Source organism: Agromyces sp. NPDC058104 (assembly GCF_042884835.1).
Classification (GTDB): Bacteria; Actinomycetota; Actinomycetes; order Actinomycetales; family Microbacteriaceae; genus Agromyces.
Window position 1 is genome coordinate 980,117 of record NZ_JBHVTD010000001.1, and the last position, 112,957, is coordinate 1,093,073.

Consider the following 112,957-nt stretch of genomic DNA (forward strand, 5'->3'; position numbering starts at 1 on the left):
ATGGCGATCGTGCGCTGGAGCTCGTCGGTCTCGAGCGGTGCGGTGAAGGTCGCGGTCGACGCTCCGGGGAACTCGCCCTCGACCTTCACGCCGTCGCTGAGCGCGCCGGACTCGACGTCCATGCAGTCGGCGGTGGCGGCGGGGGTCTCGGATGCCTCGGGGTCGCCGCCGCTCGCGCAACCGGCGAGGAGCAGGGCGGCCGCGGTGGCGAGCGCGAGGGGCGCGCCACGGCGCAGGGCACGGTTCATGGGGGTGACTCGATTCGATCGGAGGACGTGATGCGGTGCACCCAGTCTGCACCGTTCGGCTTTCGATTGCCTGAATCCCGCGAATCCGGCCGATCAGGGGCGAGAATGGGCCCATGGGGGAGACGACGAACGAGCCTGATTTCGTCGGGGGGTTCACGGCTGCCGCCGCGTCCTACGCCGAACTCGACGAGGCGGTCTGGAATCCGATCTCGACGGCGACGGTGGCCAGGTCGAGGCCGAGGTTCGACGAGCTGGTGCTCGATGCGTGCTCGGGCGACGGGGCCTCGGCGCTGCCGACGGCCGAGCTCGTCGGGCCCGGCGGCGTCGTCGACGCGGTCGACCTGACGGCCGGGCTCGTCGACATCGCCCGCGAGCGCGCCGGCGACCGGCTGCCGCAGCTCCGGCTGCACGTCGCCGACGTCACGACGTGGGAGCCGACGGGCTACGACCTCGTGCAGTGCGTGCTCGGGGTGCTCTTCTTCGACGACCTCGACGCGGGCACCCGGCACCTCGTCGAGCGGGCGAAGCCCGGCGGGCGCGTCGCGGTCACGGTGTGGGCGCGCGACGCGCTCGAGCCGGTGCCCGAGGTGCTCGCGACGGCCCTGCCCGCCGATCTCGCGCTGCGACTGCAGGGCGGCGCCGCGTCGCCGAGCATCAGCGACGTCGACACGCCCGGCACGCTCGCGCAGTGGCTCACGGGGCTCGGCCTCGTGCGGGTGCGCGCCGAGATCGTGCGACGCCACCTCGACCTCGACGAGGGGCTGGCATGGTCGCTCGTGACGGGCACGGGCCTGCGCGCGTTCCTCGTCGGACTCGACGACGACGAGCTCGAGGCCGTTCGCGCGCGGTATCTCGCGGGCCTCGCGGCGCGCGAGGTGACGTCGATCGACCTGACGACGCTCGTCGCCGTGGGGTTCAGGGCGGACTGAGTCAGGCCTCGGACCCGGTCGCCACGGGGCGGCCCTCCTCACGCGACCACTGGCTCCAGGAGCCCGGGTAGAGGGCCGCGTCGATGCCGGCGATCGCGAGCGCCGCGACGGCGTGCGCCGCGGTGACGCCCGATCCGCAGTACGCGCCGACGGCGACGCCGGGTTCGGCGCCGAGCGCGGCGAAGCGCTCGCGCAGTTCGTCGGCCGGCAGGAACCGGCCGCTCTCGTCGAGGCTGCCGCCGCTCGGGGCGGAGCGTGCGCCGGGGATGTGGCCGGCGCGCGGGTCGATCGGCTCGACCTCGCCGCGGTAACGTTCGGCGGCACGCGCGTCGAGGAGCACTCCCCCGTCGGGCAGCGCACCCGCCGCATCGGCATCGATCACCGGCATGCTGCCGAAGTGCGCGGTCGCGTCGCCGGGCTCGGGCGAGACCCATCCGGTGTCGAGCGGATGCCCCGCCGCCCGCCATGCGGCGAGCGCGCCGTCGAGCATCCGCACGTCGGCGACGCCGGCGTGGCGCAGCAGCCACCAGGCCCGCGCGGCCGACTGGTTGCCGAGGTCGTCGGTGACGACGACGGTGTCGCCGTCGCGGAGCCCCCAGCGGCGCATCGCCGCGGTGAGCGACGATTCGGTCGGCAGCGGGTGCCGCCCCTCGCCGACCACGTCGTGATCGGCGAGCTCGCGGTCGAGGTCGACGTACACGGCCCCCGGGATGTGCCCGGCGAGGTAGGCCTCGGTGCCGTCGGGGGCGGCGAGCGACCAGCGGACGTCGAGCACCACGGTGCGCGTTCCGGGCTCGGTCCCCCGCTCGGCGGCCTCGCGCTCGGCCGCGAGGCGCTCGAGGAGTTCGTCGTGCTGGATCAGGATCGGCATCCCTCCATCCTGCAGGACGATCGGCACGCGGCATCCCCGTCTCGGCGGCGGATGCCGCGGGGGTACCGCGAGGCATCCGCCGCCGTTCGCGTCTCAGTCGAGCAGCGCGACGATCTCGTCGTAGCCGCTCGCGCGGGCGTGCTCGAGCGCGGTGACGCCGCTGCGATCGGCGATCGACCGGTCGGCGCCGCCATCGAGCAGCACCCGCACGGTCTCCTGGTGCCGCGGCCCGCCGTCGCCGAGGATGACGGCCTCCAGCAGCGCCGTCCAGCCGAGGTCGTTCACGTGGTCGACGTCGATGTCGGTCTGCAGCACGCGTTCGAGGTACTCGACGTGGCCGCGCTCCCCCGCGGGGATGATCGAGATGCCGCCGTAGCGGTTCACGATCGTGAAGTCGGGCTCGGCGGCGAGCAGCACCTCGGCCATCGCGACGCTGCCCGTGACGCCCGTGACGAGCCACGGGGTGTCGCGCTGGTCGTCGAGCGCGTCGGGGTCGGCGCCCGCCGCGACGAGCACGCTCGCGGCCTCGACGTGGTCGGCCGCGGAGGCGAGCAGCAGGGCGGTGCGCCCGCGGGCGTCGCGCGCCTCGAGCGCGGCGCCGGCGCGGACGGCGAGGGAGACGGTCGCGGCATCGCCGGCGGCCGCGGCGCTGAGGAGGGTGCCGTCGGGGTCCGGGAGCACGGGGGCGGGGGTCTCGGTCATGGTGACATCCTCTCGTGGCGGGGCGCTCGGCGAAGCGGACGTCGACCGCGGCGCGTCGGAGCCGAGGGGCCCGCCGCTCGCCGCGCACCCGGTGAGCAGCAGCGCCGCCGCGACGATCGCGACGACGCTGCGACGACCGGCGCCGGTCAGCCCCACGGCGACCCCACGATGTCGTACGGGCCCGAGGCCGCGGGCTGCTCGTCGAACTTGCTGTCGACGGCGAGCAGGCGCCCGTGCAGCATCTTGGCGGTCGTGTAGACGCGGTCGGGGTCGCTCGCCCGCTGCTCGATGCGGTGCACCGCCTCGCCGTCGGCCGCGACGCGCATCGTCGCGACCATCTTCGAGAAGTTGCGGATGACCGTCAGTTGGTTGCCCTGGCGCACGAGGCCGTCGGCGTTCACGAGGTCGGCGCCGTGCGTGTCGATCTCGGTCGCGGCGGCGGTCGTCGCGTCGAATCGCCACAGCTGGCCGGTGTTGCCCTGGGCGACGACGAAGGCGCTCCGGTCGGCCGAGAGCACGATGCCGCCGAGGTTGAAGCCCGCCGCACGCTCGACCGTGCCGGTGGCATCGGCCCAGAGCTCGGCCCGCCAGGTGCCGCCCTCGTGGGCGACGCGGAAGATCTGCGGGTCGTTCGAGTTGGTGAAGTACGCGGCGCCGTCGGCGCCGATCGCGACGTCGTTGAGGAACGCGTCGGGCGTGCCGGGCACCCGGAGCGCGGCGAGCAGCTCGCCCTCCTCCGAGTACACCCACAGGTCGGGGCGGTCGGGGTTGCCGATGCCGTTCGGGCCGCCGGCGACGTAGACGTTGCCCGCGGCGTCGACCGTCACGCCGCGGGCGGTGTAGCGGCCGTCGGTGCCGTCGCCGGCGAGCCACTCCTCGGCCTGCGGGTTCCGCACGTCGCCGCGGTGGATCTCGCCCCCCGTGACCTCGCTGACGTAGAACAGGCCGCGCCGCTCGTCGGCGCCGATGCCCTCGAACCGCGAGCCCGCGGCGTCGCCCGGCACGCTGTAGCGGTCGGGGCGGCCGCGGTCGGCGGCCTGCGCCGCGTCGGCTCCGGTCGTCAGCGTGGCCGACGTGATGCCGGCCGTGAGGCTCGCCGTGGCGAGTGCGATCGCGATGGTGCGCTTCATGGTTCTCCTCGTCTCAGCACGCCGGTCCTCGACGTGCACTCCCAGCCTCGGGGCGGGATCGGGCACGGGCGTCGGGCGATCGGCTGCACTTGGATAGCCGATCGGATGATGCCGGTCGGCGGCGCCCGTGCCTAGGCTTGGCGATCATGTCCGTCTCCGACCAGACCGGCCTCCGGGGCATCCTCGCGCCCGTCGCCAGCCTCGACCGCTGGTTGCAGATCGTGTTCCTCGCCCTGCTCGCGACCTCGGCCGTGCGCTATCTCGAACGCCACGGGTTCGGCCCCGACGGCGTGCTCGTGCTCGCGGGCGCGGCCCTGCTCGCGGTCGCGTACTCGGTGCGCCCGCTGCTGCCGACGCGCGCCTGGTGGCCGACCGCGTGGGTGGTGACCGTCACGGTGCTGTGGGCGCTGCTCACGCTCGCGGCGCCGTCGTTCGCGTGGTGCGCCGTGCCGCTCGGCTTCGCCGTGCTCCAGGTGCTGCCGTTCCGGGGCGCCGTGGTCGTCGTCGTGCTCATGACCGGCCTCGTGACGGCGGCCGAGCTCCGCATCGCCGACGGCGTCGACCCGACGGTGATCGTCGGCCCGATCGGCATCGCCGTCGTCACGGTGCTCGTCTACCGGGCGCTGCAGCGCGAGTCGGCGGCCCGGCAGCGACTGCTCGACGAGCTCACCGACGCGCAGGACGAGCTGCTGCAGGCGCAGCACCGCGCCGGGGCGCTCGCGGAGCGCGAGCGGCTCTCGCGCGAGATCCACGACTCGGTCGGGCAGCAGCTGTCGAGCATCAACCTGCTGCTGCAGGCGGCCGAGCAGGACTGGTCGGCGCGCCCCGACGCGGCGCGCCGGCACGTGCGCACCGCCGCCGCGACCGCCCGCGAGGGCCTCGACGAGGTGCGTCGCGTCGTGCGCGACCTCGCTCCCGCCTCGCTCGAGGGCGGCAGTGCAGAGGCACTGCCCGACGCGCTCGAGCGCCTCGTCACGGATGCCGCCGCCACCGGCGACGGCGCCGCACTCGAGTTCCACCGCCACGGCGACGCCCGTGTCGTGCCCGCGGCGGTAGCCGGCGCCCTGCTGCGCAGCGCGAGGGGCGCGCTCGCGAACGCGCTCGAGCATGCGCGGGCGCGGCGCGTCGTGGTGAGCCTGACGTTCCAGCCCGACGAGGTGCGCCTCGACGTGCGCGACGACGGGGTGGGCTTCGACCTCGAAGGCTCCGGCCGTCGGGGCGCGCCGGATCGCAGCGCCGGCGAACGCGCGGTCGGCGAGCGGGGCGCCGGCGAGCGCGGCCACGGCCTGCGCGGGCTGCGCGAGCGCGCACAGGAGCTCGGCGGGCGGGCCGAGATCGAGAGCGCGCTCGGCGACGGCACCACGGTGTCGGTCTCCTTCCCACTGGAGGGCGGCACGAGCGAGCGGAGCGCGTCATGACCGCGGCATCCCCGACTGAGCAGGGCGCCGAGGTGCGCGTCGTGCTCGTCGACGACCACCCGGTCGTCCGCGCCGGGCTGGCGGCCCTCCTCGCCGGTCGGGCCGAGTTCGAGGTCGTCGCCGAGGCGGGCGACGCCGACGAGGCGATCTCGAAGGCGCGGGCGTACCGCCCCGACGTCGTGCTCATGGACCTCAACCTCGGCGCGGGGCCCGGCGGGGTCGAGGCGACCTCCCGGCTGCGCGCGCTCGACGAGCCGCCCGCCGTGCTCGTGCTCACCACCTACGACACCGAGGCCGATATCCTGCGGGCCCTCGAGGCCGGCGCGGGCGGCTACCTCCTGAAGGACGCCCCGCCCGAGGAGCTCTTCGCGGGCATCCGCGCGGTCGCCCGCGGGGAGACCGTGCTCGCCCCGTCGGTCGCCGCGACCCTCGTGCGCCGTGCGGCCGCGCCCGGTCCCGTCGTCACCGAGCGCGAGGTCGAGGTGCTCGAGCTGCTCGCCGAGGGGCTCGGCAACAAGGAGCTCGCGCGCGAGCTGCTCGTCTCGGAGGCGACGGTGAAGTCGCACCTCTCGCACATCTACGCGAAGCTCGGCGTCGACACCCGAGCGGGCGCCGTCGCCGCGGCGATCGAGCGGCGGATCATCCGGCGGTGAGCCGGCGGCACGGCCCGGGGCGCGCCCGCACGGCGCTCAGTGCTCGCGCGGCTTGCGCTTCTGCACCTGCGGCACGACGAGCTCGGGCACCGCGCGGCGCATGAAGCGATCGAAGTCGGGCACCGTGAACGCGGCGTAGCCGTGCTCGGGGGTGTAGAGCAGCCCCATGTCGATGAGCTCGGCGCGGGTCGGCCCGACCTGGGTCGACTCGCGGCCCATCACGCGTGCGACGTCGGCCGCCTTCTGCGGCGCCGGGCCGAGCTCGGCCATCGCACGCATGTAGGCGGTCTGCAACGGGGTCGCCCGGTCGAGCCGCACGCGGAAGAACGAGCCGTCGAGCTTCGACTCGTACGCCTCGCGCGCGAGCTCCACGTCGTCGCGGCGCACCCGGCCTCCGGCCGCCACCCCCCAGACCTGGTAGCCGAGCTCCTGGATGAAGTACGGATAGCCCTGCGTGATCTCGATCGCGAGCTCGACGGCGTCGTCGTCGAAGACCACGCCTTCGACGAGCGCCGGCTCGACGAGGGCACGGCGGGCGTCGTCGTCGCTCAGCGAGCCGATCACCGGGAACTTGAACAGCCGCTCGGCGTACGACTTCGCATCGCCGGCGAGTTCGGCGATCTGCGGCAGCCCTGCGCCGACGAGCGTGATGGGCAGCTTGCGCTGCACGGTCTTGTGCACGGCCTGGATGAGCGCCTCGAGCTGCGTGCGCCCGAGGAACTGCACCTCGTCGATGAGCAGCACGACCCCTCGCTCGCGTTCGGCGGCGGCCTCGCCGAGCGCGACGAACACGTCGGTGAGGTCCATCGCGAGGTCGCCGTGATCGCCCTCGCCCTCGGCGGGCGGGATGTCCCACGAGACGCTGAACGTGCCCTGCTGGTCGACCGACACGGCGAACGCGCTCAGCACCTCGGCCGCCCTGCGGCTCAGCTCGGTCCAGCGGGCGCGGGGCGAGAGCCGCAGCAGTGCAGCCTTGAGCTGCGAGAACATCGCCTGACGGAAACGCACGTCGTCGTGCTTGCTCGCCTCGATCTCGACGACCTCCCAGTGGGCCGCGTTCGCGAGGTCCATGAACTGCCCGAGCAGCACGGTCTTGCCGACGCCGCGCAGGCCGGTGATGATCATCGACTGCTCGGTGCGACCGCGCTCGAGGCGGCTGAGCAGCACCCGGAAGCCCTCGAGCTGGTCGTCCCTGCCGACCACGATCTCGGGCGCGGCACCCGCGTTCGGGGTGTACGGATTGCTGATGGCATCCATGTCGGCGATCTTAGAGGTTTTAGAAGGTTTTATCCATCATGAATAAAACGAACTAAAGTCTTTCGATCCTCCCGTAGACTGAAGACTCGGCGCGAGCGTGAGGAGTGTGGATGATTCTCTCCCTCGTGCTGTTCGGCGCCCTCGCCCTCGTCACCCCGCTGCTCACCCGCGTGCTCGGGCGCCGCGTCTTCGCCGTCATCGCGTTGCTGCCCGCCGCCGTGTTCGTGCTGCTGCTGGCCTGGCTGCCCGGCGTGCTCGCCGGCACCCCGGTCGTCGAGACCGTGGAGTGGATCCCGGCGCTCGACATCGCGCTGAGCTTCCGGCTCGACGCCCTCGCGCTGCTGCTCGCCCTGATCGTGACCGGCATCGGCGCGCTCGTGCTGCTCTACTGCATGAACTACTTCACCGACGACGAACCCGCACTGGGGCGCTTCGCCGCGCTGCTGCTCGCCTTCGCCGGGGTGATGTTCGGCCTCGTCACCGCCGACGACGTCTTCGTGCTGTTCACCTTCTGGGAGGCGACGAGCGTGCTCTCGTACCTCCTCATCGGCCACTACACCGGCCGCAAGGAGAGCCGCGGGGCGGCGCTGCAGGCCCTCACGGTGACGACCTTCGGCGGGCTCGCGATGCTGGTCGGCCTCGTCATCCTCGCCGTCGAGGGCGGCACGACGAGCCTCTCCGAGCTCGTCGCGAACCCGGTCGGCGGCGCGGCCGGCGAATGGGCGATCGCCCTCGTGCTCGTCGGCGCGGTCTCGAAGAGCGCACTCGTCCCGTTCCACTTCTGGCTCCCGGCCGCGATGGCGGCGCCCACCCCCGTGTCGGCGTACCTGCACGCCGCGGCGATGGTGAAGGCGGGCGTCTACCTCGTCGCGCGGCTCGCCCCCGGCTACGCCCAGCTCGACGTCTGGCATCCCATCGTCATCGGGCTCGGCGGGCTCACGATGCTCGTCGGCGGCTGGCGCGCACTGCGCCAGTACGACCTCAAGCTGCTGCTCGCCTACGGCACCGTCAGCCAGCTCGGCTTCCTGATCATGGTGACGGGCCTCGGCACCCGCGACGCCGCACTCGCGGGCGTCGCGCTGCTGCTCGCCCATGCCCTGTTCAAGGCGACCCTGTTCCTCGTCGTCGGCATCGTCGACCATGCGGCCGGCACGCGCGACTGGCGCAAGCTCTCGGGCCTCGGCAGGCGGATGCCGGTGATCGCCACGACCGCCTTCGTCGCGGCCGCCTCGATGGCGGGTCTGCCGCCCGTCCTCGGCTTCGTCGCGAAGGAGGCCGTCTTCACGGCCGAGCTCGAGTCGGCGCTCGCGGGCGACACCTGGGGCTGGATCGCCCTCGTCGCCGCGTTCCTCGGCTCGGTGCTCACGGTCGCGTACACAGTGCGCTTCGTCTGGGGCGCGTTCTTCACCAAGGCGGAGGTCGCGCCCACGCCCCTGCACCGCGAGAGCCCGGCGATCGGCATCGCGCCCGCGCTCCTCGCCGGGGCATCCGTCGTCTTCGCCTTCGCCGTGCCGCTCATCGAGCCCCTCCTCGCCGCCTACGCCGACGAGCTGCCGGGCGGTCACGACTACCACCTCGCCCTCTGGCACGGCCTCGAACCCGCACTCGCCCTGTCGGCGGCCGTCTTCGCCCTCGCGGCCCTCCTCGTCTGGGGCCGGCAGCGGGTCGCCCGCCTGCAGGCCGCCATGCCGCCCGCGCTCGACTCGGCGCGCGGCTACCTCGGCATCGTGTCGTTCGTCGACCGCCTCGCCGCCAGGGTGACCACCGCGTTCCAGGTGCGCGGCCTCGCCGGCTACCTCGCGATCATCATGGTCGTCTTCATCGGCGGGCTCGGCACCGCGGCGATCCTCAACGCCTCGTGGCCCGACGGCGTGCGTCTGTGGGACTACCCGGCGCAGCCGTTCATCGCGTTCATCATGGCGATCGCCGCGATCGCCGCCGCGATCGTGCGCCGCCGCGTGACCTCGGTGCTGCTCGTCAGCGTCACGGGGTACGGTCTCGTGCTGCTCTTCGGCATGTCGGGGGCGCCCGACCTCGCGCTCACCCAGGCCCTCGTCGAGACGCTCACGATCGTCGTCTTCGTGCTCGTGCTGCGCCGCCTGCCCAAGCAGAGCTCGGTGCACCCCACTGCGCTCGGCCGGGTGACCCGCACCGTGATCGGCGTGCTCGCCGGCCTCGTGATGGGCGTCATCGGCCTCGTCGCCCTCGGCGCCCGCGTCGAGCCGACCATCGCCGAAGGGCTTCCGGCGCTCAGCATCGAGGCGCACGGCAAGAACATCGTGAACGTCATGCTCGTCGACATCCGCGCGTGGGACACGCTCGGCGAGATCTCGGTGCTCGTCGCCGTCGCGACGGGCGTGGCGAGCCTCATCTTCGTCTCGGGCCGCACGGGTGGGGCACCTCGCCTCGACGAGCAGCCCGACCGCCGCAACCGGCTGCAGCCCGTGCTCGAGCCGGCCTCGAGCATCCGTGCCGCGAAGCCACGGCTCGCCGAGGTCGACGACGAGACCGACGCCGCCGCCGAGGCCCACGAGAACCGCCAGACCTGGCTGCTCGCCGGCCGCACGCTCTCGCCGCGCAACCGCTCGATCCTCATCGAGGTGCTCGTGCGGCTGCTCTTCCACCCCGCCATCATCGTGTCGGTGTACCTGCTCTTCGTCGGCCACAACGCCCCGGGCGGCGGATTCGCCGGCGGCCTGCTCGCCGGGCTCGCCCTCGTGGCCCGCTACCTCGCCGGCGGGCGGTACGAGCTCGGCGAGGCCGCACCGGTCGACGCGGGGCGCCTGCTCGGCACCGGCCTCCTGCTCGCGGCGGGCACCGCGGCCTCCTCGCTGCTCTTCGGCCTCACCGCCTTCGAATCGACCTGGTTCGAGGCCGACGTGCCCGTGCTCGGGCACCTCTCGATCGGCACCTCGACGCTCTTCGACATCGGCGTCTACCTCGTGGTCGTCGGGCTCGTGCTCGACATCCTCCGCTCGCTCGGCGCCGAGGTCGATCGGCACCAGGAGGAGGTCGAGGGCGACCCCGAGGCATCCGACCCGACCGCCGCCGACCGCGAGGGGGCCCCGGCATGACCGCATCGCTCACCCTCGTCGTCCTCATGGCCGTGCTCTTCGGCGCCGGCATCTCGGTGATGCTCGAGCGCAGCCTCACCCGCGTGCTCATCGGGTTCCTGCTCGTCGGCAACGCGGTGAACATCCTCATCTACCTCATGAGCGGCGCGCCCGGCCTCGCGCCGATCCTCAGCGAGGGCGTCGACGCCGACGAGATCTCCGACCCGCTCCCCCAGGCGTTCGTGCTCACCGCCATCGTCATCAATCTCGGCATCACCGCCTTCATGCTCGCCCTCATCTACCGCTCCTGGTGGCTGGCGAAGCTCGGGGCGAAGGGCGATCTCGTCGACGACGAGGCCGAGCTCGCCGAGGACGCCGAGGAGACGGCCGACCTCATCCGCTCCTCCGCGGCCGACGACGAGGCGATCCAGTCGCTCATCGAGGCGAGCGACGAGGAGTTCGACGGGATCGACGACGAGCTCGAGCGCGAGGCATCCACCCGTGACGCCGACGACGAGGAGGCCCGCAGATGACCGCCGTGCTCGTGCCCCTCGTCGTGCTCCTGCCGATGCTCGGCGCCGCGACCGCGCTCATCCTCGGCCGGCACCGGCGCGCGCAGATGGCCGTCGGCGTCTCCGTGCTCGCCGCGGTCACGGTCATCGCCGCGGTGCTCCTCGTCGCGGTCGACACGACCGGGCCCGCCGTCGTCTACCTCGGCGCGTGGGACGCCCCCTGGGGCATCACCCTCGTCGTCGACCGCCTGTCGGCGATCATGCTCGTCATCTCGGCCATCATGCTGCTCGTCGTGCTCGTGTACTCGGTCGGCCAGGGCATCGCCGACCAGCACCGCGAGACGCCGGTCTCGATCTTCCACCCGAGCTACCTGATCCTGTCGGCGGGCGTGTTCAACGCGTTCATCGCGGGCGACCTGTTCAACCTCTACGTCGGATTCGAGATCCTGCTCGCGGCGAGCTACGTGCTGCTCACCCTCGGCGGCACGGGCGAGCGCATCCGCTCGGGCGTCACGTACATCATCACGAGCCTCGTGTCGTCGCTGTTCTTCCTCTCGGCGATCGCGCTCATCTACGGTGCGACCGGCACCGCGAACATCGCCCAGCTCTCGGTGCGCCTCGCCGAGCTCCCCCAGGACGTGCAGCTCATCCTGCACCTGCTGCTGCTCATGGCGTTCGGCATCAAGGCGGCCGTGTTCCCGCTGTCGTTCTGGCTGCCCGACTCGTACCCGACGGCCCCCGCCCCGGTGACGGCGGTGTTCGCGGGCCTGCTCACGAAGGTCGGCGTCTACGCGATCATCCGCACCGAGACGGTGCTCTTCGTCGAGAGCGACGTGTCGACGCTGCTGCTCGTGATCGGCGGGCTGACGATGCTCATCGGCATCCTCGGCGCGCTCACGCAGGCCGACATCAAGCGACTGCTCTCGTTCACCCTCGTGAGCCACATCGGCTACATGGTCTTCGGCATCGGACTCTCGAGCGTGATCGGGCTGACGGCCACGATCTACTACGTCGTGCACCACATCACGGTGCAGACCGCGCTGTTCCTCACGACGGGGCTCATCGAGCGCTTCGGCGGCGCGACGTCGATCACGCGCCTCGCGGGCCTCCTCAAGGCCTCGCCGTTGCTCGCGGTGCTCTTCTTCATCCCCGCGATGAACCTCGGCGGCATCCCGCCCTTCTCGGGGTTCCTCGGCAAGGCCGGCCTCTTCCTCGCGGGCGCGCAGGGCACCGCGGAGGGCGGCGCGTCGGGCCCCGACTGGCTCGTCTGGGTCGTCATCGCGGCCGGCGCGGCGACCTCGCTCATCACGCTGTACGCGCTCACCCGCTTCTGGAACATGGCGTTCTGGCGGGGTCGCGACGAGCTCGAGGGCTACGAGTCGGTGCTGCTCGGCTCGGTGCTCGAGGCGCCCGAGGGCGCGACCGTCACGGCGACCCGCACGACGCCCGTGCTGATGGTCGTCGCGACCGCCTCGCTCGTCGCGGTCACCGTCTGCCTCACCGTGTTCGCCGGCCCGCTGTTCGACCTCGCGGGGCGCGCGGCCGAGGGGCTCAGCGACCCGTCGGCGTACGTCTCGATCGTCTTCCCCGAGGGGGTGCGATGACCCACACGAACGAACCGATCTCGCGCTGGCGCTCGGTCTGGCGACAGCTGCCGCTGCTCGTCGCGCTGCTCGTGCTGTGGCTCCTCCTCTGGGACCACATCGACGCGCTCAGCATCGTCACCGGGGTGCTGCTCGCGATCGCGGTGACCCGCGCCCTCTACCTGCCGCCCGTGCTGCTCAGCGGCCGTTTCAACCCCTGGCGCGGCCTGCTGCTCGGGCTGCGGATGATGGTCGACGTCATGTTCGCCTCGCTGCAGGTGGCGGCGTACTCGATCTGGCCGTGGTGGAAGCCGATGAACTCCATCATCGTCGTGCAGCTGCACACCCGCTCCGACCTCGTGACGACGCTCACCGCCGAGGCGATCTCGGTCGTGCCCGGCACCGTGGTCGTCGACATCGACCGTGAGCGCGGCCTGCTCTACCTGCATGCGCTCGGCACCCGCACCCAGGCCGACATCGACCGCACGCATCGCCAGGTGCTCGGCACCGAGGAGCGCATCGTGCTCGCGATCGGCACGCACGAGCAGGCCGAGGTGGTGCGCGCCGAGCGTCGCGCCCGTCGCGCCGGCGAGCGCACGACGAGCCACTCCGACATGCACCAGGGGCCGTCCGGCCGGAACGGAGGCACGCCATGACCTTCCTCACCCTCGTCTCGATCATCGCCGGCCTCATGTTCGGCATCGGCGCGATCGCCGCGGTCGTCCGCATCATCAAGGGGCCGTCGATCCTCGACCGGGCCCTCGCGACCGACGTGCTGCTCGCGATCGCGATGTGCGCACTCGGCGCCGAGATGGCGATCAACAAGCACACCGACACCCTCGTCGTCCTGCTCGTGCTCGCGATGTTCGCGGTCGTCGGCTCGATCTCCATCGCACGCTTCATGGCGAAGCAGGATGCCTCGTGAGCGCCGCCGAGATCGTCCCCGTGGAGCCGGGTGCGCGAATCGAGGGGCGCCGATGAACGCCGCCGAGATCGTGGTCGGGCTGCTCATCCTCGTGAGCGCGTTCCTGTCGATGGCCGCGGGCATCGGCATCGTGCGCTTCCCCGACGTGCTGACCCGGCTGCACGCCGCGACGAAGCCGCAGGTGCTGGGCCTCGCGACGGTGCTGCTCGCGATCGCACTGCGCGCGCCCACGTGGGGCGTCATCAGCACCGTGATCGTGATCATGACGTTCCAGCTGCTCACGCAGCCGATGACGGCGCACATGCTCGGCCGCTCGGCGTACCGCACCGACCACGTGCGCCGCGACCTCCTCATCGAGGACGATCTCGGCCGCGACATCGCCGAGCACGACGAGCACCCGGCCGAGCGGTGAATGCGGGCGATGCCATCGCGCGCAGGTACGATCTGCGGATGAGCCAGGCCCAGCCGACGACGACCGCGCGGTTCGACGCGGCCCCGCTGCTCGATCGGGTCGACCGCGCGTCGGTGCGCGACTACGAGGCCCGCGCCGGGTTCCGTGCGGGCGGCGTCGGGGTCCCCTGGTACGGCGTCGTCTTCGGCCTCCTGCTCGGCGGCTTGGCCGCCGTCGTCGTCGCGTTGCCCCTCTCCGGCGTCGTGATGCTCGTCGACGGAGCGCTCGAGGCCTGGGTGGGCACCGGCATCCCCGGCGACCTCGTGTTCCCGGTGGCGCTCGCCGGTGCCGTGACGATCATCGCGGGCGTCGCCTGGTACGCCGTGGCGTCGTCCCGCCTCCAGGGCGAGTCCCGATTCCGGGTCAGTCGCTTCGCGGCGGCGAACGGTCTCGAGTTCGAGCCGCGCCGTGTGGATCGCGAGGAGCCCGGCATGATCTTCGGCCTCGGCACCGACCGCGTCGCCAGCGAGATCGTGCGCCTGTGGCATCCTCGACCGGTCGAGATCGCGAACTACCGGTACGTGAAGAAGACGACGAAGACGCACGAGACGTTCCAGTGGTCGTACCTCGCATTCACGCTCGATCGCGAACTGCCGCACATCGTGCTCGACGGCGTCGGCAACGACTCGAGACTGCTCGGCTCCAACCTGCCCGTCGCCCTCGCGACCGCGCAGCGCCTCTCGCTCGAGGGCGACTTCGACCGGCACTTCACCCTGTACTGCCCCGAGGGCTACGAGACCGACGCGCTGTACCTCTTCACGCCCGATCTGATGGCGCGCTTCGTCGACGCGGGCGGAGACCTCGACGTCGAGATCGTCGACGACCGCCTCTACGTCTACGCGAGCGGCGGGCGATCGTTCGCGAGCGCCGACCCCGCCATGTGGGAATGGGTCTTCACGACGGTCGACGCGCTGAACGCGAAGCTCGGGCGCTGGGAGCGCTGGCGCGACGATCGGCTCGCCGAACCGGCCCGACCCGGCGCCGACGGCCCGTCCGCGGCCGACGGTGCGACCGTGACCGACGGTCCCGGTGCGACGAGCGCCGCCGGCGCCCTCACCGCCGACCCGCTTCCCGCGATCCCCCGCGGTGTTGCGCCCCAGGGGCGACGGCTCAGGCAACGGATCCCGCTCATCGCGTTCCTGCCGATCGCCGTCATGGTCGGCATCTGGTTCTGCATCCCGCTGCTCGAGTCGCTCGGCCGCGGCGACTGAGCCAGGGGCGCTGCGCGCTCAGCCCCGCCCGGTGAACGCGGGCGTGCGCTTCTCCTGGAACGCGGCGAAGCCCTCGCGGTAGTCGGCGGTGTCGCAGAGCGCGGCCTGCGCCCGGTTCTCCTCGGCCATGGAGGCCCAGAGGCCGAGCCGCTCGTCGCGGAGCGAGGCGACGAGCCGCTTCGAGGCGACGAACGCCTGCGTCGCGCCCTGCGCCGCCCGGGCCGCCGCTGCGCGGGTCGCCTCCAGCACCTCGTCGGCAGGGAACACCTGGGAGAACAGCCCCGCGGCCACCGCCTCGGCCCCCGTCATGAGCCGGCCGCTGACGATGAGGTCCATCGTGCGGTGCGCCCCGAGGCGCTCGACGAAGAGGGCGTGGCCGCCCGAGTCGAGGGTCGCGCCGAGGTTCGCGAACGGCGAGCCGATCTTCGCGGTGTCGGCGACGTAGACGATGTCGCTCGCGATGAGCAGCCCGAGCCCGACGCCGAGGCAGGCGCCGTGCGCAACGGCGAACGTCGGCACCGGGATGCCGGCCATGCGCTGCAGCAGCGGCTCGACGAGCCCGCCGAGGTAGCCCTGCACGTCGTCCTCACGTGGATCGACCCCCGAGATGTCGCGGCCCGCGCAGAACGCGCGGCCCTCGCCGCGCAGCACGAGGGCCCTGACCTCGCCCGACTGCGCCAGGCGCTCGGCCTCGGCGTAGGCCGCCGAGAGCTCGCCCAGCGCGGCCTCGTCGAGCGAGTTGAGCTTCTCGGGCGCGTTCAGCACGACCTCGGCGACGCCGCGTTCGGCGGTGAACTCGATCATTCTCTTCTCCTCATTCCGTTGCTCAGGACACAGACGGTGTTGCTCAGGACTGCGGTGGCCGATGCGGCCTCTCGGGCGGCGTTTCGTCCTGAGCAACACGGGCTCCGGAGCATCCGCTCCTGAGAAACCGCATCAGCTCAGACGTCGTAGTCGACGACCACGCGCTCCGACTTCGGGTGCGACTGGCACGTGAGCACGTAGCCGCGCTCGAGCTCGTCGGGTTCGAGGGCGTAGTTCTCGGTCATGTTCACACTGCCCTCGACGACCCGCGCACGGCAAGTGCCGCAGACGCCGCCCGCGCACGCGAACGGCACGTCGGGCCGCACCCGCAGCGCGGCGTTGAGGATCGACTCGTTCGCCGAGACCGGGCTCTCGACGGTCGACGACTGCCCGTCGAGGGTGAACTCGATCGCCACCGTGTCCTCGCCCTGCTTGACCTCGACCGGGCGGCCGTGGCGCGGCTCGACCCGGTCGGCGTCGGTCGTGAACAGCTCGTAGCGCACGTGCGCCGCGGGCACGCCCCGCGCCTCGAGGGTGTCGCGGGCGAGCTGCACGAGCTCGAACGGCCCGCAGAGGAACCACTCGTCGACCGTCTCGGGCCGGATGAGCACGTCGAGCATGGTGTCGAGCTTCTCGGCGTCGATGCGGCCGGAGAGGATCGGCGCGGTGCGCTGCTCGCGCGAGAGCACGTGGTGGAGCGCGAGGCGCGAGGGGTAGCGGTCCTTCAGCTCGGCGAGCTCCTCGAGGAACATCACGTCGAGCGTCGAACGGTTCGTGTAGACGAGCTCGAACTCGGACGTCTCGGAGCGTGCGAGCACCGTCTGGGCGAGCGCCATGAGCGGGGTGATGCCCGAACCCGCGGCGATCGCGACGATGTGCTTGCCGTCGAGGGCGTCGAGGGTCGAGGTGAAGGTGCCCTGCGGGCTCATCACGTCGAGGGTGTCGCCCGCCTGCAGCTCGCTGTTCGCCCAGCTCGAGAAGATGCCGCCGAGGTCGCGCTTGATGCCGACCGAGATGCGACCGGTGCCGTCGTCGGCGACGTGGGGAGGGCGGCAGATCGAGTAGCTGCGCCGGCGCTCGTGCCCGTCGAGCTCCTTGCGGAGGGCGACGTACTGGCCGGGCAGGTAGCTGTACTCGTCGGCGAGCTCGGCCGGCACGGTGAAGGTCACCTCGACGGCGTCGCTCGTGAGCGGGCGCACCTCGGCGACCTCGAGCTCGTGGAAGCGGGCGCGACGGCGCTTGGTCACGTGCTCGCCGCCGACCGTCGCGTTGAGGAAGGCCTCGGCCGCCGTCTCGGTCGAGCCCAGGTTTCTCGCCGCCATCAGATCACCTTGAAGTAGTCGAAGGGCTCGAGGCACGCGCGGCACTCGTAGAGCGCCTTGCACGAGGTCGAGCCGAAACGGGCGATCTCGCGCGTGTCGAGCGAGTCGCAGCGGGGGCACTTCACCGCGAGCTGCACGCGCACGGGGCCCGAGCCGCGCGCGGCGGCGAGGCCCGTCGGCGCCTGGATGCCGTAGCGGCGCAGCTTCTGCTTGCCCTCCTCGGTCATCCAGTCGGTCGTCCAGGCGGGCGCGAGCACGAGGTCGACCCGCACCTCGTGGTACCCCGCGTGCGTGAGCGCGAGCACGACGTCGTCGCGCATGGCGTCCATCGCGGGGCATCCGCTGTAGGTGGGGGTGAGCTCGACGTGCACGGCACCGTCGTCGGCGACCTCGACCGTGCGCAGCACGCCGAGGTCCTCGATCGTGAGCACGGGGATCTCGGGGTCGGTCACGGTCGCCGCGACCTGCCAGGCGGTGCGTTCCGCCGTCGCGGTCACCACGACGCCCCCGGGTGCTGGCGGGCGAGCACCTGCATCTCGGCGAGGAGCGGCCCGAGGTGCTCGGTGTGCGAGCCTCGGCGCCCGCCGCCCGAGGCGGTGTAGGCGGTGCGGCCCGAGGGCCGTTCGAGCCCGGCCTCGGCGAACACCTGGTCGACGGCCGACTCGAACGCCGCTCGCAGCGTCGAGGGCAGCACGGCGACCCCGTCGGCGGCGAGGCGCTCGGTGAGCTCGTCGTCGGCGAACAGCTCGTCGACGTACGGCCAGGTGACCTCGACGCCGCGGATCATACGACGGCGCGACTCCTCGGTGCCGCCCGCGAGCCGCAGCACCCACTGGGTCGCGTGGTCGCGGTGGTAGTCGACCTCCTTGACCGACTTCGCGGCGATCGCCGCGAGGGTCGGATCGGTCGAGCCGGCGAGCGCACTGTAGAGCTCGAAGAGGTAGAGGGATGCCACGAGCTGACGCGCGATCGTGCACGCGAAGTCGCCGTTCGGCTGCTCGAAGAGCCAGGCGTTGCGCCACTCGGGCTCGTCGCGCCAGTAGGCGAGATCGTCCTCGCTGCGGCCCGTGGCGCTGCCCGCGTAGTGCAGCAGCGAGCGGGCGTGCCCGATGAGGTCGAGGCCGATGTTGCCGAGGGCGACGTCCTCCTCGAGCTCGGGCGCCCGGGTGATCCACATGCCGAGCTGCTGGGCGAGCACGAGCGCGTCGTCGCCGAGGCGCAGGGCGTACTCCGCGGCATCCGCCGAGGCGGCGCGACCGGCGCCCTCTCCCGATCCGGCGAGCTCCTCGGCGAGCGCGACCCGGTCGACCGAGACGTCGCCGTGGACGTCGCCGTGGGGGTCGAAGTCGTCGCCGCTCACAGGTGCTTCACCCCTTCGCTCTTCGTGTAGTACACCGCGTGCCGGTAGTTCTTGCCGGCCGGGCTCTCGAAGTAGGCGCCCTTCGCGTCGGGGTCGCTCGTCGTGACGGCCTCGGCCGGCACGACCCAGATCGAGACGCCCTCGTTGCGGCGCGTGTAGAGGTCGCGCGCGTTGCGCACGGCCATGTCGGCGTCGGGCGCGTGCAGCGAGCCGACGTGCACGTGGCTGAGGCCGCGGTTGGCGCGCACGAAGACCTCCCACAGGGGCCAGGGCTCGGTTCCCATCTCACCGGGGGTCGACATCATGCCACCGCCTTCGCACGCTCGGACTGCTTTCGGGCGTACTCGGCTGCGGCTTCGCGCACCCAGGCGCCCTCTTCGTGCGCCTCGCGGCGGCGGCGCAGGCGTTCGGCGTTGGCGGGGCCGCGGCCGGCGAGCACCTCGTTGAACTCGGTCCAGTCGATCCCGCTCATGTCGTATTCGCCGGTCTCCTCGTTGAAGCGCAGCGCAGGGTCGGGCAGGGTGACGCCGAGCACTTCGGCCTGCGGCACGAGCATGCCGACGAAGCGCTGGCGCAGCTCGTCGTTCGAGAAGCGTTTGATGTTCCACGCCATCGACTGCGCCGAGTTCGGCGACTGGTCGTCGGGCGGGCCGAACATCTGGAGCGCGGGCCAGTACCAGCGGTTCACCGAGTCCTGCGCCATCTGCCGCTGCTCGGGCGTGCCCTGCATGAGCTCGAGCAGGATCTCGAAGCCCTGCCGCTGGTGGAACGACTCCTCCTTGCAGATGCGCACCATCGCCCGGCCGTACGGGCCGTACGAGGCGCGGCAGAGCGGCACCTGGTTGCAGATCGCGGCGCCGTCGACGAGCCACCCGATCGCGCCCATGTCGGCCCAGGTCGGGGTCGTGTAGTTGAAGATCGACGAGTAGCGCGCCTTGCCCTCGATGAGCTGCTCCATCATCTCGTCGCGGCCGATGCCGAGGGTCTGCGCGGCCGAGTAGAGGTAGAGCCCGTGGCCCGCCTCGTCCTGCACCTTGGCCATCAGGATCGCCTTGCGCTTGAGGCTCGGCGCGCGCGTGATCCAGTTGGACTCGGGCTGCATGCCGATGATCTCGGAGTGCGCGTGCTGGCTGATCTGGCGGATGAGGGTCTTGCGGTAGGCCTCGGGCATCCAGTCGCGGGGCTCGATGCGCGAGTCCTTCGCGATGAGCTCGTCGAAGAGCGCCTGGCCCTCGTCGTCGGGCGCCTGATCGGCGACCGGGCTGAGCACGGCGGCTGCGGTCATCATCGACTCCTGTGTCTCGGTGAGGATCGGGGCGCTTCGCGAATGACGACGCCTCGTGGCATCCAACATTACTAACCGATCGTTCAGTTAGTATATAGTCATCGTCAGCGTCGCAGCAACGGCGCCCGAACTCGATGAGGAGTCGAACATGACGGAAGCCGCGACCGCCCCGAACCGCGCGATGATGCAGCGCGACCTCGCCTCCGCGGCGCTCGGCATGGTCGTCGAACACGACGACCCCGGCCACGCCGTCGTCTCGATGCGCGTGCGCGACGACATGACCAACGGCTTCGGCATCACCCACGGCGGCCTCGTCTTCACCCTCGCCGACACGGCCTTCGCCATCGCCTGCAACGAGGACGAGACCGTCACCGTCGCCGCGGGCGCCGACATCACCTTCCTGAAGTCCACCGTCGCGGGGCAGACCCTCACCGCGACCGCCGTCCGCCGCACCCGGTCGGGCCGCACCGGACTGTACGACGTCTCGGTCGTCGACGAGCACGGCGACGCGGTCGCCGAGTTCCGCGGCCGCTCCCTCTCCACCAACCGCACCCTCTGACCAGCACGGAGCCCAACGTGTCGACGACGACCACCTCCCCCACCGTCTCGGGCCTCGTGCCCCCGCGCCCCGACGAGCTCGACCCCGAAGAGCGGATGACCCGCGGCGAGCTCGAAGCGCTGCAGCTCGAACGGCTCCAGCAGACCGTCGCGCACGCCTACGCGAACGTGCCCCTCTACACGGCGAAGTTCGACGCGGCCGGGGTGCACCCCCGTGACATCCAGACCCTCGCCGACGTCGCGAAGCTGCCCTTCACCACCAAGGAGGACCTGCGGCAGACGTACCCCTTCGGCATGTTCGCGGTGCCGATGGCCGAGGTCGCGCGCATCCACGCCTCGAGCGGCACGACCGGGCGCCCGACCGTCGTGGGCTACACGAAGGGCGACCTCGACCGCTGGGCGACGCTCATCGCCCGCTCGCTCCGCGCGAGCGGGGTGCGCCCCGGCATGAAGGTGCACAACGCCTACGGCTACGGCCTGTTCACCGGCGGGCTCGGCGCCCACGCGGGCATCGAGAAGCTCGGCGCGACGGTCATTCCGATGTCGGGCGGCCAGACCGCCCGACAGGTGCAGCTCATCGTCGACTTCGAGCCCGACGCCATCCTCTGCACGCCGAGCTACCTGCTCACGATCGCCGATGCCATGGTCGCGGCGGGCATCGACCCGCGCTCGACCTCGCTCAAGACGGCGGTGCTCGGCGCCGAGCCGTGGACGAACGAGATGCGCCACGAGCTCGAGCAGCGCCTCGGCATCGACGCGCTCGACATCTACGGCCTCAGCGAGGTCATGGGCCCGGGCGTGGGCAACGAGTGCATCGAGACGAAGGACGGCCCCCACATCTGGGAGGACCACTTCCTGCCCGAGGTCATCGACGGCGACTCGGGCGCCGTGCTCGCCGACGGCGAGATGGGCGAGCTCGTCTTCACCTCGCTCACGAAGGAGGCGTTCCCGGTCATCCGGTACCGCACGCGCGACCTCACGCGCCTGCTGCCCGGCACCGCGCGCCCCGCCATGCGGCGCATCGAGAAGATCACGGGCCGCAACGACGACATGATCATCCTGCGCGGGGTGAACCTCTTCCCGACGCAGATCGAGGAGATCGTGCTCGGCATCGAGCAGCTCACGCCGCACTTCATCCTCGAGCTCACCCGCGAGGGCCGCATGGACGCCATGACGGTGCGCATCGAGCGGCACCCCGAGCTCTCCCGCGAGGTCTGCGAGGCGGCGACCGAGGTGCTCGCGAAGCGCATCAAGGTGCTCATCGGCTCGACCGTCGAGGTGCGGCTCGAGGAGCCGGGCGCGCTGCCGCGCAGCGAGGGCAAGTACAAGCGGGTCTACGACCTGCGAGGCCAGTGACCGCGCCCCTGGCGGGGGTGCGAGGAGTTGCTCGCTGCGCCACTTCAGCGGGCTCTGCGCCGGTTGAGGTGGCGCACGGGGTGACGAAGTGGCGCACTCGACGCGCGGGATGCGGGTGAGAGACTTGGGGCGATGAGCGAGAACGGATCACTCCGGAGGGGCCGGCCGGGCTACGACCAGCAGGGCATCCTCGACGTCGCCGTCGCCGCCTTCAACCAGTACGGCTACGACGCGACGTCGATGGGCGTGCTCGCCGATCGGCTCGGCCTCTCGAAGTCGGCCATCTACCACCACTTCGCCTCGAAGAACGAGATCCTCGAGCGCGCCCTCGACGACGCGCTGAGCGCGCTCGAAGGGGTGCTCGGCGAGACGGATGCCACGGCCGGCCGCGCGGCCGATCGACTCGACCTCGTGCTGCGGGGCGCCGTGCACGTGCTCGTCGCCAAGCTGCCGACCGTCACGCTGCTGCTGCGCGTGCGCGGCAACACCGAGGTCGAGCGCCGTGCGCTCGCCAGGCGTCGCGCGTTCGACCGCGCGATCACGGCCCTCGTCGAGGAGGCGCAGGCCGAGGGCACCCTGCGCAGCGACCTCGACGCGAGCGTCGTCGCGCGGCTCGTCTTCGGCATGGTCAACTCGATCGTCGAGTGGTACCGACCGGGCGGCCGCGAAGACGCCGACAAGCTCGCCGACGACGTCATCGCGATCGCGCTCGACGGGCTGCGCATGCCGACCTCCAACCGGGTCCAGGAGCTCCTCGGCTGAGGCGCCCGGCCGCGGCCGGTGCGCCCGGCTCAGGCCGCCGCCCACCCGCTGCCGGCGGTCGCCGCGCGCCGCGCCCGCCGGGGGCGGTGGCGTCGCGGCTCGCGGTGCGCGGGCTCTGAGTCGTCGCCGGCCTGCCGTTCCGCCACGACGCGGCGCCGTTCGAGTTCGCGCGCGAGGCGCGCCTCCTCCGCGGCGCGGAGGTGCGGGAAGGTGCTCTCCGAGATCAACATGTCGACTCCTCCTGCTCGGTCGACTTCGAGCCTCCGCTCTGAGGTGGGGGTGGGGCATCCGGCGATCGCCTTAACTTCGGAACCGGCTGCCCGAGCGCCGTCCCGAGCCGGCGCCGCGAACGGAACGGGCCGCGCACCCCGGAGGATGCGCGGCCCGTCGGGCAGGTGCCGTTACGCGCGGCGACGACGCGCGACGACGAACAGCACCGCACCGCCGAGCAGTGCGAGCGCACCCGCGGCGAGGGCGGGCACGAGGCCGTCGACGCCAGTGGAGGCGATGCGATCGGGTACGGGCAGCTCGAGCGTGTTCGTCAGCACGACCTCGACGACGGTGCCGTCGCCGATCACGATCGTCGACTCGCTGAACTCGGCGCCCGTCCAGCTCGCCCCCTCGACCTCGGCCGGGGCGAACTCGGCCAGCGTCACGACCGCGCCGTACGGGATCGGCTCGCTCGTGACCGCCTCGCCGTCGGCCGTCACGGTGAGCACGCCCGCGCCGCCGGCGAATCCCGGGCCGGCCGCGTACTCGTAGCGCACCGTGAACCGCGCGTCGCCCGGCAGCTCACCGGCGCCCGAGCCGACGACCTCCTTGCGCACCGAGAACGCGCCCGAGTTCAGCTCGAGCGTGTTCACGGCGACCACGTCGAGTTGCTCGTCCTTCGCGACGACGAACGTGTTCGACGCCTCGAAACGGGGCGTCGCCCACGTTCCGCCGACGACCGCGTCGGGCGCCTGCTCGCGGAGCGTCACGACGGCGCCCGCGGGCACGTCGTCGACCGTCACCGCGGTGCCGTCGCCCGGCACGACGATCTCGGTCGGCTCGAGCGCCTCGTAGCTCGCGCCGGCGGGGTACTCGAAGGTGAAGGTGTACTCCGCATCGGCGGCGGCGAGGTGCGCCCCGGTGCCCTCGACGCGCTTCTGCAGGCTGAACGAGCCGACGTCGCGGGTGATCGTGTTCGTGAGCGTGACGGCCACGGTCGTGCCGTCGCCGATCGTCACGGTCTCGGGCGAGAAGACCCCCGTGCCGGTCCAGGTGCCGCCGACCACCGGCGCGGGAGGCGCCTCGCTCAGACGCAGCACCGCCCCGTACGGCAGGGGCCCGCTCGTGGCTGCCGTGCCGTCGGCGGAGACGACGAGCTCGCCCTCGCCCGCCGTGAACCCGATGCCCGCGTCGTACTCGTAGCGGATGGTGAACGTGTCGGCCACGGGCACGAGCGAGGCACCCGTGCCGTCGAGCACCTTGACCCCCGAGAAGGACCCCGAGTCGAGAGTCAGCTCGTTGTCGAGGTCGACCGTGATGCGGTTGTCCTTGACGACCGTGAAGGTCTTCTCGCTGAAGACCGGCTCCTGCCAGGTGCCGCCCTCGACCTCGTCGAGCACCTCCTCGAGCGTCACGACGGCGCCGGCGGGCAGCCCGTCGACGCGGGTCGCGTCACCGCCCGCGGTCACCTCGACGGTGCCCTCCGCACCCTCGTAGACACCTCGCTCGACGTCGGCCGGGTACGACCACTTCACGGTGAAGACGGGGTCGTCGACGAGGCCCGCGCCGTCGCCGTCGAGGGTCTTGACGATCTCGAAGGCGCCGAAGTCGCGGGTGAGGGTGTTCGTGACCGAGACCTCGACGTCCGCGGTGTCGGCGGTGACGGTCAGCTCGGCCGGCTCGATGACCGGCGACTGCCAGCTCGCACCCGGGATCGCCGTCGGCGCGGACTCGGTGAGGCTCACCACGGCGCCGATCGGGAGCCCCGGGATCTCGACGCGATCGCCGCCCTGCGGGAGCGCGACCGAGCCGCCGCCGGCGGGGATGCCCTTGGCGGGGTCTGCTGCCCAGCGGTAGCCGAGGGTGAAGGCGAGATCCGCGGGGATCCGCATGCCGTCGTCGTTGACGACGGTCTTGCGGGCGCCGAGCGACGACCTCTCCAGCGTCGCGCGGTTCTGCAGCCGGATCTCGGTGACCTTGCCGAGGTTGCCGTTCGCCGACGAGAAGGTCAGCTCGAGCCGCTCCGACTCGGTGCCGTCGGGGAGCACGAACACGGGGTCGGCCCAGGTGACGTTCGCCGGCTCGACCGGCACGATCTCGTCGAGCGTGATCGTGGTGCCCTTGAAGAGCTCGTCGCTCAGGAACGACTCGCCGGAGCGCAGCTCGATCGTTCGCCGCTCGGTGACCTCGCCGTCGAGCGTGGCCGTGTAGTCCACCGTGAACCGCGGCGTCAGGGTCGTGTCGCCCGCGAGCTCCTTGGTGAGCTGGAACTTCGCGAAGTTGCGCCCGACCACGGTGCCCGACCCCGAGTACCGGGTGGCGGTGCCGGTCGTGGTGCCCGGCTCCTCTCCCTCGATCTCCCAGCGGGCGGTGTTGGAGTACGTCTTCGCCCTGCCCTCGTCGAGCACGCGGACGTTCCAGACGACCTCGTAGATCGAGCCCGCGATGCCCTGCTCGCCCTCGGGAGCGGCGGCGCCGAGGCCCGCGACGGAGGTGAAGTCGACCCGCGTGCGGTCGGCGGAGACGGTGACCTCGCCGGCGGGCTTGCCGCGGAAGACCGGGTTCTGCCGGCCGAGCGAGTCGTACGCGAGCGAACGCGCCTCGTACACCTGCGGGTCGCCGATGATCTCGAAGGCGGTCTCGTCGATCGCGTCGGTCACGGTGACGTGCCGGCCGGCCGGGATGCCGCCCTCGGGCGTCGGCACGCCGACCCACCAGGTGATCGTGTCGTCGAGGTTGCGGTACGAGCCGCTCTTCCACGCGCCCCAGCCGCCGAACTCGCAGTCCTCGACGCAGCGCCCCGGGTTCGGATGCACCGTGGCCGGGGCCTCGACATCGCCGAACTCGAAGACGTGCTCGACGGTCTCGAGGTTCTCGAGCCACACCTGCACGCGGAAGGTGAACTCGCCGCTCATCTCGAGCTCGTGGCCGTCGACGTAGTCGGGGTCGACGGTGCAGCTGATCATCGAGGAGGTGACGAGGCACTCGCCCGCGGGCTCGCCGTCGGGGTCCAGCATCGCGAAGCGGTCCTCGTGACCGGTGAGCCCTTCGGGAAGCTCCATCGACACGCTGACGGGGTTGACCGCCTCGCCGGGCACGCTCCACTTCACCGTGAGCTCCTGGCTGCTGCCGTCGTCGAACTCGCCGTTCACGAACGCGACGTCGTCGATCGAGATCGGCGAGCCCTCGGCGGCCTGGGCGGCCGTGCCGAGCACGAGCGCGTTCGCGCCGATCGCGAGCAGTGCGGCGACCGCCGCGGCGACGGTGCGCCGGATGCGCCGCCGGTGATTCGGGGGCGTTCCGCTTCTGAGGTTCGTCACCTGTGCATTCCTTCCGTTTCGGGCGTCCGGACGGAACTCATCGGCAGGCGATGACCCCGTGGCCCGAGGGCGCGGCAGGGTGCACGACGGCGCGGCATCGAACGGGGTCGGGCGCGGGTACACCTGACTCCACCGGTCCCTCGGGTGAGGACGGGCGGCTGACGTTGCCGCCACCCGAGTGACGCGCGCGCGGTCCGGTTCATGACGCGCCCGCACCTGAGAATCCCCTGTGCACCTCGTCCGTCCCTTCGTGGTCGGGCGCCGGATGCCCCGGACGCACGCCGCGCGGATGTCCGACGCATGCGCGAAGCTGGAGCGATGACGACGAACGCGAGCGACACCCGCACCGACGCGCTCGGGGCACTGCGCGAACTGGTCGGGCGCGACGACGCCGAGTTCCACGACGGGCAGTTCGAGGCGATCGAGGCGCTCGTCGAGGGGCGGCGCCGCGCGCTCGTCGTGCAGCGCACCGGCTGGGGCAAGTCGGCGGTGTACTTCGTCGCGACGCTGCTGCTGCGCCGGCGCGGCGGCGGCCCCACCGTGCTCGTCTCGCCGCTGCTCGCGCTCATGCGCGACCAGATCGCCGCGGCCGAGCGGGCCGGCGTCCGAGCGGTCGCCATCAACTCGACGAACCCGCACGAGTGGGGCGAGGTGCTCGCCCGGCTCGACCGCGACGAGGTCGACGTGCTGCTCGTCTCGCCCGAGCGGCTCAACAACCCGTCGTTCCGCGACGAGCAACTGCCCGCCCTCGTGCGGCGCATCGGCATGCTCGTCGTCGACGAGGCCCACTGCATCAGCGACTGGGGGCACGACTTCCGGCCCGACTACCGCCGCCTCCGCGAGCTCATCGCGCAGATGCCGACCGAGGTGCCCGTGCTCGCCACGACCGCGACGGCGAACAGCCGGGTCGTGGCCGACGTCGCCGAGCAGCTCGGGGGCGGGGCATCCGATGCGCACGGCGACGACGGCGTGCTCACCATCCGCGGGCCGCTCGCGCGCACCTCGCTGCGGCTGGGCGTGCTGCGGCTGCCCGACTCGGCGAGCCGCCTCGCCTGGCTCGTCGGGCACCTCGACGAGCTTCCCGGCTCGGGCATCATCTACACGCTGACCGTGGCGGCGGCCAACGACACCGCCCGGTTGCTGCGCGAGCGCGGGCACGAGGTCCGGGCGTACACCGGGCAGACCGACCCCGACGAGCGTGCCGAGTCCGAGGGCATGCTGAAGCGCAACGAGGTCAAGGCGCTCGTCGCGACGAGCGCGCTCGGCATGGGCTTCGACAAGCCCGACCTCGGGTTCGTGCTGCACCTCGGTGCGCCGTCGTCGCCCGTCGCGTACTACCAGCAGGTCGGCCGCGCGGGCCGCGCGACCGAGTCGGCCGACCTGCTGCTCCTGCCCGGCGTCGAGGACCGCGAGATCTGGCACTACTTCGCGACCGCCTCGATGCCCGACCGCGAACGGGCCGAGCGCGTGATCGCCGCGCTCTCCGACGCCCCGGTCTCGACGCCGGCGCTCGAGGCCATGGTCGACCTCCGCCGCACGCCGCTCGAACTGCTGCTGAAGGTGCTCGACGTCGACGGGGCCGTCCGCCGGGTGCAGGGCGGCTGGGTGGCGACGGGCGAGCCGTGGGTCTACGACGAGGAGCGCTACCGGCGCATCGCGGCCGAGCGCGTCGCCGAGCAGCAGCACATGATCGAGTACGAGAACACCGACGGCTGCCGCATGGAGTTCCTGCAGCGCTCGCTCGACGACGCGACGGCCGCCCCGTGCGGGCGGTGCGACAACTGCGCGGGCGTCTGGTACCCGACCGCGATCGGCGCCGAGGCGACGGCGACCGCGGCGAAGGCCCTCGACCGCGTCGGCGTGCCGATCGAACCGAGGCGCGCCTGGCCGACCGGTGCCGACCGCCTCGGGGTGCCGGTGAAGGGCCGCATCTCGCCCGCCGAGCAGGCCGGCGAGGGCCGGGCGCTCGCCCGGCTCACCGACCTCGGCTGGGGCGGCACGCTGCGCGAGGTCTTCGCCGCCGGTGCGGCCGATGCCCCGGTCTCACCCCAGCTGCTCGCCGCGTGCGTGCGGGTGCTCGCCGACTGGGGCTGGAGCGAGCGGCCCGTCGCGGTCGTCGCGATGCCGTCGCGCTCGAAGCCGTTGCTCGTCGACTCCCTCGCCCGCGGCCTCGCCGAGGTCGGGCGTCTGCCCTACCTCGGCGCCCTCGAGCCCGTCGACGGCGGGCCGAGCGGGCAGCCCGGCGGCAACAGCGCGTTCCGCCTCGCGGGCGTCTGGGGCCGGTTCACCGCGGCCGGGCTCGAGGTGCCGGCCGGCCCCGTGCTGCTCGTCGACGACCTCGCCGACAGCCGGTGGACCCTCACGATCGCCGCCCGCGAGCTGCGGCTCGCTGGGGCCGCCGAGGTGCTGCCGTTCACCCTGGCCCTGCGCGGCTGAGGCCGGGAGACCGCGCTCCGGCCCGCCCGCTTCGCACCGGCCGAAGTCACCCTCGCAATCGACGGCGGCGCGCCCCTACGATGGCGACGTGCCCGAACTCCGTCCGACCCGAACCCTCCTCGCGGTCTCGTCGCTCCTCGCAGCCGCGGTGCTCCTGACCGGCTGCACCGCTGCCGGCCCCGTCACCGCGGAGACGACGCCGCCCACCGTGACCGCCTCCCCTTCGCCGACCCCGACGCCGACGCCCGACGCGGGCACCGGATCGCTCGCCGCGCCGGGGCTCACTGTCGTGCCGACCGTCGACGGCGATTGCCGCGCCGACCCGAGCGAGTTCGGCGTCGTCACCCTCGTCGTCACGACCGACGACGACACCACGCCGATCGAGATCGAGTACACCGCCTTCCGCCCCGGCGCCGATCCTGTCGTGCGCACGACGGAGGCGGTCGGGCCCGTCGTCGTGCTGATGCAGTCGGACTGCGGCACGCAGACCGCCAGCGCGCCGTGGACCTTCACGGCGAGCGCCTCGGACTCGCTGTCGTGCACGATGACCTTCGGCAGCAAGCGGGTCGCCTCCGACGACTACTACGCCGAGGGCTCCACCGACGAAGCCACCGTCGACTGCAGCGGGCACCCCGGCATGTGACCCGGGGGCCGGCGAGCCGACGGTCGGCAGGCCGGGTCAGCTCGCCGCGGGCGTCTGCTCCTTCGCGACGAGCGTGAGCACGTCGTACGACGCCACGAGCTCGTCGTTCTGGTTGCGGAGCACCGCATCCCAGCGCACCTCGCCGTACTCGTCGGTCTCGCGCGGCGTGATCTGCTTGGCCGTGAGCTCGACGCGGATCGCGTCGCCGGGCGAGACCGGCGTCACGAATCGCAGGTTCTCGAGACCGTAGTTCGCGAGCACCGGACCGGGCGCGGCGTCGACGAACAGGCCTGCCGCCCACGACACGAGCAGGTACCCGTGCGCCACCCGGCCCGGGAAGAACGGGTTCGCCGCGGCGGCCTCCTCGTCCATGTGGGCGTAGAAGGTGTCGCCCGTGAAGTTCGCGAAGGTCTCGATGTCCTCGAGCGTGACCGTGCGCGAGCCGCTCACGACCTGGTCGCCCAGCCGCAGCTCGGCGAGCGATTTCCGGAACGGGTGCACGCCGTCGGCCTGCGAGTTCGCGCCCGCGTGCCAGACGCCCGTGAGGGCCGTGAGCATCTCGGGCGAGCCCTGCACGGCCGTGCGCTGCATGTGGTGCAGCACCGCGCGGATGCCCCCGAGCTCCTCGCCGCCGCCCGCGCGGCCGGGGCCGCCGTGCACGAGGTTCGGCAGCGGCGAGCCGTGCCCGGTCGAGGTACGCGCGTCGTCGCGGTCGAGGAAGAGCACGCGGCCGTTGTACGCGGCGATGCCCGAGGCGAGCTCGACGGCGACCGCGGGGTCGTACGTCGCGACGCTCGTGACGAGCGAGCCGCCGCCGCGTGCGACGAGGGCCGAGGCCTCGGCGAGCGATCCGTAGCCGACGATCGACGACACCGGGCCGAAGGCCTCGACCTCGTGCAGGGCCGGGCTCGAGGCATCCGCGAAGCGCAGCAGCATCGGTGCCACGAAGGCGCCGTCGGGCGCCGCACCCGTCGTGCCGTCGGCGAGGGCGACCGCCGGGGCCTCCGTCGAGCCGACGACGAGCTCGCCGCCCGCGGCCGTGAGCCGGCCCACCTGGCGCAGCACCTCGTCGCGCTGCGCGGTCGAGGCGAGCGGCCCCATGGTGACGCCCTCGGCACGGGGGTCGCCGAGCACCACGCGTGACGCGATGCGCTCGCGCACCGCGTCGATCACCGCGTCGACGGAGGCCTCGGGCACGATCGCGCGGCGGATCGCCGTGCACTTCTGCCCGGCCTTCGTCGTCATCTCGACGACGAGCTGCTTGACGTACGCGTCGAACTCGGGGGTGCCGGCGACGGCGTCGGTGCCGAGGACCGACGCGTTGATCGAGTCGGTCTCGCTCGTGAAGCGCACGCCGCCCGTCTGCACGGCGTCATGGGCGCGCAGGCGCTCGGCCGTCGACGCCGAGCCCGTGAACGCGACGAGGTCGCCGAGACGCAGGTGGTCGAACAGCGTCGGCACGCTGCCCGAGACGAGCTGCAACGAACCCTCGGGCAGCAGGCCCGACTCGACGAGGATCCGCACGAACCCCTCGGCGAGATAGCCCGTCGGCGTCGCTGGCTTCACGACGGTGGGCATGCCGGCGAGGAACGCGGGCGCGAACTTCTCGAGCGACCCCCACACCGGGAAGTTGAAGGCGTTGATCTGCACGGCCACGCCGGGCAGGCGGGTGTAGATATGCCGCCCGAGGAATGAGCCGTCCTTCGAGAGGTTCTCGACGGCGCCGTCGAGGTACACCTTCGCGTTCGGCATCTCGCGGCGGCCCTTGCCCGAGAAGGTGAAGAGCACGCCGATGCCGCCGTCGATGTCGACCCACGAGTCGGACTTCGTGGCGCCGGTGCGGCTCGACAGCGCGTACAGCTCGGCCTTGCGCTCGGTGAGCACGAGGGCCATCTGCTTCAGCAGCACGGCGCGCTGGTGGAAGGTGAGCTCGCCGAGCGACGCCTGCCCGACGGTGCGCGCGTACTCGAGCGCAGCGCCGAGGTCGAGGCCCTCGGTCGACACGCGCGAGACGACCTCGCCGGTCGAGGCGTCGCGCACCTCGGTGGCGCTCGCCGCAGCCGACGCGTCGGGCGTCCACCACTTGCCGTTGACGTAGCTCGGCAGCATCTCGGTCATCGTGTTCCCTTCATGCCTCACGAGGCATCCCACTGGTAGAAGCCCTCGCCGCTCTTGCGGCCGAGCTTGCCCTCGGCGACCATGCGTCGCAGCAGGGCGGGCGGTTCGAAGCGTTCGCCGAGCGTCTGCGCGAGGTACTCGGCGATGCCGAGCCGCACGTCGAGGCCGACGAGGTCGGTCAGCTTCAGCGGACCGACGGGGTGCTTGTAGCCGAGGGTCATCGCCGCGTCGATGTCCTCGGCCGAGGCGACGCCCTCCTCGAGCATGCGGATCGCCTCGAGCCCGAGCATGACGCCGAGGCGCGACGAGGCGAACCCCGGGGCATCCGCGACGACGATGGGCGTCTTGCCGATCGCGCGCACCCAGGCGCGCGCCTCGTCGACGAGCGCCCGGTCGGATGCCTCGCCGCGCACGATCTCGACGAGCGTCGACGCCGGCACCGGGTTGAAGAAGTGCATGCCGACGAAGCGCGCCGGCCGGTCGAGCAGGGCGGCGAGCTGGTCGATCGAGATCGACGAGGTGTTCGACGCGAGCGCCGCCTCGGGGGCGAGCACCCGCTCGACGCGGGTGAGGGCGTCGATCTTCAGTTCGAGGTCCTCGGGCACGGCCTCGACGACGAGCCCGCACGACCCGAAGTCGGCGACGTCGGTGCTCGTGGCGAAGCGGGCGGCGTAGGCGGAGGCATCCTCGTCGGCGGTGCCGCGCGCGACCGACGCCTCGACCGAGTCGAGCACCCGCTGCGCTGCCGCGGCGGCGGCCTCGGCGTCGCGCTCGACGACCGTCACCCGCGAGCCCGCGAGCAGGAACGCGTGCGCGATGCCGGCGCCCATGCGCCCGCCGCCGAGCACGCCGACGGCCGCCGGTGCGCCCGACGCGGCCGTGGAACCCTGGTGGTGCACGTCGCTCACTGCTTCTGCTTCCTCTCGAGGAACTCGGTCATGCGCCGCATCTTCTCGGGGCTCTCGAAGAGCACGGCCTGCTCCTCGAGGTCGACGGCGGGGTGCGCCTCGCGCGGCGCGCGGAACACGCGCTTCGTCGCGATCGTCGCGGCACGGTCGTTGCGGGCGATGCGGTCGGCGATCGCGTGCGCGGCGGGCAGCAGCTCGTCGGCGGGGCGCACCTCGCTGACGAGCCCGATCTCGCGGGCCTCCTCGGCCCCGATCGCGCGGCCGGTGAGCAGCAGCTCGATCGCACGGGCATCGCCGACGATCTCCTTCAGGCGCCAGCTCGCACCTGCTGCGGCGATGATGCCGAGGCCGGTCTCGGGGTTGCCGATCTTCAGCGTCGGCGTCGCGATGCGGAGGTCGGCGGCGTACGCGAGCTCGGCGCCGCCCCCGAGGGCGTAGCCGTCGAGCGCGGCGATCACGGGCATCGGCAGCAGCGCGATGCGCACGAACGCGTTCGCGTTGATGCCGGCGCGGGCGTCGTCGGCGCGACGCTCGCGGAGCTGGGCGATGTCGGCACCCGAGGCGAACACGCCCCCGGCACCGGTGAGGATGAGCGTGCGCGGGATCGCCTCGAGCTCTGCGCAGAGCAGGTGGAGGGCGTCGATCGTGGCCTGGTCGATCGCGTTGCGCTTGTCGGGCCGGTTGAGCGTGGCGACCACGCGGTCGTCGTGCCGTTCGATGAGGAGCGGCGGCTCCTGAGTAACGGGGCTTGAACCCGCGACCTCCGACATCAGACGCGCTCCACGATGAGCGCGCTGCCCTGTCCGACGCCCACGCACATGGTGGCGAGGCCGTAGCGCGAGCCCTCGCGCTCCATGCGGCCGAGCAGGGTCACGACGAGGCGCGAGCCCGACGAGCCGAGCGGATGCCCCAGGGCGATCGCGCCGCCGTCGGCGTTCACCCGCTCGGGGTCGATCCCGAGGCGGCGCATCGAGGCGATCGACTGCGTCGCGAAGGCCTCGTTGAGCTCGACCGAGCCGATCTCGTCGAGGTCGATGCCGGCGCGCTCGAGCGCCTTCTCGGTCGCGGGAACGGGCCCGAGGCCCATGATCTCGGGGGCGATGCCCGCCGAGGCGCCCACGACGATGCGCGCGCGAGGCGTGAGTCCGTACCGTTCGACGGCCGCCGCACTCGCGACGAGGATCGCACTGGCGCCGTCGTTGAGCGAGCTCGAGTTGCCCGCGGTCACGACCGAGCCGCCGGCCACGACGGGCCGCAGGCCCGCCAGCGCCTCGAGGGTCGTCTCGGGGCGCGGGCCCTCGTCGACGAGCACCTCGCCGCGGTGGGTCGGCACGCCGACGATCTCGGCCTCGAAGCGGCCGGCGGCGATCGCGGCGGCGGCCCGCTGCTGCGAGCGCAGGGCGAAGGCGTCGGCCTCCTCACGGGTGATGCCGTCGACCCGCGCGACCTCCTCGGCCGTCTCGGGCATCGAGAAGGTGGCCTTGTCGCGGGCGAGGAGCTTCGGGTTCGGGAACCGCCAGCCGATCGACGTGTCGTACTGCGCGCCCGGCTTGGCGAACGCCCGCTCGGGCTTCTGCTGCACCCAGGGCGCGCGGGTCATCGACTCGACGCCGCCCGCGAGGATGAGGTCGGCGTCGCCCGCGCGCACGGCCTGCGCGGCCATCGTGATGGCCGACATGCCCGAGGCGCAGAGCCGGTTGACGGTGACGCCGGGCACCTCGTCGGGCAGCCCGGCGAGCAGCACCGCCATGCGGGCGACGTTGCGGTTGTCCTCGCCGGCCTGGTTGGCCGCGCCGAGGATGACCTCGTCGATCGCGCCGAGCTCTCCGGCGACGTCGAGCCCCGCGCGCCGCACCGCCTCGCCGACGACGAGCGCCGCGAGATCGTCGGGTCGCACGCCTGCGAGCGCGCCGCCGTATCGGCCGACGGGGGTCCGCACTCCGCCGACGAGGTAGGCCTCTGCCATGTTCACTCCTGACCGCACTGTCTTCGAGAACGCTGCTCCCAGCGTAGGCAGGGGTCCGCGGCATCCGCACGATCGGAATTCCTGACCGACCGTTCAGGTAGTAATTATGGCAAACGGATGCCCCGGGCGCCACTCGGCGCTCGGGGCTCGGACGCACGCACGCCCCCGGACGGGCGATGCGGAGCCGGCCGCCGTGCCGGCCGCGCCGCCCGTTCTGGTCGGGGGCGCGGCGCGGGCGCAGCGGCCGGGGCCTCACATCGCCGGCATCAGCACCGAGTCGACGAGGTAGACGGTCGCGTTCGCCGTGTGCACGCCGCCGCAGATCACGGCCGCGTCGTTCACCATGAGCTCGTCGCCCGAACCCGTGACCTCGACGGTGCCGCCCTGCACGGTCGTCTGCGTTCCGACGACCTCGTCGGGCGAGAGCTGACCGGGCACGACGTGGTACGTGAGGATCGACGTCAGCGTCTCGACGTCGGTCTTCAGCGACTCGATGGTGGCAGGGTCGATCTTCGCGAAGGCGTCGTCGACGGGCGCGAAGACGGTGAACTCGTCACCGTTCAACGTGTCCACGAGGTCGACCTCGGGATTGAGCTGACCCGACACGGCGGCGACGAGGGTCGTCAGCAGCGGGTTGTTGGAGGCGGCGACCGCGACGGGGTCCTGGGACATGCCGATGACGGAGCCGGGCCCGTCGGGAACCTCCTCGGCGTACGCGGCGCAACCGGGTCCGACGAGGTCGGCAGCGGGATCGGCCGTCATGGCCTCCTCGCTCGGCATCGTCTCCTCCGACATCGCGGGCTCCTCGGAATCGGCGGCGGTGCCGCCGGCGCTGCATCCGGCGAGGCCGAGTGCGGCGACCGCCGCGATCGAGAACACGGCGAGCGCGGTGCGGGTGCTGCGGATGGATCGCATGGAACTCCTCCTTCGAATGCACGGCCCGAGCGGGCCGTCGAGAGGGGTTCGGTGCGGCGCCCGAAGCGGATTGGAACGGAATCGACCAATCGTTTCGGGCCTCGGCTCCGAATCACTGCCGACCCCACGAAACGAGGAACCCGTGCTCCCACTCGCCCTCATCGGTCTCGCCGGCGGCCTCATCACCGGCATCTCGCCGTGCATCCTGCCCGTGCTGCCCGTCATCCTGCTGTCGGGCGGCGCGCAGGGCGCCCGCGGCGACGGCCCGGATGCCACGGCGTCGCCCAGCCGCTGGCGCCCCTACCTCGTGATCGCGGGCCTCGTCGTGAGCTTCAGCCTCGTCACCCTGGTGGGCTCGCTGCTGCTCGGCCTCCTCGGCCTTCCGCAGGACGTGCTCCGGTGGGCGGGTCTCGTCGTGCTGGCGCTGATCGGCATCGGCCTCATCGTGCCGCGCTTCGAGGAACTGCTCGAACGGCCCTTCGCCTGGATCCCGCGCCGCGCGGTGGGCACCGATCGCGGCGGATTCGGACTGGGCTTCGCCCTCGGCGCCGTGTACGTCCCCTGCGCCGGGCCCGTGCTCGCCGCGATCACCGTCGCGGGCTCGACCGGACGCATCGGCGTCGAGACCGTCGTGCTCACGGTGTCGTTCGCGATCGGCGCGGCCGCACCGCTGCTGTTCTTCGCGCTCGCCGGCCGCGGGATGGCCGAACGCCTCGCGGCGTTCCGTCGCCACCAGCGCGGTATCCGCGTCACCGGCGGCATCGTGATGATCGCGTTGGCCGTCGGCCTGGCGTTCAACCTCCCGCAGCTGCTCCAGCGGCTCGTGCCCGACTACACCGCGGAGCTGCAGCAGCAGCTCGCCGAGTCGGAGGAGGTGACGGAGGCGCTCGACCTGGGCGGACTCGTCACCGACGAGAATCGCGAGCTCTCGAAGTGCACGAACGGGGCGGCCGTGCTCGAGTCCTGCGGTCCGGCGCCGTCGATCCGAGGCATCCAGCAGTGGTTCAACACGCCCGACGGGGCATCCGTCGACCTCGACTCCCTGCGCGGTCGCGTCGTGCTCATCGACTTCTGGGCGTACTCCTGCATCAACTGCCAACGCTCGATCCCCCACGTCGTCGCCTGGGACGAGGCCTACCGCGACGCCGGGCTCTCCGTCGTCGGCATCCACTCGCCCGAGTACGCCTTCGAGAAGGAGCCGCGCAACGTCGCCGCCGGCATCGAGGCGTTCGGCATCGACTACCCGGTGGCGCTCGACAACTCGCTCTCGACCTGGACGAACTACCGCAACCGCTACTGGCCCGCCCACTACCTGATCGACGCGAGCGGCACGGTCCGGCAGGTCTCGTTCGGGGAGGGACACTACGAGCGCACCGAACGGCTCATCCGCGAGCTCCTCGCCGACGCGCAGCCCGGCATCGCGCTGCCCGCACCGACGGGGCTCGCCGACGAGACCCCGGCCGCAGGAACGACGACCCCCGAGACCTATCTCGGCACGACCAAGCAGGTGAACTTCGCCGGCGCCGAACCCTACCGCCGTGCGACGACGAGCTTCGCCCTGCCCGCATCGCAGCCGGCCGACAGCTTCGCGCTCAGCGGCGACTGGGAGCTCGGCACCCAGTCGATCACGCCCGCCGCCGATGCCGATGAGGCCTCCGTCCGTCTGGAGTACACCGCCCGCGAGGTCCGCATGGTGCTCGCCGGCGAGGGCACCGTCGTCGTCCGGGCGGGCGGACGCGAGCGCCGCATCGAGGTCTCGGGCGTCCCGCGGTCGTATGCACTCCACGAATCGGATGCCTCGGGCTCCGGCTCGCTCGCCGTCCGGATCCCGACCGGGGTCGAGGCGTACTCCTTCACGTTCGGATGATCCATGTGCACGAACCCCGCGCCGCGCCGCCCCATCGGGGTCGGCCGCTCCCAGGCGGCTCTGGCATGCTGGGTGCCGTGGTCGACGCCGGGGAGCCTCCAGTGGAGCGTTCGAGCACGCTCGACGAACTGCTCGTCGCGACCGCCGCGGGCGACCGCGAGGCATTCGGCCGGCTCTACGACGAGACCGCAGCCCGCGTCTTCGGCCTGGTCCGCCGGGTGCTCGTCGACGCCGCCCAGGCCGAGGAGGTGACGCAGGACGTGTTCCTCGAGGCATGGCAGACCGCCGCCAGGTTCGACCCCGCCCGCGGCGCCGCGGTCGCGTGGCTGCTGACGCTGGCGCACCGTCGTGCCGTCGACCGGGTGCGCTCAGCGCAGGCGGCGCGGGAACGCGAGCTGCGCACGGGGATCCGCGACCTCGACGTGCCGGTCGACGAGGTCGCCGAGGCGGCCGAGATCGCCGTCGAGCACGAACGCGTGAGCGGCGCGTTCGCCGAGCTCAGCCCGGCCCAGCGCGAGTGCCTCGCGCTCGCCTACTACGGCGGCTGCACGCAGACCGAGATCGCCGCGCGCCTCGGACTCCCGCTCGGTACGGTGAAGACCCGGCTGCGAGATGGCATGATCCGATTGCGCGAACTGCTGGGGGTGACGACATGAGCCAGGACGACCGACGCGACGACGACCTGCGCGAGCTGGCGCCCGCGTACGCCCTCGGCGCCCTCGACGACGACGAACGCGCCCGGTTCGAGGACGCCCTCGCCCGTTCACCCGAGCTGCAGGCGGAGGTCGAGGCGTTCCGCACCGCAGCGAGCTCGCTCGGCGAGGCGCTCCCGCCGGTCATGCCGCCGCCGTCGGTGAAGGCCGGGCTCTTCGCCCGGCTCGACGACGCCCCGCAGGAGCGGCCGGCCGACGCCGCCCGGGCCGCCGCGGACGCCGCACCGGTCGAGGCGCCGGAACCCGGACCGCAGATCGACGAGCTCGCCGCCCGCCGTCGGCGCCGGCGCCTCGCCGTCGTGCTGTCGTCGGCCGCGGCGCTCCTGCTGCTCGTCGCCGGCGTCGTCGTCGGCGCGAACTGGTCGGGGCAGAACGGCTGGGGCGCCCAGCGCGAGATGGCCGCGCTCGCCGCGGCCCCCGATGCCGTGCAGCAGACGAGCGACGTGGCCGGCGGCGGGGAGATGACCCTCGTCTGGTCGGCCGAGCAGGGCCGCAGCGCGATCGTCGCCGAGGGCCTGCCCGACGTCGGCGACGACCGCACCTACGAGCTCTGGTACATCGACGAGTCCGGGCCGGTCTCGGCGGGCACCTTCGACGTCGACGGCGAGGAGGCCTGGCGGCTGCTCGACGGCGAGTTCGCGCCCGGCGTGGCGGTCGGGCTCACCGTCGAACCCGCCGGCGGCTCGCAGCAGCCGACCACCGACCCGGTCGCGGTCATCGAGACCTGAGCCCGACGGGCCCGCGACGGGCGGTCGGCGAGCCGTTCACCGCCGGGCCGCCCGCATGCCGTTCGACGGCCGCGCGAGCCGCAGAACGACGGATGCCTCGGAGCGAGGCGGCTCCGAGGCATCCGTGGACGTCGTACTCGTCTCAGTCGAGCAGGTCGACGTCCTTCGTCTCCTTCACGAGCGAGACGCCGATGAGCGAGATGACGGCGGCGATCGCGATGTAGACGCCGATCGTCCACGAGGCGTGGAACCGGTTCATGAGCGCCTCGGCGATCATCGGTGCGAACGCACCGCCGAGGATCGCGCCGAGGGCGTACCCGATCGAGACGCCGGAGTAGCGCACGTTGGCGGGGAACATCTCGGCGTAGAGCGCGGCCTGCGGGCCGTACGAGAGACCCAGCCCGAACGTCATCACGAACAGCGCGACGAAGTACCAGAGGATCTCGCCGGTGTCGATGAGGAACCACATCGGCACGGCCCAGAGCGCGAGGAACACGTAACCGATCTGGAACGTGCGCACGCGGCCGAGCCGGTCGGAGATGCGACCGCCCCAGAGCGTGAAGCCGAGCCAGCCGAACGAGGCGAGCGTCGTGGCGAGCAGCACCGTCGGGCGGTCCATGCCGAGCGCCGTCGTCGCGTAGGTCGCGAAGTACGCGATGAGCAGGTAGCCGGCCGCGTTGTTCGCGATGAAGATGACCGCGGTGAGGATGACCTGCTTCGTGTTCTTGCGGAACAGCTGGCCGAGCGGGGCCGAGGCCTCCTTGCGGCGGCGCAGCAGCTCCTCGAAGACGGGGCTCTCCTCGACGGCCTTGCGGATGATGTAGCCGACGACGATCAGCACGATCGAGAGGAGGAACGGGATGCGCCAGCCCCACTCCATGAACGCCTCGGGCGACATCGAGCTCGTGAGGACCCAGAGCGTGAAGGTCGCGAGGATCATGCCGACGGGGACGCCGATCTGGGGGAAGGCGCCGAAGAACCCGCGCTTCGCGTTCGGCGCGTGCTCGACCGCCATGAGGGCGGCGCCGCCCCACTCGCCGCCGGCCGAGAAGCCCTGCAGGATGCGCAGCAGGATGAGCAGGATCGGCGCGGCGATGCCGATCGCCGCGTAGGTCGGCAGCACGCCGATGAGCGCGGTCGAGATGCCCATCATGACGAGCGTGAAGACCAGCATCTTCTTGCGGCCGAGCTTGTCGCCGAGGCGTCCGGCGACGATGGCGCCCAGCGGGCGGAAGAGGAACGAGATGCCGATGGTCGCGAACGAGAGCACCTGGGCCAGGCCCGGGTTCGACTCGGCGACGGGAGCGAGGAAGAGCGGTGCGAGCACGAGGCCGGCGGCCTGGGCGTAGATGAAGAAGTCGTACCACTCGATCGAGGTGCCGACGAGGGTGCCGGCGAGCACTTTGCGTTCCTCCGCGGTGATGCTGCGAGGCGGGGCGGGGTCGTTGACAGCGGTCGACATGCGAACTCCGTTGTTCAGTGGGGCGGGCGGGGAACGGCCGGCGCGACCGGGACTCATCGCGCGACGCGGATTTCCTGACCGATTGTTCGGTAGGGATTTCAGAGCGTACCGCATCCACCGACCCGCCCGGTAGGCGGTCGGCACTCGGCAGCCGCCCGTCAGCCCGCGGCGGGCTCCTCGGTGTCGGCCGGCGCGTCGCCGTCGGCCGGGGCGTCGCTCGCGGCGGGCGGCTCGGACGGCGCGGGCGTCGACTCGCTCGGCGGGCCGAAGAGACGCCACGCGCCCGCGGCGCATTCGTAGAACTGCACGGTCGAGGTATCGATGTAGACGTCGCCGTTCGCCGTGCAGGTGTCGGCGGCGGGTGCGCCGACGCCGAGGAGCACCTGGGTGCCCGGTGCTCCCGCCTCGCCCTGTTCGCCCTGTTCGCCCTGCTCGCCCTGCGCGCCGGTGGCGCCCGTCGCGCCCTGCTCCCCCGTGAGGTTCTCGGCCGCGGACTGGCGGATGTTGCCGACGAGCGTCCACTCGCCGTCCTCGAAGAGGTAGACGTCGGAGGTGGTGATGTCGATGTAGACATCGCCGTCGTACCCCTTGCCCGCCTCGGGCACCCCGCTGCCGGCCCGGACCGCCGATCCCGCGGGCAGGATCTCCTCGAGGGCCTCCTCGTACGCCGCCTCGTCGACGGTCTCCGTCGGCGTCGGGGTGGGCGCTGCAGCTGTCGCGTCGCCGGATCGGGCGAGCCAGGAGCCGAGGAAGGCTGCGACGAACGACAGCACGACGATGACGACGCCGAACCAGATCAGCATCGATCGGCTCACCGCCGCAGGCGGTGTCGCGGCGGCGGCCGTGGGAGGCCCGTCGGGCGTGCCGGGGGCTCCGGGCCCGCCGGGCGTGCCGTCGGCCTGCGGCGCGGGCTGCGAAGTCGGTTCGTCGGTCATGAGGTGGCGCCTCCCCACCGCGCTCCCGCCCGAGCCCGGGCGGCCGCGCCGGGGAGTCGCGTCGCGCTCATGCTAGCGGCGCGACTGCGGCGTGTTCAGGAGGCGGGCGCCTCGTGCAGCTTGTCGTCGAACCGGCGCGTCTGGAGGAACCTCTCCGGACCCGGCGATCGTCAGCCGGAGGAGCGCGACGCGCGGCGGGATCGGACACGCTCGCCCAGCCCGCCGGAACGACGAGGGCCCGCATCCGTCGGATGCGGGCCCTCGGCTCGGTCGATCACGGCTCAGCCGGCCGTCGCCTCGACGCCCTCGACGGTCTCGACGACCTCGGTGGCCGCCTCGCGGGCGAGCTCGCCGTGCAGGTCGTCGCCGAGCCGCACGTCGACGAAGTCGACGTCGATCTCGGCACGGTCGAGCAGCTCGCTCAGACGGCGCTGGCGGTTGCGCGGGATGAGCGTCACGACGCGACCCTGCTTGCCGGCGCGGCCGGTTCGGCCGGCACGGTGCAGGTAGGTCTTGTACTCGTCGGGCGCGTCGGCCTGGATGACGAGGTCGATGTCGTCGACGTGGATGCCGCGTGCCGCGACGTCCGTCGCGACGAGCACGTCGACCCGGCCGCTCGTGAGCTGCTGCAGGTTGCGCGTGCGGCGCGACTGGTTGAGGTCGCCGTGCAGGGCGACGGCACGGATGCCGGCGTCCTCCAGGTGATCGGTGAGGTCCTCGGCGAAGGCGCGGGTGCGGCTGAAGACGAGCGTCTTGCCCTCGCGGTTCGCGAGCTCGGCGACGATGTCGCGCTTGTCGCGGTTGTCGATGACGAAGACCCGGTGGTCGATCGTCGAGGACGCCTGGTCCTCGCCTGCGACCTCGTGCACGGCGGGATCGACCAGGAACTCGTCGACGAGCGTCGCAACGCCCTTGTCGAGGGTCGCCGAGAAGAGCAGCTTCTGGCCGCCTTCAGCGGTGCGGCGGATGATGCGCTGCACCGGCTCGAGGAAGCCGAGGTCGCACATGTGGTCGGCCTCGTCGAGCACCGTGATGACGACCTCGGAGAGGTCGAGCCGGCCCTGCTCGATGAGGTCCTCGATGCGGCCGGGGGTGCCGATGACGATGTCGACGCCGCGCTGGAGCGCGCCGACCTGACGACCCTGGGGAACACCGCCGTAGATCTGCGTGGTGAAGAGGCCGACGCTCTGCGCGATGGGCTGCACGGTGCGGTCGATCTGCAGGGCGAGCTCACGGGTCGGCGCGAGGATCAGCGCACGGGGCTTGCGGCCCATCTGACGACGTCCGCCGGCCTTGCCCGAGGCGCTCCAGAGCTGCATGAGACGCTCGACGGCGGGGGCGCCGAAGGCGATGGTCTTGCCCGAACCGGTCTTGCCGCGGCCGAGCACGTCGCGTCCTTCGAGCACGACGGGGATCGTCGCGGCCTGGATCGGGAACGGCGAGACGGCGCCGAGCTGGTCGAGCGCAGCGACGATGTTGCCGCCGAGGCCGAGGTCGGCGAAGCTCACGCCGTCGACCGCGTCGGCCTGGATGGCCTGCGCCTCGAGGCGCTCGAGCACGACGTCGTCGCTCGGCGAGAAGCGGGGCTGCTCGTCGCGCGACGGGTAGAAGTTCGACGGGCGGCGGCCAGAGTCCTGGAAGCCGGGGCGGTCGAACTCGCGTCGGGGCGCGCGGTCGTTGCGGTCGAAGGAGCGCGCGGGGCGCTCATCGCGGTCGAAGCGACGCGGCGCACGGTCGTCGCGATCGAAGGAACGAGCCGGACGATCGTTGCGGTCGTACGAGCGCGCGGGGCGCTCATCGCGGTCGAAGCGACGCGGCGCACGGTCGTCGCGATCGAAGGAACGCGCAGGACGATCGTTGCGGTCGTTCCGGTCGTACGAACGCGCGGGACGCTCATCGCGGTCGAAGCGACGCGGCGCACGGTCGTCGCGGTCGAAGGAACGCGCAGGACGGTCGTTGCGGTCGTACGAACGAGCCGGACGGTCGTTGCGGTCGTTCCGGTCGTACGAGCGCGCGGGGCGCTCATCGCGGTCGAAGCGACGCGGCGCACGGTCGTCGCGGTCGTACGAACGAGCCGGACGGTCGTTGCGGTCGTTCCGGTCGAAGGAACGCGCGGGACGGTCCTCCCGGTAGTGCGGGCGGGCGGGACGGTCGCCGTGCTCGCGGCGGGGGGCGCGGTCGTCGCGACCGTACGAACGGGGCGCGCGGTCGTCGCGGTCGCCGCCCCGGCCCTCGCGCTCGGCGCGGTGCGGCGTACGGCCCGAGGCGACGCGCTCCTCGCGCGACCAGCGCTCCTTGCGGGGCGCCTCCTCCTCGGGACGATAGCCGCGGTGGCCGGGGCTGCGCGAGCCGGCCTTCTGGCCGCCGCGGCCCTTGCCGCCCTTCGCGTACGAGGGGTCGAAGTTCGCGGCGGGTCGGCCGCCCTTGGGCTTCTTGTTCTTGGGCATGGTGGTGACTTCCTGGGTTGTACTTGAGTACATGGCAGCGCCGCTGCGAGCGCAGCGCACTGAGAACCCGGAACATCGTCGACCGGGGCCGTTCACATACGGTGACTATCCGAGACCGAACGTCTCGAAACCGGCCCTACAGACTCACAAACCCATCCGTGCAGCGCACGGTGTCCAGAACCGACCCCACCACGATAGCGGAAAGCGGCTGGGAAACCCCCGAACACGGGCGAAACACCGGCGAAACAGGGGCGACCTAGGCTCGGCGCATGCCCACCGCACGCACCGGCCCCGCAGCATCCGCGACCGTCGCCGTCGAACCGCCCCGGCAGGCCGACGTCGAGCGACTGCTCGAGGGCAGCACACGATACTCCCATTCGCTCGGCTATCCGCCCGAGGCCTGCTTCCTGCTGGACGTCTCGCAGCTCGAGCGGCCCGGCGTGCACCTCCACGTGGCGCGCACCGCGGACGGCGTCGCGGTCGGCATCGCCGCACTCGTCGAGCACGAGTCGCTCGGTGCGGGGCGCGGCGAGCTCAAGCGGATGTTCGTCGACGAGTCGGCGCGCGGGATGGGGGTCGCCGGCGGCCTGCTCGCGGCGATCGAGGCGGACGCCAGGCAACGCGGCCTCACCGAGCTCGTCCTCGAGACCGGCACCTTGCACCACCCCGCCCAGGCGCTCTACGCGAAGCACGGCTATCGGGAGATCCCCCTGTTCGGCCCGTACGAGGGCGAGCAGTACAGCGTCTGCATGGCGAAGTCGCTGGACGTGGGTTAGCATCGCTCCACCCCTGAACCCGGAGCCCGGTGTGAACTCGACCCGACGCACAGGCGGCTCCGGCACCCGCCGCAGGCGGGTCGCTGCGGCCGCGACGGCCGTAGCTGCCGCCATCGCGGGCGTCGTCGCGCTCTCGGGCTTCCACCAGCAGTTGCGCGAGATCGACCCACCCGGCTCCGACTCGGCGAGCGAGGTCGCCGGCACCGACCGCGTCGGCATCCGCACCTTCACGCCGCCCGAGGGCATCGTCGTCGACGCCGACCTCGAGTACGGCGTCCGCGAGGACGGCACGCTGCTCACGCTCGACGTCTGCCATCCGGTGGCCCCGGCGGCCCCGGTCGCGGCCGATGCGACCGCAGGCGGCGTCGCGGCCGCCCCCGCCGTCGCGGCCGCCCCCGCCGAAGCCGGCGCCTCAGCCGACGCCGTGCCGAGCCTGCCCGCCGTCGTGTCGATCCACGGCGGCAGCTGGCAGCGCGGCGACAAGGCGAACACCGATTGGCGCAACGTCTGCCGATGGCTCGCGAGCGAGGGCTTCGTCGCCGTGTCGGTGAACTACCGCCTCGTGCCCGACGCGGTCTTCCCCTCGGCGATCGACGACGTCGCGCTCGCCGTCGAGTGGCTCCGCCAGCCCGAGCAGTTCGAGCGATTCGGCATCGACCCGGCGCGCATCGGCGCCTTCGGCGGTTCGGCGGGCGGCAGCCTCGCCGCGCTCCTCGGCACCTCGGGCGAGGGCGCCCTCGACGCCGGATCACGGGTCGCCGCCGTCGTCGAGCTCTCGGGCCCGGTCGGGCTCGGCGCCGACGAGCTCGCCGTCGACGGGGCATCCGTCTGGCTGCGCAGCATCATCGCCGCGTACCTCGGCTGCGAGCCCGGCGTCGACGACGAGGGCTGCCCGCAGGCGGTGGACGCCTCGCCCGCGACGCACGCCGACGAGAGCGACCCGCCCGTCTTCATCGGCCACGCCGAAGACGAGATCGTGCCGCTCGGCCAGTCCCAGCGCCTCGCCGACCAGCTCACGAGCGCCGGCGTCCCCGTCGAGTTCGCGATCGTTCCGGGCGGCGAGCACTCGATCGGCATCCTCGACGAAGCGCTGCGCGTGCGCGTCGCCGCGTTCCTCCACGAACACCTCGGCTGACCCCTACCGGCGTACGATCCGGCGGATCGCTCTGCGGAGGGATGTGGGCGACGGCGCGTCGTGACAGGCTGACTCGCATCATGGACCAGACCCAGCCCGAGCCGACGGCCGATCGTCAGCCGCCGCCGGCCGCGCCCGCGCCGCCCGCGCCGCCCGCGCCTCCGGCGCCCGCCGCGCCGGCCGCGGCCGGCGAGCACGCCCGGCCCGGCGCGCGGCAGTGGCCGAGGCTCCGTCGCGCCCGCGCGAAGTCGGCGCCCCGCGATCCCCAGCGCCTGTTCATCGCCTGGATGTGGGTGGCGACCTCCCTCCTCGCGCTCGTGCTGTTCGTCGTCTCGGTGCCGCTCGCGGCGACGATCTACGAGGTGAACGTGCTCGCCGCGTTCGTGACGGGCCTGGCGCTCACGATCCCGCTGCCGCTCGCGATGCGGTTCCCGAAGACGGCCGTCGCCATCGCCACGGCCGGCATCCTCGCGTTCGCGCTGCTCTCCTCGGGCTCGGAGGGCGCCCCGTGGCCGTGGCCCGTGACGACGATCATCGGCCAGACCGCGCTGCTGCTCGTCCTCGGCCTCCTGGGCATGAGTTGGCGGGGCATGTTCGTCGCCTGGCTCGCGGCGGTCCTCGTGACCCTCCCGTTCGCGTTCGCCGACGCCGGCGCGACCGCGAACGAGATCGCCGCCGCCTCGCTCACCGCGATCGCGCTCCCGGTCGCACTGCTCGTCGCGCAGTGGCGGGTGATCGCCGGCGAGCTGTTCCGCGAGCGCGCGGTCTCGGCCGCCGAACAGGAACGCCGGGTGCTCGTCGAGGAGCGCAACCGCATCGCCCGCGAACTGCACGACGTCGTCGCGCACGGGCTCTCGATCATCCACGTCCAGGCGACGAGCGCCCCGTACCGGGTGCAGGGGCTCAGCGACGGCGCGCGCACCGAGTTCGCCGAGATCGCCGACTCGGCCCGCACCGCGATGACCGAGATGCGGCAGCTGCTGAGCGTCCTCCGCAGTGCGGAGGCCGAGGCCGAGACCGCGCCGCAGCCGGGGCTCGACGAGCTGCCCGCCCTCGTCGGCTCCGTCGAGCGGGCCGGCGTTCCGGTGACCCTCGAGGTCGACGCCGCCGTCCCCGCCGGCGGGCTCGCGGCCACCGCCGCCTACCGCATCGTCCAGGAGGCGCTGAGCAACGTCGTGCGGCACGCGCCGGGCGCGGCGACGCACGTCTCGGTCGAGCTACTGGGCGACGACCTCGTCGTCGCCGTCGAGAACGAGCCGCCGCCACCGGCCGACGGCGACACGTCGCAAGCGGCCGAGCCCGCCGAGCGGACGGGCGGCGGCCACGGCCTCGTGGGCATCGACGAACGCGCGGCCCTGCTGGGCGGGCGCGCCGAGCACGGCCCCCGCCCCCGGGGCGGATACCGTGTACTGGCGACCCTCCCGCTCGGGTCGGACGGAGGCGAATGGTGACGATCTCGGTGCTCATCGCCGACGACCAGGCGATGGTCCGCGCCGGATTCGCGGCCGTGCTCGGTGCGCAGCCCGGCATCGAGGTCGTGGGCCAGGCGGCCGACGGGCTCGAGGCGGTGTCGCTCGCGCACGAGCTGCGCCCCGACGTCGTGCTGATGGACGTGCGCATGCCGCAGCAGAACGGCATCGAGGCGACGCGCGCCCTGCAGACGCCGCCCCGCAGCTCCGACTACGTGCCGCGGGTGCTCATGCTCACGACCTTCGACATCGACGAGTACGTCTACGACGCGCTCCGGGCGGGCGCGAGCGGTTTCCTGCTGAAGGATGCCACGCCCGACGAGCTCGTCCACGCCGTGCGCGTCGTGGCGGGCGGCGACGCCCTGCTGGCGCCCAGCGTGACCCGCCGGCTCATCGAGGACTTCGCGCGCTCGGGCCCGCCGCCGAAGCCCACGGGCAACCGCCTCGCGGAGCTCACCGAGCGCGAGCTCGAGGTGCTGACCCTCGTCGGCCGGGGCATGTCGAACTCCGAGATCGCGGCGGCGCTCTTCATCGCCGAGCAGACGGTGAAGACCCATGTCTCGAAGATCCTGCAGAAGCTCGGCCTGCGCGACCGCGTGCACGCCGTGGTGCTCGCGTACGACACGGGTCTCGTCACTCCCTCCTCCGGCTGACGGGCCGATCGCGGGCAGTACCGGGGTACCGCCCGTGAACCCCTCGCCGGGGTGATGCCTTCCCCGCAGCCGCGTTCCTAGCCTCTCGGCATGACCGACACACTCGAACGCCCGCGACTCGCGGCCCGCCCCGAGGCATCCGTTCGCACCCGCACCGGCGTGCGCCGCGACGAGAGCATCGACGCGATCCGCGTGGTGCTGCTCACGGCCGTGTTCGTGCTGCACGCGATAATGGTCGGCGTGAGCGTCGGCCCCGACGGGCCGGTGCTCGAGAACGCCCTCGAAGAACAGGCGTGGTTCGGCCCGGTGAGCTGGGTCGTGCAGATCATGCCGCTCTTCTTCATCGTCGGCGGGTTCTCGAGCATCACGCACTGGCGGTCGATGCGCGCCCGCGGCGCGACCGCGGCGGAGTACGTGCGGGCCCGCATCGAACGGCTCGTCCGCCCCGCGATCGCCCTCGTCGCGGTCGTCGCGACGGTGCTCGTCGGGCTGACGGTCGCGGGTGTGCCCGCCGAGATCGTCGGCATCGCGGGGTTCCGCATCGGGCAGCCGCTCTGGTTCCTCGCCGTCTACCTCGGCCTCTCCGCACTCGTGCCGTTCCTCGTGCGCCTGCACGAGCGCGCGCCGGTGCTCACGCCCATGGCGCTCCTCGGTGCCGTCGTCGCCGTCGATGCGCTGCGAATCACGACCGGGATCGAGCCGATCGGCTACCTCAACCTCCTGTTCGTCTGGCTGCTCGTGCACCAGCTCGGCTTCCACCTCGCCGACGGCGCGCTCGACGGCCTCGCCCGCCGCACGCTCCTCGGCCTCGCCGGGGCATCGCTGCTGCTGCTCGCGGTGCTCACCACCACCGGCCCGTACCCGGTCGACATGCTCGTGAACCTCAACCCGCCGACGCTGTGCCTCGTCGTGCTCGGCGTCGCGCAGCTCGCGCTGTTCGCGCTCGCCCGCCCGCGCATCCGCGCCTGGGTCGCCGAGCGGGATGCCTCGCGCGCGATCTCGTACGCCGGCGAGCGGGCGATGACGGTCTACCTCTGGCACATGCCGGTGCTCGTGGGCCTCGCGGGCGCGGCGCTCGCCGCGAACGCCCTCGTCGGCCTGCCGCTGCCCGAGCCGCTCACCGCCGGATGGTGGGCGACGCGCCCGGTCTGGCTGGTCGTCGCCGCGGTGGCGGTCGCGGCGGTCGTGCTCGTCTTCGCGCGGTTCGAGCGGGCCGGGGCAGGGCGCGTTCGCAGTGCCGATCGCGCCCCCGCAGCCGATGCCGATGCAACTGCCGGCGCCGGCTCGCGCACGCCCCGCGCCGGCGCCGCGACGACCGCCGTCGACGCGGTCGGCGCCGTGGCCGGGGTCGTGGCGCTGCTCGTCGCGGGATTCTCGCCCTGGCCTGCGGCCATCGCGCTGGCCCTGCTGGTGCTCGCGCTCACCGGTCCGCGACTGCGCGCGTGGCTCGGCCGGCGGGTGCGCGCGGCGGTCGTCCTCCGGCTTCGCTAGCGCCGCAGCCCTGTGCAGGGTTCAGGATGTCGCCGGCGACGCGCCGCTCGCGACAGGGTTCGATCCGGCGTGGCGGACGGGGCATCCTGCATTCTGCACGCGCCGCGCCGCGCCGCCGCCGACGTCGTCCGTACGGCGAGCGCGTTCGCGTCAGCGACCGGTGCCGTCGGCCCGCCGGCGCAGCTCGCGGATCTTCAACCGCACGGCCGAGTGCAGGTAGAAGAGCCCGAGCACGACGTTGACGATCTGGCGGATCGCGAAGCCGAGCACGTCGTCCATCGGCAGGTACGCGGCGACCGGGATGAAGTTGATCGTCGCGAAGGCGACCCCGAACGCGAAGTACGCGGTGATCGCGAAGCTCGCCGTCGGCCGGTAGGTCGCCTGCCACCACGGTCGCGAGGGGTCGAGCTCCTCCTCCTCGGAGCGCAGGCACCGCGCGAGCATGATCCACCAGGCGGCCTCGAGCGCGACCTGCGTGATCGTGCCGCCGAGCCCGGCCCCCGACAGCCCCGCGATGACGGCGAGCACCAGGCCGCCCGTGACGAGCACGAAGGCGACCTTCAGCGCGGCCCGGCGCACCCGCAGCGGGTTCAGTTGATAGGCCGGCGCCCGGTCGGGGCGGGGGGCGTCGTACATGGCTGCGGCTCCGGTCTGTCGTTCGGGTTCGAGTCGAGTGGGCGTCGGTCGCGTGCGGCGGTGGCCGTCGGCATATCTTCGCCCACGGGCGGCGCCGTGTCGAACGCGCTCGCGGCGCAACCCCCTCCCCACCCGGGCGTCGCACGCCCTAGGCTCGGCACAGCCCCGATCGGAGACCCGCATGCCCGACCACGACTCACCCGTGCGCCTGTCGCGCGAGGACTGGCGGGTCGTCCTCACCCGCACGGTGCACGAGTACCGCATCAACCAGGTGCAGGACATCGCGGCCGCCCTCACCTTCTACGCGGTGCTGGCGACCCTGCCGGGCCTGCTCGCGGTGCTCGCCGCGATCGGCATCTTCGGCAGCGCCGAGACCGCGGTCGGGGTGTTCCTCGACGTCCTCGACGAACTCGGCGGCGACGAGATCGCCGCCGCCCTGCGCACTCCGCTCGAGCAGCTGCTGGATGCCTCGCACGCCGGCCTCGCCTTCGCGACGGGTCTCGTCGGCCTGCTGTGGGCGACCTCGGGCTACGTCGGCTCGCTCGGCCGGGGCCTGAACCGCATCTACGAGGTCGAGGAGGGCCGCCCGTTCTGGGCGATGCGCCCAGCGACGCTCGCCGTCTCCGCGATCGTCGTGGTGCTCGCCACGCTGGCGGCGATCGGGCTGGTCATCACGGGGCCGGTGGCCGAGGCGCTCGCCCGCGTGCTCGGACTCGACGAGGGCGTGGCCTTCTGGTGGGACCTCGGCAAGGTGCCCGTGCTCGCGGCGATCGGCGTGGCCCTCATCGCGCTGCTCTACTGGGCGGCGCCGAACGTGAAGCGGCGCCACCTGCGCTGGTTCAGCGTCGGCGCGGTCGGTGCGCTGCTCGCCTGGGTCGTCGTCACCGCGCTCTTCGGCCTCTACGTCTTCGGCGTGGGCGCGTACGAGCGCACCTACGGCGCCCTCGGCGGCGCGATCGCGTTCCTGCTCTGGGTCTGGCTGTCGAACCTCGCGCTGCTGTTCGGCGGCGTGCTCGACACCGAGGTCGAACGCGCACGCCAGTTGCGCGCGGGCATCATCGCCGAGGAGCGGGTGCAGCTGCCGCTCCGCGACGACCGCGTCATCGCGAAGAACCGCGAGCAGCGCCAGCGCGACGAGCAGGCCTCGCGCCACATGCGACTCGAGGACTGAACGGGGCCCGCCGGGCGCGCCCGGGCTCAGGCGACGAGCGCGACCCCGGCGAGCGCGATGCCGCCGACGACGACCGTCGACGCGCCCGCGAGCGCGAACGGGCGCACGCCGACGCGGCGGAACATGCTGAACCGCACGCCGGTTCCGAGCGCGAACATCGCGGCGGCGAGCAGAATCGTCTGCGCGACGCCCGCGCCCGCGACGACGGCGGGCGGCACCACGCCGAGCGAGCGGATGACGACCATCACGACGAAGCCGACGACGAAGAGGGGCACGAGCGGGGGCTGCTTCGCCGTTCGGCGGCGCCCCGGGGCATCCGCGCCGTGCCCGCCCTCGGCCGTCGCGAGCGCACGGCGCCGCTGGAGGCCGATGACGGCCATCACCGGCGCGAGCATGAGCACGCGCGCGAGCTTGACGACGACCGCGACGCCGAGGGCCGTGCCTCCGAGCGCCCCGCCCACCGCGACGACCTGGGCGACCTCGTGGATCGCCCCGCCCGCCCACATTCCGGCCTGGCGGTCGTCAAGGCCGATGAGCCCCGCGACGAAGGGGACGAGCGGGATCATGAGCGTGCCGAAGACGACGACGAGCGCGACCGCGGTGACGACCTCCTCCTCCTCGGCGTCGACCACGCCGTCGACGGCGGCGACCGCGGCCGCGCCGCAGATCGAGAATCCGCAGGCGATGAGCAGGCGCTGGGTCGCGCCGATGCCGAGCCAGCGGCCGATGAGGAGGGTCGCGCCGATGCCGCCCACGACGATCGCGATGACGACGGCGATCATGCCGGGTCCGAGCGCGAGGATGTCGCCGAGCACCAGCTGCAGGCCGAGCAGCACGATGCCCAGGCGCAGGAGCGGCTTCGCAGCGAAGGCGAGGCCGGGCTCGAACCGCGGCGAGAGGGGAACGAGGTTGCGCAGCAGCACTCCCAGCACGATGGCCGTGAGCAGGGCGCTCAGCATCGGGAGGACGAGCGTCGCGGCGAGGGCGAGGCCGGCAGCGACAGCGCAGAGCGCGAGGCCGGGTGCGAGCAGGCGGAGCCGGGTGCCCAGTCGCTCGGCGAGCGAGCGCTGAGGCGGTGGTGCGGGGTGGAGCATTCCTCCACCCTCCCAGCGGCATCGGTCGTGCAGTAGCCGTCATTCCGGCATCGAGGCATATCATGCAGATATGCCTTCTCGCTGGCCTGAGCTCCCCGTGCTCGAGCTGCTCGCCGCCGTCGGCACGCACGGCAGCCTCGGCGCCGCCGCCCGTGCCGTCGGCATGGCGCAGCCGAACGCCAGCCGCTCGCTCGCGAACCTCGAACGCAACCTCGGGCTCACGCTCGTCGAGCGGCACCCGCGCGGGTCGCGGCTCACCGCCGACGGGCTCGTCGTCGCCGAGCTCGCCGGGCGCCTCGTCGACGGGGCCGCCGAGCTCCTCGCGACCGCCACCGCCCTGCGCGATCGGCACGAGGCACGGCTCGACCTCGCGGCGAGCCTCACCGTCGCCGAGTACCTGCTGCCCGCCTGGATCGCCGGGCTCCGGCACGCGCATCCCGAGCTCGACGTCAGGGTGCGCGTCGAGAACTCGACCCAGGTGTTCGAGCTGCTGGCGGCCCGCGAGATCGAGCTCGGCTTCGTCGAGTCGCCTTCGGTGCCCCGCGGGACGCGGAGCCGCATCGTGGCCCGCGACCGGCTCGTGGTGGTCGTCGCCCCCGCCCACCCGTGGACGAGACGCACGCATGTCACCCCCGACGAGCTCGCGTCGACGCCGCTCGTCACCCGCGAGGCGGGCTCGGGCACGCGCTCGACGCTCGCGGAGGCGCTCGGCCCGCTCGCGAGCCCGGCGGGGCGGCAGCTCGCCACGCCGGCGATGGTGCTGTCGAGCAACGCCGCCGTGCTCATCTCCGCCGCCTCGGGCGCCGGGCCGGCGGTGCTCAGCGAGCTCGCCGCACGGCCGTGGATCGCCCGCGGCGAGCTCGTCGAGGTGCCGGTCGACGGCCTCGACCTCGGCCGCCGTCTCCGGGCCGTGTGGCGCGGCGGCGAGCCGCTGTCGGCCCCCGCGGCGGCCCTGCTCGGGCAGCTGGGCGGCGAGACGCGCTAGCTAGCGCACGTCGCGCCGCAACGGCACGGCGACCGCGACCACGACGGCGACCGCCGCGTACCCGAGCAGCACGAGGGCGCCCATCGCGGGCGAGGTCGCCACGGGCATCGAGATCGGGAGCTGCTCGCCGATCGCCTCGCTGAGGAACGTGAAGTCGGTCAGCGCCGCCGTCGCACCGCCGGGGAGGAACGGGTGGATGGCGTTGACCCCGGGGATCAGCAGCAGCACGTGCTCGAGGAAGTAGAAGTAGCCGAGCACGATGCCGACGGCGAGCAGCTGGTTGCGGGCGAGCGCGCCGATCGCGACGCCGAGCACCGAGTACACCGCGGCGGCGAGCGCGAGCTGGGCGAGCATCACGGCGAGCGGGCCGGCGGGCACGCCGAGCGAGACCCCGCGCAGCGCGGCCGCCCCGAGCAGGGCCGCGGCGGAACCGAGGGCGGCGACCGCGCCGTAGGCGAGCCCGAGCCCGCCGAACGCGAGCAGCTTCGCGACGAGCACCCGGCCCCGCCGCGGTGCGGTCAGGAACGTCGTGCCGATCGTGCGGTGGCGGTACTCGCCGGTGACGGCGACCGTGCCGATCAGCGCGGGCACGAACAGCAGCAGGCCGCCCATGCCCACGACGAGCCCGACGCCCTCGGCCGTCTCGATGCCCGGCAGCGGCGTGGTCGACTCGCCGGGCCCGACGAGCGCGAGCAGCGCGGTGAACCCGAAGCCGCAGCCGAGTGCGGTGAGCAGGGCGGCGAGCGGCAGCCGGGTGGCGAGCAGCTTGGCGAGTTCGCCTCGGACGAGCGCGGTCACGGGTGCACCTCCATGGTGTGGGCGAGGAACGCCGCCTCGAGGCTCGAGGCGGACGCGGTGAAGTCGTCGAGAGGACCCGACCAGGCGACCCTGCCACGGTCGATGAGCACGAGGTCGTCGATGCCGTGCTGGAGCTCGGTCAGCACGTGGCTCGAAATGAGCACCGTGCCGCCGCGCGCCGCGAAGGCGCGGAGGAACTCGCGCAGCCAGACGATGCCGGCCGGGTCGAGACCGTTCGACGGCTCGTCGAGCACGAGCACCGACGGGTCGCCGAGCAGCGCCGTCGCGAGGGCGAGGCGGCGCCGCATGCCCGTCGAGTACCCGCGGGCGCGCCGGTCGAGGTACTCGCCGATGCCCGTCGTCGCCGCGACCTCGTCGACCCGGGCGAGCGGGTGGCCGCCGAGCTCGGCGTACGCCCTGAGGTGGCCGCGGCCGGTCATCGAGGGATGCGCACCGGCCGCATCGAGCACTGCGCCGACCGTGCCGCTCGGGTCGGCGAGCTCGCGGTACGCCGTGCCGCCGATGCGCGCCGAGCCCGCATCGGGACGGGTCAGCCCGAGCAGCATGGCGAGCGTCGTCGACTTGCCCGCGCCGTTCGGGCCGAGGAAGCCGGTGACGCGGCCCGGCTCGGCGCGGAAGGTGGCCTCGCGGACGGCGCCGACGTCGCCGAAGCGCTTCGACAGCCCGGCGACCTCGATCGCGGTGGGGTTCATGGGGTTGCCCTTCGGTGGGATACTTCGTTCAAGCATTGAGAATGTTCTCATCGTGAGAATAATGGGAAGGGGCACCCGTGCGCAAGGGCTCGCCGATCGCCGACGTCGTCATGCACCCGGTCCGGCTGCGGATCATCCAGCAGCTCGGCGACGGACGCCGGGTGACGACCTCCGACCTGCGCAACGCCCTGCCCGACGTCGCCCAGGCGACGCTCTACCGCCATGTCGCCGCCCTCGTCGACGCCGGCCTCATCGCCGTCGTCGACGAGCGGCGCATCCGCGGCGCCGTCGAACGCACCTTCGCCCTCGGCGAGCGCATGGCGCACGTCGACCACGACGAGCTCCGCCAGATGGGCGACCGCGAGCTGCAGCAGTCGTTCCTGACCTTCCTGGCGCACCTCGGCGAGGACTTCGACCGCGCCTCGGCGATCCCCGGATTCCGCGAGCACCTCGGCTTCGGGCAGGTTCGCCTGCACGTCGGCCCCGACGACCTCGCCCGGATCCAGGCCGGGCTCGGCGAACTCCTCGCGCCCTACCTGACGCCGCCGGCCCGGCGTGCCGCCACCGACGGCGCACCGGGTTCCGACGCGAGGGGCGTCCGCACCGTCATGCTGTCGACCGTGCTCATGCCCGACCCCGCCGACCAGCCGTCACCGGCCGGGCGACCCGACTCGGACTCCGTCCCGGACTCGGATTCCGACTCGGAACCCGACTCGGAACCCGACACCGACGGTCAGCCCGCGCCGTTCTCCGCCTCGTAGCTCTCGGACCCGGGGGCGCCGCCGCGCATGGCGAGCACCTCGCCGTCGAGCGAGAAGGTGATCCACGCGTCGTAGTACTCGCCGTACACCGGAACGTCGATGACGACCGGCGGGGCGCCGGCCTCCGAGGAGCCCGAGCGCGAGACGTAGACCCACTGGTCGCGATCGGGGTCGAGCTCGTCGAGGCCCGAGCGCAGCTGCGCCTCGGCGATGAGCCGGGGGAACATCGCCGTGTCGACCGACGTCGCGGGGAAGAGCATGAGCTCGAGCACCCCCGGCTCGGGCTGGCTGCCGGCCGGACCGGTGCTCTCGAATGCGCCGTCGCGCACCGAGTACCCGTCGAGGGTCGCAGCGCCGGGCTCGCTCGGGGCGGTCGCCGAGAGCGTCGAGCCCCAGAACGAGAGCTGCGTGACGTAGCTCGAGCCGAGCCCGTCGACGAGCACCGCGACGGCGTCGTGCGCGTTCTCCCCCACGAACATGCCCGCGGCCGCCTCGGCCTCGGCCTCCGACTCCGCACGCCCCTCCTCGGAGGAGGCGTGGCGCACCTCGCCCAGCGTCGTCCCGCCGGTCGCGAGCGCGGCGATGGTCGGATACGCGGGGATCAGCGCGAGGGCGGCGCCAGCCAGGGCCGCCACGAGGTACAGCGGCGCGGGGATCCTCCGCAGCCCCGTCTTCGCGTCCTTCCCCGCCTCGGGTGCCGGCACGAACGGGTCGGCGCTGCGGGTCGCGCGCACCCGCTCGTCGGCCTGCGCGAGCAGCACCCAATCGTCGGGCGGGTCCATCACGATCGTGACGGGCGAGGGCGCCTGCTCGCGCATGAGCACGACGACGACGCCCTCGGGCTGGAGCCGCGGGATCTCGACGAGGTCGACGATCCGGCGCGTGCGCACCTCGAAGGGCTGGCCGAATCGCGGCACCACGACGAGGTCGAGGTCGCACACGGGCTGGTCGTTGATCATCGTGCCGGTGCGGCTGATCGCCTTCACGCGCGCGAGCGCCAGCCGCCCCTGTGCCTCCGCCCCGGCGAGCTCGTCGGCGCTCGGCGGCCCGGCGAGCGCGCCGAGCCCCGCGCCCGCGACGCCGCGCACGGCGAGCACGATGGGGGTGAGCACACTGAGCGCGATGAAGCAGGGGATGACGAGGCCGGCCCAGGCCTCGTCGGCCGACACGATCCAGGCCACGCCGCCGGCGACTACGGCACCCAGCAGGGCGAAGCAGAGCAGTCTGATCACGCGTCAACGGTAGCGGCGTCACGAACGCGAAGCATCCTCGAACTACACTCGACAGTCGGCGCGCCACACCCTGCATCGCCGACCCGCCCGCTTCCCCTGCCACGAGCACCCGGAACCCGAGGAACCGCCATGTCCGAACCCATCACCGTCTCGATCCGCCGCGAGGTCGACCCCGCGCACATCGCCGAGGCCACCGCGTGGGTGCAGACGGGCGTCAACCTCGCGAACAAGTACCCGGGCTTCCTCGGCTCGGGCTGGGTGCGCGCGGGCGAGTCCTCGCAGGTCTGGCACATGCTCTACCGCTTCGCGAGCGAAGAGGCGCTCGAGGCGTGGGAGCGCTCGGGCGAGCGCACCTGGTGGCTGTCGATGGGCGAGGGCTTCGTGCGCTCCGAGCGCAGCAAGCGGCGCACCGGCATCGAGGGCTGGTTCGACGACCCGGCCACCGGCTCGATCCCCGCGGCGGATGCCACGGGCGCACCCCTCGACGAGGCCTCCCCGCCGCCCGCCCCGCCGCGATGGAAGCAGGCCGTCACCATCTGGCTGGGCTTCTTCCCCGTGAACCTGGCGTTCTCGTACCTCGTCTCGCCGGTGCCGGGCTTCGGCGAGCTGCCGATCTGGCTGCGCGCGCTCGTGACGACGCTCATCCTCACGCCGATCATGACCTACTGGGTGCTGCCGTGGGTCACCCGCCGGCTGCACCGCTGGCTCACGCCCCGCGCCTAGCGCAGGCCGCCCCGGCGGGCTACCAGGGCATCGGCTTCTCGGGAAGCCGCGCCGAGTCGTCGGGCAGGTGCGGCAGCTCGGCGCCGCCGGCGCGGATGCAGAGCCAGCGCAGCTGCTCGGTGCCGTCGGGCGCACAGCGCCAGGTGCGCGCGACGTCCTGGCCGACGCGCACGACGGTGCCCGGGCCGACCTCGACCACCTCGTCGTCGAGGCCCATCTGGCCGCGCCCCGAGAGGAAGACGTAGAGCTCCTCGATGCGCGCGTGGGTGTGCCAGTAGCCGGCCTGCTCACCGGGCTCGAGGGCGTTCGCCGTGAGCCCGATGTACTGCATCTCGAGGTCGTGGTCGACGACCCGGCGCCCGTCGCGCGAGCTGTCTGGGCGGAATCCGCCGTAGTGCGAGCGCCACTCGTCGAGCGCGCCGATCTCCAGGACCTCGTATGCCGTCATGCCGCCACGCTACCGGCCGAGGCCGTCCACCGAGTCGCCGAAAAGCGTCTCTCCTCGTCGATTTCCCGACACCTTTCGGCGACTCGCGTGGCCGGTTCGGCCCCATGCTGCTCAGCGTCGCCGGTTCACGACCGCCGCGGTGAGCGCGGTCATGTTGTCGACGGTGTCGATCTCGTCGACGACCGGCACGGCCGTGACGTCGGTCGTGACCGAGCCGGGCCTCGTGATGACCCGTACGTCGAGCTCGAGCGTCGCAACCGAACCGATCGCGAGGTCGCCCTGGTCGGTGCAGGTGACGACCTGGCGCGCGCTCGTGCAGTTCCATCCGCCGCTCGCGAGGCCGATGAACCGGAGTCCCGGGTCGAGGGTGGTCCTGACGACGATCGGCGCCTTGCCCACCGCGTTGCCGGTGTTCTCGACGGACACAACGTACCGCGCCGTCTGCCCGGTGACGAGGCGGCCGACCGAGAGCCCGACCTCGAGGTCGGGCCGCGGCTTCGGGGCGAGCACGAGCTCGAGCTCGGTCGAGTCAGTGCCGCCGAGCGCGTCGGTGACGTGCAGCACGACCTCGGTCGTGCCCTCCACCGTCGTGGACCCCGTGATCGCGCCGGTCGACTCGTCGAGCACGAGGCCGTCGGGCAGTCCGTCGGCCGACCAGTCGAACGGGGCGAGCCCCCCGCCGGCCTCGGCGAGCGCCTCGTACGGCAGCGTCGCCGTGCCGTGCGGCAACTCGGTCGTGGTGATCGCCACGGCCTGGTGGACGGTGACTGAGAACGTCGCGTTCGCGGAGCCGAGCGCGTTCGTCGCCGTCATCGGCGTCTCGGTCGTGCCCGCCCCGGTCGGCGTGCCGGTCACCTCCCCCGTCGACGTGTCGAACGACAGCCCGTCGGGCAGCCCGCCGACCGAGATGGCGGGTGCAGGCACGCCCTCGGCACTCAGTGAGCGGGTGAAGGGCACCCCGACCTCGGCGGCGGCATCCGCGTCGTGGATCACCGGGATGCTGCCGTACAGGACCGTCGCCGAGCCCAGGCCGGTGGCGGACCCGGCGGCGACCGTGTAGGTGACCTCGCCGATCGCGTCGGACGTGACCGAGACGTTCGCGACGCCCTCGGCGTCGGTCATCGCGGTATGCCCGCCGGGCGACACGGTGACGGGGGCACCTGCGAAGGGCGCGCCGAGCTCGTCGAGCAGGGTGATCGACAGGTCGACCTGCGACCCGGCGAGCACGGTGCTCGACGCCGGCTCGACGGTCGCGCTCGTCGCGACCGGGAAGCGGATCGTCGTCGCACCGCTTACGGCCGGGGCGAAGTTCTGGTCGCCGAGGTACCGCACGGCGAGCGAGTTGACGAACTTCAGCTCGACGTCGGGCAGGGCGGCGTTGCCGGCCGAGTCGACCGTCACGGGCGGCGCGAGCGGGGCGAGCGAGGTCCCCTCGAGGAACTGCACCGTGCCGGTCGGCACGCCCCGAGAGCCGTCGGACGCCTGCACCTTCGCGGTCAGCGTCACCGGTGTCTGGGGGCTCGGGTAGGTCGATCCCGAGGTCAGCGTCACCACGGGTGCGGCCTGCACGATGTCGAGATCGAGCGTCTGGCTCGTCGCGCCGACGAACTTCTCGTCGCCGTAGTACACCGCGGTCACCTCGTGGGTGCTCCCCGTCGCCATCCCGGTCGTCGGCAGCGGGATGGCCGGGGCGTAGGCGACGTTGTCACCCCAGGTCCAGGGGCACCCGCCGCCCGTGAAGCACGGCTCGAGGTAGTTCTGCGTGACCTGCACCGGGTCGCCGAGCGGACGCCCGTCGACGAAGAACTGCACCGCACCGGTGGGACTGGTGCACCCCAGCTCACCGGTCTGCTGGTTCCAGGTGCACTGCGTACCCTGCACCTTGAGCGGGCTGATCGCGGCCCACACCTTCCGAGTGCCGCCGTAGGGCACGTCGCCGTCCGGCCAGGTCTTCACCGTCACGGTCGTCTTCTGCGCCGCGAGCACGGGAAAGGTCTCGGCGGTCGTGTTGCCCTGCGCGTCGGCCACCTCGAGGTAGACCCCCACATTGCCCGCGTATTGCGAAGTGGCCGTCACCGCGGGTCCGGTGTACAAACTGCCGGAGACGATCCACCTGTAGGTGAAGGGCGGCCTGCCGAAGGTGGCCTCGGCGGTGGCCGACAGGGCGAACGGCTCACCGGCGACCACCCGGGCGGGCACGACCGCGCTCACCTTCGGCCCGGCCGCACCGGCGGCGACGATGCGCGCGGAGGCCTTCGTGCCGTCGGGCTGCACGTAGCGCAGTGTGTCGGTCAGACAGGTCGGCGTCGCTCCGGTCGCCGGGGCGGTGGCGCACCTGCCGAGGTCGTCACTGTCGAGCGCGGAGATCGCGAACATCGGCTGCCCGTCGACCATCACCCGCTCGGCGACCATGCCCGCACCCTCCCAGTCGCGGTAGTAGAGCCGCAGGGTCTGCAGGGTCGCCCCCGCCGTCGTCGGCGAGTCGACGTTCTCGGCCAGGTTGCCGTCGTACTTCGTCACGACGAACCAGCCGTCGCCCGAGGGCCGGGTCAGCTCGTTGAGCGAGAACGGGGCCGGCGAGTCGAGGGGGTTCACCGTGTAGATCGTGTCGGCGAAGTCGCCCGAGGTCACTCCGCCGGCCTCGGTCGAGACCCAGAAGCGGGCATCGGTCGCCACGGGGGCCGCCGGGTCCGGGGCGTTCGCACATGGGAATGCGGAGTAGGGGTTCCAGTCGTTCTCGAGCTGGCAGTCGTAGTCGACGTCGATCTGCGTGGTCGAGAGGAATGTCGTGAGGAGCGCACCGACTCCGGACTCCTTCTGGGCCGCCGCGGCGAGGTCCGGTGCGGTGGCCTTCGCGTCGGCGAGCGCCTTCTTCAGCGTGATCGGGATCTGCTGGTGCTCGTAGATCGTCCACGACTCGAGCCCGATCGTGACGAGGGCGGTGATGATCGTGCCGACGACGAACGCGACGGCACCCGCCCGGATCACGCCGGCCGACGCCCGTGCGGCCGTCGTGGCCCCTTTCATGGCCTCTTTGGTCACGTCGGCGCCGACCTTGAAGAACGTGCGCGCCGAGTACGGGAAGACCTTGGTGAACAGGGTGCCCGAGGTCTGGGCGACGGGCACCGCCGCATACGATCTCGCGGCCGCGGTCGCGACGCCGGTCGCCACCATCGTCGCGGCGAGCCCGATGCCCACCGACGACTCCATCGCGAGGTTCGGGAACACCGGGTCCTCCCACAGGTTCTCCTGCGAGAGATAGCGCCCCCACTGCTCGAACTGCTCGACCGTCGGCCACGGCACGGGGCATCCGGTGGGTCCGAGCTGGCAGGCCACCGTGGTGCCGGTCGAGTCCTGGCACTGCGGCAGCAGGCTCGGGTCGTAGACGCCGCCGAACTCGCCGGTGCCCTCCTCGAGCGCTTTCGGCGGGTGGAAGTCGCAGTACCCGCCGCCGCCGGGCAGGAGCGGGACGGGATCGAGCGAGATCGTGTCGAGCGTGAGGCCCGACCACTCGAGGTACTGGTCGAGCGCGGCCTGGGCCTGAGCGACGAGCTGCTGCTGGTAGACCCCTTGGAACCACTCGTGGACGAGCGCCTCGCCCGCCGTCCGCTCGGCGGCCGGTTTCGAGATGATGCCCAGCAGGTTCAGGAACTCCTGCGAGCGCACGGCGTCGCGCGCCCACGCCCGCACGGCGTTCGCGTCGCCGTCGGGCAGCGAATGGGTGTCGAGCACGTCCTGGATCGCCTGGTTCTCGAAGTCCTCGACGGCCTGGTAGTACTTCGTCGGCAGATCGCGCAGGATGCCACTCTCGGTGTTGGCGATGATCGGCGGCACCACATCGGTCGGTTGCGGCGGCAGCGCCGACGCGATCGAGGCGGGCGCGAGGCCGACGCCGGCGAGGAGGGCGATCGCAGCGACGATCGCGAGGAGACGACGCTTGGGGCTCATGACCCAACGGAACTGCTGCCGACCCTGCCCCGCAATCGGGCGTTTGCCCTATCTTTGGGTTCGGGGGTGCTGAGGATGCCTCGACTGACCGGCGACGCCGCGGCGACGCTCTTCGTCACGACTGCGACCGCGAGCGGTCGCGTGTTCGACGCCGAGGCCGACGCCGCCGACATCGGCGCGCTGTGCGAACTGCTCGAGTGCTGGACCCCTGCCATCGAGCTCGCCGCCCACCGTACCTCAGCGCTGTCGCTGCCCGATCTCATCGGCGCCCTGCGCGACCGCCCGGTGGCCGAGGTGCTCGACGTGCCCGGGCGCGGTCCCGACCGGGCGACCGTTCGCGCCGCCGTCGCCGACGCGCTCGGCGACCTGAGCGCGACCGAGCTCGGCCTCGCCGAGCGCCTGGCCGGGTTCGTCGACTGGTGCACGCTCGCGGAACTCTCCGACGCCGTCCCCTCCGGAGTCATCGGCGATCTCCCGGCACTCGTCGATCGTGACCTCGTCGATGTCGACCGTGCGACCCCCGAGACGCTCTTCCGCCTCCGCCGCCCGCACCGCGAGCTGCTCGAGGAGCGCGGTGCCGGCGTGGGCTCGGGCTCGGGCTCGGGCTCGGGCTCGGGCTCGGGGCATATCGCCGCACTGCGGGCCTGCGCCCGCGATGCGACCGCCGCCCTTGCGATCGGCCTCGCCGACGATGCCTCGGCCGAGCATTGGCACGCGGTGCTCGCCCGCCGCGAACGCGACATCCGGGCGGCTGCCTGGCGGCTCGCCGACGCCGACGCCGACGCGACGACCGTCCCAGACCCCGCGACGGGCGCGGGCGAGCTGGCGCTCGCCCTGTCGATGCACGGCGCCGAGTACGGGGGCCTGAACGCCGACGGCGGACTGCTCGATCAGGTGGTCGAGCGCATGGACTGGGACGCGATCGGCACCACGGGTGCTCCCGCGCGGCTGGTGCTGCTCCTCGAGGCGTATCGGCTCCGACGGCGCTTCGAGTCGGTCGATCCCGGCACCGACGCCGACGCGATCGCCGACGACCTGCTGGCGCTCGTCGCCGCGGCGGCAGAGCTCGGCGATGTCGACGTCAGCCTCGAATGCCTCTCGCAGGCAGTCGGCTCGGCGAGGACGATCGGGCATTTCGACCGGGCCCGCGCGCACGCCGAGCAGGCGATCGCGCTCGCGACGCGGCACGGCCGCCCGATCGCGCTCGCGCACTTCGAACTGCTCGCCGCGATGATCGCCCATGTCGAGGGCCGCTTCGACGAGGCCGGGCGGCTCGCCGCTCGCGCGTACAGCGTGGCGCGCCGCCACGACCTGCTGCTGCCCACCGTGCAGGCGGCCCTCATGTTCCATCAGTTGCCCGCGGGCACGGCGCAGGTGCCGGCGATCCGGCCCTCCGCGCAGGACCTCGCGCTCCTCGTCGACCGGCTGCCGAGCCGTCGATCGCTGCTGGGCCCCGCATACGGCGTCGCGGCGCTCTGCCTCCTCGACCACGACGCGGCGACCGCTGCGCGGACGACGGCGGCGGGCCTGCGCGCCGCCGCGACGATCGGGCTGCCCGCGGGCCTCGGCATCGGCGTGATGACGACCGTCGTGATCGCGGCCGCCGGCGGCGAACCGCAGCTCGCCGCTCGACTGCACGGGGCGATCGCCGACCATGCCGAGCTCGTCCGGCGCGCGATCATCGGCGCCAACCGCGCACTCTACGACGCCACCATCGAACAGGTGCGTGCCGCGCTCGGCGACGACGCGTTCGCCCGCGCCTGCAACGAGGGGGCGGCGTGGAGCTGGGCCCGCATCGCGAAGGAGTCCCTGGACTTCGTCGACGCGACGGCGAACCCGCAGCCGCCCGAACAGACCCTGCTCACCCCTCGACAGCTCGAGATCCTCGTCCTGCTCGCCGCGGGGATGAGCAACAAGGAGATCTCCGAGCGGCTCGTCGTCGCGCCGAAGACGACGATGCACCACACCTCGAACATCTACCGCCGGCTCGGGGTTCGTGGCCGCGGCGAGGCCGTCGCGTGGGGCCGCCGGGCGGGGCTCGTCTGATCGAGCGAGCCGCCGTGTCGAACGGCCCGCTCAGCGCGCGGCGCCGATGCGGCGCGAGAGCTCGGCGGCCGCGGCGCGCACGGCGGCGGCGATCTCGTCGGCGTGGGCCGCGGCATCCGAGTCGGCCCGATAGGTGACCGCGATCGCGGCGGCCGGCCAGCCGACGTGGTCGAGCACCACTGCACCGACCGAGGCGAGCCCCTCGGTGACCTCGCCGTCCTCGGCGGCCCAGCCCGCCTCGCGCACCCGCTGCAGCACCTGCTTGAGGCGGCCGTACCGCCACTCCCCCGTCTCGTTCGGGGCTCCGCGCCAGGCGAAGGCGGCGCGGTCGGGGTAGAGCGCGCGCAGCTGCGCGGGCGGCAGCGCGGCGAGCATCGCCCGCCCCGTCGCCGTGAGGTGCGCGGGCAGCCGCACGCCGACGTCGGTGACGAGCGAGGGCCGGCGCGGGGCCCGCTCCTCGACGAGGTAGAGCACGTCGTGCCCGTGGAGCACGGCGAGGTGCCCGCTCTCGCCGAGCCGGTCGACGAGCCCGGCGACGAGCGGCCCGCCGAGCCGCGCGAGCGGCTGCTGGCGGCTGAATCCGCTCGAGAGCTCGAACGCGGCGATGCCGAGCCCGTAGCGGCGCTCCTCGGGGAGGTGCACGACGAACCCGCGCTCCTGCATGACGGCGAGCAGGTGGTAGACGGTCGAGCGCGGCAGCTCGAGCGCCTGCGCGATGGTCGCGGCGGGCACCGGCCCGCGCTGCGCGGCGAGGTGCGCGAGGATCGCGAGCGTCTGGTCGGCCGCCGGCACCTTCGATGTCGCCATACGGCGACCCTACCGTCCGGGATGCCAGACGGCGACGCCCGAACGCGCCTCCCGCTCGTGGCATCCGCGAGGTGGAATAGCAGACATGAGCAGCAACGCGACCTCGACCCCCACGGCCGTCACCGTCGGCATCGCCGGCCTGAGCATCGACGACGTCGTCGCCGTGGCACGCCACGGGGCATCCATCGTGCTCGACGAGGCCGCCCTCGCCGAGGTGTCGGCGAGCCGCGCGATCATCGACGGCCTCGCCGCCGACCCGAACCCGCACTACGGCATCTCCACCGGGTTCGGCGCCCTCGCGACGACCTTCATCGCCGACGACCGCCGCGCGCAGCTCCAGGCGAGCCTCGTGCGCTCGCACGCCGCCGGCTCGGGCGCCGAGGTCGAGCGCGAGGTCGTGCGCGCCCTCATGCTGCTGCGCCTCTCGACCCTCATGACCGGCCGCACGGGCGTGCGCCGTGAGACGGCCGAGACCTACGCCGCGATCCTCAACGCCGGCATCACCCCCGTCGTGCGCGAGTACGGCTCGCTCGGCTGCTCGGGCGACCTCGCCCCCCTCGCGCACTGCGCGCTCGTCGCGATGGGCGAGGGCGAGGCGCGCGACGCCTCGGGCGAGCACATGGATGCCTCGTCGGCGCTCTCGGCGGCCGGCATCGCGCCGCTCCACCTCGGCGAGAAGGAGGGCCTCGCCCTGATCAACGGCACCGACGGCATGCTCGGCATGCTCGCGCTCGCGATCGACGACCTCCGCCTGCTGCTCACGACCGCCGACGTCTCGGCCGCGATGAGCGTCGAGGGGCTCATGGGCACCGACGCGGTCTTCGCCGCCGACCTGCATGAGCTGCGCCCGCAGCGCGGGCAGGCCCGCTCGGCCGCGAACCTGCGGCGCCTGCTCGCCGAGTCGCCCATCGTGCACTCGCACAAGGGCCCCGAGGACGGCCGCGTGCAGGACGCCTACTCGCTGCGCTGCTCGCCGCAGGTGCACGGCGCCGCACGCGACACGCTCGCCCACGCGATCTCGGTCGCCGAGGCCGAGCTCGCGAGCGCGATCGACAACCCCGTGCTCACGAAGGACGGCCGCGTCGAGTCGAACGGCAACTTCCACGGCGCGCCCGTCGCGTACGTGCTCGACTTCCTCGCGATCGCTGCGGCCGACGTCGCCTCGATGAGCGAGCGGCGCACCGACCGGTTCCTCGACCGGGCCCGCAACCAGGGGCTGCCGCCGTTCCTCGCCCACGAGGTCGGCGTCGACTCGGGCCTCATGATCGCCCAGTACACGGCGGCGGGCATCGTCTCGGAGATGAAGCGCCTCGCCGTGCCCGCCTCGGTCGACTCGATCCCCTCGTCGGCCATGCAGGAGGACCACGTGTCGATGGGGTGGGCCGCCGCCCGCAAGCTCCGCCGCTCGATCGACGGGCTCGCCCGGGTGCTGGCGATCGAGGTGATGACCGCTGCGCGCGGCCTCGCGCTGCGCGCACCGCTCGAGCCCGGAGCGCCGACCGGCGCCGTCGTCGCACTCACCGAGTCGCTCGGGGCGGGCCCCGGCCCCGACCGTCACCTCTCCCCCGAGATCGAGGCGATCACCGCGGCGGTGCTGTCGGGCGAGGTCGCCGCACGCGCGGCAGCGCCCGTGGGCGCGCTCGACTGAGCCCGCGAACACCGGCCCCGGCGACGCTCGCCGAGGCCTCGAGGGGCGGTCCGCACGGCGGATCGCCCCTCCTCCGTCGTGGTCCGGGTGGCCCCTGCGGCGCCGTCCGGCTCCCCCGAAGAGGGCACGACCGCGACGCGCGGAGCGGTTGTGCCTCGCAGAGGTGGGTGCAAGACTGAGGTACGTCGGCCCGAAAACCCGGCAACCCGAACGGAACCCAATGCCGCACCGCTTCAGTCTCACCGCGAAAGACCCCTTCCGAGCGCGTCGCGCCCGGCCGAGCGGAACTGCCGTGGCGGCCGCCGCGATCGCGGTGCTCATCGGCATGAATGCGGTCCCCGCTGCGGTGGCCGAAGAGGTCGCCCCGGTCGAGGCGACCGAGACGGCGACGACCGAGACCTCCACGACCGAGACGAGCGATTCCTCGGCCGAGACCGAGGCCCCCGCCGAAGAGACGCCGGCCGAAGAGCCGACGCCGACCGAGGAGCCCACGCCGACCGAGGAGCCGACGCCGACTCCCGAGCCCACGCCCACGCCGACGCCGACGCCCACCCCGACTCCGACGCCGACGCCGACGCCGACTCCGACGCCCACCCCGACGCCGACGCCGACTCCGACGCCCACCCCGACGCCGACGCCGGGCACCCAGCCGCCCGCTCCGAAGCCGTCGACCGCGCCCAGCGCGCCCGTCGTGCTCATCGGCGACGGGCCGTTCGCCCGCATCTCGACGACGACCGACTCGAACGTCGGCCCCCTGCTCCAGGCACGGGCCCGTCTCGATCGTGCGGTCGCCGCACTGCGCGACGCCGAGGCCGAGCTCGCAGCACTGAAGTCCACCCGCGAGGTCGCACGCGGCATCGCGGAGCGCATGCAGTCGATCGCCGATGACGCCAGGCATGACGCCGACGTCGCCGCGGCGGGCTACCTCGCCGCGTCGAAGGGCGGCAACGCCTCCCTCAACTCCATGAGCGCCGCCATCGGCTCGGGCGGCGACCTGCTCGCCGGGCTCGGTGGAGTCGCCCGGATCTCCGACATCGCCGGCGACGCCGACCAGCTGCTCGAGATCACCGCGAAGCGCGACGCCCAGGCCGACGCGGCCGAGGCGCGAGCCGAAGAGGCGTGGGCCGCGGTCGACGAGATCGACATCGACGCCGCGGAGGAGAAGGTCGACGACGCCGAGCGCGCCGTGAGCAAGGCTCGCTCCGCCCTCTCCGGGCTGAAGACGCGGGTCGCGTCGACGAGCGTCGCCTTCCTCGACACCCTCCCGCAGGACTCGGGGCAGCTGAGCGACCAAGGCTGGTCGAACCCACTCGAGAGCGGCAACCTCACCGACGGCTTCGGCCCGCGACCGAACAAGCCGCTGCCCGGCGTCAACGACTTCCACCGCGGCACCGATCTCGCAGCGGGCTGCCGCACGCCGGTGTTCGCCGCGACCGGCGGCACCGTCGTCGAGGCGCGGTCGAACGGCTCGTACGGCAACTGGGTCCTCCTCGACCACGGCTCGGGCGTCTCGACCGGGTACGCGCACCTCATCGACGGCGGCATCCTCGTCGCCCCGGGCCAGAAGGTCGCGGCCGGCGAGCTCATCGGCGCGGTCGGCTCGACCGGCGCCTCGACCGGCTGCCACCTGCACTTCGAAGTCCGCCTCGACGGCTCCGCGATCGACGCGATCCCGTTCATGGCGGCCCGCGGCATCGACCTCGGCTGAGCGTTCCGGTCGCCCGAGCCGACGAGGCCCGGGGCTGTCCGGCGAACCCGACGCCGCCGCGGACGAGTTCTGGGATCCCGGACGCCCGCCGCGAGGCATCCATTGTCGGCCCGCTGTCGGTGCGCGAGCATCGAAGCATGACCGACGCACCCACGACCGAGACGCGCGCCGCCGCCGGCCCGCGCACCGTCCGCGCCCCGCGCGGCACCGAGCTCTCCGCGAAGAGCTGGCAGACCGAGGCGCCGCTGCGCATGCTCATGAACAACCTCGACCCCGAGGTCGCCGAGCACCCCGAAGACCTGGTCGTCTACGGCGGCACCGGCAAGGCCGCCCGCAACTGGGAGTCCTTCGACGCCATCACCGAGACGCTCAAGCGCCTCGAGCCCGACGAGACCCTGCTCGTGCAGTCGGGCAAGCCGGTGGGCGTCTTCCGCACGAACGTGTGGGCGCCGCGCGTGCTCATCGCCAACTCGAACCTCGTCGGCGACTGGGCGACGTGGCCCGAGTTCCGCAAGCTCGAGGCCGAGGGCCTCATGATGTACGGCCAGATGACGGCCGGCTCGTGGATCTACATCGGCTCGCAGGGCATCCTGCAGGGCACCTATGAGACCTTCGCCGCGGTGGGTCGCAAGCTCATCGCCGAGGGTCGCGGCAGCGCGCTGCCGGTCGCCGACGGCGCCACCCCCGCCCGCGAGGGCGAGGGTCCGCTCGCCGGAACGCTCACGCTCACGGGCGGCTGCGGCGGCATGGGCGGCGCGCAGCCGCTGGCCGTCACCCTCAACGACGGCGCCTGCCTCGTGGTCGACGTCGACGAGACCCGCCTGCGCCGCCGCGTCGGCAAGCGCTACCTCGACGAGGTCGAGACCGACCTCGACGCCGCGATCGCGAAGGTGCTGCAGGCGAAGGCCGAGCGCCGCGGCTGGTCGGTCGGCGTCGTGGGCAACGCCGCCGAGGTGTTCCCCGAGCTGCTGCGCCGTCACCGCGCCGGCGAGCTGACCGTCGACGTCGTCACCGACCAGACGAGCGCGCACGACCCGCTCGCGTACCTGCCGCTCGGCGTGTCCGTCGACGAATGGAAGCAGGCCGCCGCCGACGACCCCGAGGGCTTCACGGTGAAGGCGCAGCACTCGATGGCGCAGCACGTGCAGGCCATGGTCGAGTTCCAGGACGAGGGCGCCGAGGTCTTCGACTACGGCAACTCGATCCGCGACGAGGCGCGCAAGGGCGGCTACGACCGCGCCTTCGAGTTCCCCGGCTTCGTGCCGGCATACATCCGGCCGCTCTTCTGCGAGGGCCTCGGGCCGTTCCGCTGGGTCGCGCTCTCGGGTGACCCCGAAGACATCCGCGTCACCGACGAGGCCATCAAGGAGCTCTTCCCCGAGAAGCAGCACCTGCACAAGTGGCTCGACGCCGCGGCCGAGCGGGTCGAGTTCGAGGGCCTGCCGGCCCGCATCTGCTGGCTCGGCTACGGCGAGCGCCACAAGGCCGGCTTGCGCTTCAACGAGCTCGTCGCCGAGGGCAAGCTCAAGGCGCCGATCGTGATCGGCCGCGACCACCTCGACTCGGGCTCGGTGGCGAGCCCGTACCGCGAGACCGAGGCCATGAAGGACGGCTCCGACGCGATCGCCGACTGGCCGCTGCTCAACGCCCTCACCGCCGCGTCCTCGGGCGCGACCTGGGTGTCGATCCACCACGGCGGCGGCGTCGGCATCGGCCGCTCGATCCACGCGGGCCAGGTCTCGGTCGCCGACGGCACCGAGCTCGCCGCGGCGAAGCTCACGGCGCTGCTCACGAACGACCCGGGCATGGGCGTGATCCGTCACGTCGACGCGGGCTACGAGCGGGCGGTCGAGGTCGCGCGCGAGCGCGGCGTCGACGTGCCGATGCTCCGGGACTGAACGCCGCCCCACCCACCTCGACACCGCACGACGATCGAAAGGCGACACGGATGCCTCGGGCCACCCTCATCACGAACATCGGCGAACTCGTCACCAATGACGAACAGCCCGGCCGCGAGGGCGGCCCCCTCGGCATCGTCCGCGACGCGGCGGTGCTCGTCGCCGACGGCCTGGTGACGTGGGTCGGCCGCTCGGCCGACGCCCGCGCACAGGTCCCGGAGGCGGGCGTCGAGGTGCTCGACGCCGGCGGCCGCGCCGTCATCCCCGGGTTCGTCGACAGCCACACGCACCTCGTGTTCGGCGGCGACCGCGCCGAGGAGTTCGCCGCCCGCATGGCCGGAAGCCGCTACGACGCCGGCGGCATCCGGTCGACCGTGGCCGCGACGCGCGGCGCCACCGACGACGAGCTGCGGGCCCGGCTCGCGGGCTTCGTCGCCGAGCTGCACGCACAGGGCACGACGACCATCGAGATCAAGTCGGGCTACGGCCTGAGCGTCGCCGACGAGGAGCGGCTCGTGCGCCTCGCCCGCGAGGTGACCGAGGAGGTCACCTTCCTCGGCGCGCACGTCGTGCCGTTCGAGTTCCGCGAGGACCCGCGCTTCGACGGCGACCAGGCCGCAGCGGCCGACGCCTACGTCGACGTGGTGATCGGCGAGATGCTCGCCGCCTGCGCGCCCCACTCGCGCTGGGTCGACGCCTTCTGCGAGCGCGGGGCGTTCACCGCCGAGCAGTCGCGCCGGGTGCTCGAGGCGGGCGCCGCCGCCGGCCTCGGCGTGCGCGTGCACGGCAACCAGCTCGGCGAAGGCGACGGCGTGCGCCTCGCGGTCGAGCTCGGGGCGGCGTCGGTCGACCACTGCACCTTCCTGAGCGACGCAGACGTCTCGGCGCTCGCCTCGTCGGACACCGTGGCGACGCTGCTGCCCGGCGTCGAGTTCTCGACCCGCCAGCCCTACCCCGACGCGCGCCGGCTGATCGACGCGGGCGTGACCGTCGCGCTCGCGAGCGACTGCAACCCGGGCTCGAGCTTCACGAGCTCGATGTCGTTCTGCATCGCCGTCGCGGTGCGCGACATGGGCATGACTCCCGCCGAAGCGCTGTGGGCCTCGACCGCGGGCGGGGCGCTGGCGCTCCGTCGCGACGACGTGGGCGCGATCCGGCCGGGGCTGCGCGCCGACCTCGTCGAGCTCGATGCCCCGAGCTACCTGCACCTCGCCTACCGCCCCGGGGTGCCGCTCGTCCGACGCGTCGTCGCCGGAGGCATCCTGTCCGCCTGACCGCGACGCGACCGACGGACCGACCGAGCAGCGGGGCACGGGCCGCGTGCGACCCGGCTCAGTGCTTCGGGGTGTCGACCGCGAGGAGCTCGCCGGTGCCCTCGACGAGTTCGGCCCAGGAGTCGACGTCGACCCGGCACTCGACGACGGCGCACGTCGGCAGCTCGACCCACTCGCCCGTGAGCTCGCCGACGGCGTCGCTCATGCCGGGATTGTGGCCGACCAGCATGGCCACGCCGAGCTCGTCGTCGAGATCCGCCGCCACGTTCAGGATGCCCCGGCCCGACGCCGCGTAGAGCTTGTCGAGCTCGACGACGTGATCGTCGCCGATGCCGAGCACGCGGGCGAGCAGTCGCGCCGTGCTGCGCGCGCGCACGGCGGTGCTCGTCACGATGCGGTCGGGCTGCACCCCTCGTTCGGCGAGCCGGTGACCCATGGCCGGTGCGTCGCGCAGGCCGCGGTCGTTCAACGGGCGCTCGTGGTCGTCGAGCAACGGGTCGCCCCAATCCGACTTCGCGTGCCGCACGAGGTAGAGCGTCTTCATGCCTCATCCCTCCCTGTCTTCGCGATCTCGATCGCTCCGGTGCCGGTGAAGTTCACGAACGTGCGCCCACCGCCCTCGACGAGCGTGAGGAGCACGGCCCCGCATCCGCGGCATCGGGCCACGCTCCCGGCGCCGCTGCGGTAGACGAGCGCCGTCGCGAGCTCGGCGACGGCGCCGCAGCCGTTGCACCGCGCCCGCGCCGTCGTCGGGTCGAAGGCGAACACCTCCGCGAGCGGTCCCGCGAGCAGATTGCCGTCGAAGTGCTGCATCACGTTCCTCCGTAGCGCTCGGTGCGGATGGCCGTCTGACGGTGGCCGAGTTCGATCAGCCACCCGGCGACGCGCTCGACGAAGCCGGTCGATCCGCACACGTAGACGGTCGGGGCGGCCTCGGCATCGATCACGGCGGACGCGAGGCGGTCGCGCGTGATGCGGCCGACGGTCGAGGTGCTGCCGGCCGGGGCGCGCCGCGTGTAGACGAGATCGACCTCGAGCGGCGCCGGCCCGCGCCGCGCCGACTCGAGCTCGGCGGCGAAGAACACGTCCTCGGGCGTGCGCACCGAGTACAGCAGCTTGAACGGCGTGGGGTCGCCCGCCTCGGCATGCGCCCGTGCCATCGCCACAAGCGGCACGACACCGGAGCCGCCGGCGATGAGCTGCACCGGCCGCCCGGTCGCGCCGGCGGCCGGCGGGCGCCACACGAAGAACGCGCCGAGCGGGCCGTGCACCTCGAGCCGGTCGCCGGGGCGCACCTCGTCGACGAGGAACGGCGAGACCTCGCCGTCGGGAAGCCGATCGACCGCGAGCACGACGCGCTCGCCGTCGCCGGAGGAGGCGATCGAGTACGAACGCGTCGCCGTGTACCCGTCGGGGGCGGTGAGCCGCACGTCGAGGTGCTGCCCGGGGAGATTGCCGGGCCAGCCGGCGACGTCGAGCGAGATACGCGCGGCCGTCGGGGTCTCGCGCCGCGTCTCGGCGACCTCGGCGACGTACCACCCCGTGCGCGTCGTCTGGAGCTCGTGCACACCGCTCACCAGTAGCGCTCCTCCTTCCACGGGTCGCCGTGGAGGTGGTAGCCGTTCTGTTCCCAGAACCCGGGGTCGTCGGCGGGCATGAGCTCGAGCCCGCGCACCCACTTCGCGCTCTTCCAGAAGTACAGGTGCGGCACGAGCAGCCGAGCCGGTCCGCCGTGCTCGGGGTCCAGCGGCTCGCCGTCGAACTCGAAGGCCACCCAGGCCTTGCCGTCGAGCAGCTCGTCGAGCGGCACGTTCGTCGTGTAGCCGCCGTAGCTGTGCGCCATCACGTAGTCGTACTCGGTCTCGACCTCGGCGAAGAGGGTGTCGAGCGAGACCCCTCGCCAGCTCGTGCCGAGCTTCGACCAGTGCGTGACGCAGTGGATGTCGGTCGTGACGTCGTCGATCTCGAGCTGCATGAACTCGTCCCAGCTCCAGCGCCGGCTGCCGTGCTCAGTCTGGATCGTGAACTCCCAGTCGGCGGTGTCGACCATCGGCGTCGGCCCGGCCGACAGCACGGGGAAGTCGTGCACGAGCGTCTGCCCCGGCGGAAGCCGCTCGTCGCGCTCGCGGCTGCGGCCGGTGAACCCCCGGGTGATGAACGACATCGCGACCCCCTTCGCGGGAACCGCCGCCGGCGCGGCGGTCGACTACACGCCCAGCCTGTCACTCCTCGGCGCGACGCGCTACGGCCGGAAGCTGCGCTGCGGCCGGACGCTGCGCTGCTGCCGGACGCTGCGCTGCTGCCGGACGCTCCTCGTCGACCCGACGCCGGGCGTCGACCCGCCCGCGGCGGCGGCTCAGCGCGCAGCGACCCCCGCGAGGAACTCGAGCACGCAGAGCGCGGTGAGGCGCACCGTCCGGCCGTCGGGAGTGTCGGCGGTCGCGTCGACCTCGGCGAGGTCGGCGCTCACGACCCGGGAGTCGGAGCCCGCGGCGCGCACGAGGGCGCGGAGCTCCCAGGCGGCGAGACCGCCGGGCATCGAGGCGGGGCATCCGGGCACCACCGCGCGGTCGCACGCGTCGACGTCGATGTCGAGGTGCACCGGACCCCCGGCCGCTCCCGCGATCTCGAGCGCCTCGGCCATGACCTCGGCGGGGCGGCGCCCGTGCAGCTCATCGCGGTGCACGACCGTGATGCCGAGCTCGGCGGCACGGCGCGCGTACACGGCGGAGTTCGCGAAGTCGGCGATGCCGATCTGCACGATGCGGCGCGGGTCGAGCCCGGCCTCGACGAGGCGACGCACCGGCGATCCGTTCGAGACGCCGTCGCGCAGGTCGTAGTGCGCGTCGATCGTGACGAGTCCGGCGGTGCCGAGCCGATCGCCGAACGCGCCGAGCGCCGTGGCCACGGTCACCGAGTTGTCGCCGCCGAGCGCCATGACGGTCTCGGCGCGCTCGAGCAGGCCGGCGACGGTCGCACGGGTGCGCGCCTCGCCCTCGGGCCCGTCGGGCTCGACGATGTCGCCCGCGTCGACCACGGGCTGCTCGCCGAGGTCGATCGCCTCGGCGCGGCCGGCCCGGTCGGGCACGAGCGCCGGGCTGTACCGCCGCAGCGCCTGCCGCACGGCGGCGGGCGTGGCGTGCGCGTTGGTCGGCGAGAGCGAGGTGCGCCAGGCGGGCACGCCGAGCAGCGCCAGGCGGGCGGATGCCTCGGGGCCGAGCGAGTCGGGGGCGGGCCAGTCACCCGCCCGGGGCCAGAGCGGATCGTTCGAGAGTGCGACATCGGCCATGCCCCCACGCTACGAGTCGCCGGCGCAGCGGCCCAGCCCTCGACCAGCCTCGACGTCTGCGATCCCAGACTGCGCGGGGCGGGGATCCGCGCGGGCTTCGGCGCTCGCGCACTGTTCAGGACCAGAGAGAAGACACCGCCGTGTGCGCACCCATCGACCACGTCATCCTGAAAAGTGCGGCACTGAACCCGCGTCCGGCCGAACGGCGGCGCGGGCCCGAGACATCCGTCGCCGTGCGCAGGATGAGCGGGCCGGCACGGCTGCAGACGACGGTGCCGAGCCGCTCATCCTGCTGGAGCCCGTCACTCCTCGGGCTGCCGCGCGCCCGCTGCGCGCAGCGCCGCCACGAGTTCACGCTCGCGCGCGGCACTGAGCCCGGCGCCGCGGGCCCGATCGAGCCCCTGCTCGCGCTCCCAGGCGAGGAGGTCGGCGAGCGTCTCGTCGACCGGGCGCAGTTCGAGCCCCTCGGCCCGCGCGGCGGCGTTCGAGCGGTCCTGGAAGGCCTGCCAGTCGGCGTCGATGATCCAGAGCGGCAGCGACTCCTCGCCCGACCACTCGGCCACGCCCTGCGCCGCGAGCCAGTCGGGCGTCGCGACCGCGACCTCGCCGCCGTACCCGCCGACGGTCTGCGAGGCATCGAGGAACGCCCCGAACGTCGAGCGATCGCCGACGGCGTTGAACGCTCCCGTGAGCCCCCGCTCGATCGAGTCGAGCGTCCAGCTGACGAGGTCGCGCACATCGATGAACTGCGAAGCCGACGCCTCGATGTCGGGCACGAGCATCGGCTCGTCGTCGCGCGCGGCACGGGCGACCCAGTAGCCGCTGCGACCCGAGGCGTCGCCGGGCCCCCCGATGAGGCCGGGCCTGATCACGAGCAGCCGATCGCCGAGCGCCTCACGGTACGCCGCCTCGATCGCCGACTTCGCCTCGCCGTACGTCTCGGGCGTCGACTCGTCGGACTCGAGCGGCGGCAGCAGCTCGGCCGACTCGTCGGCGCCCGGCTCGTCGTGCCGGGCGTAGACGTTGCCCGAGGAGATGAAGGTCCAGTGGCGGGCCCGCGGGGCGAGCGCCGCGGCCGCGCCGCGGGCGAAGCCGGGCTGGCGGGTGACGTCGATCACTGCGTCCCACTCGGGGTCGCCGAGGGCGTCGTAGGCGCCGGGACGCGAGCGGTCGCCCACGACGAGCCGCGCGCCCGGCGCGACCTCACCCGCTTCGCCCCGCGCGAGGCAGGTCACGTCGTGCCCGCGGCGCACCGCCTCACGGGCGAGTTCTCGTCCGAGCCATTGCGTTCCACCGAGGATGAGGATGTCCATCACGCCATCCCAGCAGACGCCGATCGAGCGCGGGAGTGCCGTTCGCCGAGCGCGGAGGGCGCATTCGGGAATAGCGTGAGAGGAGCCCGAGTTCCCCTTGCACATACCCCCATGGGGTATTAACCTGAGGCGAGAGACGCAGGAGGCGCGATGAGCACCGGCAAGGACGAGACGCACGCAGGGCACCGGCCCGGCCACACGGGCGGCGAGCACGCCGGGCACGACCACGGCACCCACGCCGGGCACGACCACGGCACCCACGCCGGGCACACGGAGCACAGCGACCACGACTCGCACGGCGGCGGCACGACGACCGCCCGGGCGCACACGCCGACGGCGCCCCAGACCGGCCACGATCCGCACGCGGGCCACGACATGAGCGGCCACGAAAGCCACTCCACCGACATGCACGCCGGCCACGACGCGCACGACATGCACGCCGGGCACGGCGGGCACGCAGGGCACGCGGGTCACGGCGACCACGTCGGCCAGTTCCGCCGCCTGTTCTGGATCATGCTCGTCATCGCGATCCCGACGATCGCGTTCAGCCCGATGTTCGCGTCGATCCTCGGGTACACGCTGCCCGACAACCCGATCATCCCGTGGATCTCGCCGGTACTCGGCACGGTCATGTACTTCTGGGGCGGCAAGCCGTTCCTCACGGGCGCCTGGTCGGAGCTCAAGGCCCGCAAGCCCGGCATGATGCTGCTCATCGGGCTCGCCATCACGGTCGCGTACTTCGCGAGCCTCGGCGCAAGCCTCATGCTGCTCAGCCACCACCTCGACTTCTGGTGGGAGCTCGCGCTGCTGATCGTGATCATGCTCCTCGGCCACTGGATTGAGATGCGCTCGATCATGCAGGCCTCGAGCGCGCTCGACGCGCTCGCCGCGCTGCTGCCCGACGAGGCCGAGCGCGTGATCGACGACCCCGACGGCACGCCTGCCACCGAGACGGTCTCGCCCTCCGAGTTGACGGTCGGCGACCTCGTCGTCGTCCGCCCCGGCGGGCGCGTGCCCGCCGACGGCGAGGTCGTCGAGGGCACCGCGGCCATGGACGAGTCGATGATCACGGGCGAGTCGGTCGCCGTCGGCCGCGGCCCCGGTGACCAGGTCGTCGCGGGCACGGTCGCGACCGACACCGCGATCCGCGTGCGGGTCGGCGCCGTCGGCGACGACACGGCGCTCGCCGGCATCCAGCGCCTCGTCGCGCAGGCGCAGGCCTCGAGCTCGCGCGCCCAGCGCCTCGCCGACCGCGCGGCCGGCTGGCTGTTCTGGTTCGCGCTCGGCGCCGCCGTCATCACGGCGATCGCCTGGACCCTCCTCGGCGACCCCGACGACGCCGTCGTCCGCACCATCACCGTGCTCGTGATCGCCTGCCCCCACGCGCTCGGCCTCGCCATCCCGCTCGTCGTCTCGATCGCGACAGAGCGGGCCGCCCGCGGCGGCGTGCTCGTGACCGACCGCCTCGCCCTCGAGACGATGCGCACGGTCGGCGCGGTGCTCTTCGACAAGACGGGCACCCTCACGAAGGGCGAGCCGGCGGTCACGGATGCCGCGGCAGCCCCCGGCTTCGACCTCGACGCCGTCCTGGCCGACGCGGCCTCCGCCGAGGCCGACAGCGAACACCCGCTCGCGAAGGCGATCGTCGCCGACGCGGCGCACCGGGGCCTGGCGCTGCGCGCCGCGACCGAGTTCGAGGCGTCCGCCGCGATCGGCGTGCGCGCAAGAGTCGGCGACCGCATCGTGCAGGTCGGAGGCCCCGGGCTGCTCGCCCGCGAGGGGCTCGAGGTGCTCGAGGCATCCGCCGCCTGGGCCGAAGCCGGATCGACGGTGCTGCACGTCGTCGTCGATGGGCGGGTCGCCGGTGCGATCGCCCTGGCCGACGAGATCCGCCCCGAGTCGCGCGAGGCGGTCGACGCGCTGCACGCGCTCGGCGTGCAGGTCGTGATGATCACAGGCGACGCGGAACCGGTGGCCCGCACGGTCGCCGCCGAGCTCGGCATCGACCGGGTCTACGCGGGGGTCCGCCCCGAGGACAAGGCTGCCAAGGTGCAGGAGCTGCAGCGCGAGGGGCTCTCGGTCGCGATGGTCGGCGACGGCGTCAACGACGCCCCGGCGCTCGCACAGGCCGACGTGGGCATCGCGATCGGCGCCGGCACCGACGTCGCGATCGCCTCGGCGGGCGTGATCCTCGCCTCGAGCGACCCGCGCTCCGTCATCTCGGTGATCGAGCTCTCGCGGGCGAGCTACCGCAAGATGAGCCAGAACCTGTGGTGGGCCGCCGGGTACAACCTCGTCTCGGTGCCGCTCGCCGCGGGCATCCTCGCGCCCATCGGGTTCGTGATGCCGATGTCGGTCGGCGCGATCCTGATGAGCCTGTCGACGGTCATCGTCGCCGCGAACGCGCAGCTGCTGCGCCGCCTCGACCTGCGCCCCGAGGCATCCACCCGGGCGGTGCTCGAGCGCGCGCGCTGAGCCGGTCGACCGTCGCGCCGTCTCCCTACCGCGGGAGACGGCGCGGCCATGCCTCCCACGCGCGGCGCTCGCCGAGCGGCCCGGGTCCGCCGCCCTCGCCCCTGAACCGCGCGGTCCGGAACGCCGCCCACCCGCCCGAGGCCTCGGCGAAACCGCCCGAGACGACGGCGTCGACGTGCTCGCGGATCGACGCGACCGTCTCGGCGACGTGCTCGTCGCAGGCGTCGCATCCGCAGTTCGGCGCGGGCAGCCTCGTGAACTCGCCGCAGCCGATGACGAGGCCGGGGAAGCCCGTCAGGCCGATCGTGATCGGCGCCGCCTCCGTCGCGCGGGGGCGCAGGCGGATCGCTCGCACGACCTCGACGCCGTCCGTGAACTCGGGGCCGAGCGTCGGCTCGTCGTCGCGCTCGACGTCGAACTCCGTTTCGAGGTCGTCGGCGAGCGCGAGCGCGAAGGCATGGAGCGGCCGGTAGCGCTCCGCATCGCTCACCCGGCTGTACGCCTCATCGGGCGGCGGACGGCCACCCCATCGCGGGCGTTCCACGAGGTCGTCGATGCCCGAGGCCGCGCCTCTGAGCGGTGGTTCGGACGCCACGCGCACCGCCTCTCCGTTCGTCGTCGTCGCTGAGCCTCACACGAACTCGAGCAGCCGCTCGATCATGATGATGCGGCGGGCCGCCTCGATGAGCGCGAGGTGCGAGAACGCCTGCGGGAAGTTGCCGAGGTGCTGCCCCGACGCGGTGTCGAACTCCTCGGCGAGGAGGCCCAGCGGCGAGACGATGCGCAGCAGCTTCTCCATGAGGGCGTGCGCCCGCCCGCCCTCGCCGATGATCGTCAGCGCGGAGACGAGCCAGAACGAGCAGATCAGGAACGTGCCCTCGCGCCCCGACAGCCCGTCGTCGGTCTCCTCCGTGCGGTACCTGAGCACGAACCCGTCGGCGGTGAGTTCGTCCGCGATCGCGAGCACCGTCGCCCGCAGCCGTTCGTCGTCAGGCGGAAGGAACCCGTAGATCGCGGCGAGGAGCGCCGAGGCATCCAGTGCGTCGGTGCCGTAGTGCTGGCGCAGCACGCCGCGCTCGCTCACGCCCCGGTCGAGGATGTCGGCGGCGATCTCATCGGCGACCGCACGCCAACGCGCCGTCTCCTCATCGGCGCCGACGAGCTGCGCGAGCTTCGAGGCGCGGTCGAGCGCGACCCAGCACATGATCTTCGACGACACGTAGTGGCTCGGCTCGCCGCGAGCCTCCCAGATGCCCTGGTCGGGCGCGCGCCAGGCGGCCGTCGCGCACTCGGCCTGCGAGCGGATGACGGGCCAGAGCGTGCGGGGCACCCGCTGGCTGCGCCGGGCGTGCATGAGGATCGCGTCGAGCACCGCCCCGTACAGGTCGTTCTGGCGCTGGGCGAACGCCCCGTTGCCGATGCGCACGGGTCGGGCGCCGCGGTGGCCGGTCAGGTGATCGAGCGTCGTCTCGGTGAGGTCGCGGCGCCCGTCGATGCCGTACATGATCTGCAGCGATCCATCGCCGTTCGCCTCGAGCCCCGAGAGGAACTCGACGAACTCGTCGGCCTCCCAGTCGAGATCGAGGTAGTGCAGCGCCTGCACGGTGAACGAGGAGTCGCGGATCCAGTTGTACCGGTAGTCCCAGTTGCGCTCGCCGCCCGGGGTCTCGGGCAGCGAGGTCGTGAGGGCGGCGACGGTCGCACCCGTCGGCATGTAGGTCAGCCCCTTGATGGTCAGGGCCGAGCGTTCGAGGGCTTCGCGCCACGGGTGGTCGGGGATCGTCGCGTCGGCGAGCCAGTCGCGCCAGTAGGCGACCGTCGTGTCGAGCTCCGCCGTCGCCTCCTCGACGGTCGACGGGCCGGCGAGGTCATCGGCCCACGAGAGCGAGCAGAAGGCGCGCTCGCCGGCGCGGAGCGTGTGCCGCGCGCGCACGTGGCCGCCCTGGATCCCGAGCGGGAGGTCCGAACGGAGCCGCAGCGCGGCGCCCGCGCCGCGCGCCGTGGCGCTGTGCACGTCGGTCGGCTCCCAGTCGGCCTCGGTCCGGCCGTAGTCGAACACCGGCTCGCAGATGAGCTCGAGCTCGACGTGGCCGTCAAGACACGTCACGGTGCGCACGAGGCAGTGCCCGGCGTCGTCGTCGGCCGGCGCGCGGGTGTGCGGGGTGGTCGTGTCGGGGTCGGACCGCGGCAGGATCGTGAGGGCGTCGCGCACCTCGGCCCAACCGGTCGGCGTCTTCCACGTCGTGACGAGCACGTTGGTGCCGGGGAGGTAGCTCCGGGCGGACGGCGCGTTGACGTCGAACGGTCCGAACCTGAAGTACCCGGCCTGCCGGTCGAGGATCGTGGCGAAGACGCTCGGCGCATCGAATCGCGGCGGGCAGAGCCAGGCGACCGCGCCGTCGGGTGCCACGAGGGCTCCGGTGTGGCAGTCGGAGAGGAACGCGAACGAGGCGATCGGCGGGAAGGGCGAGCGGGCGACGACACCCTCCATCTGCGGCGCCCGTCCCCCGGTCACGAAGCCTCCGGGCCCGCGACGAGGCGGTCGACGTCGGACGCGGTGCGTTCCATGGGCCCTCCGAACACGGTCGGTCTCGGCGGGGGCCGGGCGAACGATCGACGTCGCACCGCGTCCCCCACCTCGACCGTAGCCCTTCGGTCACCGTTCGAGCAGTGCCCGCGCCCGATCGTGCTCGCGCTCGCGCGTCGGCGCGAGCCGGCTCAGACCGCGACCACCTCGTACCCGGCCTCCTCGACGGCGGCGGCGACAGCGGCGTCGGCGAGCGGCGAGCGGCTGCGCACCGTGACGGTCGACACCCCTCCGGCGACGAGCGCGACGTCGACGGAGTCGACGCCCTCGAGCGCACCGAGCTCGGCGCTCACGTGGCGCACGCAGCTGCCGCAGGTCATGCCGGCGACGGCGTAGTCGGCGCTCACCAGCCCGGCGAGGTCGGATGCCCCGGCCACGCCGTCAGCCTTCGATGCCGACGCGTCGGGGATCGCGCAGCACGAGCACGAGGCATCCCCATCACTGGAGTCGGCGAGGGCGAGCTCGGTCGCGCCGGCGGGCACTGCGGCGATGGGGTTCTCGATGGTCATGGTGCGTCCTTCCGTCGGTTCGGTGCAACTATACCCCGGTGGGGTATTGCCTGCAAGGCGACCAACCGGGCGGATGACGCCGCCGCCCCCGCCTGAGAACATGAGCGGAAGAAAAGTTCTGCCGAGGTGTCGATCTCGGCGTCGCCCGTTCGACGCTTGAGTGAGGCGGGCACTTCGGCCCGGCCCGAACACGAATCCGAACGAGGAGAACACCGTGAAGTACATGCTGATCATGCGATCCAACGACGCCGCAGTCGAGGCCTACGAGCAGCTCGACTTCAACGAGGTCATCGCCGCGATGGGCGCCTACAACGAGTCGCTCATCAAGGCCGGCGTGCTGCTCGCCGGCGAGGGCCTCACCGACGCGAAGGAGGGGTTCGTCGTCGACTTCGACTCGACCCCGCCGGTCGTGACCGACGGCCCGTACGGCGAGACGAAGGAGCTGTTCAACGGCTTCTGGATCATCCAGGCCTCGAGCCCCGAGGAGGCCGCGGAATGGGCGAAGCGCTGCCCGCTCGGCCCGGGCTCGAAGCTCGAGGTGCGTCGCGTGACCGAGCTCGAGGACTTCCCCCAGGACAACGAGTGGATCCAGAAGGAGGCCGGCTGGCGCGAGGAGGCCGAAGGCCGGCTCGGCACGACGGGGGCGTGACCGCGCGATGAGCGAGACGGATGCCTCGGGCGCGGCCGGTGCGGCGGACGCCGACGCCGACCGTGCCCGGCGCGCCGTCGCCGCGGTGTGGCGCATCGAGTCGGCGCGCATCGTCGCGACGCTCGCACGCTTCACCGGCGACGTCGGCCAGGCCGAGGACCTGGCGCAGGAGGCACTCGTCGAGGCGCTCAAGCAATGGCCCGACGAGGGCGTGCCGCACAACCCGGGTGCGTGGCTCACCGCGGTCGCCAAGCGCCGGGCGATCGACGGCTGGCGCCGGCGCGAGCGGCTCAACGAGCGCTACGCCGCGATGGCGCACGACCTCGAGCAGCGGGGCGGCGAGGCATCCGACACCTTCTGGGACCCCGACACGATCGACGACGACGTGCTGCGGCTCGTCTTCGTCTCGTGCCACCCGGTGCTCTCGCGCGAGGCGCAGATCGCGCTCACGCTGCGCATCGTCGGCGGCCTCTCGAGCGAGGAGATCGCTCGCGCGTTCCTCGTGCCGACCGCGACCATCCAGCAGCGCATCGTGCGCGCGAAGAAGACGCTCGCCGCGGCGAACGTGCCCTTCGCGGTGCCCGAGCCCAACGAGTACCCCGAGCGCCTCGCCTCGGTGCTGCAGGTGCTCTACCTGATCTTCAACGAGGGCTACCTGCCCGCCTCGGGCGCCGAGTGGGTGCGGGCGGATGTCTCGGCCGAGGCCCTGCGGCTCGCCCGCATGGTGGCGGGGCTCATGCCCCGTGAGCCCGAGGCGCAGTCGCTCGTCGCACTCATGGAGTTCACCGCCGCCCGGTTCCCGGCGCGCACCGCCCGCGACGGCACCGCGATCCCGCTCGACCAGCAGGACCGCTCCCGCTGGGACCGCGCCCAGATCGCACGCGGCCAAGCCGCGCTCGAGCGCGCCGACCGCGTCGGTCGCGGCCGGGCCGCCTACGGGCTGCAGGCCGCCATCGCCGGATGCCACGCGGTCGCCCCCACGGCGGCCGACACCGACTGGGCGCAGATCGTCGTGCTCTACGAGGCGCTCGGCCGCATCGCGCCGTCGCCCGTGGTCGACCTCAATCGCGCGGTCGCCGTGGCGATGGCGACCGGGCCCGCGTCGGCGCTGCGCCTCGTCGACGAGCTCGCCGCCGGGGGGCGCCTGCGGGGGTACCCGCCGCTGCCCGCGGTGCGCGGCGAGTTGCTCGCGCGGCTCGGTCGCAACGAGGAGGCGCGCGCGGAGCTCGAGACCGCCGCCCGGCTCACGGGCAACGAGCGCGAACGCGACGCGCTGCTCGCGAAGGCGGCGAAGCTCGCCGAGTGATCGCTGCTCCTGCCGCTGCTTCTGCAGGAGATATGCGCCGGCAGCGGCTCACAGCCCGCGCCAGTGCACTTCTCCTGCAGAAGCAGCACATGCGATCAGGGCTTGGGCTCGTCGTCGCCCCGGTCCTCGGTCGGGCCCTCCGGCTCGGCCGGCGTCTCGGGCTCCTCGGATGCCTCCGGCTCGGCCGGCGCGGCCGGCTCGCTCGGCGTGGCATCCGGCCACGGCGCCACCGGCCCGCGCTCAGTCGCCGTCGGCGCCGTCGGCGCGGCGGGAGCCTCGGGTGCTGCGGGGGTCTCGGGCACGGCGGGCGCCGGAGCCTCCGGGGCGGCCGGGGCCGCCGCCGCGGGAGCGACCACTGCAGGCACCGGCGCCGGGGCATCCGCGCCGGCCGCCTTCGCCGCGCGCTTGGCCTTGCGACGCTCGCGGCCACCCTCGACGAGGTCGTAGAGCACGGGCAGCACGACGAGCGTGAGCAGCGTCGACGAGAGCAGGCCGCCGATCACCACGATCGCGAGCGGCTGGGAGATGAATCCGCCGTGGCCGGTGATGCCGAGCGCCATCGGCAGCAGCGCGAAGATCGTCGCCAGGGCCGTCATGAGGATCGGCCGCAGTCGTCGGGAGGCGCCGTGCACGAGGGCGTCGCGCACGTTCATGCCGCGGTCGCGGTACTGGTTCACGAGGTCGACGAGCACGATCGCGTTCGTCACGACGATGCCGACGAGCATGAGCACGCCGACGAGCGAGGCGACGCCGAGCGGGATGCCCGTGATCACCTGCAGCGCGATCGCACCGGTCGCCGCGAACGGCACCGAGACGAGCAGCAGCAGCGGCTGCAGCAGCGAGCGGAACGTCGCCACCATCACGATGTAGACGATCAGGATCGCCGCGAGCAGCGCGAGGCCGAGCTGCGAGAACGACTCCTGCTGGTCGGCGGTGACGCCGCCGAGCGAGGCGGTCGTGCCCTCGGGCAGCTCCACCGCGCTCACCGCGGCCTGCACCTCGCCGCTCGCCGTGCCGAGGTCGTCGCCCGAGGGCGTCGCGGCGACGGTCGAGCTGCGCAGGCCCTGCACGGTCGTGACCGAGGCCGGTCCGTCGACCTGCGCGACCGTGGCGAGCGAGTCGAGTCGCACGACGCCGGTCGGCGTCGGCACCTCGAGCGCCGAGAGCTCCTCGACGGTGACGGGCGGGTTCTCGGTCGCGAGGTAGATCGTGAGCGTCTTCTCGTCGATCACGACCGAGCCGGAGCTCTGCGGCTGCATGGCCGCCGAGACGAAGCCGCCGAGGGCGACCTCCGAGTAGCCCGCCGCCGCGGCATCCGCCCGGTTCACCTCGACCGCCACGTACGGACGCGACTCCGACAGGTTCGAGGTGACCTGCGACACCGACTCCACGCCGTCGAGCTCCTCGACGACCGCGTCGGTCGCGGCCTGCAGGTCTTCGGCGTTCGAGGCCGTGATGTCGACCTCGATGTCGTTCGAGGCCCCGAAGCCGCTCGAGGCCGCGAGCGAGACCTCGCCGACGTCGTCGAGGCCGTCGAGCTCGTCCCGCACCTCGGCCTGGAGGGCGTCCTGGTCGGCGTCCTCGTCGGTCGTCACCGAGTAGGTGACCGTCGCACCGCCGCCCCCGAACGCCGCGGCGAGCGGGTTGGAGCCCGAGCCGATCGAGGTCTGCACGGTCTCGACGCCCTCGGTGTCGCGGATGACCTCTTCGACCGGCTTCGAGGCCTCGTCGAGGGCGGCGAGGCTCGTGCCGATCGGCAGTTCCTGCGTGACGCGGAACGTGTTCTGCCCCGACGACCCGAGGAAGTTGGTCTTCATCAGCGGGATCATCGCGCCGGTGCCGACGAGCACCAGCACGGCGATGACGAGCGTGACGACGCCGTGCCGGAGCGTCCACCCGATGACGGGCAGGTAGCCGCGCTGCAGGCGCGACGGGTGCTCGAGCTCGTCGGGGGCGACGACCGGCGCGGCCGGCTTCGCGAGCGTCGCGGTGGATGCCTCGCGCCCGGCGCCCGCGACGGGCAGCCCCGTGGCGCCGCTCTCGTCGCGGAGTTCGGGGGCGAGCCAGACGTCGTCGACGAAGGCGGCTGCGGCGGTCTCGGCCTGGACCTCCTCAGCCCCCTCCTCGACCTTGAGGCGCGCCGGCTTCAGGAACCAGTAGGCGAGCACCGGCACGATGGTGAGCGACACGAGCAGCGAGGCGAGCAGCGCGATCGTCACCGTCAGCGAGAACGGGCGGAACAGCTCGCCGGTGACGCCCTCGACGAGGGCGATCGGCAGGAACACGGCGACCGTCGTGATCGTCGAGGCCGTGATCGCGCCCGCGACCTCGCGCACGGCGCGCACGATCGTCGACGCCTTGTCGACGCCCTCGACGAGGTGCCGCTTGATGTTCTCGATGACGACGATCGAGTCGTCGACCACGCGGCCGATCGCGATCGTGAGCGCGCCGAGCGTGAGGATGTTGAGCGTGTAGTCGGCCACCTGCAGGCCGATGAACGTGATCAGCACCGAGGTCGGGATCGAGATGGCGGTGACGAGGGTCGCGCGAACCGACATCAGGAAGATCAGGATGACGAGCACCGCGAACGCGAGGCCGAGCAGGCCCTCGGTGGCGAGCGACTCGATCGACTGCTCGATGTACGGCGCCTGGTCGAAGACGACGGTGAACGTCGCGCCGGGGTTCGTCGTGTCGAGCGACGACTCGAGCCCGGGCAGGAGCGCCGTCACCGCGTTCGACACCTCGACGGTGTTCGCGGCGGGCAGCTTCGTGACCGAGATCGTGAGGGCGGGCTCGCCGTCCACGCGCGAGATGCTCGTGACCGGGTTGTCGGTGAGCTCGACGGTCGCGACGTCGGAGATGGTCGCCTCGGCGGGCACCCGCACGTCGGCCGGGAGCGCATCCGCGTCGGCCCCGTCGGCCGGCAGCTCGGTGCCGTCGGTCGGCAGCTCCGTGCCGTCGCCGGTGCCCTCGTCGGGGAGCTCGGGGATCGCGGCCGCCTCGGTGGCGCCGAGCACCGGCAGGGCGGCGATCTCGTCGACGCTGCCGATGCGCGTGCCGGTCTGCACCGCGAAGGTCGAATCGCCCTCGGTGATGGTGCCCGCCGGCACGAGGAGGCCGTTCTGCTGCAGCGCATCGCGGATCGCCTGCTGACTGATCGCGAACTCGGCGAGCTTCTCGGGGTCGGGGGTGATCGTGACCCGCTGGCCGATCTCGCCGACGAGGGTCGCGTCGCGCACCCCGTCGACGTCGGTGATCTCGCCGAGGGTGGTGCGCTCGATCTCGTCGGAGAGGGCGCTCATGTCCTCCGCGCCGGTGACGGCGATCTGCAGCACCGGGAAGTCGTCGAGGCTCAGTGCGATGACCTGCGGGTCGACGTCGTCGGGCAGCTGGCTCTGGATGCGGTTGACCGCCGACAGCAGCTTCTGCTCGGCGAAGGCGAGGTCGGTGCCGTAGGTGAAGCTCGCGGTGACGCGTGAGAGACCGGTCGAGCTCGTCGTCGACGTCGACTCGAGCCCCGTGATGCCCTGGATCGCAGTCTCGATGGGCGTCGACACGTCGGTGTTGACGATGTCGGGCGACGCGCCCGGGTAGCTCGACACGATCGAGAGCTGCGGGAACTCGATCGAGGGTGCGAGCTCCTGCTTCAGACTGGTGAGCGAGATGCCGCCGAAGATCGCGACGACGATCGTGACGAGCGCGATGAGCGCGCGGTTCTTCATGCTGAGCGCAGCGAGCAGGTGCATTGCTCGATTCTCGCAGGCAGGTGGGCCGCGGATGTCACCGAGTGTCGGAATCCGTCGGGGGAACCCCTCGACCGAGGGGCATCGCTCGCGCTATGGTGACCCTCGTGGGGGTCGCGACGATCGGCGATGGTGGAGCACGGCGGGTGCCGTGGCTTCGCTACGCCGTGCTCGGCACCGCGTTCTCCGCCGCCTGGCTCGCCGTCACGCTCTTCTCGAGCGGCGCGAGCGCCTCGGCCGACGAGCAGGAGCCGAGCGGACTGCTCGGCGGGGTCGGCTCGCTGCTCGGCGGGGTGACGCAGGTCACCGGCGCCGTCGGCGACACCCTCGACGGGGTGGTCGACACCGTCGTCGAGCCGGTGAACCAGCTGCTCGACCCCGTCGTCGAGGTCGCACCCGATCCCGTGGCCGACACGATCGACACCGTCGTCCCCGAGGTGGTCGACACCGTCACCGACACCACCGACACCGTGATCGGCGGAACGAACTCGACGGTCGGCGAGGTCGCCAACGGGGTGACGGGCGCCGTGTCCGACCTCGCGGGCGGCGGCACCGTCGGCTCGATCACGACCCCGGTCACCGGCGCCGTCGACGACCTCGTCGGCTCGCTCCCGGTGCTCGGCTCGCTGCTCGGCGACGACGCGCTCGGCGGCATCGTCGATCCCGTCGTCGGCGCTGTCGACACCACGCTCGGCGAGGTCGTTGGCGACTTCGGCGGGCTTCCGACCGACGGCACCGGGGTGCTCCCCCAGCTCCCGTCGATTCCGCTGCTTCCGGGCGATCCGGTCGATCCCGGCCTGCCGGGCGAACCGGGCGGGAATCCGGTCGATCCCACGGCTCCCGGGGTGCCGTCGCCGCCTCGGGGCGCGACCGCGGCGCCGGCGAACAGCGACGCCGGGCCGCCCGGTTCGAGCCCGCCCTGGGCATCATCCGCAGATTCGGCGTCGCTCGGCGCAGCCTCGGCGCTGCCCTCCGAACGGCCGGGCCCGAACGACGGCGCACCCGCCCCGAGCACACCGGCCGCCCCCGGCGGCGGCTCCGGCGCACCGGGCACGGGCGCCGCGGGCGCAGGCGGCGCCGGCGCGGCGACCGGCACCTCAGACGCGGCCTTCGCCGCCCTCGAACTCGACGCACTCGCGTCGCTCGCGCTCAACTCGGTCGACGACGAGCTGCCGTCGTCGCCCGTGTACGACACCGACTCCACCCCTGACTGACGGGGGCCGGTCCGCACGCACGCACACCGCGCGCGTTCGTGGACACGGTCATCGCTCCCTGCCCGGGAGCGACATTTCCCATCAGTCAGGAGGACTGGATCATGAAGAGAATGGCCTTGAGGGCGCTGTACGCGACCCTCTTCGCCGGGGGGCTCACGCTCCTCGGAGCCGGCGTCGCGCACGCGTCCGAAACGGGCGGCGACGACGGCATCGCGTCGGGCACCCAGGCGGGGATCTCGATCGACCTGCCCGTCACGCTCGGCGGCAACGCGATCTCCCTCATCGGGGACTCGTCGTCGTCGGATGCGACCACAGAGGTCGCGAGCGGCGACGCCGCCGAACCCGCCGCGGTCACCTCGGGTGACGACGGCATCGGCTCGGGCACCCAGGCGATCATCGACGTCGACGTCCCGATCACCCTCGGCGGCAACGCCATCTCGGTGATCGGCGACTCGTCGAGCGAGGACGCCGCCACGTCGAGCGAGCCCGCCGCGACGCCGACCGCGAGCGCCGGCACCGCTGCCGAGACCGACGGGGACGACTCGATCCTCGGCGGGACGCAGGGGCTGATCGACCTCGACGTCCCGATCACCCTCGGCGGCAACGCCATCTCGGTGATCGGCGACTCGACGAGCGACGGCGCGACCACCACGGTCGGCACCGGCGGCTCGAACGGCACCGGTGCGGGTGAGGCGGTGACGTCGGGCGAGGACAGCCTGCTCGGCGGCACCCAGATCCTCGGCGCCATCGAGCTCCCGATCACCCTCGGCGGCAACGCCATCTCGGTGATCGGCGACTCGACGAGCGACGGCGCGACCACCACGGTCGGCACCGGCGGCTCGGACACGGGCGAGGCCACGACGTCGGGAGACGACTCGATCCTCGGCGGCACCCAGCTGCTGCCCGAGCTCGGTCTGCCGGTGACGATCGGCGGCAACGCGATCTCGGTGATCGGCGACTCCACGTCGACCGACGCCGAGACGGTCGTGCAGCCTGGAACCGGGGGCGGTTCGGCGACGACGGACGGTGACGGCGGGCTGCTCGGGGGAACACAGCTGCTGCCTGAACTGTCCCTGCCCATCACGATCGGCGGCAACGCGATCTCGGTGATCGGCGACAGCGAGACCGACGGGTCGACGACGATCGTCGACCCGGTCGACCCCGTCGATCCCGTGGACCCGGTCGACCCCGTCGATCCCGTGGACCCCGTGGACCCCGTGGACCCGGTCGACCCCGTCGACCCGGTGGATCCCACCGACCCGGGTGACGGCAACGGCACGGGCTCGACGGTCGCCTCCGACGGCGACTCGGCGGTCATCGCGGGCGATGAGTCGCTCGCCTCGACGGGCGCCGACGTGTCGGGCCTCGGCCTCGCCGCGTTCGCCCTCCTCGGCGGTCTCGTGCTCGTCGGATTCCGGCGGTTCGCGATGCGCCGATAGCCGGGACTCCCGGCGCCGCCCTACCGGCGCCGGGACCCGACCGGCTCAGCGGGTCGAGTTGGTCGAACCGGACCCCGTGCCGCAGACCCGTGCGGCACGGTGAGGTCGCGCGTCCCAGGCGCGATCGGTCGGGGCGGCGGACGAGCGCAGTCGTCCGCCGCCCCGCACTCGCGCGCCCGGGGACACCGTTACACGACCGCCGGCAGCAGTCCGGCGTCGACCGCCGGCATGCCGGCCATCGACTCCCAGGCCACGCGCAGCGCCTGCACCGCAGCCTCGGTCTCGGCGACGGGCTGGCAGATCGGCAGGCGCAGGAATCGCTCGAAGGCGCCGTCGATGCCGAAGCGGGGCCCTGCCGCGATGAGCAGACCCTGCGAACGTGCGGCGAGCGCGAGCTGCGAGCTCACGGGCGCACCGATGCCGATCCAGGTCGCGATGCCGCCGTCGACGTGCGGCACGTGCCACTCGGGGAACGCCTCCGCGACGAGCTCCTCGAGGCGGTCGCGCCCGGCGCGCAGCTCGGCGCGACGAAGGGCGAGGATCTCGTCCATGCGCGGCATCAGCCGCGTGACGAGCAGCTGCTCGAGGATCGGCGTGCCGAGGTCGCCGGGCGCGCGCACGGCGACGAGCTTGCGGATGAGCGTGGGCTCGGCGCGGATCCACCCGATCCTGACGCCGCCCCACACGGTCTTGCCGACCGAGCCGATGAGCACAGCCGTTCCGGGGGGCCCGTACGCGGCGATCGGCAGCGGGTCGAACCCGCGGTCGATGTCGAGTTCGGCCGTCGTCTCGTCGGCGATCACGACGGTGCCCTGGCGAGCGGCTGCATCGAGCACCCGCTCGCGGCCCGCCTCGTCGAGGCTGCGGCCGGTGGGGTTCTGGAAGTCGGGCATGAGGTACGCCGTCGACGGGTTGGTGCGGGCGAAGGCACGCTCGAGCGACTCCACCTCGTCATCGGCCCCGGCGATCGCGTCGTGCGGGCTGACGGGGACGGTAACGAGTCGGGCCCCGGCGACGCGGAGCGCCTCGTACGCATGCGGATATGTCGGTGCCTCGATGACGGCGCGGTCGCCGCGGCCGACGAGCACGCGCGAGAGCAGGGCGATCGCATGCTGGGCGCCGATCGTGACCATGATCTGCTCGGGCGAGGTCGGCAGGCCGCGGAGGGCGTAGCGATCGGCGATCGCCTGACGCAGGGCGGGGGTGCCGACGGGGTCGAAGCCCGAGTCGCCGAGGTGGGCCGACAGGTCGTCGGCGGCCTCGCGGGCGACCTCGGCGAGCCACGGCAGTGCCGGCGGTGCCGCCTTCGAGAGATCGATCTCGAGCGAGGCCGGCGGTGCGGGCATCGCCGCGGGCGCCCCGGGCAGTCGTGCGACGCTGCCCGAGCCGCGAAGGCTCCGGAGGAGGCCCTGCTCGCGCAGGTGGCGATAGGCGGCGGTCACCGTCGTGCGGCTGAGCCCGAGTCGTTCGGCGAGCTCGCGCTCGGCGGGCAGACGGGTCTCGACGCTCACCCGGCCGTCGAGGATGAGCAGGCGAACCCGCTCGGCGAGGGCGAGGTAGGCGGCGCCGCGGGCGGCGCCGCGCCAGTCGCCGAGGAGGTTCTCGAGCGCACGGGCGCTGAGCGTGACATCCGACATGCGAGCCACTTTAGAGGAATTGGCTACTTGCGAACAGTCCAATCGTGAAATTGGATGTATCCATGCTCCGCCGTATTCCCCAGTTGCTCATCGGGCTCGTGCTCTACGGCATCGCCGACGCGATGCTCATCCGCGCCGCCCTCGGTGTCGACCCCTGGACCGTCTTCGCCCAGGGCTTCTCGAACCTCACGGGCATCGGCATCGGCTGGCTCACGAACCTCATCGGCCTCGCGGTCCTCCTGCTGTGGATCCCGTTGCGGCAGAAGCCCGGCGTCGGCACGGTGCTCAACATCCTGCTGATCGGCCCGAGCATCGAGCTGGGGCTCTGGTTCATCCAGACGCCGCCCGAGCTGTGGCAGAAGATCCTGCTGTTCACCGGCGGACTGCTGCTGCTCGCCGTGGCGAGCGGACTCTACATCGGCAGCCGCTTCGGGCCCGGCCCGCGCGACGGCCTCATGACCGGCATCCACGCACGCACCGGCTGGCCGATCTGGGTCGGCCGCACGATCGTCGAGGTCACGGTGCTCGCGATCGGCTGGATGCTCGGCGGCGACGTCGGGTTCGGCACCCTCGCCTTCGCGCTGCTGATCGGCCCGCTGTGCGGACTCACGCTCCCGTTCTTCGCGGTGCCCGAGAAGCCGAGGCGGATGCCGCGTGCCGGCACCGTCGGCACCGGCACCGCCGCGACCCCCGCGGTCGAACCGGCGGGGGCGAACTAGGCGGCTGCGGCCTCCGAGGCCGGGACTCCTCGGAGGCCGCAGCGACACCCCGGCGACCCGAAGGCCGCCGGGCCACCGGAACGCCTAGAGCTCGCGCTCGGCGTACGCGCGCAGCGCGTCGCGCACGAACTCGGCGCCCTCGGGGCCGCCGTAGTTCGCGCCGAAGCGCGGGTCGGCGACGTACATCTCGCCGAGCCCGACGACGTACGCCGCGATGTCACCGCCCGGCACCGCCGCGGGCGTGCCCGGGACGGCGGCCAGCCACTCGACGTGGCGCTTCGCGAGCGCCTGCCCCTCGGCGCCGTCGGGCGCGACACCCGACCCGGCCGCCGCGATCCAGTCGCGGTTGAGCTCGGCGAGGCGAGCCTTCCACTCGCGCTGCCCGGCCTCGCCGAGGCCGCGCCACCAGCGGTCGCCGCTCGCGTACGCCTCCGTGCCCCAACGCTCCTCGACCTCCTCCTTGTACCGGGTGTGGTCGAAGCCGTCGAACATCTCCTCTGCCATGAGTCGTTCACCTCCTTCCAATCGTTCGATCGTCGTCTCGACCGACGCGATCTGACGCGCCAGCCGATGCTGCTCCTGGCGGAGCCAGCCGAGATGGGCCGACAGCGCCTGCGCCTCGGCGGCGTCGCCCTCGAGCACCTCGCCGATGGCGGGCAGCCCGAGACCGAGCTCGCGCAGCAGCAGGATGCGCTGCAACCGCACGAGCGCGCGCTCGTCGTAGTGGCGGTACCTGTTCGACGCGATGCGGCTCGGCGCGAGCAGTCCGAGCTCGTCGTAGTGACGCAGCGTGCGGCTCGTCGTGCCGGCGAGCTTCGCGATCTCCTGGATCGACCAGTCCACGTTCGGCCTCCTCTCTCGGTTCTCCACGGTAGAACTTGACGTTACGTCAATGTCAAGGACGAGGCATCCGATCAGCGCTTGCATCTCGATCAAACGCGATATATCGTGAGATTGTCGCGAACGCGATATATCGCGACACAGAGATTTCAAGAGGTTCCGGATGCCTCGGGCATCCCCTCTGACACGAAGGAGCACCACGACATGACGATCGAGAAGTGGGTCATCACCCCCGGCCAGTCCCGGGTCATCGACCTCGAGCTCGTCCGCAAGCTCAAGGTCGGCCTCATCGGCGGCAAGGTCGACCTCATCGCGCACGACGAGCCCGGCGCCCGCGTCGAGATCTCGGGCGTCACCGGAAAGGACCTGATGGTGCGCATCGACGGCGACACGCTCGAGATCGACCACCCGCAGCTCCGCTGGGACAACTTCATCGAGGCGTTCAAGGGCTGGGCCGGCAACGCGAAGGCGCAGGTCTCGATCCTCGCGCCGCGCGACATCGCCCTGAAGCTCGGCGTCGTGTCGGGCGACGCACTCGTCTCGGGCTTCACGACCGACGCCAAGCTCAGCACCGTCTCGGGCGAGCTCGTGCTCGACAACCACGAGGGCGACGTCGAGCTCTCGAGCGTCTCGGGCGAGATCTCGGTCGGCGACCACACCGGCCGCATCACAGCTCACTCGGTCTCGGGCGACATCGTCGCGACGGGCGACGTGCGGTCGTTCAACGTCGACACGGTCTCGGGCAACATGATGCTCGATGCACTCGGAACGCCCGACCGCATCGACACCAACACGGTCGCGGGCGACCTCACCGTGCGCTTCGACGGCGGCAGCGGCGCGCGCTACCGCGTCAACACCGTCGGCGGCACGGTGCTCATCGACGACACCACCATCAAGGGCGTGCTCGGCAAGGGCTTCGAGCGGGTCACGGGCGAGCTGGCCGGCCGCTGGCTCGACTTCGGCGCGAACAGCGTCTCGGGCTCGATCTCGGTCATCCGGCGCGAGCCGGTCGCCCAGCCCGCGGGCGCCGCCGGGGCCGCGGCCGAGCACGGTGCCGCCGACGAGAGCGACGCCGGCGGCGCCGCTCCGTCGAACGAACGCGGTGACGAGGCATCCGCATGACTCCGCCCGTCTTCGCCCACGGCAGCCTCCGCCTCTACCTGCTGGCGCTCCTCGAAGAGCGGCCGCGGCACGGGTACGAGCTGATCCAGGCGCTCTCCGACCGGTTCGGCGGCACGTACTCGCCGAGCGCCGGCACGATCTACCCCCGTCTCTCGAAGCTCGAGGAGGAGGGGCTGGTCACGAAGTCGAGCGACGGCCGCAAGACCGTCTACGAGATCACCGACGCCGGCCGCACCGAGCTCGACTCGCGCCGACACGAGCTCGACGCCATCGAGGACGAGGTGAACGACTCGGTGCGTCGCCTCGCCGAGGGCGTGCGCGCGGAGGTCAACGACGCGATGCGCACGCTCCGCGCCGAGCTCGCGAGCGCCGCCCGAGAAGCCAAGCGCGCCGCCGGCTCCGCGACGGCCGCCGAGGCCGGGGCGCGGGCCGGCTCCGACGCAGGCTCCGGTTCGTCGACCAGGGTCGGCGACGGCGACGGCGACCGCTCGCGGGCCGGGGTGGACGCGCGGGTCGAGTCGACGCGCGCGGTGCACGAGGCCGACCTCGTGTTGAACGAGTTCCGCCAGCGCCTGCGCACCGAGCTGCGCACCCAGGCCCACCAGGGGCTCGTGCCGCCCGAGACGGTCACCCTGCTTCGGGCCCGGCTCGCCCAGGTGCATGCCGACGTGCTCGCCACGCTCACGCGTCCCTGAGCCCGGCAGGCCCGCGCGGGCGCGCCGCCCACGACGGAACGAGCGGCGCGAGGCGGAACGAGACGAACCGCGACAGGGTCGGTGGCGCGTGGTTCGATGAGGACATGAGCAGCCACGACGGCACGACCGGCGGCACGACCGATGCCGGGGTCGAGTTGCACCCCTGGTCCGAGGGCGACCTCGACCTCCTGCGCCGGGCGAACACGCCCGAGCTCATGAACTGGGTCGGCGGCGTCGAGAGCGACGAGCAGGTGCGGGCCCGGCACGAGCGATACCTGCGACTCGCCCCCGACGGGCGCGGGCAGCAGTTCCGCATCACGATCGCGGGGCACCCCGAGGGTGTCGGCATCGTCGGCTACTGGCAGCACGAGTGGCGCGGCGCCCCCGCTCTCGAGAGCGGGTGGTCGGTCGAGGCCGAGTACCGGGGCAGGGGCATCGCTCCTGCCGCCGTGCGGTTGATGCTCGAGGCGGCGCGGGCCGCCGGTGAGACCCTGCCCGTGCACGCCTACCCCTCGGTCGACAACCCCGCCTCGAACGCCGTCTGCCGCAAGGCCGGCTTCACGCTGCTCGGCGAAGAGGACTTCGAGGTCGGCGGCGGCGTGCTGCGCACGAACGACTGGGTCGCCGAGCTCGCACACGCCCCGGGGCGACCGTCGGGCGGCGACCGCGAGGCGTAACCTCGAGTGGTGCGCTCCTCCCCCGCCCTGACGCTCCTCGCGGTCGCGGTCGGCGGCGTGGCCGGGACGGGCCTCAGGCTCGGCTTCGATCTCGCATTCCCGCACGGCGACGCGGAATTCCCGATCGAGACGCTCGTCGTGAACCTCGTCGGCACACTCGCGCTCGGCTGGCTCGTGGGCGGGCTGTGGACGAGGCCGACGACGCCCGGGTGGCTGAAGGCCGGGCTCGGTTCGGGCCTCATCGGCTCGTTCACCACGCTCTCGGCCGTGATGGCGTCGCTGCTCGTGCTCACCCGTGAGGGCGAGGCCTGGCTCGCCGCCCTCTACCTCCTCGTGTCGGTGCTGGGCGGCCTGCTGCTCGCCGCGCTCGGCCTGAAGCTCGGTTCGCGGCTCGCGCACCGCCCGATGCCCCATGAGGTCAGCGACGCGGGGGCCACCCTGTGACCGGGGCGCTGAGCCCGCTCGTCGTTGCGGCCGTGCTCGGAGCGGGCGCCGTCGGCGCACTCCTGCGCTACCTCCTGTCGAAGGCGTTCCCCGTGCGGCCGGGACACCTGCCGGGCGGCATCCTGATCGTGAACGTCGTCGGCTCGGGCGTCGCTGGGGCGCTCATCGGCCTCGCCGAGCGCGCGGCGCTCGACGGCGACCTGCGGCTCGTGCTCGTCACCGGCTTCTGCGGCGGCCTCACGACGTTCAGCACCTGGAGCGTCGAGACGATCGAGCTCGCCACGGGCGGCCGCTGGCGCGCGGCGGTGCTGAACGTCGCCGTGACGCTCGTGCTCGGCCTCGGCGCGGCGGCGGCCGCCTACCTCGCGTTCCGCTGAACTCGAGCGAGCAATGCTGCTCGTGCAGGAGATGAGGCCCTATCCCTGCCCCACAGGGCGGTTCAGCGCAATTCTCCTGCACGAGCAGCGGCAGCGGCTGCGGCGGGTTCAGACGAGCGTGTCGCCGACGTACCCGCCCTCGGCGCAGCCCGGCGGGATCGCGAAGACCGCCGAGCCGATCGGGGTCGTCCACTCGTTCAGCAGGTCGAGCTCGTCGAGCCGCCGCTGGATCGGCACGAACTGCCGGTCGACGTCGGCCTGGTACGAGGCGAACAGCAGCCCCGCGTCCGAGATCGACCCGTCGGCGGGCGACTCGTCGTAGTTGTACCCGCGCCGGAAGATGCGCTCGCCCGGCACCTCGCTGCGCGAGCGCCGCAGGTGCGAGAAGTCGCCGATCACGGGGAAGCCGACCGGAGTCAGCGCCTCGAAGTCGGGTTCGTCGTGCTCGTGTTCGCCGGTGAGCGGTGCGCCGCTGCCGAGCTTGCGCCCGACCGAGGCCTCGCGGCCCGGCCGGTCGACTCGGTCCCATCCGTCGAGGTCCATCGCGATGCGGCGCAGCACCATCGAGGTGCCGCCGGCGAGCCACGACGGCTCGCCGGTCGACCAGACGAGCTCGTCGAAGTCGTCGGTGCCCGGCGCCGGGTTGACGGTGCCGTCGAGCTGCCCGAAGAGGTTGCGCATCGTCGAACCGGATGCCTCTGCCCCCGCTGCCCGCCGGAACCCCTGCTGCGACCAGCGCACGCTCGCGAACGAGCGGGCGTCCTTCAGCAGCATGCGAGCGGCGTGGGCGACGGTCACGGGGTCGTCCGCGCCGAGGTGGACGAGCAGGTCGCCGCCGCTCAACTCGGGTCGCAACCGGTCGATGCCGAACGCGGGCAGCGGGCGCAGCCACTCGGGCGCGACGCCGCCGGCGCACGCGACGAGGCCGGGGCCGAACCCGAAGGTCACGGTCAGCCGCGCGGGCATGAGGGCGAGCTCGGGCTCGGTGTCGGCGAGCGGCGCGCGCCCCTGCGTGATGCGCGACGCGTCGTCGCTCAACACCCGCAGCAAGCGGCGGAGCGCTGCGGCGTCGACCTCGGGGGCGAGGTCGAGGGCGATGAAGCGCGCGTGGGCCTGCGGCGGGGTCTCGATGCCGGCCTGGCGGGCGCCGTGGAACGGCACGATCGCCTCGCCGACGGCGGTCTCACGGGCGGCTGCGGCCGCCGCGGCCGACGCCTCGGCGCTCGTCGTGCCGGAGGTGCCCGCGAGGGCGCCGCCGATCGCCTGGGCTCCGAGCACGCTCGCCGCGCCGGCTCCGGCCGCGGCGGCACCTCCGAGCAGGAGCTGCCGCCGCGAGAACCCGGAACCGCCGGGTTCGCCCGTCATCAGTGCGCCTCGTGCCCGTCGTCGTACTGCTCGTTGGCTCCGGCGTAGTCCTTCACGGGCGCGGTGACGTCGAGCGTCGAGCCGTCCGAGAACTCGAGGGTCACGGTGACCTCGTCGCCCGCGAGCGCGGGGCCGGTCAGGCCCATGAGCATGACGTGGTTCGCGCCCGGCTCGAGCGCGAAGGTCTCACCGGCGGGCAGCTCGAAGCCGCCCTCCTTCTGCCGCATCTGCATGGTGCCGTCGGACTCGACGGTCTCATGCAGCTCGGCCGTCTCGGCGGCATCGGTCGTGGCGCCGACGAGCGTGACGTCGGCCGCGCCGTCGTTCACGAGCTCGCCGAAGAGGGCGGTCATGCCGTCGGCGGCGGCCTTGACCCAGGCCTCCTCGACGGTGACGGATGCCGCCGCCTCGGCCGCGGCGGTCGGTGCGGCGGTCTCGCCCGCGGCGGCGCCGGCGGTGCCGGCGCAGCCCGAGAGCAGGAGGAGGGCGGCGAGGGCCGCCCCGAGGGCAGGGGTGATCGCGGTGTGTCGCTGCATGATCATCGTTCCCCGCGGCTCAGGCGGCCGGGCCGTTGCCGGCGTCGGGGCCGCTGCCCGCCGTGGGGCCGTCGCCCGCGCCGGGGCCGGCGCTCTTGCGACGCGCGTTCACGATGACCGCGACGATCAGCGCGATGACCCCGAGGCCGCCGACCACGAATCCGGCGACGGCCCAGCCGTCGGGGCCCGCCGCGGTGTCCTCGACGTGGTCGCCCTCTGCGTGGTCGCCCTCTTCGCCATCGGCGTGCCCGTCGGCGTCGTCGCTCGCGGCGGCGCCGTCGTGCGGTGCCTCCTCGGTCCAGGTACCGGTCGCGTCGGCGCCCACGCCGAAGTCGATCGTGCCCTCGATGGGGTGGCCGTCGCTCGACACGGCGCGCCAGCGGGCCTGGTACTCGCCCGAGAGGTCGGCGGGCAGGGCCGCGGTGACGGTCGGGCCCGTGATGACGGGGTCGCCGACCTCGATCTCCTCGCCGTGGTGGTCGACCACGACGACGGCGGTGCCGACCTCGATGATGTCGTTCGAGAACTCGAGCGAGACCTCGGCCGGCGAGGTCTCGAACACCTGGCCGGGCTCGGGGCTCGAGCCGATGAGCTCGTCGTGCGCCTGCGCGGCGGTGCCGCCGGTCAGGGCGAGCGCGGCGGCGAAGGTGATGGCGGCGGCCGCGACGAGGGCGGCGCGGAGGCGGTTGGCGGGGGCCGCGACGGTCGCGGCGGTGGTGCGCTGGTTCATTCGGGAGTCTCTCTCCTCGTGCTCCGGACGGACGGCGTGCCGTGCCGCGCCGAGTGGGGCGCGAGGCATCCGGAGTCTTCGTGATGTTCCGCCGAACGGCGGAGGGTCAGGCGAAGGCGAGGAGGGACGGCGGGCCGCGGTAGCGGAGCGCGGCGAAGCGCAGTCGCGAGCTGAGCCGCAGCGGCGCGACGGCGCCGAGCCGTGGGCGCGCCGGCTGCTCGGCGACGACCACGGGCTCGGCGGCGCGACCGCTGAGCACGAGGACGAAGCGTCGGGTCGCCGCGGCGAGCGCTGCCCAGGCGACCCGTTCGACGGCGAGGAGGTAGACGATCGTGAGCACCGCGGCGAGCGCGTGACCGGCGAACATCGCCCCGACGCCGAGACCCGCATGGGCCGCGTGCCCGGCGTGCGCCGCTGCGCCGCCCGCGTCGACGAACGCGACCGTCTGATGGTGCCCCGCGCCGCTCACCACGAACTCGCCCGTGCCGGCGCCGGCGCCGACGCCGAAGAGCAGGTGGAACGCGCCCTGGCTGACGATCACCGCGAGGGCGGTGCGCACGGGAGTGGTGCGGCGGCCGACGAAGGCGACCGAGGCGCCGAGCGCGACGATCACGGCGAGCGCCAGCCCCACGCCGCCCGGGGCCTCGCCGCCGGCGACGCCGTGCGAGAACGCCGCGAGGAACAGCGCGACCGAGGCCGTCGCAGCGCCGCGTGCGAGCTGCGTCGCACGATTCACGGTGGCTCCCGGAGTTCGGTGGATGGGGCAGAGCGGACCAACTCTAGCAAGCCCGTCTTGACATTCGCCTCTCCGGGAGTAGTGTCGTCCGCCGTGACGAACGACGCGGGCGAACCGCCTGCAGAACTGAAGTCGCCGAAGCACTGGATCATCGGCGACCCCCTGCCCACCGAGAAACTCGAGGGGCAACTGCTTCCCAAGCACCTGGCGCTGCCGATCTTCGCGAGCGACCCCCTCTCCTCCGTGGCGTACGCACCGCAGGAGCTCCTCATGATCCTGATGGTGGGCGGGCTCGCCTTCCTCAGCTTCGCCCCGTGGGTCGCGCTCGCGGTCGTCGTGCTGCTCGTGACGGTCGTCGCGAGCTACCGGCAGCTCATCAGGGCCTACCCGTCGGGCGGCGGCGACTACGAGGTCGCGCACCGCAACCTCGGCGAGAAGGCCGGCCTCGTCGTGGCCTCCGCGCTCCTCGTCGACTACGTCATGACCGTCGTCGTGTCGGTCGCCTCGGGCGTCGACAACATCATCTCCGCGATCCCCGAGCTCGATCCCTTCCGGGTCGAGCTCGCGGTCCTCTTCGTCGTGATCCTCGCCGCGATCAACCTGCGCGGCGTGAGCGAGTCGTCGAAGGCGTTCGCCGTGCCGACCTACCTGTTCATCGGCAGCGTCTTCGTGATGGTCGTCGTCGGACTCGGCCGCACGATCCTCGGCGACCCCCCGGTCGCGGAGTCGGCCGGCTACGAGGTGCAGGCCGAGCAGATGACGCAGGCGGCGATGATCCTGCTGCTCCTGCGCTCCTTCGCGAGCGGATGCTCCGCGCTGACGGGCGTCGAGGCCATCTCCAACGGCGTCCCGGCCTTCCGGGTGCCGAAGGTGCGCAACGCCCAGCGCACGCTCGTGCTCATGGGCGGCATCGCCATCGTGCTGTTCGCGGGCCTCACCGCGCTCGCGATCGTCTCCCAGGTGCACTACGCCGAGGACCCGTGCCACCTCATCGGCTGGGCCGGCTGCGAGACCGAGCCGCAGCGCAGCCTCATCGCGCAGGTCGCGGCGGCGACGTTCGGCGACTCGACGGTCTTCTTCTACGTCATCCAGGCGGCGACGGCGCTCGTGCTGCTGCTCGCCGCGAACACCGCGTTCAACGGGTTCCCGCTGCTCGGCTCGGTGCTCGCCCGCGACGGCTACGCGCCGAAGTCGCTCTCGACCCGTGGCGACCGCCTCATCTACTCGAACGGCGTGCTCATCCTCGCGCTCGCGGCCTCGGTCATCCTGATCGTGTTCCAGGCGAACCTGACGGTGCTCATCCAGCTCTACATCATCGGCGTGTTCGTGTCGTTCACGCTCGGACAGACGGGCATGGTGCGTCACTGGCTGCGGGCGCTGCGCGCCCCCGATCGCTCGCACCCCTCGCGCAGCGGGAAGGCGCAGGCGCCGACCCACGCCCAGGCCCAGGCGCTCGCCGAGGGGGCGAAGCCCCTCACGCGCGGCGCGATCGTGCGCGCCCTCGTGATCAACGCCATCGGGGCCGCGATGACCGCGGTCGTGCTGATCGTGGTCACGGTCACGAAGTTCACCCACGGCGCCTGGATCGTGTTCGTGCTGATGCCGATCCTCTTCTTCCTGATGATGGGCGTGCACCGCTACTACCGCGACGTCGAGCGCGAGATCGAGGTCGACCCGACCACGACGTTCGGCTCGACCGGCGACCACGCGATCGTGCTCGTCGGCCGCATGCAGAAGCCGACGCTGAAGGCGCTCGACTACGCGATCGCCGCCCGCCACGACTCGCTCGAGGCCGTGCACGTCTCGATCGACGAGGCGCAGACGAAGCAGCTGAAGAAGGAGTGGGTGAAGATGAACATCCACGTGAAGCTGCGCATCCTGTCGTCGCCGTACCGCGACCTCAGCCACCCGCTCATCCAGTACATCAAGCAGCACCGCGAGGAGCACGGCTCCGAGGTGATCACGGTCTACATGCCGCAGTTCATCGTCGGCCACTGGTGGGAGAACATCCTGCACAACCACAAGGCCCGCCGCATCCGGCAGAAGCTCATGCTCGTGCACGGCGTGACGGTCGCGCTCGTGCCCTGGCTGCTCGACTCCTCAGACCTCCTGTACGGCCGGCGCTCCCGCCCGCTGCCCGGCCAGGACCGGCGCGGCGAGCCGCGGCGCCCGGTGCCCCGGCGCCCGCTCGCCGAGAGCGATTCGAAGCGCGGGCGGTAGGCTCCGGGCATGGCGACGGGTCGCACGGATGTCCCGGTGGAGGTGTTCCTCGACGGGGTGACGCATCGGGTGCGCCGGCGCGACGCCGCGACGCTCCTCGCCCTCATGGAGCGCGTGACCGGCGAGGCCGCCTACATGTGGGGCCCGTCGATCGTCGGGTTCGGCGAGTACCACTACCGCTACGAGAGCGGGCGCGAGGGCACGACGCCGGCGGCCGCGTTCTCGCCGCGGAAGGCGGCCTCGACGGTCTACCTCGTGCCGGGGCTGACGGAGCGGCCCGAGCTGCTCGAGCGCCTCGGCCCGCACACGACGGGGGTCGGCTGCCTCTACGTGAAGGACCTGGCCGACGTCGACCTCGACGTGCTGGCCGAGCTCGTGCGCGAGTCGTACGAGTTCGCGCAGCCGCCGCAGCGGCTGCCGACCGAGTAGCTAGAGCATCGCCATGATCTGGCGGGCGATCATGCGACCCGCCCGGCTCGCGCCGATGGTCGAGGCCTGCGGCCCGTAGCCGGCGAGGAAGATGCGGGGGTCGCTCCACGCGGCGCCCTGCCCGACGGTCACGCCGCCCGCCTTCTCGCGGAGCTTCAGCGGCGCGAGGTGGCGCAGCTCGGGGCGGAACCCCGTGGCCCAGATGATCGCGTCGGCGCGGGCCGTGCCCTGCTGCTCGCCGTCCCAGACGACGCGGTCGCCTTCGATGCGGTCGAACATCGGGCGCGCGACGAGCAGCCCGCGCTCGATGCCTGCGGCGATGCGGCGGCTCTTCGGCACGCCGGTGCCGCTCACGATCGACGGGAGCGCCCGCCCCGAGCGCGCTGCCTCGTCCTGCATGGCGACGGCCGCCGAGGCGCCCTCCAGGTCGAGCTCCTGCCGGTCGATCCAGTCGATCGGGCGACGCGACACCCAGGTGAGGCCCGCGGCGACGTCTTCGAGCTCGAGCATGAAGCCGATCGCGCTCGTGCCGCCGCCGACGACGACGACGTGCTGGTCGCGGAAGTCCTCGGCCGAGGTGAAGTCGGAGGTGTGCAGGTGCCGCCCGGCGAAGTCGCCCATGCCCGGGTAGAACGGCACGAACGGCGAGCCCCAGGTGCCCGTCGCGTTGACGAGGAACTGGGTCGAGATCTCGAGCTGCGGCGCCTCGGCGGCCTGCGGCGCCTCGAAGGTCTTGCGCCGCCGTCCGAAGAGGCCGCGGGTCTTCAGCTCCTCGATGGGCTGGGGGCTCAGGTCTTCGTAGCGCACGAGGAGGTCGACGCCCTCGTTCGAGACGGAGCGCACGTTCATGGGTCGGCGCACCTGCAGGTCGAAGTGCTCCTCGAAGCGCCCGTAGTACTCGGCGACGACGTCCTTCGCGGGGAGCGCACGGTCGGCGGTGTCGAAGCTGAGGCCGAGGTCGCCGAGGCCGGGGAGGTCGTTCACCCGGTGCGCGGTGCCGAGCCGGAGCGACGACCAGCGGTGCTGCCACGCGCCGCCGGGGCCGGGCGCGCGATCGAGCATGACGAAGTCCTGCCCGGCGACGAGCTCGAACCGGCGGAGGTAGTACGCGACCGAGAGACCCGCTTGACCGGCCCCGATCACGACCACCTTGACGCGTTCGGGGCTCGTGTTCACACCCCAATCTCAGCACGTCTGCCTGTGTGCTCGCAGCACGCCGGCCGAACGACATCGGACGTGCTGTGGAGACCGCCGTCGGGTGCGATCCGCGGTGCTAAACTGGCGGCTGGACGAATTCATTTATCAGATGAGCGCCGGGTGAAGACCAAATCCCACCCGGCCAGATGTCGTAAGGGGGTCACGCATGGGGCGCGGCCGTCAGAAAGCCAAGCACACCAAGGTCGCTCGGGAGCTGAAGTACTTCAGCCCGAACACCGACTACAACGCGCTTGAGCGCGAGCTCACGAGCTCGCAGCATGACGATTACAGCGATGAGGCGTCGAAGTGGGCGGAGTACGCCGACGATGACGACACCTATGTCGCGGGCGACGAACAGCGCGAACAGCGCGCGTAGTCGCCACCGTCACGGTCACCGACGCACCTCATCGACTCTCGTCACTCCTCGCTGAGGCGCGCGTCGGCGGCCGTCTCGGCGAGCCATCCGGCGACCGTCTCGGCGAAGCGCTCGAGCTCGGCGAGCGAGTTCGCCGGGGTGATCGCTCGCACGACCACCTCGTCGGCGACGCCGTCGGCTCGGTAGTCGGCGAGCCGCGCGGGCGTCGAGATCGTGGCGTCGAGCGCGCCCGTGCCGAGCCGGGCGAAGTTCGCGGCGTAGGCGGGCACCTGCTCGTAGCGGTGCGCCTCGAGCTCGAGCGCCGGTCGCGCCGCCTCCTCGGCGATGGTGCGCACATAGGTCACGACGCGTCCGTCGTCGGCCGACCGACCCGCCTCGACGGCCGCGGCACGCTGCTCGGCCGTCGCGGCGATCGCAGCGGCGGGCGTCAGCCAGTTGAGGAGCACCCCGTCGGCGAGCTCGGCTCCGAGGCGTCGCATCCGGGGCCCGAGCGCGCCGAGCACGATGGATGCCTCGCTCCGCTCCCGCAGCTCGGCGATGCCGTCGCGCATGAGGCGGAGCGGCCGCTCGGCGCGCCCCGACCCGATGCCGAGCGCGGTGCGCTCTGCGGGGATGCCGTCGAGGTCGAGCGTCGCCACCGGGCGCCGGTCGATCGGGATGATGCCCGTCGCGAGCTGCAGGCGCTCGGTGCGCGCCGCCGCGGCCCGCAGGCGCGCGAGCGAGTCGCCGCCGGGCACGTCGTTCACCCAGAGGGTCGCGAAGCCGAGCCGTTCGAGGCGCGGTGCGAGCGCGGCGACGGCCGAGGCATCCGTCGTGCCGATGATGCCGAACGAGACGCTGGGGCGCATGCCGGGCTCAGCCCGCGTAGGAGCCGACCAGGCGCACCGCGCCGCCGTCGACGCCCTTGGCGCCCTGCTCCCAGCCGTCGGCCGCGGCTGTCGCCGCGTCGCCGAAGGCGACCGTGCCGGCCTGCCAGGCGGGGAGTCCGAGCGTGCCGAGCTCGGCGATGACCGCGGGAGCGGCCGCCGCGTCGACGACGGCGAAGAAGCCGATGCCGAGGTTCCAGGTGCCCTCGGTCGATTCGAGCGTCGTGCCGGCGAGCTCGTTGAGCACGCGGAAGACCGGAGCGGGCGACCAGGTCGCGCGGTCGAGCTCGACGCGCGAGCCGAGCGGGAGCACCCGGGCGAGGTTGGCGGCGATGCCGCCGCCCGTGACGTGCGAGAGCGAGTGCACGGCCGTGCCGTTGGCGCCGGCGAGCAGCTGCACGAGCGGGCCGGTGTAGAGGCGGGTCGGCTCGAGGAGCGCCTCGCCCCAGCTGGTGCCGAGCTCGGCGGAGGCGTCGGTGTAGCCGATGCCCTTCGCGTTCAGGATGTGGCGCACGAGCGAGAAGCCGTTGGAGTGCAGTCCGCTCGACTCGATCGCGATGACGACGTCGCCCTCGACGACGCGCTCGGCGCCGAGCAGGCGGTCGCCCTCGACGACGCCGACCGCGGCGCCGGCGACGTCGTAGTCGTCGGCGCCCATCAGGCCGGGGTGCTCGGCCGTCTCGCCGCCGACGAGGGCGGTGCCGGTGTCGGCGCAGGCACGGGCGATTCCGGTGACGATCGAGGCGATGCGCTCGGGCACGACCTTGCCGCAGGCGATGTAGTCGGTCATGAACAGCGGCTTCGCACCGACCACCACGATGTCGTCGACGACCATGCCCACCAGGTCCTGGCCGATGGTGTCGTGCTTGTCGAGGGCCTGCGCGATCGCGATCTTCGTGCCGACGCCGTCGGTCGACGTCGCGAGCAGCGGCTTCTCGTAGTCCTTCACGAACGAGAGGTCGAAGAGGCCGGCGAACCCGCCCACCCCGCCGAGCACGTTCGGCCCGTGGGTGGCGGCGACCGCCTCCTTCATGAGTTCGACGGCGAGATCCCCCGCCCGGGTGTCGACTCCGGCAGCGGCATATGACGAGTTCGCGCTCACCCGTCAAGGGTACCCGTGCTCGGGCGACGGCGTGTCGCCCGGCTCCACCGGGCGGGTGCGCAGCAGGCGAGCGTAGAATTCGACCATGGCACCGGGGGCCACACCATCGTGGGTGATCCGTGAGAACGCGAGTCGCCCGGTCCTCCTCGCCCTCTACCTGCGCGAGGTGCTCGCGATCGCCTCCCCCGTCGAACTGCCGCGGCTGCGCGACGTCGGCCCGGTCGGCGATCGGCTCGAGATCGACCGGCACGACCTGCTCGAGCGCCAGTGGCGCGCCTGGTGGGCGATGACCGTCGAACCCGAGGCGCACCCCTCGCCCGTGCCCCTCGAGCTCGTGCCCGCCTTCGACACCGAGATCGCGCTGCCCACCTCGGGGGCCGAGGTGCTCGCGGCCGCGGTGGTGCCGCATGCCGAGGCGGCCCGTTCCTGGGCCGAGTGGGCGCACGAGAACTACCGCAGCGTCTCGGCCGCGCGGCTCGGCAATTCGTATCGCGCCTACGCCGGGACGATCGCCGAGCACGAGCGCGAGGTCGGTCGCCGGGCGCACTCCTTCGAGCTCAACGTCGAGGTGCTGCCGCTCGCGGGCGTCGGGGTCTGGTGGATCGGCGCGATGACCGTCGCGGTCACCGACACGCTGCGTTCGGATGCCTCGGCGTTCGACGACGCCATCCACCCGATCATCGCCGAACTGGCCTGAGGCCGGGTGCCGGTGCCAGACTCGGTGGAATGAGCATCTGGCACGGCGACCCCCGGGTCGAGTGGGCGAACTCCCGGAGCGAGGGCACGGCGCTGCGCGCCCTCGGCATCGAGATGACCGAGATCACCGAGACCTCCCTGAAGGGCCGCATGCCGGTCGACGGGCGCACGCGCCAGCCCGGCGGAGTGCTGCACGGCGGGGCATCCGTCGCGCTCGCCGAGACCCTCGCGAGCTGGGGCGCGACCTTCACCGTGGACCCCGCGCAGTTCTACTGCGTCGGCATGGAGATCAACGCGAACCACGTGCGCCCGATCGCCGAGGGCTGGGTCTACGGCGAGGCGACGCCGCTGACGCGCGGCCGCACGACCCAGGTGTGGGAGATCAGGATCACGCAGGAGGACGGCAAGCTCGTCTGCATCTCGCGCTGCACGATGGCGGTGCTGCCGAGGCCCTCGGAGTACTGAGGGCGAACGCCCGCCCGACCTCGGCGCCCGCCCGGCCCGCGGTCAGTCGGGTGCCTCGGAGAACAGCCGCAGGGGAACGTGGACGAGACTCACCCCCGGTTCGGCGATCGCGCGGGCGACGACGTCGCCGACCTCGTCCCGGCTCGTGGTCCGATGCCCGTGCGCGCCGAACGCCTCGGCGAGCGCGGCCCAGTCGGGCTGGACGAGGCGCACGCCGATCGGCTCGATCCCGCGGTCGTGCTCGTTCTGCTCGATCTCGCGGTAGCCGCCGTTGTCGACGCAGACGACCGTGAGGTCGAGGCCCTGTTCGACGGCCGTCGCGAACTCCTGCACGGAGAACATGAGCGCCCCGTCGCCGAGCACGCTCACGACCGGTCGGCGCGGCTCGGCGACGCGGGCACCGATCGCGGCGGGCAGGCCGTAGCCGAGCGTCGCGTAGGCGGCCATGTACAGGAACGCGTGCGGACGGGTGCTGCGCACCGTGCTCGACATGCCGAGGTAGGTGATCTGCGACGAGTCGCCCGAGACGATCGCGTCGTGCGGGATCGCGGAGGCGATCGCCACGGCGGCGTCGTAGGTGACCGGGGCGAACGATCGCGCCTCGACGGCGCACTCGGCCCGCACCGCATCGAGGTCGACCCAGGATGCCCCGACGCGCGTGTCGGCGCGCTCGGGTCCGGCGAGCGCCTCGACGAGCCGGGCGAGCACGTCATCGGCGTGGCCGACGAGGCCCAGGTCGGCCGCGAGGTTCTTGTGCAGTTGGCTCTCGAGCACGTCGATGCGGATCACCGCGCCCGCAGGGGCGATGACCCCGCCCCAGAGCTCGGCCTCACCGAGCTTCGCCCCCACGACGAGCAGCGCGTCGGCGGCGTTCACGACCCGGCGGGCCGACTCGAGGCGCAGTTCGGCGCCGACCGCGAGCGGGTGGCGCTCGTCGAGCGCGCCCTTGCCGTTGAGGGTCGTCACGACCGGTGCGCCGAGGCGTTCCGCGAGGGCGCGCAGCGGGCCCGCAGCTCGGGTCGATCCGCCGCCGGCCACGATGACGGGGCGTTCGGCCGTACCGAGTATCGCGGCGACGCGAGCCAGCAGGCCGGTGTCGACGACGCGCTCGCCGGGCGTCGGCCGGGGCGCGAGCAGGTGCTCGTCGAGGTCGCACGCCGCCTCGAGCACATCGAGCGGGATCTCGATGTGCACCGGCCGAGGCCTTCCCGTGCGGAACAGCTCGAAGGCATCGTGGACGGCCGCAACGGCGGCTTCGGCCGACTCCACACGACGGCTCCATTCGGCGATCGAGCCCGCCGCACCGGACGCATCCTTCGTCTCGTGCAGCGTGCCGACGTCGGCGAACTCGGCCCCGCGGGCGACCCCGGGCGACAGCACGACGAGCGGTCGCGACTCGCAATAGGCCGTGCCGATCGCCGAGAGCGCGTTGAGCAGGCCCGGCCCCGAGGTCGTGATGACGACGCCGGGCAGGCCGGTCTGCTGCGACCAGCCGTCGGCGGCGTACCCGGCTCCCTGCTCGTGCCGGCTCGTCACGGCGCGCATGCCGAGCCTCGGCAGGTGCCGGTAGAACTCGAGGTTGTGCGTTCCGGGAATGCCGAAGACGGTGTCGACGCCGTAGCCCCGGAGAGCGGTGAGCACTGCGAGCCCCGCGTTCTCGACGGCGACCCCCGCGGCGTCGGCGGCGGCGCGCTCGAGGTCTGGCACGGCCTGCAGCACGGCGCTCACCGGACGACCCCCGTCTCGATCCGGGCCCGGTCGGAGGCCGAGGTCGTCCACGGCGATGCCGCGGCCCTGTGGCGGAGGATGCCGTCGACCCACGTCTCGCGCACGCGGATGGACCCGATGCGCTCGGCCTCGACCTCGAACGGATCGGCGTCGAGCACGGCGAAGTCCGCCCGCTTGCCCGGTTCGAGGCTTCCGAGGTCGTCCTCGCGCCCGATGGACCGCGCCCCCTCGATGGTGTGCCCGCGGAGCGCGGTGAGCCGGTCGACGACGAGGTCGTCGGGGCCGAGCCGGTGCCCGCGCCGGGTCACCCGGGTGACCGCCGCCTGCACGGCCTCGAGCGGGCGCGGGTCGGCGACCGGGGCGTCGGAGCTGATGGTCACGGGCACACCCGCACGCACGAACTCGCCGAGCGGGTTGAACCGCTCGCCGGGGGTGCCGATCGCCTGCTCGACGCCCTCGCCCCAGTTGTAGTAGTGCTGCGGCTGGTTGACGGGGCGGATCCCGGCCCGCGACATCCGCTCGATCTGTTCGGGCGTCGGCAGCCCGCAGTGCTCGATCCGATGGCGCGCGTCGTCGTCGGGCCGCTCGGCCTGCACCGCCTCGATGGTCGAGACGACCATCTCGATAGCGGTCGGCGACTGCGCGTGCGTCGCCGTCTGCAGGCCCGCGGCGTGCGCACGTCCGACGAGCTCGCGGTACTCGTCGGGCTCGTGGTAGAGCTGGCCGGTTCGGCACGGGTCTCCCACGTAGCCCTCGGGGAAGTAGGCCGTCCACCCTCCCAGGGTGCCGTCGGCGTAGAGCTTGACGCCGGCGAAGCTCAGCTGCGCGTTGCCGAACTGGCCGTTGAGCCCCAGTTCGAGCACGTCGTCGAGCAGGTGCGACAGCGCGTACATCGAGACCCGGACGTCGAGGCCGCCCTCCTCCGCGACACGCAGGTAGTTGTCGAACTCGCGCTTCGAGACCTGGGCGTCGCCGATCGCGGTGACACCGCCCTCCAGGAAGTTGCGCTGCGCGGCGGCGAACTGGCGCAGGTGCTCGGCCGGCTCGTCGCCGAGGTGGAAGTTCGGGCCGTGATGGCCGATCTTCACACCCGAGACACCGGTGAGCACGTTGCACGCGGCATCCGACAGCTCGCCGGTGAGCTCGCCGTCGGCATCGCGGAAGAACTCGCCGCCCTCGGGGTTCGGGGTGTCGCGCGTGATGCCGTTGACCTCGAAGGTCCGGCTGTTCACGACGCCGCCGTGGCCCGACGCGTTCATGAGGTACACCTCGCGATCGGTCGCGACCTCGTCGAGCTCGAACCTGGTCGGGTGACGGCGTTCGGCGAGGTTGCGCTGCTCGTAGCCGTAGCCGCGCACCGGATGCCCGGCGGGCGCCGTGTCTGCAGCGGCCCTCAGCAGCGCCACGATCTCGGGGATGCTCGCGGCCTTGGCCGGACCGCAGTCGACCCAGCTCATCATCTGGCCGAGCATGAGGGGGTGGGCGTGCGCGTCGACGAACCCGGGCACCACGACGGCGTCGCCGAGGTCGTGCCGGTGCGGTTCGGCGAGCGCGAAGCCGGCCGCGACGGCGGTGCACTCCTCGACGGTTCCGACGGCCGCGACGCGGCCGTCGACGACCAGCATCGCTTGAGTCGTGCTCGTCGCGTCGTCGAGGGTGTGGATCCGTCGGGCGGTGATGACGGTGGGCGTGAGCGCGTCGAGGGGACGGTCGAAGGTGGCGAGCTTGCGCATGGTGGACTCCGGTCGTGCTGATGAGGGGTGGGGCGGCGCGCGTCAGCGCGTCGCGACGGCGGCCGCGGGCGCATTGACCGGGCTGACCGGTCGGCCTGCGGCGGCCCATTCGATGACGTTGGCCGCCTGGCGTGCGGTGTACTCCCGGCCGGTGCGGTCGGAGCGGTAGGCGATGTGCGGCGTGAGCACGACCCTGGGGTGCGTGCGGAAGGGGTGATGAGGGGCGGGCGGCTCCGCTTCGAGCACGTCGAGGCCGGCGCCGGCCAGTCGCCCTGCGTCGAGCGCGGCGAGCAATGCGCGTTCGTCGACGAGCCCGCCGCGGCTGACGTTCACGAGCACCGCCCCGGGCGCGAGCTTCGCGAGAAATGCGTCGTCGACCAGTCCCGCGGTCTCATCGGTCAGGGGCAGGTGCAGCGACACGACGTCGGAACGGCTGAGCAGCTCATCGAGGCCGACCCGACGGATGCCCTCCGCCGCGAGCGCGGCCCGGGTCGGCCCGTCGTCGGGCAGCACGGGGTCGGTCGCGAGGATCTCGCCGAACATCGGCCGTGCGAACTCGGCGAGACGCCGACCGATGCGGCCGAGGCCGACGATGCCGAGCACCGACTCGGTGGTGGCCGGCGGGGCGGGGTCGGTGTCGGCATCGTCGTCGAGCCGCCAACCGCCCTGGCGCACGACATGCTGCGCACCGGTGAGGCTTCGGGCCGCGAGGGCGAGGGCGAGTGCGTGCGCCGCGACCTCGTCGGTCGCCGCCCCGAGCACGTTCGCCACCCAGATGCCGCGCTCGGAGGCGGCGTCGACGTCGACCATGTCGACGCCCATCGACAGCGTCGCGATGAGCTTCAGACGCGGCATCCGCTCGATCATCTCGGCGGTGATCGGCGCGTAGCCGACCAGAAGCGCGTCGGCGTCGGCCGCGGCCTCGACGATCGCGTCGGCGTCGCGCGTCTCGAGCCTGGCCACCTCGAAGCCCGCCGCCTCGAGCGTCGCGATCGCGGCGGTGGGGTCGAGGTCGTCGGTGTCGGTGTAGACCGCGCGCAGGGTCCGCTCGGTGGGCTCAGTGGACATGGCTCAGGAACTTCTTCGTGCGCTCGTGCTTCGGGTCGTCGAAGAACTCGTCGGGCGTCGCCTGCTCGACGATGACGCCGGAGTCGAACAGCGTCACCTCGTCGGCCGCGCGACGGGCGAACCGCACCTCGTGCGTGACGACGATCATCGTCATGCCCTCGTTCGCGAGCTGCTCCATGACCTCGAGCACCTCGCCGACGAGTTCGGGGTCGAGCGCGCTCGTCGGCTCGTCGAACAGCATCACCTGGGGGCTCAGCACGAGGGCGCGCGCGATCGCGACGCGCTGCTGCTGCCCGCCTGACAGCTCGGACGGGTAGTGGCCGTCACGGTCGGCCAAGCCGACGCGGGTGAGCATCGCGTACGCCGTCTCGCGCGCCGCGTTGCGATCGACCTTCTGCACCTGGGTCAGGCCCACCATGACGTTCTCGAGCGCGGTCATGTGCGGGAAGAGGTTGAACCGCTGGAAGACCATGCCGATCTGGCGCCGCTCGACCGCGAGCTTGCGCTCGTGGTGGTGCCGGAGCCGGCCGCCGTGCTCGGTCGAGCCGATGCGGTGGCCGTCGAGCAGGATGCCGCCGCGGTCGGCCGGCTCCAGCAGGGCCATCAGGCGGAGCATCGTCGACTTGCCCGAGCCGCTCGGGCCGAGCACGGCCTTCACCTGCCCCTTCGCGACATCGAACTCGACGCCCTTCAGGACCTCGACTCCGCCGTACGACTTGTGCAGGTCGCGCACCTCGAGGGTGGGCGGCGTGACTGCGGCGCTCATGCCCGCACCTCCTTCTCGTCGCGCTGGATGCGTTCGGCTTCGACCGCCGCGATCGCGACGGTGTCGGTCGGTGCCACCACCCGGCGGAACCGACGGCGCGAGGGTCGCGAGGTCCAGGCGTAGCGGCGCTCGATGCGGCCCTGGATGAACGTGATGATCGTCACGATGACGAGGTAGTAGATGATCGCGACGGCGTAGTACTCGGCGTAGCGGAACGTGATGTTCACGCCGATCTGCGCGGTCGTCAGCAGCTCGCGCAGCGAGATGACCGAGGCGAGCGACGAGTACTTGATGAGCCCGATGAACTCGTTGCCGGTCGGCGGCAGCGCGACGCGGATCGCCTGCGGCAGGATCACCTTGCGCATGACGAGTGCGGGCTTCATGCCGAGTGCGCGGCCCGCGAGCGGCTGGCCCTCGTCGACGCTCGCGAGCGCCGACCGGATGATCTCGGCCATGAAGGCCGCCTCGACGAGGCCGAGGCCCACCGACGCGGCGATGAACGGCGAGTACCAGTCCGCCTGCAGGAACGGCAGCAGCTGCGGAAGCGCGTTCCACATGATGAGCAGCACGAGGAGCGCGGGGATCGCACGGAAGAACCAGGTGTAGGCGGCCGACGGGCCGCGGTACCAGCCGTTCGGCGACGTGCGGCCGAGGGCGACGAAGAAGCCGACGACGGTCGCGATGACGAGGGCGACCGCGGCGACCGCGATCGAGAGCAGGGCGCCCCAGAGGTAGGCGGGGTTGGCGAGCTGCTCGAAGAAGATGGCGGGGTCGAAGATCATGGCGAGTCCTCCGGAGCCGGGGCGACTCAGCGCCCCGGCCGGGTCGGGTGGGTGTTAGTAGACGTCGACGATCGTCGGCTCGAGCTCGTACTTCTCGGCGAGCTCGGCGAGCGTGCCCGCGTCGTAGAGCGACTTCAGGGCGTCGGCGACGGGCTGCGACAACTCGGAGCCCTTCTTGGTGAAGACACCGAACGTCGTGTCGGGCGGGAAGATCTCGCCGGCGGCGAGCTCGAGCTCTCCCTTGTTCTGCGACACCATGTAGGCGGCGCCGACGTTCGTCTCGATGAGCGCATCGGCCTTGCCGTTCAGCACCGCCAGAACGGTCTCGGAGACCTTCGGGTACTCCTGGACCTCGATGGCATCGGCACCGTCGGCGGTGCAGTCCTCGGACGCCTGCTTGATCGCCGCGGCGTTGGCGGAGGCCGCCTGGGCGACGACCCTGAGCCCGCAGAGGTCCTCGACCGACTCGAGCGTCGCCGCGATCTCGGGCGATGCGATGATGGCGGGGCCGGCGTTCATGATCGGCGACGCGTCGGCGACCTGCAGGCGCTCCTCGCTCATGTAGAGGCCGCTGAGCAGGATGTCGCATCTGCCGGACTGGAGCGCGGGCATGAGTCCGTCGAAGGCAGTGACCTCGAACTGGATGTCGACGCCC

General features: G+C 72.8%; 102 protein-coding genes (2 of these 102 cut by a window edge). 48 read left to right on the forward strand and 54 right to left on the reverse strand.

Features of this window, described 5'->3' with window-relative positions; translation table 11 throughout:
• A protein-coding gene (locus ACFVTH_RS04665) for an FKBP-type peptidyl-prolyl cis-trans isomerase (RefSeq protein ID WP_386942352.1) crosses the window boundary here: on the reverse strand, positions 1–248 show its beginning. 715 nt of this gene lie to the left of the window's left edge; only the first 248 of its 963 coding nucleotides appear in the window; the start codon lies at positions 246–248; the stop codon falls past the left edge of the window.
• Between the two features lie 113 nt (positions 249–361).
• Here ACFVTH_RS04665 and ACFVTH_RS04670 point away from each other — a divergent pair, with 113 nt between their 5' ends.
• Positions 362–1,177, forward strand: a complete 816-nt coding sequence (locus tag ACFVTH_RS04670) for a class I SAM-dependent methyltransferase (RefSeq protein WP_387087197.1) — start codon at positions 362–364, stop codon at positions 1,175–1,177.
• 1 nt (position 1,178) lies between these two features.
• Here the strand turns inward: ACFVTH_RS04670 and ACFVTH_RS04675 are convergent, their stop codons facing one another.
• The 3 genes from ACFVTH_RS04675 to ACFVTH_RS04685 all read right to left on the reverse strand — a co-directional run bounded on the left by ACFVTH_RS04675 (position 1,179) and on the right by ACFVTH_RS04685 (position 3,880).
• Positions 1,179–2,048 carry a sulfurtransferase gene (locus ACFVTH_RS04675; RefSeq protein ID WP_387087199.1) on the reverse strand — a complete coding sequence of 290 codons (870 nt, stop codon included), beginning with the start codon at positions 2,046–2,048 and terminating at the stop codon, positions 1,179–1,181.
• Between the two features lie 93 nt (positions 2,049–2,141).
• Positions 2,142–2,750, reverse strand: a complete 609-nt coding sequence (locus tag ACFVTH_RS04680) for an ankyrin repeat domain-containing protein (protein ID WP_387087201.1) — start codon at positions 2,748–2,750, stop codon at positions 2,142–2,144.
• Between the two features lie 146 nt (positions 2,751–2,896).
• Positions 2,897–3,880, reverse strand: a complete 984-nt coding sequence (locus ACFVTH_RS04685) for an SMP-30/gluconolactonase/LRE family protein (protein WP_387087202.1) — start codon at positions 3,878–3,880, stop codon at positions 2,897–2,899.
• A 146-nt stretch (positions 3,881–4,026) separates the two neighbouring features.
• On the opposite strand from ACFVTH_RS04685, the gene ACFVTH_RS04690 reads away from it, so the two are divergent.
• Entirely contained in the window at positions 4,027–5,298 is a 1,272-nt protein-coding gene (locus ACFVTH_RS04690; RefSeq protein WP_387087204.1) for a sensor histidine kinase, read from the forward strand.
• On the forward strand, positions 5,295–5,951 hold the full coding sequence (locus ACFVTH_RS04695; RefSeq protein WP_387087206.1) for a response regulator: 657 nt from the start codon (positions 5,295–5,297) through the stop codon (positions 5,949–5,951). Before ACFVTH_RS04690 ends, ACFVTH_RS04695 begins: the two co-directional genes overlap by 4 nt.
• A 36-nt stretch (positions 5,952–5,987) precedes the next feature.
• On the opposite strand, the gene ACFVTH_RS04700 is transcribed toward ACFVTH_RS04695, so the two are convergent.
• A complete protein-coding gene (locus ACFVTH_RS04700) occupies positions 5,988–7,208 on the reverse strand; it encodes an AAA family ATPase (RefSeq protein ID WP_387087208.1) in 1,221 nt (406 codons plus the stop codon).
• A 110-nt stretch (positions 7,209–7,318) separates the two neighbouring features.
• On the opposite strand from ACFVTH_RS04700, the gene ACFVTH_RS04705 reads away from it, so the two are divergent.
• Genes ACFVTH_RS04705 through ACFVTH_RS04735 form a run of 7 tightly spaced genes read left to right on the forward strand, consistent with a single transcriptional unit; the run spans position 7,319 to position 14,943 of the window.
• On the forward strand, positions 7,319–10,282 hold the full coding sequence (locus tag ACFVTH_RS04705) for a Na+/H+ antiporter subunit A (RefSeq protein WP_387087210.1): 2,964 nt from the start codon (positions 7,319–7,321) through the stop codon (positions 10,280–10,282).
• On the forward strand, positions 10,279–10,794 hold the full coding sequence (locus ACFVTH_RS04710; protein ID WP_387087212.1) for a sodium:proton antiporter: 516 nt from the start codon (positions 10,279–10,281) through the stop codon (positions 10,792–10,794). The genes ACFVTH_RS04705 and ACFVTH_RS04710 overlap by 4 nt, the downstream gene beginning before the upstream one ends.
• A complete protein-coding gene (locus ACFVTH_RS04715) occupies positions 10,791–12,377 on the forward strand; it encodes a Na+/H+ antiporter subunit D (protein ID WP_387087214.1) in 1,587 nt (528 codons plus the stop codon). The genes ACFVTH_RS04710 and ACFVTH_RS04715 overlap by 4 nt, the downstream gene beginning before the upstream one ends.
• Positions 12,374–13,012 carry a Na+/H+ antiporter subunit E gene (locus tag ACFVTH_RS04720; RefSeq protein WP_387087216.1) on the forward strand — a complete coding sequence of 213 codons (639 nt, stop codon included), beginning with the start codon at positions 12,374–12,376 and terminating at the stop codon, positions 13,010–13,012. Before ACFVTH_RS04715 ends, ACFVTH_RS04720 begins: the two co-directional genes overlap by 4 nt.
• Positions 13,009–13,281 carry a monovalent cation/H+ antiporter complex subunit F gene (locus ACFVTH_RS04725; protein ID WP_387087218.1) on the forward strand — a complete coding sequence of 91 codons (273 nt, stop codon included), beginning with the start codon at positions 13,009–13,011 and terminating at the stop codon, positions 13,279–13,281. The genes ACFVTH_RS04720 and ACFVTH_RS04725 overlap by 4 nt, the downstream gene beginning before the upstream one ends.
• A gap of 52 nt (positions 13,282–13,333) precedes the next feature.
• A complete protein-coding gene (gene mnhG, locus ACFVTH_RS04730; RefSeq protein ID WP_387087220.1) occupies positions 13,334–13,693 on the forward strand; it encodes a monovalent cation/H(+) antiporter subunit G in 360 nt (119 codons plus the stop codon).
• A 38-nt stretch (positions 13,694–13,731) separates the two neighbouring features.
• On the forward strand, positions 13,732–14,943 hold the full coding sequence (locus tag ACFVTH_RS04735; protein WP_387087222.1) for a hypothetical protein: 1,212 nt from the start codon (positions 13,732–13,734) through the stop codon (positions 14,941–14,943).
• A gap of 18 nt (positions 14,944–14,961) precedes the next feature.
• Here the strand turns inward: ACFVTH_RS04735 and ACFVTH_RS04740 are convergent, their stop codons facing one another.
• From ACFVTH_RS04740 to paaA, 6 genes are all read right to left on the reverse strand, one after another.
• The gene (locus ACFVTH_RS04740; RefSeq protein ID WP_387087224.1) at positions 14,962–15,747 is read right to left on the reverse strand and encodes an enoyl-CoA hydratase/isomerase family protein; all 786 of its coding nucleotides are present in this window, start codon (positions 15,745–15,747) and stop codon (positions 14,962–14,964) included.
• A gap of 137 nt (positions 15,748–15,884) precedes the next feature.
• Positions 15,885–17,069, reverse strand: a complete 1,185-nt coding sequence (gene paaE / locus ACFVTH_RS04745) for a 1,2-phenylacetyl-CoA epoxidase subunit PaaE (protein WP_387087226.1) — start codon at positions 17,067–17,069, stop codon at positions 15,885–15,887.
• Positions 17,069–17,569 (reverse strand): 1,2-phenylacetyl-CoA epoxidase subunit PaaD, encoded by a 501-nt coding sequence (gene paaD / locus ACFVTH_RS04750; protein ID WP_387087228.1) that lies wholly within the window; start codon positions 17,567–17,569, stop codon positions 17,069–17,071. The genes paaE and paaD overlap by 1 nt, the downstream gene beginning before the upstream one ends.
• On the reverse strand, positions 17,563–18,429 hold the full coding sequence (gene paaC / locus ACFVTH_RS04755) for a 1,2-phenylacetyl-CoA epoxidase subunit PaaC (RefSeq protein WP_387087230.1): 867 nt from the start codon (positions 18,427–18,429) through the stop codon (positions 17,563–17,565). Before paaC ends, paaD begins: the two co-directional genes overlap by 7 nt.
• The gene (gene paaB, locus ACFVTH_RS04760) at positions 18,426–18,731 is read right to left on the reverse strand and encodes a 1,2-phenylacetyl-CoA epoxidase subunit PaaB (protein WP_387088732.1); all 306 of its coding nucleotides are present in this window, start codon (positions 18,729–18,731) and stop codon (positions 18,426–18,428) included. Before paaB ends, paaC begins: the two co-directional genes overlap by 4 nt.
• On the reverse strand, positions 18,731–19,714 hold the full coding sequence (gene paaA / locus ACFVTH_RS04765) for a 1,2-phenylacetyl-CoA epoxidase subunit PaaA (protein ID WP_387087232.1): 984 nt from the start codon (positions 19,712–19,714) through the stop codon (positions 18,731–18,733). Before paaA ends, paaB begins: the two co-directional genes overlap by 1 nt.
• A 148-nt stretch (positions 19,715–19,862) precedes the next feature.
• Between paaA and paaI the strand changes: the two genes are divergently transcribed.
• The 3 genes from paaI (at position 19,863) to ACFVTH_RS04780 (ending at position 22,390) form a co-directional block, all read left to right on the forward strand.
• The gene (gene paaI, locus ACFVTH_RS04770) at positions 19,863–20,273 is read left to right on the forward strand and encodes a hydroxyphenylacetyl-CoA thioesterase PaaI (RefSeq protein ID WP_387087234.1); all 411 of its coding nucleotides are present in this window, start codon (positions 19,863–19,865) and stop codon (positions 20,271–20,273) included.
• A gap of 95 nt (positions 20,274–20,368) precedes the next feature.
• Positions 20,369–21,628, forward strand: a complete 1,260-nt coding sequence (paaK, locus tag ACFVTH_RS04775) for a phenylacetate--CoA ligase PaaK (RefSeq protein ID WP_387088735.1) — start codon at positions 20,369–20,371, stop codon at positions 21,626–21,628.
• A gap of 132 nt (positions 21,629–21,760) precedes the next feature.
• A complete protein-coding gene (locus ACFVTH_RS04780; RefSeq protein WP_387087236.1) occupies positions 21,761–22,390 on the forward strand; it encodes a TetR/AcrR family transcriptional regulator in 630 nt (209 codons plus the stop codon).
• 29 nt (positions 22,391–22,419) lie between these two features.
• Here ACFVTH_RS04780 and ACFVTH_RS04785 read toward each other — a convergent pair whose 3' ends face one another.
• Positions 22,420–22,620 (reverse strand): hypothetical protein, encoded by a 201-nt coding sequence (locus ACFVTH_RS04785; protein ID WP_387087238.1) that lies wholly within the window; start codon positions 22,618–22,620, stop codon positions 22,420–22,422.
• Positions 22,621–22,791: 171 nt separating this feature from the next.
• Positions 22,792–25,920 (reverse strand): DUF5979 domain-containing protein, encoded by a 3,129-nt coding sequence (locus ACFVTH_RS04790; protein ID WP_387087240.1) that lies wholly within the window; start codon positions 25,918–25,920, stop codon positions 22,792–22,794.
• A gap of 318 nt (positions 25,921–26,238) precedes the next feature.
• Between ACFVTH_RS04790 and ACFVTH_RS04795 the strand changes: the two genes are divergently transcribed.
• Positions 26,239–28,356 carry a DEAD/DEAH box helicase gene (locus tag ACFVTH_RS04795; protein WP_387087242.1) on the forward strand — a complete coding sequence of 706 codons (2,118 nt, stop codon included), beginning with the start codon at positions 26,239–26,241 and terminating at the stop codon, positions 28,354–28,356.
• A gap of 88 nt (positions 28,357–28,444) precedes the next feature.
• Entirely contained in the window at positions 28,445–28,999 is a 555-nt protein-coding gene (locus tag ACFVTH_RS04800; RefSeq protein ID WP_387087244.1) for a hypothetical protein, read from the forward strand.
• Positions 29,000–29,035: 36 nt separating this feature from the next.
• On the opposite strand, the gene paaZ is transcribed toward ACFVTH_RS04800, so the two are convergent.
• The 5 genes from paaZ to ACFVTH_RS04825 form a co-directional block, all read right to left on the reverse strand.
• Positions 29,036–31,117 carry a phenylacetic acid degradation bifunctional protein PaaZ gene (gene paaZ / locus ACFVTH_RS04805; protein WP_387087246.1) on the reverse strand — a complete coding sequence of 694 codons (2,082 nt, stop codon included), beginning with the start codon at positions 31,115–31,117 and terminating at the stop codon, positions 29,036–29,038.
• Positions 31,118–31,134: 17 nt separating this feature from the next.
• Complete coding sequence (locus ACFVTH_RS04810; RefSeq protein WP_387087248.1) at positions 31,135–32,025, reverse strand: 3-hydroxyacyl-CoA dehydrogenase family protein; 891 nt, start codon at positions 32,023–32,025, stop codon at positions 31,135–31,137.
• Positions 32,022–32,795 carry an enoyl-CoA hydratase/isomerase family protein gene (locus tag ACFVTH_RS04815; RefSeq protein ID WP_387087250.1) on the reverse strand — a complete coding sequence of 258 codons (774 nt, stop codon included), beginning with the start codon at positions 32,793–32,795 and terminating at the stop codon, positions 32,022–32,024. Before ACFVTH_RS04815 ends, ACFVTH_RS04810 begins: the two co-directional genes overlap by 4 nt.
• Positions 32,795–33,991 (reverse strand): acetyl-CoA C-acyltransferase, encoded by a 1,197-nt coding sequence (locus ACFVTH_RS04820; RefSeq protein ID WP_387087252.1) that lies wholly within the window; start codon positions 33,989–33,991, stop codon positions 32,795–32,797. The genes ACFVTH_RS04815 and ACFVTH_RS04820 overlap by 1 nt, the downstream gene beginning before the upstream one ends.
• A gap of 252 nt (positions 33,992–34,243) precedes the next feature.
• Positions 34,244–34,906: a fasciclin domain-containing protein gene (locus tag ACFVTH_RS04825; RefSeq protein WP_387087254.1), complete on the reverse strand. Its 663-nt coding sequence runs from the start codon at positions 34,904–34,906 to the stop codon at positions 34,244–34,246.
• A 142-nt stretch (positions 34,907–35,048) separates the two neighbouring features.
• On the opposite strand from ACFVTH_RS04825, the gene ACFVTH_RS04830 reads away from it, so the two are divergent.
• The 3 genes from ACFVTH_RS04830 (at position 35,049) to ACFVTH_RS04840 (ending at position 38,214) form a co-directional block, all read left to right on the forward strand.
• Positions 35,049–36,773: a cytochrome c biogenesis protein CcdA gene (locus tag ACFVTH_RS04830; RefSeq protein ID WP_387087256.1), complete on the forward strand. Its 1,725-nt coding sequence runs from the start codon at positions 35,049–35,051 to the stop codon at positions 36,771–36,773.
• Between the two features lie 65 nt (positions 36,774–36,838).
• Complete coding sequence (gene sigK / locus ACFVTH_RS04835) at positions 36,839–37,429, forward strand: ECF RNA polymerase sigma factor SigK (protein WP_387087258.1); 591 nt, start codon at positions 36,839–36,841, stop codon at positions 37,427–37,429.
• Complete coding sequence (locus ACFVTH_RS04840) at positions 37,426–38,214, forward strand: anti-sigma factor domain-containing protein (RefSeq protein WP_387087260.1); 789 nt, start codon at positions 37,426–37,428, stop codon at positions 38,212–38,214. The genes sigK and ACFVTH_RS04840 overlap by 4 nt, the downstream gene beginning before the upstream one ends.
• Positions 38,215–38,356: 142 nt before the next feature.
• Here the strand turns inward: ACFVTH_RS04840 and ACFVTH_RS04845 are convergent, their stop codons facing one another.
• The 3 genes from ACFVTH_RS04845 to ACFVTH_RS04855 all read right to left on the reverse strand — a co-directional run bounded on the left by ACFVTH_RS04845 (position 38,357) and on the right by ACFVTH_RS04855 (position 43,058).
• A complete protein-coding gene (locus tag ACFVTH_RS04845) occupies positions 38,357–39,676 on the reverse strand; it encodes an MFS transporter (RefSeq protein ID WP_387087262.1) in 1,320 nt (439 codons plus the stop codon).
• Positions 39,677–39,834: 158 nt separating this feature from the next.
• Positions 39,835–40,611 (reverse strand): hypothetical protein, encoded by a 777-nt coding sequence (locus ACFVTH_RS04850; protein ID WP_387087264.1) that lies wholly within the window; start codon positions 40,609–40,611, stop codon positions 39,835–39,837.
• Positions 40,612–40,892: 281 nt separating this feature from the next.
• Complete coding sequence (locus ACFVTH_RS04855; RefSeq protein ID WP_387087266.1) at positions 40,893–43,058, reverse strand: DEAD/DEAH box helicase; 2,166 nt, start codon at positions 43,056–43,058, stop codon at positions 40,893–40,895.
• 269 nt (positions 43,059–43,327) lie between these two features.
• On the opposite strand from ACFVTH_RS04855, the gene ACFVTH_RS04860 reads away from it, so the two are divergent.
• From ACFVTH_RS04860 to ACFVTH_RS04880, 5 genes are all read left to right on the forward strand, one after another.
• A complete protein-coding gene (locus tag ACFVTH_RS04860; RefSeq protein WP_387087268.1) occupies positions 43,328–43,834 on the forward strand; it encodes a GNAT family N-acetyltransferase in 507 nt (168 codons plus the stop codon).
• Between the two features lie 31 nt (positions 43,835–43,865).
• Positions 43,866–44,969: an alpha/beta hydrolase gene (locus ACFVTH_RS04865; protein WP_387087270.1), complete on the forward strand. Its 1,104-nt coding sequence runs from the start codon at positions 43,866–43,868 to the stop codon at positions 44,967–44,969.
• 80 nt (positions 44,970–45,049) lie between these two features.
• The gene (locus ACFVTH_RS04870) at positions 45,050–46,420 is read left to right on the forward strand and encodes a sensor histidine kinase (protein ID WP_387087272.1); all 1,371 of its coding nucleotides are present in this window, start codon (positions 45,050–45,052) and stop codon (positions 46,418–46,420) included.
• Positions 46,417–47,091 (forward strand): response regulator, encoded by a 675-nt coding sequence (locus tag ACFVTH_RS04875; RefSeq protein WP_386942464.1) that lies wholly within the window; start codon positions 46,417–46,419, stop codon positions 47,089–47,091. Before ACFVTH_RS04870 ends, ACFVTH_RS04875 begins: the two co-directional genes overlap by 4 nt.
• A 90-nt stretch (positions 47,092–47,181) precedes the next feature.
• The gene (locus ACFVTH_RS04880; RefSeq protein WP_387087274.1) at positions 47,182–48,582 is read left to right on the forward strand and encodes an acyltransferase; all 1,401 of its coding nucleotides are present in this window, start codon (positions 47,182–47,184) and stop codon (positions 48,580–48,582) included.
• A 150-nt stretch (positions 48,583–48,732) separates the two neighbouring features.
• Here the strand turns inward: ACFVTH_RS04880 and ACFVTH_RS04885 are convergent, their stop codons facing one another.
• Positions 48,733–49,218 carry a hypothetical protein gene (locus ACFVTH_RS04885; protein ID WP_387087276.1) on the reverse strand — a complete coding sequence of 162 codons (486 nt, stop codon included), beginning with the start codon at positions 49,216–49,218 and terminating at the stop codon, positions 48,733–48,735.
• A 181-nt stretch (positions 49,219–49,399) separates the two neighbouring features.
• Here ACFVTH_RS04885 and ACFVTH_RS04890 point away from each other — a divergent pair, with 181 nt between their 5' ends.
• Positions 49,400–50,389 (forward strand): YihY/virulence factor BrkB family protein, encoded by a 990-nt coding sequence (locus ACFVTH_RS04890; RefSeq protein ID WP_387087278.1) that lies wholly within the window; start codon positions 49,400–49,402, stop codon positions 50,387–50,389.
• Between the two features lie 26 nt (positions 50,390–50,415).
• Here ACFVTH_RS04890 and ACFVTH_RS04895 read toward each other — a convergent pair whose 3' ends face one another.
• Positions 50,416–51,483, reverse strand: a complete 1,068-nt coding sequence (locus tag ACFVTH_RS04895) for a YeiH family protein (protein ID WP_387087280.1) — start codon at positions 51,481–51,483, stop codon at positions 50,416–50,418.
• A 70-nt stretch (positions 51,484–51,553) separates the two neighbouring features.
• Between ACFVTH_RS04895 and ACFVTH_RS04900 the strand changes: the two genes are divergently transcribed.
• A complete protein-coding gene (locus tag ACFVTH_RS04900; RefSeq protein WP_387087282.1) occupies positions 51,554–52,468 on the forward strand; it encodes a LysR family transcriptional regulator in 915 nt (304 codons plus the stop codon).
• Here ACFVTH_RS04900 and ACFVTH_RS04905 read toward each other — a convergent pair whose 3' ends face one another.
• The gene (locus tag ACFVTH_RS04905) at positions 52,469–53,266 is read right to left on the reverse strand and encodes an ABC transporter permease (RefSeq protein ID WP_387087284.1); all 798 of its coding nucleotides are present in this window, start codon (positions 53,264–53,266) and stop codon (positions 52,469–52,471) included.
• A complete protein-coding gene (locus tag ACFVTH_RS04910) occupies positions 53,263–53,979 on the reverse strand; it encodes an ABC transporter ATP-binding protein (protein WP_387087286.1) in 717 nt (238 codons plus the stop codon). Before ACFVTH_RS04910 ends, ACFVTH_RS04905 begins: the two co-directional genes overlap by 4 nt.
• 77 nt (positions 53,980–54,056) lie before the next feature.
• Between ACFVTH_RS04910 and ACFVTH_RS04915 the strand changes: the two genes are divergently transcribed.
• The gene (locus ACFVTH_RS04915) at positions 54,057–54,740 is read left to right on the forward strand and encodes a helix-turn-helix domain-containing protein (RefSeq protein ID WP_387087288.1); all 684 of its coding nucleotides are present in this window, start codon (positions 54,057–54,059) and stop codon (positions 54,738–54,740) included.
• Here ACFVTH_RS04915 and ACFVTH_RS04920 read toward each other — a convergent pair.
• Positions 54,713–55,972 carry a hypothetical protein gene (locus ACFVTH_RS04920; RefSeq protein ID WP_387087290.1) on the reverse strand — a complete coding sequence of 420 codons (1,260 nt, stop codon included), beginning with the start codon at positions 55,970–55,972 and terminating at the stop codon, positions 54,713–54,715. The genes ACFVTH_RS04915 and ACFVTH_RS04920 overlap by 28 nt on opposite strands.
• Positions 55,973–56,101: 129 nt before the next feature.
• Here ACFVTH_RS04920 and ACFVTH_RS04925 point away from each other — a divergent pair, with 129 nt between their 5' ends.
• Positions 56,102–56,695, forward strand: a complete 594-nt coding sequence (locus ACFVTH_RS04925) for an antibiotic biosynthesis monooxygenase (protein ID WP_387087292.1) — start codon at positions 56,102–56,104, stop codon at positions 56,693–56,695.
• 19 nt (positions 56,696–56,714) lie between these two features.
• On the opposite strand, the gene ACFVTH_RS04930 is transcribed toward ACFVTH_RS04925, so the two are convergent.
• Positions 56,715–57,143, reverse strand: coding sequence for a cupin domain-containing protein (locus ACFVTH_RS04930; protein ID WP_387087294.1), 429 nt, complete (start codon positions 57,141–57,143; stop codon positions 56,715–56,717).
• Between the two features lie 111 nt (positions 57,144–57,254).
• Positions 57,255–61,091, reverse strand: a complete 3,837-nt coding sequence (locus ACFVTH_RS04935; RefSeq protein WP_387087296.1) for a putative Ig domain-containing protein — start codon at positions 61,089–61,091, stop codon at positions 57,255–57,257.
• A gap of 75 nt (positions 61,092–61,166) precedes the next feature.
• Between ACFVTH_RS04935 and ACFVTH_RS04940 the strand changes: the two genes are divergently transcribed.
• Positions 61,167–63,137, forward strand: a complete 1,971-nt coding sequence (locus ACFVTH_RS04940; RefSeq protein WP_387087298.1) for a LuxR C-terminal-related transcriptional regulator — start codon at positions 61,167–61,169, stop codon at positions 63,135–63,137.
• 30 nt (positions 63,138–63,167) lie between these two features.
• Here ACFVTH_RS04940 and ACFVTH_RS04945 read toward each other — a convergent pair whose 3' ends face one another.
• Entirely contained in the window at positions 63,168–63,944 is a 777-nt protein-coding gene (locus ACFVTH_RS04945; protein WP_387087300.1) for an IclR family transcriptional regulator, read from the reverse strand.
• Positions 63,945–64,029: 85 nt separating this feature from the next.
• Here ACFVTH_RS04945 and hutH point away from each other — a divergent pair, with 85 nt between their 5' ends.
• The 4 genes from hutH to hutI all read left to right on the forward strand — a co-directional run bounded on the left by hutH (position 64,030) and on the right by hutI (position 70,472).
• The gene (gene hutH, locus ACFVTH_RS04950) at positions 64,030–65,592 is read left to right on the forward strand and encodes a histidine ammonia-lyase (RefSeq protein ID WP_387087302.1); all 1,563 of its coding nucleotides are present in this window, start codon (positions 64,030–64,032) and stop codon (positions 65,590–65,592) included.
• 292 nt (positions 65,593–65,884) lie between these two features.
• Positions 65,885–67,300: a M23 family metallopeptidase gene (locus ACFVTH_RS04955; protein WP_387087304.1), complete on the forward strand. Its 1,416-nt coding sequence runs from the start codon at positions 65,885–65,887 to the stop codon at positions 67,298–67,300.
• A gap of 137 nt (positions 67,301–67,437) precedes the next feature.
• A complete protein-coding gene (gene hutU / locus ACFVTH_RS04960) occupies positions 67,438–69,198 on the forward strand; it encodes a urocanate hydratase (protein WP_387087306.1) in 1,761 nt (586 codons plus the stop codon).
• 50 nt (positions 69,199–69,248) lie between these two features.
• The gene (gene hutI, locus ACFVTH_RS04965; protein ID WP_387087308.1) at positions 69,249–70,472 is read left to right on the forward strand and encodes an imidazolonepropionase; all 1,224 of its coding nucleotides are present in this window, start codon (positions 69,249–69,251) and stop codon (positions 70,470–70,472) included.
• Between the two features lie 58 nt (positions 70,473–70,530).
• Here the strand turns inward: hutI and ACFVTH_RS04970 are convergent, their stop codons facing one another.
• The 6 genes from ACFVTH_RS04970 to ACFVTH_RS04995 all read right to left on the reverse strand — a co-directional run bounded on the left by ACFVTH_RS04970 (position 70,531) and on the right by ACFVTH_RS04995 (position 75,074).
• Positions 70,531–71,016: a SixA phosphatase family protein gene (locus ACFVTH_RS04970; protein ID WP_387087310.1), complete on the reverse strand. Its 486-nt coding sequence runs from the start codon at positions 71,014–71,016 to the stop codon at positions 70,531–70,533.
• The gene (locus tag ACFVTH_RS04975) at positions 71,013–71,285 is read right to left on the reverse strand and encodes a DUF6510 family protein (RefSeq protein ID WP_387087312.1); all 273 of its coding nucleotides are present in this window, start codon (positions 71,283–71,285) and stop codon (positions 71,013–71,015) included. The genes ACFVTH_RS04970 and ACFVTH_RS04975 overlap by 4 nt, the downstream gene beginning before the upstream one ends.
• Positions 71,285–72,049, reverse strand: a complete 765-nt coding sequence (locus ACFVTH_RS04980) for a ferredoxin reductase (RefSeq protein WP_387087314.1) — start codon at positions 72,047–72,049, stop codon at positions 71,285–71,287. The genes ACFVTH_RS04975 and ACFVTH_RS04980 overlap by 1 nt, the downstream gene beginning before the upstream one ends.
• On the reverse strand, positions 72,046–72,636 hold the full coding sequence (locus ACFVTH_RS04985) for a sulfite oxidase-like oxidoreductase (protein ID WP_387087316.1): 591 nt from the start codon (positions 72,634–72,636) through the stop codon (positions 72,046–72,048). Before ACFVTH_RS04985 ends, ACFVTH_RS04980 begins: the two co-directional genes overlap by 4 nt.
• Before the next feature lie 192 nt (positions 72,637–72,828).
• Positions 72,829–73,761 (reverse strand): arginase family protein, encoded by a 933-nt coding sequence (locus ACFVTH_RS04990; protein WP_387087318.1) that lies wholly within the window; start codon positions 73,759–73,761, stop codon positions 72,829–72,831.
• Positions 73,762–74,063: 302 nt separating this feature from the next.
• A complete protein-coding gene (locus ACFVTH_RS04995) occupies positions 74,064–75,074 on the reverse strand; it encodes an NAD-dependent epimerase/dehydratase family protein (protein ID WP_387087320.1) in 1,011 nt (336 codons plus the stop codon).
• 150 nt (positions 75,075–75,224) lie between these two features.
• Between ACFVTH_RS04995 and ACFVTH_RS05000 the strand changes: the two genes are divergently transcribed.
• A complete protein-coding gene (locus ACFVTH_RS05000; RefSeq protein ID WP_387087322.1) occupies positions 75,225–77,549 on the forward strand; it encodes a copper-translocating P-type ATPase in 2,325 nt (774 codons plus the stop codon).
• A gap of 25 nt (positions 77,550–77,574) precedes the next feature.
• Here ACFVTH_RS05000 and ACFVTH_RS05005 read toward each other — a convergent pair whose 3' ends face one another.
• From ACFVTH_RS05005 to ACFVTH_RS05015, 3 genes are all read right to left on the reverse strand, one after another.
• Positions 77,575–78,144, reverse strand: coding sequence for a DUF6226 family protein (locus ACFVTH_RS05005; protein ID WP_387087324.1), 570 nt, complete (start codon positions 78,142–78,144; stop codon positions 77,575–77,577).
• 36 nt (positions 78,145–78,180) lie between these two features.
• A complete protein-coding gene (locus ACFVTH_RS05010) occupies positions 78,181–80,064 on the reverse strand; it encodes a glycoside hydrolase family 15 protein (RefSeq protein WP_387087326.1) in 1,884 nt (627 codons plus the stop codon).
• A gap of 203 nt (positions 80,065–80,267) precedes the next feature.
• On the reverse strand, positions 80,268–80,645 hold the full coding sequence (locus tag ACFVTH_RS05015; RefSeq protein WP_387087328.1) for a cation transporter: 378 nt from the start codon (positions 80,643–80,645) through the stop codon (positions 80,268–80,270).
• A 214-nt stretch (positions 80,646–80,859) separates the two neighbouring features.
• Between ACFVTH_RS05015 and ACFVTH_RS05020 the strand changes: the two genes are divergently transcribed.
• Together ACFVTH_RS05020 and ACFVTH_RS05025 are read left to right on the forward strand one after the other, a co-directional pair.
• Positions 80,860–81,294 carry a YciI family protein gene (locus ACFVTH_RS05020; RefSeq protein ID WP_387087330.1) on the forward strand — a complete coding sequence of 145 codons (435 nt, stop codon included), beginning with the start codon at positions 80,860–80,862 and terminating at the stop codon, positions 81,292–81,294.
• A 7-nt stretch (positions 81,295–81,301) separates the two neighbouring features.
• Positions 81,302–82,600 (forward strand): RNA polymerase sigma factor, encoded by a 1,299-nt coding sequence (locus tag ACFVTH_RS05025; protein ID WP_387087332.1) that lies wholly within the window; start codon positions 81,302–81,304, stop codon positions 82,598–82,600.
• Positions 82,601–82,695: 95 nt separating this feature from the next.
• Here the strand turns inward: ACFVTH_RS05025 and ACFVTH_RS05030 are convergent, their stop codons facing one another.
• Positions 82,696–86,346: an efflux RND transporter permease subunit gene (locus ACFVTH_RS05030; protein WP_387087334.1), complete on the reverse strand. Its 3,651-nt coding sequence runs from the start codon at positions 86,344–86,346 to the stop codon at positions 82,696–82,698.
• A gap of 92 nt (positions 86,347–86,438) precedes the next feature.
• On the opposite strand from ACFVTH_RS05030, the gene ACFVTH_RS05035 reads away from it, so the two are divergent.
• The gene (locus ACFVTH_RS05035; RefSeq protein ID WP_387087336.1) at positions 86,439–87,557 is read left to right on the forward strand and encodes a hypothetical protein; all 1,119 of its coding nucleotides are present in this window, start codon (positions 86,439–86,441) and stop codon (positions 87,555–87,557) included.
• A 101-nt stretch (positions 87,558–87,658) separates the two neighbouring features.
• Positions 87,659–88,996, forward strand: a complete 1,338-nt coding sequence (locus tag ACFVTH_RS05040) for a hypothetical protein (protein ID WP_387087338.1) — start codon at positions 87,659–87,661, stop codon at positions 88,994–88,996.
• Between the two features lie 188 nt (positions 88,997–89,184).
• On the opposite strand, the gene ACFVTH_RS05045 is transcribed toward ACFVTH_RS05040, so the two are convergent.
• Positions 89,185–90,633, reverse strand: a complete 1,449-nt coding sequence (locus ACFVTH_RS05045) for a PLP-dependent aminotransferase family protein (RefSeq protein ID WP_387087340.1) — start codon at positions 90,631–90,633, stop codon at positions 89,185–89,187.
• 62 nt (positions 90,634–90,695) lie between these two features.
• Here ACFVTH_RS05045 and ACFVTH_RS05050 point away from each other — a divergent pair, with 62 nt between their 5' ends.
• Complete coding sequence (locus ACFVTH_RS05050; RefSeq protein ID WP_387087342.1) at positions 90,696–91,352, forward strand: YitT family protein; 657 nt, start codon at positions 90,696–90,698, stop codon at positions 91,350–91,352.
• An 84-nt stretch (positions 91,353–91,436) separates the two neighbouring features.
• Here ACFVTH_RS05050 and ACFVTH_RS05055 read toward each other — a convergent pair whose 3' ends face one another.
• Positions 91,437–92,195, reverse strand: coding sequence for a MerR family transcriptional regulator (locus ACFVTH_RS05055; protein WP_387087344.1), 759 nt, complete (start codon positions 92,193–92,195; stop codon positions 91,437–91,439).
• A 201-nt stretch (positions 92,196–92,396) separates the two neighbouring features.
• Here ACFVTH_RS05055 and ACFVTH_RS05060 point away from each other — a divergent pair, with 201 nt between their 5' ends.
• The 5 genes from ACFVTH_RS05060 (at position 92,397) to crcB (ending at position 95,507) form a co-directional block, all read left to right on the forward strand.
• Positions 92,397–93,314, forward strand: coding sequence for a DUF4097 family beta strand repeat-containing protein (locus ACFVTH_RS05060; protein WP_387087346.1), 918 nt, complete (start codon positions 92,397–92,399; stop codon positions 93,312–93,314).
• On the forward strand, positions 93,311–94,009 hold the full coding sequence (locus tag ACFVTH_RS05065; protein WP_387087348.1) for a PadR family transcriptional regulator: 699 nt from the start codon (positions 93,311–93,313) through the stop codon (positions 94,007–94,009). The genes ACFVTH_RS05060 and ACFVTH_RS05065 overlap by 4 nt, the downstream gene beginning before the upstream one ends.
• A 104-nt stretch (positions 94,010–94,113) precedes the next feature.
• On the forward strand, positions 94,114–94,686 hold the full coding sequence (locus ACFVTH_RS05070) for a GNAT family N-acetyltransferase (RefSeq protein ID WP_387087350.1): 573 nt from the start codon (positions 94,114–94,116) through the stop codon (positions 94,684–94,686).
• Positions 94,687–94,695: 9 nt separating this feature from the next.
• Positions 94,696–95,130, forward strand: coding sequence for a fluoride efflux transporter FluC (locus ACFVTH_RS05075; RefSeq protein ID WP_387087352.1), 435 nt, complete (start codon positions 94,696–94,698; stop codon positions 95,128–95,130).
• Positions 95,127–95,507 carry a fluoride efflux transporter CrcB gene (crcB, locus tag ACFVTH_RS05080; RefSeq protein WP_387087354.1) on the forward strand — a complete coding sequence of 127 codons (381 nt, stop codon included), beginning with the start codon at positions 95,127–95,129 and terminating at the stop codon, positions 95,505–95,507. The genes ACFVTH_RS05075 and crcB overlap by 4 nt, the downstream gene beginning before the upstream one ends.
• Positions 95,508–95,615: 108 nt before the next feature.
• Here crcB and ACFVTH_RS05085 read toward each other — a convergent pair whose 3' ends face one another.
• The 4 genes from ACFVTH_RS05085 to ACFVTH_RS05100 all read right to left on the reverse strand — a co-directional run bounded on the left by ACFVTH_RS05085 (position 95,616) and on the right by ACFVTH_RS05100 (position 98,874).
• Positions 95,616–96,872 carry a Dyp-type peroxidase gene (locus ACFVTH_RS05085; RefSeq protein ID WP_387087356.1) on the reverse strand — a complete coding sequence of 419 codons (1,257 nt, stop codon included), beginning with the start codon at positions 96,870–96,872 and terminating at the stop codon, positions 95,616–95,618.
• A complete protein-coding gene (locus tag ACFVTH_RS05090) occupies positions 96,872–97,408 on the reverse strand; it encodes a copper chaperone PCu(A)C (RefSeq protein ID WP_387087358.1) in 537 nt (178 codons plus the stop codon). The genes ACFVTH_RS05085 and ACFVTH_RS05090 overlap by 1 nt, the downstream gene beginning before the upstream one ends.
• A gap of 19 nt (positions 97,409–97,427) precedes the next feature.
• The gene (locus tag ACFVTH_RS05095; protein ID WP_387087360.1) at positions 97,428–98,138 is read right to left on the reverse strand and encodes a copper resistance protein CopC; all 711 of its coding nucleotides are present in this window, start codon (positions 98,136–98,138) and stop codon (positions 97,428–97,430) included.
• A gap of 106 nt (positions 98,139–98,244) precedes the next feature.
• Complete coding sequence (locus ACFVTH_RS05100; RefSeq protein WP_387087362.1) at positions 98,245–98,874, reverse strand: hypothetical protein; 630 nt, start codon at positions 98,872–98,874, stop codon at positions 98,245–98,247.
• Between the two features lie 93 nt (positions 98,875–98,967).
• Here ACFVTH_RS05100 and ACFVTH_RS05105 point away from each other — a divergent pair, with 93 nt between their 5' ends.
• Entirely contained in the window at positions 98,968–101,094 is a 2,127-nt protein-coding gene (locus ACFVTH_RS05105) for an APC family permease (protein WP_387087364.1), read from the forward strand.
• Between the two features lie 9 nt (positions 101,095–101,103).
• Positions 101,104–101,523 carry a DUF1801 domain-containing protein gene (locus ACFVTH_RS05110; protein WP_387087366.1) on the forward strand — a complete coding sequence of 140 codons (420 nt, stop codon included), beginning with the start codon at positions 101,104–101,106 and terminating at the stop codon, positions 101,521–101,523.
• Here the strand turns inward: ACFVTH_RS05110 and ACFVTH_RS05115 are convergent, their stop codons facing one another.
• The gene (locus tag ACFVTH_RS05115) at positions 101,524–102,699 is read right to left on the reverse strand and encodes an FAD-dependent oxidoreductase (protein ID WP_387087368.1); all 1,176 of its coding nucleotides are present in this window, start codon (positions 102,697–102,699) and stop codon (positions 101,524–101,526) included.
• A gap of 187 nt (positions 102,700–102,886) precedes the next feature.
• Between ACFVTH_RS05115 and ACFVTH_RS05120 the strand changes: the two genes are divergently transcribed.
• Entirely contained in the window at positions 102,887–103,096 is a 210-nt protein-coding gene (locus ACFVTH_RS05120; RefSeq protein ID WP_386942265.1) for a DUF3073 domain-containing protein, read from the forward strand.
• A gap of 41 nt (positions 103,097–103,137) precedes the next feature.
• Here the strand turns inward: ACFVTH_RS05120 and ACFVTH_RS05125 are convergent, their stop codons facing one another.
• Positions 103,138–103,944 carry an LLM class flavin-dependent oxidoreductase gene (locus ACFVTH_RS05125; RefSeq protein WP_387087370.1) on the reverse strand — a complete coding sequence of 269 codons (807 nt, stop codon included), beginning with the start codon at positions 103,942–103,944 and terminating at the stop codon, positions 103,138–103,140.
• 7 nt (positions 103,945–103,951) lie between these two features.
• Positions 103,952–105,064, reverse strand: a complete 1,113-nt coding sequence (gene purM, locus ACFVTH_RS05130; RefSeq protein WP_387087373.1) for a phosphoribosylformylglycinamidine cyclo-ligase — start codon at positions 105,062–105,064, stop codon at positions 103,952–103,954.
• Between the two features lie 85 nt (positions 105,065–105,149).
• Between purM and ACFVTH_RS05135 the strand changes: the two genes are divergently transcribed.
• Complete coding sequence (locus tag ACFVTH_RS05135; RefSeq protein ID WP_387087375.1) at positions 105,150–105,761, forward strand: zinc-binding alcohol dehydrogenase; 612 nt, start codon at positions 105,150–105,152, stop codon at positions 105,759–105,761.
• Positions 105,762–105,790: 29 nt separating this feature from the next.
• Entirely contained in the window at positions 105,791–106,225 is a 435-nt protein-coding gene (locus ACFVTH_RS05140) for a PaaI family thioesterase (protein WP_387087377.1), read from the forward strand.
• Between the two features lie 42 nt (positions 106,226–106,267).
• Here the strand turns inward: ACFVTH_RS05140 and ACFVTH_RS05145 are convergent, their stop codons facing one another.
• The 6 genes in view from ACFVTH_RS05145 to ACFVTH_RS05170 are tightly spaced (at most 54 nt apart) and all read right to left on the reverse strand, a layout consistent with a single transcriptional unit that may run on beyond the window.
• Complete coding sequence (locus ACFVTH_RS05145) at positions 106,268–107,944, reverse strand: thiamine pyrophosphate-binding protein (protein ID WP_387088738.1); 1,677 nt, start codon at positions 107,942–107,944, stop codon at positions 106,268–106,270.
• A 5-nt stretch (positions 107,945–107,949) separates the two neighbouring features.
• A complete protein-coding gene (locus ACFVTH_RS05150; RefSeq protein ID WP_387087379.1) occupies positions 107,950–109,686 on the reverse strand; it encodes an amidohydrolase in 1,737 nt (578 codons plus the stop codon).
• A gap of 42 nt (positions 109,687–109,728) precedes the next feature.
• Positions 109,729–110,754, reverse strand: a complete 1,026-nt coding sequence (locus ACFVTH_RS05155; RefSeq protein ID WP_387087381.1) for a C-terminal binding protein — start codon at positions 110,752–110,754, stop codon at positions 109,729–109,731.
• Positions 110,744–111,520: an amino acid ABC transporter ATP-binding protein gene (locus ACFVTH_RS05160; protein ID WP_387087383.1), complete on the reverse strand. Its 777-nt coding sequence runs from the start codon at positions 111,518–111,520 to the stop codon at positions 110,744–110,746. The genes ACFVTH_RS05155 and ACFVTH_RS05160 overlap by 11 nt, the downstream gene beginning before the upstream one ends.
• Positions 111,517–112,302, reverse strand: coding sequence for an amino acid ABC transporter permease (locus ACFVTH_RS05165; RefSeq protein WP_387087385.1), 786 nt, complete (start codon positions 112,300–112,302; stop codon positions 111,517–111,519). Before ACFVTH_RS05165 ends, ACFVTH_RS05160 begins: the two co-directional genes overlap by 4 nt.
• Positions 112,303–112,356: 54 nt before the next feature.
• Positions 112,357–112,957, reverse strand: partial view of a transporter substrate-binding domain-containing protein gene (locus tag ACFVTH_RS05170; protein WP_387087387.1) — the 3' portion only. Its footprint extends 248 nt past the window's final position; only the last 601 of its 849 coding nucleotides appear in the window; its start codon lies off the right edge, out of view; it ends in the stop codon at positions 112,357–112,359.

Coding starts and splice junctions, on each gene's coding strand:
- ACFVTH_RS04930 (WP_387087294.1), bottom strand. CDS start 57,143: ATGACGGCATACGAGGTCCTGGAGATCGGCGCGCTCGACGAGTGGCGC.
- ACFVTH_RS05150 (WP_387087379.1), bottom strand. CDS start 109,686: ATGCGCAAGCTCGCCACCTTCGACCGTCCCCTCGACGCGCTCACGCCC.
- mnhG (WP_387087220.1), top strand. CDS start 13,334: ATGAACGCCGCCGAGATCGTGGTCGGGCTGCTCATCCTCGTGAGCGCG.
- ACFVTH_RS05035 (WP_387087336.1), top strand. CDS start 86,439: ATGGTGACCCTCGTGGGGGTCGCGACGATCGGCGATGGTGGAGCACGG.
- ACFVTH_RS04690 (WP_387087204.1), top strand. CDS start 4,027: ATGTCCGTCTCCGACCAGACCGGCCTCCGGGGCATCCTCGCGCCCGTC.
- ACFVTH_RS05060 (WP_387087346.1), top strand. CDS start 92,397: ATGACGATCGAGAAGTGGGTCATCACCCCCGGCCAGTCCCGGGTCATC.
- ACFVTH_RS05165 (WP_387087385.1), bottom strand. CDS start 112,302: ATGATCTTCGACCCCGCCATCTTCTTCGAGCAGCTCGCCAACCCCGCC.
- ACFVTH_RS04925 (WP_387087292.1), top strand. CDS start 56,102: ATGTCCGAACCCATCACCGTCTCGATCCGCCGCGAGGTCGACCCCGCG.
- ACFVTH_RS05160 (WP_387087383.1), bottom strand. CDS start 111,520: ATGAGCGCCGCAGTCACGCCGCCCACCCTCGAGGTGCGCGACCTGCAC.
- ACFVTH_RS04945 (WP_387087300.1), bottom strand. CDS start 63,944: ATGGCGACATCGAAGGTGCCGGCGGCCGACCAGACGCTCGCGATCCTC.
- paaA (WP_387087232.1), bottom strand. CDS start 19,714: ATGACCGCAGCCGCCGTGCTCAGCCCGGTCGCCGATCAGGCGCCCGAC.
- ACFVTH_RS05070 (WP_387087350.1), top strand. CDS start 94,114: ATGAGCAGCCACGACGGCACGACCGGCGGCACGACCGATGCCGGGGTC.
- ACFVTH_RS04785 (WP_387087238.1), bottom strand. CDS start 22,620: ATGTTGATCTCGGAGAGCACCTTCCCGCACCTCCGCGCCGCGGAGGAG.
- ACFVTH_RS04940 (WP_387087298.1), top strand. CDS start 61,167: ATGCCTCGACTGACCGGCGACGCCGCGGCGACGCTCTTCGTCACGACT.
- ACFVTH_RS05110 (WP_387087366.1), top strand. CDS start 101,104: ATGGCGACGGGTCGCACGGATGTCCCGGTGGAGGTGTTCCTCGACGGG.
- ACFVTH_RS04815 (WP_387087250.1), bottom strand. CDS start 32,795: ATGTCGGAGGTCGCGGGTTCAAGCCCCGTTACTCAGGAGCCGCCGCTC.
- ACFVTH_RS04860 (WP_387087268.1), top strand. CDS start 43,328: ATGCCCACCGCACGCACCGGCCCCGCAGCATCCGCGACCGTCGCCGTC.
- paaI (WP_387087234.1), top strand. CDS start 19,863: ATGACGGAAGCCGCGACCGCCCCGAACCGCGCGATGATGCAGCGCGAC.
- ACFVTH_RS05085 (WP_387087356.1), bottom strand. CDS start 96,872: ATGACGGGCGAACCCGGCGGTTCCGGGTTCTCGCGGCGGCAGCTCCTG.
- ACFVTH_RS05135 (WP_387087375.1), top strand. CDS start 105,150: ATGGCACCGGGGGCCACACCATCGTGGGTGATCCGTGAGAACGCGAGT.
- ACFVTH_RS04675 (WP_387087199.1), bottom strand. CDS start 2,048: ATGCCGATCCTGATCCAGCACGACGAACTCCTCGAGCGCCTCGCGGCC.
- ACFVTH_RS04970 (WP_387087310.1), bottom strand. CDS start 71,016: ATGAAGACGCTCTACCTCGTGCGGCACGCGAAGTCGGATTGGGGCGAC.
- ACFVTH_RS04735 (WP_387087222.1), top strand. CDS start 13,732: ATGAGCCAGGCCCAGCCGACGACGACCGCGCGGTTCGACGCGGCCCCG.
- ACFVTH_RS05095 (WP_387087360.1), bottom strand. CDS start 98,138: ATGAACCAGCGCACCACCGCCGCGACCGTCGCGGCCCCCGCCAACCGC.
- ACFVTH_RS04855 (WP_387087266.1), bottom strand. CDS start 43,058: ATGCCCAAGAACAAGAAGCCCAAGGGCGGCCGACCCGCCGCGAACTTC.
- ACFVTH_RS05025 (WP_387087332.1), top strand. CDS start 81,302: ATGAGCGAGACGGATGCCTCGGGCGCGGCCGGTGCGGCGGACGCCGAC.
- hutI (WP_387087308.1), top strand. CDS start 69,249: ATGCCTCGGGCCACCCTCATCACGAACATCGGCGAACTCGTCACCAAT.
- hutH (WP_387087302.1), top strand. CDS start 64,030: ATGAGCAGCAACGCGACCTCGACCCCCACGGCCGTCACCGTCGGCATC.
- ACFVTH_RS04725 (WP_387087218.1), top strand. CDS start 13,009: ATGACCTTCCTCACCCTCGTCTCGATCATCGCCGGCCTCATGTTCGGC.
- sigK (WP_387087258.1), top strand. CDS start 36,839: ATGCTGGGTGCCGTGGTCGACGCCGGGGAGCCTCCAGTGGAGCGTTCG.
- ACFVTH_RS04720 (WP_387087216.1), top strand. CDS start 12,374: ATGACCCACACGAACGAACCGATCTCGCGCTGGCGCTCGGTCTGGCGA.
- paaZ (WP_387087246.1), bottom strand. CDS start 31,117: ATGACCGAGATGCTGCCGAGCTACGTCAACGGCAAGTGGTGGACGCCC.
- ACFVTH_RS04990 (WP_387087318.1), bottom strand. CDS start 73,761: ATGGCCGATGTCGCACTCTCGAACGATCCGCTCTGGCCCCGGGCGGGT.
- ACFVTH_RS05000 (WP_387087322.1), top strand. CDS start 75,225: ATGAGCACCGGCAAGGACGAGACGCACGCAGGGCACCGGCCCGGCCAC.
- ACFVTH_RS05125 (WP_387087370.1), bottom strand. CDS start 103,944: ATGCGCCCCAGCGTCTCGTTCGGCATCATCGGCACGACGGATGCCTCG.
- ACFVTH_RS04795 (WP_387087242.1), top strand. CDS start 26,239: ATGACGACGAACGCGAGCGACACCCGCACCGACGCGCTCGGGGCACTG.
- ACFVTH_RS04695 (WP_387087206.1), top strand. CDS start 5,295: ATGACCGCGGCATCCCCGACTGAGCAGGGCGCCGAGGTGCGCGTCGTG.
- ACFVTH_RS04825 (WP_387087254.1), bottom strand. CDS start 34,906: ATGCGATCCATCCGCAGCACCCGCACCGCGCTCGCCGTGTTCTCGATC.
- paaE (WP_387087226.1), bottom strand. CDS start 17,069: ATGGCGGCGAGAAACCTGGGCTCGACCGAGACGGCGGCCGAGGCCTTC.
- ACFVTH_RS05090 (WP_387087358.1), bottom strand. CDS start 97,408: ATGCAGCGACACACCGCGATCACCCCTGCCCTCGGGGCGGCCCTCGCC.
- ACFVTH_RS04780 (WP_387087236.1), top strand. CDS start 21,761: ATGAGCGAGAACGGATCACTCCGGAGGGGCCGGCCGGGCTACGACCAG.
- ACFVTH_RS04700 (WP_387087208.1), bottom strand. CDS start 7,208: ATGGATGCCATCAGCAATCCGTACACCCCGAACGCGGGTGCCGCGCCC.
- ACFVTH_RS04910 (WP_387087286.1), bottom strand. CDS start 53,979: ATGAACCCCACCGCGATCGAGGTCGCCGGGCTGTCGAAGCGCTTCGGC.
- ACFVTH_RS04820 (WP_387087252.1), bottom strand. CDS start 33,991: ATGGCAGAGGCCTACCTCGTCGGCGGAGTGCGGACCCCCGTCGGCCGA.
- ACFVTH_RS04670 (WP_387087197.1), top strand. CDS start 362: ATGGGGGAGACGACGAACGAGCCTGATTTCGTCGGGGGGTTCACGGCT.
- ACFVTH_RS04840 (WP_387087260.1), top strand. CDS start 37,426: ATGAGCCAGGACGACCGACGCGACGACGACCTGCGCGAGCTGGCGCCC.
- ACFVTH_RS05065 (WP_387087348.1), top strand. CDS start 93,311: ATGACTCCGCCCGTCTTCGCCCACGGCAGCCTCCGCCTCTACCTGCTG.
- ACFVTH_RS05120 (WP_386942265.1), top strand. CDS start 102,887: ATGGGGCGCGGCCGTCAGAAAGCCAAGCACACCAAGGTCGCTCGGGAG.
- ACFVTH_RS04995 (WP_387087320.1), bottom strand. CDS start 75,074: ATGGACATCCTCATCCTCGGTGGAACGCAATGGCTCGGACGAGAACTC.
- ACFVTH_RS05045 (WP_387087340.1), bottom strand. CDS start 90,633: ATGTCGGATGTCACGCTCAGCGCCCGTGCGCTCGAGAACCTCCTCGGC.
- hutU (WP_387087306.1), top strand. CDS start 67,438: ATGACCGACGCACCCACGACCGAGACGCGCGCCGCCGCCGGCCCGCGC.
- ACFVTH_RS04710 (WP_387087212.1), top strand. CDS start 10,279: ATGACCGCATCGCTCACCCTCGTCGTCCTCATGGCCGTGCTCTTCGGC.
- paaB (WP_387088732.1), bottom strand. CDS start 18,731: ATGTCGACCCCCGGTGAGATGGGAACCGAGCCCTGGCCCCTGTGGGAG.
- ACFVTH_RS04705 (WP_387087210.1), top strand. CDS start 7,319: ATGATTCTCTCCCTCGTGCTGTTCGGCGCCCTCGCCCTCGTCACCCCG.
- paaK (WP_387088735.1), top strand. CDS start 20,369: ATGACCCGCGGCGAGCTCGAAGCGCTGCAGCTCGAACGGCTCCAGCAG.
- ACFVTH_RS05155 (WP_387087381.1), bottom strand. CDS start 110,754: ATGTCCACTGAGCCCACCGAGCGGACCCTGCGCGCGGTCTACACCGAC.
- ACFVTH_RS04850 (WP_387087264.1), bottom strand. CDS start 40,611: ATGACCGACGAACCGACTTCGCAGCCCGCGCCGCAGGCCGACGGCACG.
- ACFVTH_RS04870 (WP_387087272.1), top strand. CDS start 45,050: ATGGACCAGACCCAGCCCGAGCCGACGGCCGATCGTCAGCCGCCGCCG.
- ACFVTH_RS04985 (WP_387087316.1), bottom strand. CDS start 72,636: ATGTCGTTCATCACCCGGGGGTTCACCGGCCGCAGCCGCGAGCGCGAC.
- ACFVTH_RS05015 (WP_387087328.1), bottom strand. CDS start 80,645: ATGACCATCGAGAACCCCATCGCCGCAGTGCCCGCCGGCGCGACCGAG.
- ACFVTH_RS04740 (WP_387087224.1), bottom strand. CDS start 15,747: ATGATCGAGTTCACCGCCGAACGCGGCGTCGCCGAGGTCGTGCTGAAC.
- ACFVTH_RS04685 (WP_387087202.1), bottom strand. CDS start 3,880: ATGAAGCGCACCATCGCGATCGCACTCGCCACGGCGAGCCTCACGGCC.
- ACFVTH_RS04715 (WP_387087214.1), top strand. CDS start 10,791: ATGACCGCCGTGCTCGTGCCCCTCGTCGTGCTCCTGCCGATGCTCGGC.
- ACFVTH_RS04880 (WP_387087274.1), top strand. CDS start 47,182: ATGACCGACACACTCGAACGCCCGCGACTCGCGGCCCGCCCCGAGGCA.
- ACFVTH_RS05030 (WP_387087334.1), bottom strand. CDS start 86,346: ATGCACCTGCTCGCTGCGCTCAGCATGAAGAACCGCGCGCTCATCGCG.
- ACFVTH_RS04885 (WP_387087276.1), bottom strand. CDS start 49,218: ATGTACGACGCCCCCCGCCCCGACCGGGCGCCGGCCTATCAACTGAAC.
- ACFVTH_RS04845 (WP_387087262.1), bottom strand. CDS start 39,676: ATGTCGACCGCTGTCAACGACCCCGCCCCGCCTCGCAGCATCACCGCG.
- ACFVTH_RS05040 (WP_387087338.1), top strand. CDS start 87,659: ATGAAGAGAATGGCCTTGAGGGCGCTGTACGCGACCCTCTTCGCCGGG.
- ACFVTH_RS05140 (WP_387087377.1), top strand. CDS start 105,791: ATGAGCATCTGGCACGGCGACCCCCGGGTCGAGTGGGCGAACTCCCGG.
- ACFVTH_RS04900 (WP_387087282.1), top strand. CDS start 51,554: ATGCCTTCTCGCTGGCCTGAGCTCCCCGTGCTCGAGCTGCTCGCCGCC.
- ACFVTH_RS04935 (WP_387087296.1), bottom strand. CDS start 61,091: ATGAGCCCCAAGCGTCGTCTCCTCGCGATCGTCGCTGCGATCGCCCTC.
- ACFVTH_RS04680 (WP_387087201.1), bottom strand. CDS start 2,750: ATGACCGAGACCCCCGCCCCCGTGCTCCCGGACCCCGACGGCACCCTC.
- ACFVTH_RS04895 (WP_387087280.1), bottom strand. CDS start 51,483: ATGCTCCACCCCGCACCACCGCCTCAGCGCTCGCTCGCCGAGCGACTG.
- ACFVTH_RS04975 (WP_387087312.1), bottom strand. CDS start 71,285: ATGCAGCACTTCGACGGCAATCTGCTCGCGGGACCGCTCGCGGAGGTG.
- ACFVTH_RS04890 (WP_387087278.1), top strand. CDS start 49,400: ATGCCCGACCACGACTCACCCGTGCGCCTGTCGCGCGAGGACTGGCGG.
- ACFVTH_RS05050 (WP_387087342.1), top strand. CDS start 90,696: ATGCTCCGCCGTATTCCCCAGTTGCTCATCGGGCTCGTGCTCTACGGC.